This is a genomic window from Rhizobacter sp. P2_G4 (assembly GCF_056403575.1).
The window spans coordinates 942,161-1,054,392 of record NZ_JBFUFG010000001.1 but is presented as its reverse complement, the minus strand read 5'-3'; the positions used below and the strand labels follow the sequence as shown (position 1 = coordinate 1,054,392).

106 protein-coding genes and 2 tRNA genes (1 of these 108 cut by a window edge) are annotated in these 112,232 nt (G+C 66.6%); 60 read left to right on the top strand and 48 right to left on the bottom strand.

All coding sequences use genetic code 11. From position 1 onward, the window contains the following. Positions 1 to 1,100 carry the beginning of a S8 family peptidase gene (locus AC1DYS_RS05050; RefSeq protein ID WP_477896651.1) on the bottom strand. Its footprint begins 1,213 nt before the window's first position, so only the first 1,100 of its 2,313 coding nucleotides appear in the window; it begins with the start codon at positions 1,098 to 1,100; its stop codon lies beyond the left edge, outside the window. 444 nt (positions 1,101 to 1,544) lie between these two features. Here AC1DYS_RS05050 and AC1DYS_RS05045 point away from each other — a divergent pair, with 444 nt between their 5' ends. Beyond that, a complete protein-coding gene (locus AC1DYS_RS05045; protein WP_477896649.1) occupies positions 1,545 to 1,826 on the top strand; it encodes a hypothetical protein in 282 nt (93 codons plus the stop codon). Between the two features lie 161 nt (positions 1,827 to 1,987). On the opposite strand, the gene AC1DYS_RS05040 is transcribed toward AC1DYS_RS05045, so the two are convergent. The 9 genes from AC1DYS_RS05040 to AC1DYS_RS05000 form a co-directional block, all read right to left on the bottom strand. Further along, entirely contained in the window at positions 1,988 to 2,368 is a 381-nt protein-coding gene (locus tag AC1DYS_RS05040) for a retroviral-like aspartic protease family protein (RefSeq protein ID WP_477897274.1), read from the bottom strand. Between the two features lie 69 nt (positions 2,369 to 2,437). Then, the gene (locus tag AC1DYS_RS05035) at positions 2,438 to 2,671 is read right to left on the bottom strand and encodes a hypothetical protein (protein WP_477896647.1); all 234 of its coding nucleotides are present in this window, start codon (positions 2,669 to 2,671) and stop codon (positions 2,438 to 2,440) included. Between the two features lie 349 nt (positions 2,672 to 3,020). Beyond that, positions 3,021 to 4,265, bottom strand: a complete 1,245-nt coding sequence (locus AC1DYS_RS05030) for a tyrosine-type recombinase/integrase (protein ID WP_477896645.1) — start codon at positions 4,263 to 4,265, stop codon at positions 3,021 to 3,023. 183 nt (positions 4,266 to 4,448) lie between these two features. Continuing rightward, positions 4,449 to 4,524 (bottom strand) — tRNA-Phe (locus tag AC1DYS_RS05025). Between the two features lie 47 nt (positions 4,525 to 4,571). Continuing rightward, positions 4,572 to 5,270, bottom strand: a complete 699-nt coding sequence (locus tag AC1DYS_RS05020) for a response regulator (RefSeq protein WP_477896643.1) — start codon at positions 5,268 to 5,270, stop codon at positions 4,572 to 4,574. Between the two features lie 6 nt (positions 5,271 to 5,276). Further along, the gene (locus tag AC1DYS_RS05015) at positions 5,277 to 7,559 is read right to left on the bottom strand and encodes a sensor histidine kinase (RefSeq protein ID WP_477896641.1); all 2,283 of its coding nucleotides are present in this window, start codon (positions 7,557 to 7,559) and stop codon (positions 5,277 to 5,279) included. 25 nt (positions 7,560 to 7,584) lie between these two features. Beyond that, a complete protein-coding gene (locus AC1DYS_RS05010) occupies positions 7,585 to 8,109 on the bottom strand; it encodes a DUF4390 domain-containing protein (protein ID WP_477896639.1) in 525 nt (174 codons plus the stop codon). Between the two features lie 94 nt (positions 8,110 to 8,203). Further along, positions 8,204 to 9,529: a 16S rRNA (cytosine(967)-C(5))-methyltransferase RsmB gene (rsmB, locus tag AC1DYS_RS05005; protein ID WP_477896637.1), complete on the bottom strand. Its 1,326-nt coding sequence runs from the start codon at positions 9,527 to 9,529 to the stop codon at positions 8,204 to 8,206. A 29-nt stretch (positions 9,530 to 9,558) separates the two neighbouring features. Then, positions 9,559 to 10,980 carry an FAD-binding oxidoreductase gene (locus AC1DYS_RS05000; protein WP_477896635.1) on the bottom strand — a complete coding sequence of 474 codons (1,422 nt, stop codon included), beginning with the start codon at positions 10,978 to 10,980 and terminating at the stop codon, positions 9,559 to 9,561. 100 nt (positions 10,981 to 11,080) lie between these two features. Here AC1DYS_RS05000 and AC1DYS_RS04995 point away from each other — a divergent pair, with 100 nt between their 5' ends. The 10 genes from AC1DYS_RS04995 (at position 11,081) to AC1DYS_RS04950 (ending at position 19,634) form a co-directional block, all read left to right on the top strand. Beyond that, complete coding sequence (locus tag AC1DYS_RS04995; protein ID WP_477896633.1) at positions 11,081 to 11,590, top strand: RDD family protein; 510 nt, start codon at positions 11,081 to 11,083, stop codon at positions 11,588 to 11,590. 11 nt (positions 11,591 to 11,601) lie between these two features. Then, on the top strand, positions 11,602 to 12,300 hold the full coding sequence (locus tag AC1DYS_RS04990) for an RDD family protein (protein WP_477896632.1): 699 nt from the start codon (positions 11,602 to 11,604) through the stop codon (positions 12,298 to 12,300). Next, on the top strand, positions 12,297 to 13,325 hold the full coding sequence (locus tag AC1DYS_RS04985) for a stage II sporulation protein M (protein WP_477896630.1): 1,029 nt from the start codon (positions 12,297 to 12,299) through the stop codon (positions 13,323 to 13,325). The genes AC1DYS_RS04990 and AC1DYS_RS04985 overlap by 4 nt, the downstream gene beginning before the upstream one ends. Continuing rightward, complete coding sequence (locus AC1DYS_RS04980; protein WP_477896628.1) at positions 13,315 to 14,043, top strand: hypothetical protein; 729 nt, start codon at positions 13,315 to 13,317, stop codon at positions 14,041 to 14,043. Before AC1DYS_RS04985 ends, AC1DYS_RS04980 begins: the two co-directional genes overlap by 11 nt. After that, a complete protein-coding gene (locus tag AC1DYS_RS04975) occupies positions 14,033 to 14,767 on the top strand; it encodes a DUF4129 domain-containing protein (RefSeq protein ID WP_477896626.1) in 735 nt (244 codons plus the stop codon). The genes AC1DYS_RS04980 and AC1DYS_RS04975 overlap by 11 nt, the downstream gene beginning before the upstream one ends. Beyond that, positions 14,764 to 16,053 (top strand): DUF4350 domain-containing protein, encoded by a 1,290-nt coding sequence (locus tag AC1DYS_RS04970; RefSeq protein WP_477896624.1) that lies wholly within the window; start codon positions 14,764 to 14,766, stop codon positions 16,051 to 16,053. Before AC1DYS_RS04975 ends, AC1DYS_RS04970 begins: the two co-directional genes overlap by 4 nt. Positions 16,054 to 16,061: 8 nt before the next feature. Next, positions 16,062 to 17,054: an AAA family ATPase gene (locus AC1DYS_RS04965; RefSeq protein ID WP_477896622.1), complete on the top strand. Its 993-nt coding sequence runs from the start codon at positions 16,062 to 16,064 to the stop codon at positions 17,052 to 17,054. A gap of 10 nt (positions 17,055 to 17,064) precedes the next feature. Then, positions 17,065 to 18,420, top strand: coding sequence for a DUF58 domain-containing protein (locus AC1DYS_RS04960; protein ID WP_477896620.1), 1,356 nt, complete (start codon positions 17,065 to 17,067; stop codon positions 18,418 to 18,420). A gap of 68 nt (positions 18,421 to 18,488) precedes the next feature. After that, complete coding sequence (locus tag AC1DYS_RS04955) at positions 18,489 to 19,046, top strand: DUF805 domain-containing protein (protein ID WP_477896618.1); 558 nt, start codon at positions 18,489 to 18,491, stop codon at positions 19,044 to 19,046. Positions 19,047 to 19,058: 12 nt separating this feature from the next. Further along, complete coding sequence (locus AC1DYS_RS04950) at positions 19,059 to 19,634, top strand: cob(I)yrinic acid a,c-diamide adenosyltransferase (protein WP_477896616.1); 576 nt, start codon at positions 19,059 to 19,061, stop codon at positions 19,632 to 19,634. 47 nt (positions 19,635 to 19,681) lie between these two features. On the opposite strand, the gene AC1DYS_RS04945 is transcribed toward AC1DYS_RS04950, so the two are convergent. Then, complete coding sequence (locus tag AC1DYS_RS04945) at positions 19,682 to 20,800, bottom strand: 3-deoxy-7-phosphoheptulonate synthase (protein ID WP_477896614.1); 1,119 nt, start codon at positions 20,798 to 20,800, stop codon at positions 19,682 to 19,684. Between the two features lie 208 nt (positions 20,801 to 21,008). After that, positions 21,009 to 22,484, bottom strand: a complete 1,476-nt coding sequence (gene tldD / locus AC1DYS_RS04940; RefSeq protein ID WP_477896612.1) for a metalloprotease TldD — start codon at positions 22,482 to 22,484, stop codon at positions 21,009 to 21,011. Positions 22,485 to 22,647: 163 nt separating this feature from the next. On the opposite strand from tldD, the gene AC1DYS_RS04935 reads away from it, so the two are divergent. Beyond that, entirely contained in the window at positions 22,648 to 22,983 is a 336-nt protein-coding gene (locus AC1DYS_RS04935; protein ID WP_477896610.1) for a hypothetical protein, read from the top strand. A gap of 110 nt (positions 22,984 to 23,093) precedes the next feature. Here the strand turns inward: AC1DYS_RS04935 and rsmI are convergent, their stop codons facing one another. Beyond that, a complete protein-coding gene (gene rsmI, locus AC1DYS_RS04930; protein WP_477896608.1) occupies positions 23,094 to 24,005 on the bottom strand; it encodes a 16S rRNA (cytidine(1402)-2'-O)-methyltransferase in 912 nt (303 codons plus the stop codon). A 10-nt stretch (positions 24,006 to 24,015) separates the two neighbouring features. Between rsmI and AC1DYS_RS04925 the strand changes: the two genes are divergently transcribed. The 3 genes from AC1DYS_RS04925 to AC1DYS_RS04915 are packed head-to-tail and all read left to right on the top strand — an operon-like array spanning position 24,016 to position 25,685. Further along, positions 24,016 to 24,390: a YraN family protein gene (locus AC1DYS_RS04925; protein ID WP_477896606.1), complete on the top strand. Its 375-nt coding sequence runs from the start codon at positions 24,016 to 24,018 to the stop codon at positions 24,388 to 24,390. A gap of 54 nt (positions 24,391 to 24,444) precedes the next feature. Beyond that, positions 24,445 to 25,041, top strand: a complete 597-nt coding sequence (locus AC1DYS_RS04920) for a phosphoheptose isomerase (protein ID WP_477896604.1) — start codon at positions 24,445 to 24,447, stop codon at positions 25,039 to 25,041. Next, the gene (locus AC1DYS_RS04915; protein WP_477896602.1) at positions 25,038 to 25,685 is read left to right on the top strand and encodes a BON domain-containing protein; all 648 of its coding nucleotides are present in this window, start codon (positions 25,038 to 25,040) and stop codon (positions 25,683 to 25,685) included. Before AC1DYS_RS04920 ends, AC1DYS_RS04915 begins: the two co-directional genes overlap by 4 nt. 57 nt (positions 25,686 to 25,742) lie before the next feature. On the opposite strand, the gene AC1DYS_RS04910 is transcribed toward AC1DYS_RS04915, so the two are convergent. The 4 genes from AC1DYS_RS04910 to AC1DYS_RS04895 all read right to left on the bottom strand — a co-directional run bounded on the left by AC1DYS_RS04910 (position 25,743) and on the right by AC1DYS_RS04895 (position 29,689). Further along, on the bottom strand, positions 25,743 to 26,636 hold the full coding sequence (locus tag AC1DYS_RS04910; protein WP_477896600.1) for an NAD(P)-dependent oxidoreductase: 894 nt from the start codon (positions 26,634 to 26,636) through the stop codon (positions 25,743 to 25,745). An 82-nt stretch (positions 26,637 to 26,718) separates the two neighbouring features. Then, on the bottom strand, positions 26,719 to 27,855 hold the full coding sequence (locus AC1DYS_RS04905; RefSeq protein WP_477896598.1) for a PilT/PilU family type 4a pilus ATPase: 1,137 nt from the start codon (positions 27,853 to 27,855) through the stop codon (positions 26,719 to 26,721). Between the two features lie 14 nt (positions 27,856 to 27,869). Beyond that, positions 27,870 to 28,511, bottom strand: a complete 642-nt coding sequence (locus tag AC1DYS_RS04900) for a cyclic nucleotide-binding domain-containing protein (protein ID WP_477896596.1) — start codon at positions 28,509 to 28,511, stop codon at positions 27,870 to 27,872. Positions 28,512 to 28,555: 44 nt separating this feature from the next. Further along, complete coding sequence (locus AC1DYS_RS04895; RefSeq protein WP_477896594.1) at positions 28,556 to 29,689, bottom strand: type IV pilus twitching motility protein PilT; 1,134 nt, start codon at positions 29,687 to 29,689, stop codon at positions 28,556 to 28,558. Here AC1DYS_RS04895 and AC1DYS_RS04890 point away from each other — a divergent pair. Both AC1DYS_RS04890 and AC1DYS_RS04885 read left to right on the top strand, forming a co-directional pair. Beyond that, positions 29,667 to 30,341: a YggS family pyridoxal phosphate-dependent enzyme gene (locus tag AC1DYS_RS04890; protein WP_477896592.1), complete on the top strand. Its 675-nt coding sequence runs from the start codon at positions 29,667 to 29,669 to the stop codon at positions 30,339 to 30,341. The two genes, AC1DYS_RS04895 and AC1DYS_RS04890, sit on opposite strands and share 23 nt — an antisense overlap. A 108-nt stretch (positions 30,342 to 30,449) precedes the next feature. Then, positions 30,450 to 33,434 carry an L-glutamate gamma-semialdehyde dehydrogenase gene (locus AC1DYS_RS04885; RefSeq protein ID WP_477896590.1) on the top strand — a complete coding sequence of 995 codons (2,985 nt, stop codon included), beginning with the start codon at positions 30,450 to 30,452 and terminating at the stop codon, positions 33,432 to 33,434. A gap of 3 nt (positions 33,435 to 33,437) precedes the next feature. On the opposite strand, the gene AC1DYS_RS04880 is transcribed toward AC1DYS_RS04885, so the two are convergent. Beyond that, positions 33,438 to 33,833 carry a tautomerase family protein gene (locus tag AC1DYS_RS04880; protein WP_477896588.1) on the bottom strand — a complete coding sequence of 132 codons (396 nt, stop codon included), beginning with the start codon at positions 33,831 to 33,833 and terminating at the stop codon, positions 33,438 to 33,440. Between the two features lie 108 nt (positions 33,834 to 33,941). Here AC1DYS_RS04880 and AC1DYS_RS04875 point away from each other — a divergent pair, with 108 nt between their 5' ends. The 3 genes from AC1DYS_RS04875 to AC1DYS_RS04865 all read left to right on the top strand — a co-directional run bounded on the left by AC1DYS_RS04875 (position 33,942) and on the right by AC1DYS_RS04865 (position 37,087). After that, on the top strand, positions 33,942 to 34,784 hold the full coding sequence (locus AC1DYS_RS04875; RefSeq protein WP_477896586.1) for a LysR family transcriptional regulator: 843 nt from the start codon (positions 33,942 to 33,944) through the stop codon (positions 34,782 to 34,784). 44 nt (positions 34,785 to 34,828) lie between these two features. Further along, complete coding sequence (proC, locus tag AC1DYS_RS04870; protein ID WP_477896584.1) at positions 34,829 to 35,638, top strand: pyrroline-5-carboxylate reductase; 810 nt, start codon at positions 34,829 to 34,831, stop codon at positions 35,636 to 35,638. A 177-nt stretch (positions 35,639 to 35,815) separates the two neighbouring features. Next, positions 35,816 to 37,087, top strand: coding sequence for a Glu/Leu/Phe/Val family dehydrogenase (locus AC1DYS_RS04865; RefSeq protein ID WP_477896582.1), 1,272 nt, complete (start codon positions 35,816 to 35,818; stop codon positions 37,085 to 37,087). A gap of 162 nt (positions 37,088 to 37,249) precedes the next feature. On the opposite strand, the gene ubiA is transcribed toward AC1DYS_RS04865, so the two are convergent. The 5 genes from ubiA to AC1DYS_RS04840 all read right to left on the bottom strand — a co-directional run bounded on the left by ubiA (position 37,250) and on the right by AC1DYS_RS04840 (position 42,964). Continuing rightward, positions 37,250 to 38,143, bottom strand: a complete 894-nt coding sequence (gene ubiA, locus AC1DYS_RS04860) for a 4-hydroxybenzoate octaprenyltransferase (protein WP_477896580.1) — start codon at positions 38,141 to 38,143, stop codon at positions 37,250 to 37,252. 37 nt (positions 38,144 to 38,180) lie between these two features. After that, entirely contained in the window at positions 38,181 to 39,215 is a 1,035-nt protein-coding gene (locus tag AC1DYS_RS04855; protein ID WP_477897272.1) for a 5'-methylthioadenosine/S-adenosylhomocysteine nucleosidase, read from the bottom strand. 17 nt (positions 39,216 to 39,232) lie between these two features. Beyond that, entirely contained in the window at positions 39,233 to 40,570 is a 1,338-nt protein-coding gene (locus AC1DYS_RS04850) for a reverse transcriptase family protein (RefSeq protein WP_477896578.1), read from the bottom strand. A gap of 198 nt (positions 40,571 to 40,768) precedes the next feature. Next, positions 40,769 to 41,224 (bottom strand): DUF2214 family protein, encoded by a 456-nt coding sequence (locus AC1DYS_RS04845; protein WP_477896576.1) that lies wholly within the window; start codon positions 41,222 to 41,224, stop codon positions 40,769 to 40,771. 111 nt (positions 41,225 to 41,335) lie between these two features. Then, positions 41,336 to 42,964, bottom strand: a complete 1,629-nt coding sequence (locus AC1DYS_RS04840) for a peptide chain release factor 3 (RefSeq protein ID WP_477896574.1) — start codon at positions 42,962 to 42,964, stop codon at positions 41,336 to 41,338. 271 nt (positions 42,965 to 43,235) lie between these two features. Here AC1DYS_RS04840 and AC1DYS_RS04835 point away from each other — a divergent pair, with 271 nt between their 5' ends. Together AC1DYS_RS04835 and AC1DYS_RS04830 are read left to right on the top strand one after the other, a co-directional pair. After that, positions 43,236 to 43,445 (top strand): cold-shock protein, encoded by a 210-nt coding sequence (locus AC1DYS_RS04835; protein WP_047496957.1) that lies wholly within the window; start codon positions 43,236 to 43,238, stop codon positions 43,443 to 43,445. 106 nt (positions 43,446 to 43,551) lie between these two features. Further along, positions 43,552 to 44,433, top strand: a complete 882-nt coding sequence (locus AC1DYS_RS04830) for an Fpg/Nei family DNA glycosylase (protein ID WP_477896572.1) — start codon at positions 43,552 to 43,554, stop codon at positions 44,431 to 44,433. A 13-nt stretch (positions 44,434 to 44,446) separates the two neighbouring features. Here AC1DYS_RS04830 and AC1DYS_RS04825 read toward each other — a convergent pair whose 3' ends face one another. The 3 genes from AC1DYS_RS04825 to AC1DYS_RS04815 are packed head-to-tail and all read right to left on the bottom strand — an operon-like array spanning position 44,447 to position 50,332. Next, positions 44,447 to 45,886, bottom strand: coding sequence for an efflux transporter outer membrane subunit (locus AC1DYS_RS04825; RefSeq protein WP_477896570.1), 1,440 nt, complete (start codon positions 45,884 to 45,886; stop codon positions 44,447 to 44,449). After that, entirely contained in the window at positions 45,883 to 47,106 is a 1,224-nt protein-coding gene (locus AC1DYS_RS04820; RefSeq protein ID WP_477896568.1) for an efflux RND transporter periplasmic adaptor subunit, read from the bottom strand. The genes AC1DYS_RS04825 and AC1DYS_RS04820 overlap by 4 nt, the downstream gene beginning before the upstream one ends. Positions 47,107 to 47,110: 4 nt before the next feature. Then, entirely contained in the window at positions 47,111 to 50,332 is a 3,222-nt protein-coding gene (locus AC1DYS_RS04815) for an efflux RND transporter permease subunit (RefSeq protein WP_477896566.1), read from the bottom strand. Positions 50,333 to 50,470: 138 nt separating this feature from the next. Here AC1DYS_RS04815 and AC1DYS_RS04810 point away from each other — a divergent pair, with 138 nt between their 5' ends. Further along, entirely contained in the window at positions 50,471 to 52,090 is a 1,620-nt protein-coding gene (locus tag AC1DYS_RS04810; RefSeq protein WP_477896564.1) for a BamA/TamA family outer membrane protein, read from the top strand. Here AC1DYS_RS04810 and AC1DYS_RS04805 read toward each other — a convergent pair. The 5 genes from AC1DYS_RS04805 to AC1DYS_RS04785 form a co-directional block, all read right to left on the bottom strand. After that, positions 52,087 to 52,881, bottom strand: a complete 795-nt coding sequence (locus tag AC1DYS_RS04805) for an HvfC/BufC family peptide modification chaperone (RefSeq protein WP_477896562.1) — start codon at positions 52,879 to 52,881, stop codon at positions 52,087 to 52,089. The genes AC1DYS_RS04810 and AC1DYS_RS04805 overlap by 4 nt on opposite strands. Next, positions 52,878 to 53,714 carry an MNIO family bufferin maturase gene (bufB, locus tag AC1DYS_RS04800; RefSeq protein WP_477896559.1) on the bottom strand — a complete coding sequence of 279 codons (837 nt, stop codon included), beginning with the start codon at positions 53,712 to 53,714 and terminating at the stop codon, positions 52,878 to 52,880. Before bufB ends, AC1DYS_RS04805 begins: the two co-directional genes overlap by 4 nt. A 68-nt stretch (positions 53,715 to 53,782) precedes the next feature. Beyond that, positions 53,783 to 54,040: a BufA2 family periplasmic bufferin-type metallophore gene (gene bufA2 / locus AC1DYS_RS04795; protein WP_477896557.1), complete on the bottom strand. Its 258-nt coding sequence runs from the start codon at positions 54,038 to 54,040 to the stop codon at positions 53,783 to 53,785. Between the two features lie 121 nt (positions 54,041 to 54,161). After that, positions 54,162 to 55,355, bottom strand: a complete 1,194-nt coding sequence (locus AC1DYS_RS04790) for an amino acid aminotransferase (RefSeq protein WP_477896555.1) — start codon at positions 55,353 to 55,355, stop codon at positions 54,162 to 54,164. 21 nt (positions 55,356 to 55,376) lie between these two features. Then, positions 55,377 to 56,474, bottom strand: a complete 1,098-nt coding sequence (locus AC1DYS_RS04785) for a DUF2332 domain-containing protein (protein ID WP_477896553.1) — start codon at positions 56,472 to 56,474, stop codon at positions 55,377 to 55,379. A 59-nt stretch (positions 56,475 to 56,533) separates the two neighbouring features. Between AC1DYS_RS04785 and AC1DYS_RS04780 the strand changes: the two genes are divergently transcribed. Then, positions 56,534 to 57,199 (top strand): Crp/Fnr family transcriptional regulator, encoded by a 666-nt coding sequence (locus AC1DYS_RS04780; RefSeq protein ID WP_477896551.1) that lies wholly within the window; start codon positions 56,534 to 56,536, stop codon positions 57,197 to 57,199. A gap of 6 nt (positions 57,200 to 57,205) precedes the next feature. On the opposite strand, the gene AC1DYS_RS04775 is transcribed toward AC1DYS_RS04780, so the two are convergent. Then, positions 57,206 to 57,694, bottom strand: a complete 489-nt coding sequence (locus AC1DYS_RS04775) for a glutathione peroxidase (protein ID WP_477896549.1) — start codon at positions 57,692 to 57,694, stop codon at positions 57,206 to 57,208. 135 nt (positions 57,695 to 57,829) lie between these two features. On the opposite strand from AC1DYS_RS04775, the gene AC1DYS_RS04770 reads away from it, so the two are divergent. Then, positions 57,830 to 58,621: a response regulator gene (locus AC1DYS_RS04770; protein ID WP_477896547.1), complete on the top strand. Its 792-nt coding sequence runs from the start codon at positions 57,830 to 57,832 to the stop codon at positions 58,619 to 58,621. Positions 58,622 to 58,645: 24 nt separating this feature from the next. Here AC1DYS_RS04770 and AC1DYS_RS04765 read toward each other — a convergent pair whose 3' ends face one another. Next, entirely contained in the window at positions 58,646 to 59,536 is an 891-nt protein-coding gene (locus AC1DYS_RS04765) for a DMT family transporter (RefSeq protein ID WP_477896545.1), read from the bottom strand. A gap of 87 nt (positions 59,537 to 59,623) precedes the next feature. Continuing rightward, positions 59,624 to 60,901: a lysophospholipid transporter LplT gene (gene lplT / locus AC1DYS_RS04760; protein ID WP_047496976.1), complete on the bottom strand. Its 1,278-nt coding sequence runs from the start codon at positions 60,899 to 60,901 to the stop codon at positions 59,624 to 59,626. A gap of 176 nt (positions 60,902 to 61,077) precedes the next feature. On the opposite strand from lplT, the gene alr reads away from it, so the two are divergent. Then, a complete protein-coding gene (gene alr / locus AC1DYS_RS04755; RefSeq protein ID WP_477896542.1) occupies positions 61,078 to 62,187 on the top strand; it encodes an alanine racemase in 1,110 nt (369 codons plus the stop codon). A 64-nt stretch (positions 62,188 to 62,251) separates the two neighbouring features. Continuing rightward, positions 62,252 to 62,650 carry an alternative ribosome rescue aminoacyl-tRNA hydrolase ArfB gene (gene arfB / locus AC1DYS_RS04750; RefSeq protein ID WP_477896540.1) on the top strand — a complete coding sequence of 133 codons (399 nt, stop codon included), beginning with the start codon at positions 62,252 to 62,254 and terminating at the stop codon, positions 62,648 to 62,650. A 15-nt stretch (positions 62,651 to 62,665) separates the two neighbouring features. Here arfB and AC1DYS_RS04745 read toward each other — a convergent pair whose 3' ends face one another. From AC1DYS_RS04745 to AC1DYS_RS04725, 5 genes are all read right to left on the bottom strand, one after another. Continuing rightward, positions 62,666 to 64,192: a methyl-accepting chemotaxis protein gene (locus AC1DYS_RS04745; protein WP_477896538.1), complete on the bottom strand. Its 1,527-nt coding sequence runs from the start codon at positions 64,190 to 64,192 to the stop codon at positions 62,666 to 62,668. A gap of 161 nt (positions 64,193 to 64,353) precedes the next feature. Then, entirely contained in the window at positions 64,354 to 65,607 is a 1,254-nt protein-coding gene (locus tag AC1DYS_RS04740) for an HD-GYP domain-containing protein (RefSeq protein WP_477896536.1), read from the bottom strand. Positions 65,608 to 65,692: 85 nt separating this feature from the next. After that, complete coding sequence (locus AC1DYS_RS04735) at positions 65,693 to 66,424, bottom strand: class I SAM-dependent methyltransferase (RefSeq protein ID WP_477896534.1); 732 nt, start codon at positions 66,422 to 66,424, stop codon at positions 65,693 to 65,695. A gap of 67 nt (positions 66,425 to 66,491) precedes the next feature. After that, positions 66,492 to 67,118 carry a LysE family transporter gene (locus AC1DYS_RS04730; RefSeq protein WP_477896532.1) on the bottom strand — a complete coding sequence of 209 codons (627 nt, stop codon included), beginning with the start codon at positions 67,116 to 67,118 and terminating at the stop codon, positions 66,492 to 66,494. A gap of 49 nt (positions 67,119 to 67,167) precedes the next feature. Next, positions 67,168 to 68,652 (bottom strand): aminotransferase-like domain-containing protein, encoded by a 1,485-nt coding sequence (locus AC1DYS_RS04725; protein WP_477896530.1) that lies wholly within the window; start codon positions 68,650 to 68,652, stop codon positions 67,168 to 67,170. Between the two features lie 179 nt (positions 68,653 to 68,831). On the opposite strand from AC1DYS_RS04725, the gene AC1DYS_RS04720 reads away from it, so the two are divergent. Continuing rightward, a complete protein-coding gene (locus AC1DYS_RS04720; protein WP_477896529.1) occupies positions 68,832 to 69,140 on the top strand; it encodes a DUF2917 domain-containing protein in 309 nt (102 codons plus the stop codon). Then, positions 69,137 to 70,492 (top strand): DNA repair protein RadA, encoded by a 1,356-nt coding sequence (radA, locus tag AC1DYS_RS04715; RefSeq protein WP_477896528.1) that lies wholly within the window; start codon positions 69,137 to 69,139, stop codon positions 70,490 to 70,492. The genes AC1DYS_RS04720 and radA overlap by 4 nt, the downstream gene beginning before the upstream one ends. 18 nt (positions 70,493 to 70,510) lie before the next feature. Here the strand turns inward: radA and AC1DYS_RS04710 are convergent, their stop codons facing one another. Then, entirely contained in the window at positions 70,511 to 71,848 is a 1,338-nt protein-coding gene (locus tag AC1DYS_RS04710; RefSeq protein WP_477896527.1) for a hypothetical protein, read from the bottom strand. Positions 71,849 to 71,961: 113 nt separating this feature from the next. Between AC1DYS_RS04710 and AC1DYS_RS04705 the strand changes: the two genes are divergently transcribed. From AC1DYS_RS04705 to AC1DYS_RS04665, 9 genes are all read left to right on the top strand, one after another. Continuing rightward, the gene (locus AC1DYS_RS04705; protein WP_477896526.1) at positions 71,962 to 72,756 is read left to right on the top strand and encodes a metallophosphoesterase family protein; all 795 of its coding nucleotides are present in this window, start codon (positions 71,962 to 71,964) and stop codon (positions 72,754 to 72,756) included. Between the two features lie 70 nt (positions 72,757 to 72,826). Next, on the top strand, positions 72,827 to 73,078 hold the full coding sequence (locus AC1DYS_RS04700; protein ID WP_047496994.1) for a FeoA family protein: 252 nt from the start codon (positions 72,827 to 72,829) through the stop codon (positions 73,076 to 73,078). Beyond that, positions 73,075 to 74,937: a ferrous iron transporter B gene (gene feoB / locus AC1DYS_RS04695; protein WP_477896524.1), complete on the top strand. Its 1,863-nt coding sequence runs from the start codon at positions 73,075 to 73,077 to the stop codon at positions 74,935 to 74,937. The genes AC1DYS_RS04700 and feoB overlap by 4 nt, the downstream gene beginning before the upstream one ends. Positions 74,938 to 74,947: 10 nt before the next feature. Further along, the gene (locus tag AC1DYS_RS04690) at positions 74,948 to 75,205 is read left to right on the top strand and encodes a hypothetical protein (RefSeq protein WP_477896522.1); all 258 of its coding nucleotides are present in this window, start codon (positions 74,948 to 74,950) and stop codon (positions 75,203 to 75,205) included. Positions 75,206 to 75,266: 61 nt separating this feature from the next. Then, positions 75,267 to 75,653, top strand: a complete 387-nt coding sequence (locus AC1DYS_RS04685; RefSeq protein ID WP_477896520.1) for a hypothetical protein — start codon at positions 75,267 to 75,269, stop codon at positions 75,651 to 75,653. Positions 75,654 to 75,710: 57 nt separating this feature from the next. Continuing rightward, a complete protein-coding gene (locus tag AC1DYS_RS04680) occupies positions 75,711 to 76,634 on the top strand; it encodes a branched-chain amino acid transaminase (protein WP_477896518.1) in 924 nt (307 codons plus the stop codon). 10 nt (positions 76,635 to 76,644) lie between these two features. Continuing rightward, the gene (locus AC1DYS_RS04675; RefSeq protein WP_477896516.1) at positions 76,645 to 76,851 is read left to right on the top strand and encodes a zinc-finger domain-containing protein; all 207 of its coding nucleotides are present in this window, start codon (positions 76,645 to 76,647) and stop codon (positions 76,849 to 76,851) included. Between the two features lie 61 nt (positions 76,852 to 76,912). Further along, the gene (gene waaF / locus AC1DYS_RS04670; RefSeq protein WP_477896514.1) at positions 76,913 to 77,911 is read left to right on the top strand and encodes a lipopolysaccharide heptosyltransferase II; all 999 of its coding nucleotides are present in this window, start codon (positions 76,913 to 76,915) and stop codon (positions 77,909 to 77,911) included. A gap of 4 nt (positions 77,912 to 77,915) precedes the next feature. After that, on the top strand, positions 77,916 to 79,448 hold the full coding sequence (locus AC1DYS_RS04665; RefSeq protein ID WP_477896512.1) for a sensor histidine kinase: 1,533 nt from the start codon (positions 77,916 to 77,918) through the stop codon (positions 79,446 to 79,448). On the opposite strand, the gene AC1DYS_RS04660 is transcribed toward AC1DYS_RS04665, so the two are convergent. Continuing rightward, positions 79,424 to 80,128 (bottom strand): anti-sigma factor, encoded by a 705-nt coding sequence (locus tag AC1DYS_RS04660; protein ID WP_477896510.1) that lies wholly within the window; start codon positions 80,126 to 80,128, stop codon positions 79,424 to 79,426. The genes AC1DYS_RS04665 and AC1DYS_RS04660 overlap by 25 nt on opposite strands. Positions 80,129 to 80,202: 74 nt before the next feature. Beyond that, positions 80,203 to 80,838 (bottom strand): sigma-70 family RNA polymerase sigma factor, encoded by a 636-nt coding sequence (locus AC1DYS_RS04655; RefSeq protein WP_477896508.1) that lies wholly within the window; start codon positions 80,836 to 80,838, stop codon positions 80,203 to 80,205. Positions 80,839 to 80,972: 134 nt separating this feature from the next. On the opposite strand from AC1DYS_RS04655, the gene purU reads away from it, so the two are divergent. The 4 genes from purU to AC1DYS_RS04635 all read left to right on the top strand — a co-directional run bounded on the left by purU (position 80,973) and on the right by AC1DYS_RS04635 (position 84,027). Then, positions 80,973 to 81,878: a formyltetrahydrofolate deformylase gene (gene purU, locus AC1DYS_RS04650; RefSeq protein ID WP_477896506.1), complete on the top strand. Its 906-nt coding sequence runs from the start codon at positions 80,973 to 80,975 to the stop codon at positions 81,876 to 81,878. A gap of 13 nt (positions 81,879 to 81,891) precedes the next feature. Next, positions 81,892 to 82,341, top strand: coding sequence for a YybH family protein (locus AC1DYS_RS04645; RefSeq protein WP_477896504.1), 450 nt, complete (start codon positions 81,892 to 81,894; stop codon positions 82,339 to 82,341). Between the two features lie 83 nt (positions 82,342 to 82,424). After that, positions 82,425 to 83,414 (top strand): YheT family hydrolase, encoded by a 990-nt coding sequence (locus tag AC1DYS_RS04640; RefSeq protein WP_477896502.1) that lies wholly within the window; start codon positions 82,425 to 82,427, stop codon positions 83,412 to 83,414. Positions 83,415 to 83,466: 52 nt separating this feature from the next. Beyond that, positions 83,467 to 84,027: a DUF2946 family protein gene (locus tag AC1DYS_RS04635; protein ID WP_477896500.1), complete on the top strand. Its 561-nt coding sequence runs from the start codon at positions 83,467 to 83,469 to the stop codon at positions 84,025 to 84,027. On the opposite strand, the gene AC1DYS_RS04630 is transcribed toward AC1DYS_RS04635, so the two are convergent. Both AC1DYS_RS04630 and AC1DYS_RS04625 read right to left on the bottom strand, forming a co-directional pair. Next, on the bottom strand, positions 84,015 to 84,548 hold the full coding sequence (locus tag AC1DYS_RS04630) for a DUF3455 domain-containing protein (protein ID WP_477896498.1): 534 nt from the start codon (positions 84,546 to 84,548) through the stop codon (positions 84,015 to 84,017). The two genes, AC1DYS_RS04635 and AC1DYS_RS04630, sit on opposite strands and share 13 nt — an antisense overlap. Positions 84,549 to 84,698: 150 nt before the next feature. Then, entirely contained in the window at positions 84,699 to 85,610 is a 912-nt protein-coding gene (locus AC1DYS_RS04625) for a c-type cytochrome (protein ID WP_477896496.1), read from the bottom strand. Between the two features lie 113 nt (positions 85,611 to 85,723). Here AC1DYS_RS04625 and AC1DYS_RS04620 point away from each other — a divergent pair. Continuing rightward, a tRNA-Arg gene (locus AC1DYS_RS04620) sits at positions 85,724 to 85,799 on the top strand. Between the two features lie 64 nt (positions 85,800 to 85,863). Here the strand turns inward: AC1DYS_RS04620 and pdeM are convergent. The 4 genes from pdeM to add form a co-directional block, all read right to left on the bottom strand. Further along, a complete protein-coding gene (gene pdeM / locus AC1DYS_RS04615; RefSeq protein ID WP_477896494.1) occupies positions 85,864 to 86,538 on the bottom strand; it encodes a ligase-associated DNA damage response endonuclease PdeM in 675 nt (224 codons plus the stop codon). Further along, positions 86,535 to 89,117 (bottom strand): ligase-associated DNA damage response DEXH box helicase, encoded by a 2,583-nt coding sequence (locus AC1DYS_RS04610; RefSeq protein WP_477896492.1) that lies wholly within the window; start codon positions 89,115 to 89,117, stop codon positions 86,535 to 86,537. The genes pdeM and AC1DYS_RS04610 overlap by 4 nt, the downstream gene beginning before the upstream one ends. 4 nt (positions 89,118 to 89,121) lie before the next feature. Beyond that, positions 89,122 to 90,192: a mechanosensitive ion channel family protein gene (locus AC1DYS_RS04605; protein ID WP_477896490.1), complete on the bottom strand. Its 1,071-nt coding sequence runs from the start codon at positions 90,190 to 90,192 to the stop codon at positions 89,122 to 89,124. Between the two features lie 340 nt (positions 90,193 to 90,532). Then, on the bottom strand, positions 90,533 to 91,588 hold the full coding sequence (gene add, locus AC1DYS_RS04600) for an adenosine deaminase (protein WP_477896488.1): 1,056 nt from the start codon (positions 91,586 to 91,588) through the stop codon (positions 90,533 to 90,535). Between the two features lie 211 nt (positions 91,589 to 91,799). On the opposite strand from add, the gene AC1DYS_RS04595 reads away from it, so the two are divergent. From AC1DYS_RS04595 to AC1DYS_RS04515, 17 genes are all read left to right on the top strand, one after another. Then, positions 91,800 to 92,774, top strand: a complete 975-nt coding sequence (locus AC1DYS_RS04595; RefSeq protein ID WP_477896486.1) for a BMP family lipoprotein — start codon at positions 91,800 to 91,802, stop codon at positions 92,772 to 92,774. 44 nt (positions 92,775 to 92,818) lie between these two features. Further along, the gene (locus tag AC1DYS_RS04590; protein ID WP_477896484.1) at positions 92,819 to 93,829 is read left to right on the top strand and encodes a LacI family DNA-binding transcriptional regulator; all 1,011 of its coding nucleotides are present in this window, start codon (positions 92,819 to 92,821) and stop codon (positions 93,827 to 93,829) included. A gap of 24 nt (positions 93,830 to 93,853) precedes the next feature. Then, positions 93,854 to 95,440 carry an ABC transporter ATP-binding protein gene (locus AC1DYS_RS04585; protein WP_477896482.1) on the top strand — a complete coding sequence of 529 codons (1,587 nt, stop codon included), beginning with the start codon at positions 93,854 to 93,856 and terminating at the stop codon, positions 95,438 to 95,440. Then, on the top strand, positions 95,437 to 96,582 hold the full coding sequence (locus tag AC1DYS_RS04580; protein ID WP_477896480.1) for an ABC transporter permease: 1,146 nt from the start codon (positions 95,437 to 95,439) through the stop codon (positions 96,580 to 96,582). The genes AC1DYS_RS04585 and AC1DYS_RS04580 overlap by 4 nt, the downstream gene beginning before the upstream one ends. Continuing rightward, complete coding sequence (locus AC1DYS_RS04575) at positions 96,575 to 97,543, top strand: ABC transporter permease (protein ID WP_477896478.1); 969 nt, start codon at positions 96,575 to 96,577, stop codon at positions 97,541 to 97,543. The genes AC1DYS_RS04580 and AC1DYS_RS04575 overlap by 8 nt, the downstream gene beginning before the upstream one ends. A gap of 4 nt (positions 97,544 to 97,547) precedes the next feature. Next, positions 97,548 to 97,973 carry a cytidine deaminase gene (locus AC1DYS_RS04570; protein WP_477896476.1) on the top strand — a complete coding sequence of 142 codons (426 nt, stop codon included), beginning with the start codon at positions 97,548 to 97,550 and terminating at the stop codon, positions 97,971 to 97,973. Continuing rightward, entirely contained in the window at positions 97,973 to 98,782 is an 810-nt protein-coding gene (locus tag AC1DYS_RS04565) for a purine-nucleoside phosphorylase (protein WP_477896474.1), read from the top strand. Before AC1DYS_RS04570 ends, AC1DYS_RS04565 begins: the two co-directional genes overlap by 1 nt. An 18-nt stretch (positions 98,783 to 98,800) precedes the next feature. Continuing rightward, the gene (gene deoC / locus AC1DYS_RS04560) at positions 98,801 to 99,583 is read left to right on the top strand and encodes a deoxyribose-phosphate aldolase (RefSeq protein WP_477896472.1); all 783 of its coding nucleotides are present in this window, start codon (positions 98,801 to 98,803) and stop codon (positions 99,581 to 99,583) included. A 7-nt stretch (positions 99,584 to 99,590) separates the two neighbouring features. Then, entirely contained in the window at positions 99,591 to 100,913 is a 1,323-nt protein-coding gene (gene deoA / locus AC1DYS_RS04555) for a thymidine phosphorylase (RefSeq protein WP_477896470.1), read from the top strand. Between the two features lie 10 nt (positions 100,914 to 100,923). Then, the gene (rbsK, locus tag AC1DYS_RS04550; protein WP_477896468.1) at positions 100,924 to 101,883 is read left to right on the top strand and encodes a ribokinase; all 960 of its coding nucleotides are present in this window, start codon (positions 100,924 to 100,926) and stop codon (positions 101,881 to 101,883) included. Next, positions 101,880 to 102,827 carry a nucleoside hydrolase gene (locus AC1DYS_RS04545; RefSeq protein ID WP_477896466.1) on the top strand — a complete coding sequence of 316 codons (948 nt, stop codon included), beginning with the start codon at positions 101,880 to 101,882 and terminating at the stop codon, positions 102,825 to 102,827. Before rbsK ends, AC1DYS_RS04545 begins: the two co-directional genes overlap by 4 nt. A 325-nt stretch (positions 102,828 to 103,152) precedes the next feature. Next, positions 103,153 to 103,566, top strand: coding sequence for an ExbD/TolR family protein (locus tag AC1DYS_RS04540; protein WP_047497043.1), 414 nt, complete (start codon positions 103,153 to 103,155; stop codon positions 103,564 to 103,566). After that, a complete protein-coding gene (locus AC1DYS_RS04535; protein WP_477896464.1) occupies positions 103,566 to 104,285 on the top strand; it encodes an energy transducer TonB in 720 nt (239 codons plus the stop codon). The genes AC1DYS_RS04540 and AC1DYS_RS04535 overlap by 1 nt, the downstream gene beginning before the upstream one ends. 93 nt (positions 104,286 to 104,378) lie before the next feature. Continuing rightward, the gene (locus AC1DYS_RS04530; RefSeq protein WP_477896462.1) at positions 104,379 to 106,754 is read left to right on the top strand and encodes a TonB-dependent receptor; all 2,376 of its coding nucleotides are present in this window, start codon (positions 104,379 to 104,381) and stop codon (positions 106,752 to 106,754) included. 19 nt (positions 106,755 to 106,773) lie between these two features. Next, complete coding sequence (locus AC1DYS_RS04525; protein ID WP_047497524.1) at positions 106,774 to 107,355, top strand: MotA/TolQ/ExbB proton channel family protein; 582 nt, start codon at positions 106,774 to 106,776, stop codon at positions 107,353 to 107,355. Between the two features lie 24 nt (positions 107,356 to 107,379). Beyond that, entirely contained in the window at positions 107,380 to 109,179 is a 1,800-nt protein-coding gene (locus tag AC1DYS_RS04520; RefSeq protein ID WP_477896459.1) for a bifunctional metallophosphatase/5'-nucleotidase, read from the top strand. Positions 109,180 to 109,299: 120 nt separating this feature from the next. Continuing rightward, a complete protein-coding gene (locus AC1DYS_RS04515; RefSeq protein WP_477896457.1) occupies positions 109,300 to 111,957 on the top strand; it encodes an ExeM/NucH family extracellular endonuclease in 2,658 nt (885 codons plus the stop codon). Positions 111,958 to 112,232: the final 275 nt, after the last annotated feature.

The following is a 112,232-nucleotide window of genomic DNA, read 5'->3' as shown; positions in this document are numbered from 1 at the left end:
TGAAGAGCCGCGTCAATCTCGGCAGTCGAATAGAGGCGTCCGTACCCGAAAGGACTGTTCGCGCGTGCGACGCCCGATTGATCCCACAGCGCGAGCAGGCGTGTGCTGCCATCGGGCTTCAGGAAGTTCTGGTGCGCGAAATCTCCGCCTGTGTCCACGATGCCCACGACCACGCCACGCCCACCTCCCGGCGTGATGCCCGCTCGCACCAAGTCCGCCGCCCGCACACCCATGGTCTCGGCTGTCTTTGCCAGTGCGGTGTGGACCGGCTGAGAGGCTTTCAAGCTAAATACTGCCGGATCTGCGCGGACCGCCTCCAAGCGGTCCACAGCCACTCGGCCCGTAACGATGGTCGTTCCGTCCTGTGCCTTTCCAAGGTCGGCACCGGTGTGCACGTCGGGCATCTCTTCCCATTTCGCCATCGACGCGACCCTAGCGATGACGGGCACCTCTTCTCCAGTCGCTGACGAGATCGCGACCGACTGCTTCCCCGCACGCTTGTTGATGACCGCGAGTTGCAAGCGGGGGTCCATGTCCTTGTTGACCCGATTCGATACAGGCTTGAGATCCGAGATGAGTCCTCCTGAAACGACCGACAGCCTGGTGTTCAGTTCGGCAAGCGGCACCGGCGGAATGGACAGGATTGCTTCGGCGAAAGACGCTGTCGGCAACAGCGTCCCGGGCTCGACGGCCGGATTCTCCGTGCCCAGCGCGGATGCCCGTCGGAAGGTATCGCCTTGAGAAGCTTGCAACACCGATGAGAGGTCGGGAAGAAGGAACGGTGCAGCCCAGTCAAGATTGGTTCGCCCAGGCTTATTGACGGAAACCCAGCGGCCACTCTTTCGAACCTGAAGCTGAGCGGCATCTGCCGCTGGGGCTGTGGTTGCGGGCCCTTTCTTGATTTCAAGAAAGCTGTTGAGCGTATCGGCGCTGAGACTGCCGTAGACGGCACGAACAGCAGGAGAAATGGGAACCGTCAACGAGTACGCCGGCTCCGGCTCCGGCACTTGCTGCGCACGGCGCTTCTTGGCGGCGGGCGGACGAGCGATGGACTTCTTCGCGGCGGGCCTGCCACCGCCAGATGACTTTTTCGCGGCCATGTGTATCTCTCCCTGTTGATTTCCAAGCGCCAAGGTGGGGGCACTGATACCTGCACGGCGAGACCCACGCGACTCGCGCCCCGTCCGTGCAACCACGGCTCGCAGCAGCCCGCATCATTTGCTTCCCCATTGCAGCCCGCATCCCTACGATTAGCAATCCTCTTCTCTAGGGATGCAGATCACTCAACATTGCCACATGACCTGGATCACGTCGTCATTGGCCTGGGAACTTCCGGTCGCGCTTGGCCAATGCCACATTACCCCTCACGGCTCTGCCCTTTTGATGCGGTAACTCATTCAATTGGTTGAATCGGCGCTGTCATCAGCGCTCGCTTTGTAGGAGCCCTAAGGCGAAGCGCGCCACCGCTGTTAGAAGCTTGGAGCACTTGGCACCGCTCTATGGCATGAGCCCTTCAGTCCCGTCCAAGAATTACTGCAGCATCGGTGGCAGCCGACCATGACGGCAAGCTGATCGAGTTGGCCATCGTCAGACTAGTTGCGGGGACACATACCGAGTTTCACACCTGGAATTCGACGAGCCCTCGTATCGACGATCAGGTCGACCTCGCAATCTTGGATCTGGCCCGCGGCAATGGCGTGAGCCGGAAGCATCTGCAATGTGCCGCACTGCGGATGCGCACCGTGCTCACCGGCATCAGAAGCTTAACCATGCGCATGGAAATGCGCCAATTCACCCAGCTGACGAATGGCTTCCAACGAAGGTGAGAACCTTGAGTACGCCGTAGCGCTGCTTTTCCTGCACTACAACTTCGCCCCACCTCCACAAGGCGTTGCGGTGGTCACACTGCCACGACGGCCGACATCACCGACCGTGTATGGTCCCCGGAAGCGATCGCGACGCCAGCCGATTGAGAATCGGCAGCCCTCTATTCGTAGTGAATTCGCAAGTTTTCAGAAGGCCCATTCCAAGCGAGGTGAATGTACGTAAGGATGTTCCGGCCGAGAAGTCCGTCGAACGGCATGTGAGGAAACTCCTTCGCGCCGATCAGAGTCTCAAACCGTCTCCCATTCGTGGTTCCAAATCCACCAATAACAAGGCCAATGTCATATGCGGGCTGATTTTCCTCAACGCCGTTTGCAGTCTCCACGTCGATCCAACTTCGTGGGGTCAGCCCAAGTTGATTCATGTACGCCGGGCGAACCCACGAACATGTAGCCCCGGTGTCAATCAGCAACGTGACAGATACTGGATCGGGCGGCGTCCGACCTTCTGAGCGCAGCGCCTTCCACCGCCCTACGCCAACCACGAGCTGGACGGGAATGACTGCGCCAAAAGGCTGTATCGGGATCTCAGGGAGATTCCTCACACTCGGTATCTACCGAATGCGATGGAAGTGCGTTACCTGAGGAGTTTCAAGCACCTGTTTAACGAAGAACTCTTCGTTCAGTCCGTACTGCTCGTATGCCCAACTCAGCGCCTGCTCGTACGTGGGTAAAACGCGCTCCACGTTAGAACTCTTAAGAACAGCGAATTCGCCTTCGTGGCGGTCCGCCAGAAGCTTCGGAAGGGCCTTCTTGAAGGCGTCGATTTCCGCTTGGAATGTCAGCATCTTTGCCTCCGCTTGCGGTTGCGACTTCGCACTCAACGTTTGCACGGGCGGCGCGTGAGCATAATTTATAACGAAATGATAAACAAATCAACGACTTAGCCCAAGTTCTTAGACAGTTTTCCACAAGCATACACACAGGATATCAACAGTTTAAAATATCAACCCGAAGAATTCTTTAAAATCAATGGCTTAGGCTAGAAGTTAAGGCAATTTATCCACAGCTTATAACCACCCCTTAACAACAAAAGCAGTGCTGCGCAGGCTCGCCTGTTACACCTCCCTCCAGCGCTACTCAGCGTCAATCTGTCGACATCAGGAATCCCTACGTCCTCGAACGGCAAACGGCGGTTCAAGCGTTCCTCCGCGCAAGGACCTCCAACAGATCCGCCCAGGCCTGAACCATCTTGCGGCGTTGCGCAAGGTGCGTCGCCCGGTCATAGCTGCTACCCAACTCTTCATCCGACACGTGGGCCATGTGCCGCTCGATGACCTCCCTGTCCCAGTGGAGCAACTCGCGTATCAGCGTGCGCGCGGTAGCCCGAAAGCCGTGACCCGTCATCTGCTCTCGCGTGTCGTATCCGAGCGTCCGCAAGGCAGCATTGATGGTGTTATCGCTCATGTAGCGCGTCGCCTCGGACCGCTTTGCCATGCTCTTGAAGACTGGACCGGCCGGCCCCGTCAACGGCTTGAGGTCGAGCAGGATGTCGATCGCCTGAGTTGGCAGGGGAACATAGTGGGCCGGCGTCCGAGGATCACGCTTCTTCCACTCCCGCATCTTCATGTTCTCAGGAGGGCAGCGCCACAGCTTCTGCTCCAGGTCGATATCCTCCCAATGCGCAAGTCGCAGTTGTCCGGGACGCTGAAAGAGCATCGGTGAAAGACGCAACGCTGCTCGCGTGACGACGTTGCCTTGATACGCTGCGATATCACGCAACAGTTGTCCGAACTTCTCGGGGTCTGTGATCGCCGCATAGTGGCGTGCTCGAGGTGCAGGCAGGCCACCGGTCCGGTTGTTCACGAAGTTTCGTCCGGGGTCCAGCGTGCCCATGTCGACGGCGTACTGGTACACGTGCTGGACCGCCTCGCGCACCCGTTGCGCGGTCTCCAGGTGCCCGCGATCCTTGACGCGATGAAGGCACCGCACCAACTCCGTCGGCTTGATCTCTTCTATCTTGAGGCGTCCGATCCACGGAAAGACGTGCAGCTCCAGATGGCGCAACACCTTCTCGGTGTATCCAGCTGACCATTGCCGATCCTTCGAAGCCTGGACGAGCCAGGCACGAGCCGTCAACTCGAAGGTGTTGAGGTGAGCAAGACGCGCAACCTCCTGCTCTTCACGACGCGCTCGAACAGGGTCGACGCCGTCGGCCCGCTTCTCCGCTTCGGCCCTCGCCATTTTGCGAGCGACCGCCAGCGAGACCGCGGGATAGGGCCCAAGACTCAGCTTGGCCTGTTTGCCCCAGCGCTGATAGCGGTAGACCCAAACCTTGCTCGTTGGCCGTATCCGAAGGTATAGGCCGTCGCCATCCGCGAGAAGGAATTCGACGTTCCGCGGCTGCGCCGCCTTGATCTGACGCTCGTTGAGTTGGCCCATGTTGTACCCAAAAATGACTGCAAGAAAATGAGGCAGTCTGGGTACAACAATTGGTACGCGCAACGACGAGACGTTGGTGGATCGTCTGGGACCTTCTGAGCCGCTCTTTCGAGGCTAAGTCCCTGTTTTGCAAGGGCTTTCGGCTTTTCTGGGAAGGCCCGGGACGGTCCGGGAAAAGAGGGGTGGTGGCCAAGGGCGGAATCGAACCACCGACACGCGGATTTTCAATCCGCTGCTCTACCAACTGAGCTACTTGGCCTGAATCTCTGACGAGAGCCGGCGATTATAGCCGCTTGAAAGCGGCAGTCAGTTGCCCCCGACTCCGCGTTTGTTTCGGCTCAGGTCCACGCCCAGCTGCTTGAGCTTGCGGTAGAGGTGGGTTCGCTCCAGGCCGGTCTTTTCGGCGACGCGGGTCATGCTGCCGTTTTCTTTGGCGAGGTGGAACTCGAAATAGCTTTTCTCGAAGGCGTCGCGGGCTTCGCGCAGTGGGCGGTCGAGTTCGAACATCTGCTCGGGTTGCGGACCCAGCACCAGCGGCACGGCGGGCAGCGGGCTGATGCCACCGCCAATCATCGGGGACTCCACGGTGACGCTGGTCTCGATGCGGGTGATCACAGTCGCCGGTATCGCGCTGCGCGCGGTCGGCTTGGCGAGCGCTTGTTCCACAGCCCGCAGCAGTTTCTGCAGCGTGATCGGCTTTTCGAGGAAGGCGATGGCGCCGACCTTGGTCGCTTCGACCGCGGTGTCGATGGTGCCGTGCCCGGACATCATGATCACGGGCATGTTGAGCAACGCGGCGGCGCCCCATTCCTTGAGCAGCGTGATGCCGTCGACGTCGGGCATCCAGATGTCGAGCAGCACGAGGTCGGGGCGCACGCGCTCCCGGCAGGCACGCGCCTGGGCCGCGTTTTCGGCCAGTTCGACGCTGTGGCCTTCATCGGTCAGGATTTCTGACAGCAGGGCACGAATACCCAGTTCGTCGTCGACAACAAGAATGGTGGCCATGAATCCTCAGTGCGCCCGTGCTTCGGCATTTGCCACGACAGCGGGGGTGCTGTCTGCCGGCGCAAATTTTGAAAATGATAACGAAACTTGCGCCCCCATCACCTGAGCGCCTTCGACGCCCCCCTCGGTCAGGTTTGCTAGGCGAATTCGGGCGCCGTGTTCGTCGGCGATTTTCTTGACGACAGCCAAGCCGAGGCCTGTGCCTTTGGTCTTGGTGGTGACATACGGTTCGAAGGCTCGCTTGAGCACCTTCTCGGTAAAACCGGGCCCATTGTCGATCACTTGCAGTCGCACAGCGCGGATCTCGCCATGGTCCGTGCGGGCGATTTCGGTCCGCAGACGCACCCAGCCTTCAGGGCGCTCGGCCACCGCGTCGAGCGCGTTCTGCACGAGGTTGTGAATGACCTGCCGCAGCTGCGTGGTGTCGCCCAGGATGGTGGGCAATTCAGGGGTCAGCTCAGCACTCAGGCGGCCCGACTCCTGCGCGGTGGCGTAGAGCGTGAGCACTTCGCTGACGAGCGCGTTGAGATCGAGAGCGCGCGGTCGGGCAGCCGGCAGGCGGGCGTAGTCGCGGAACTCGTTGACCAGCGTCTTCATGGCCTGCACCTGGTTGACGATGGTGCCCACCGAGCGCACGAGCATCGCCTGGTCGAGGCCCTCGAGCTTGGATTCGAGCTTGTGCTGCAGGCGTTCGGCCGACAGCTGGATCGGCGTGAGCGGATTCTTGATCTCGTGGGCGAGGCGGCGCGCCACTTCGCTCCAGGCTTCGGCGCGCTGCGCCGAGACCACTTCGGTGATGTCGTCGAACACCATCAACTGGCCGGCATGCGGCATGGAAGCACCGCGCACGAGCAGTGTGATTTTGTCGTTCTCTCGCCCATTGGCGGCGGTGGTCTGCAGATCGAAAGCATCCTGCCAGTGGTCGCGCTCGCCGGCTTCGGGGCTGCCACGGTGCAGTTCGAAGCGCTGCGCCACGGCCGCGGCAAAGTCTTGCAGGCCAGGCACCTCGCTCAGCAGGCGGCCGCGGTAGGCCGAGACCGGCAGGCGAAGAATGCGCGTGGCACCGGGGTTGACGGTGTCGATGTGGCCGTCGCGGTCGAACACGATCACGCCGGCGGTCAGGTTGTCGAGGATGGTTTGCAGGTTGGTGCGGGCCGCTTCAAGCTGCGCCAGGCTGCGCTGCACCAGCGAGCGGGCTTCGGAGAGTTGTTCCGTCATGTCCGCAAACGAACGTGTGAGGCCGCTCAGCTCATCACGTGAGGCGAACACCTGTTTGCGCGTGAGGTCGCCGCGTGCCACCTGGCGCACACCTTCGGCGAGCACCAGCAGCGGCCGCGCGAGCTGGTTGCCCAGCGTGACGGCCAGCAGCAAGGCACCGAACACGGCCAGCACCAGCGTCAAGGTCAGCGTGCCGATGTACATGCGGCGCAGACCGTCGCGCGCCAGCGCCCGCTGCTGGTATTCGCGGTAGGCGGCCTGCACCGAGAGAGCGTTGGTGACCATGGCGGTTGGCAGCATCTGCGTCACCATCAAGAAGCGGTCTTGCGACTCCAGCGAGAAACTGTTGCTGGGCATGTAGGCCATGGCGCGCACGCGCGCCGCGCTCGAGGCAGCGATGCTGTCTTCGTCCAGCCCCTCGAGCTGGCTCACGACGCGTGCGCTGCGCACCTGCCGCAGCTGCATGGCGTTGGGCCGATCGGGCGAGAACGCCGTGGTGATGCGGCCCACCGTCAGCAGCACCTGCCCGTTGGCGCCGAGCAGCGTGACCTCTTGCGCCGACAGCTGCTCGCGCAGCCGCTCCAGCGCCAACGGTGGCACCGGGTTGGCGGTGTCGCTCAGGCGCTCGGCGGCGAGGCGCGTCTTGGTCGCCAGGTCGTTGACCTGCGCATCGAGCGTGGCGCGGCCGAGGCTCAGACCGGCATCGAGTGCGCCCTCGACCTTCACGTCGAACCAGGTCTCGATGCTGCGCGATACGAACTGGTACGACACGGTGTAGATCAGCACGCCCGGCACCACGCCCACCATCGCGAACACCGCTGCCAGCCGCAGGAGCAGGCGGCTGCCGAACTTGCCACGCCGCACGCGCAGCAACAGCCGCACGCCGGCAATGCCGATCACCAGCAGCAGCAGCCCGGCCACCACCACGTTGACCCAGAACAGCCAGACGTAATGCCGCTCGTACAGGCCACGGCTGTTGGTGGCAAGCGAGAGCAGGAACACGAGCACCAAGCCGGCGCCCGTCACGGCGACCAGCGAAACGATCCAGGCCCAGCGTGAGGCTTTGGTCATGGCAGAACCTAGCTCACCGGCACGGTCAGTTCAAGCGGCGAACCCGCTCGATGCGCAAAGTCCAGTCGGCCTGGCCGCCGATGCCGATCTGCATCGGACGCGGCATCTGCGTCGTGTCGAGCTGGTAGCTGAACTCGACGTAGTGGCGGCCGTCGTCGAGCATCGACGGCTCGGCGAGCTTCCAGTTGATGGTGCGGCTGACGGCGGTCAACGCGTCGGACAGACTGTCGTAATGCTGGCTCAGCCCGCCGAAGGTGACGCGGTACTTGCGTGTCAGCGGCTGGTAGGCCAGGCGCCAGGTGCGGGTGACGCTGTTGACCTCTTTGTCGCGCCAGTACCAGCGGTCACGGAAGACGTCGGCCTGGGCGACGAAGAACAGCGGCACGCCTTTGAGCAGCGCGTCTTCGACGGTGCGCGACAGGTCGAAGCGGGCTGAAAAGCTGAGCACCAGGCCTTCATCGGTGCGGGCCAACTCGAAACTGTCCAACGTGATCGGCTCGGCCCGTGCAACCGGGCTGCCCAGCAGCATCAGCAGGCACAAGGCCAGCATGGCCCACACCCGCACCCAGGCGGACAGAGGCCGGGTCGGCGATCCAGGGTAGGCGGCGGCAGTGCTTGTCTGAGTGGTGCAGGGCACGAGCGAATCAGGTGGAGGCCTTGGCCAGCAAAGCGTAGAAGAAGAAGTCGGGCGATGCACCGGAACCGGGCGCGGCGCCGTTGTCTTCATTGTCGGGCAGCGGCAGCAGGTGGCCGGGAGAAGCCGGCTGCGGGGCGAGGCTGGCAGCGCTTTCCCGTTGCAAAAAAGCGTCGATCACCGCCTGGCCCTCGGCCTTGAACGCCGAACAGGTGCAATACAGCAGCCGACCGCCCGGTTTGAGCAGCGGCCACAGCGCGTCGAGCAACTGCGCCTGGGTTCGTGCCAGGGTCGGGATGTCGCTGGCGCGGCGCAGCCAGCGCACGTCGGGGTGGCGACGCACGATGCCCGAGGCGCTGCAGGGCGCATCGAGCAGGATGGCGTCAAAGGGCTGGCCGTCCCACCAGGCGGCAGGTTCGCGGGCGTCAGCCGCCAGCATGTGCGCGCTCAGGCCCAGGCGCGACAGCGTTTCCTGCACGCGCTTCAGGCGGACGGCGTCGCTGTCCAGGGCCAGCACGTCGAGGTCGGCCAGCTCCAGCAGGTGGGCAGTCTTGCCGCCTGGGGCGGCGCAGGCGTCGAGCACGCGCGCGCCGGCAGGCAGTCCATCGCCAATCAGCAGGCTGGCGGCAAGCTGCGCGGCGGCATCTTGCACAGACACGTCGCCCTCGGCGAAGCCGGGCAGGCGCTGCACTGGCTGAGGCGTTGTCAGCAGAACGGCCTGCGGGCCAACCACCCGGGCTTCAATGCCCGCCTCGGCCAGGCGTTGGACATAGTGCGCCGCCGTGCCGCGGCGGGCATTGACGCGCAGCGTCATTGGCGGGTGCCGGTTGGCAGCGCGCAGTACCGCCTCCCACTGGGTCGGCCAGTCGGCCTGCAGGCGTTCGATCCACCAGCGCGGGTGGTTGTAGCGCGCCACCGGGTCGGCCTGCATGGCCGCAATCAGCGCGTCGCGTTCGCGCAGAAAGCGCCGCAGCACGGCGTTGATGAACGGTGCGCTGGCCTTGGTTCGCTGCTTGGCCGCCTCGACGGCCTGGTTGACCACCGTGTGCGGCGCGTAGATGGCGCCCTGGTCGACATCGGGCCACAGCAAGGCCAGCACGGTCAGCAGCAGCGCGTCGACAGCAGGCGGCGGCGCCTTGGGCGCCAGCTTCTGGCGTACGGCCTGGGCACTGCCGAGCGTGCGCATCACCTGGAAAGCCAGCGCCTGCGTGCCGGGGCGGGCCTCGGCCGGGCAGCGTGCCAGGGCCTCGTTGAGCGACTGGCCGGCGCGCACGGCCTGCACGGCATCGGCCGTGTGGCCGATCAGGCGGGAAAGCGGAAGGGAGGAGGAGTTCACCCGCCGAGTCTACGGGCGGGCTTTCCAGCTCAAATGGTGAAGATCTTTCCCGGATTCATGATGTTCTTCGGGTCGAGTGCCCGCTTCAGGCTGCGCATCATCGCCACCGCGCCGGCGCCCGCTTCGTCGACCAGGAACTCCATCTTGTGCAGGCCGATGCCATGCTCGCCGCTGCAAGTGCCATCTAGCCGCAGCGCGCGCTGCACCATCTGGCGGTTGAGCCGCTCGGCCAGCTCGCGCTCGGCGGGCACGGCGGGGTCGATCAGGTACGCGAGGTGGAAGTTGCCATCGCCCACGTGGCCGACGATGTAGTACGGCAGCCCGGCGGCATCGACCTCGGCCACGCTTTCGTTGATGCCCTCGGCCAGGCGCGAGATCGGCACGCAGGTGTCGGTGGTCACGGTGCGGCAGCCGGGTCGCGTCTGCAGGCCCGCAAAGTAGGCGTGGTGGCGGGCAGTCCAGAGGCGGGTGCGCTCTTCCGGCGTGGTGGCCCACTGGAAATCTTCGCCACCGAACTCGGCGGCGATCTGCTGCACCGTGGCGGCCTGCTCCGCCACGCCGGCCTCGCTGCCGTGGAACTCCATCAGCAACAGCGGAGACTCCGGCAGCGTGAGCTTGTCGTGCTTATTCACCGCACGCACGGCGTTCACGTCGAGCAGCTCACAGCGCGCAATCGGCACGCCCAGCTGGATGATCTGGATCGTCGTGCGCACCGCGGCATCGATGCTCGGGAAGCTGCAGGTCGCGGCCGAGATGGCCTCGGGCAAGGGGTACAGCCGCAGCGTCACTTCGGTGATCACGCCCAGCGTGCCCTCGCTGCCCACCATCAAGCGTGTGAGGTCGTAGCCCGCCGAAGACTTGCGTGCGCGCGTGCCGGTGTGGATCACCTCGCCCTGCGGCGTGACCACCGTGAGCCCGAGGACGTTCTCGCGCATCGTGCCGTAGCGCACGGCGTTCGTGCCGCTGGCCCGCGTGGCGCACATGCCGCCCAGGGTCGCATCCGCACCCGGGTCGATGGGGAAGAACAGGCCGCTGTGGCGAATCTCGTTGTTGAGCTGGGTGCGGGTGACGCCGGCCTGCACGGTGACGGTCAGGTCTTCGGCGTTCAGCGAGACGATGGCCTTCATGCGGCCGAGGTCGATGCTCACCCCGCCCTGCACCGCCAGCAAATGGCCTTCGAGCGAGGAGCCGACGCCGAACGGAATCACCGGCACTGCGTGTGCATCGGCCTGCTGCACGACGAAGGCGACGTCGTCGGTGCTTTCGCAGAACACCACCAGCTCGGGAGGCGCCACGTCGAACGGCGATTCGTCGCGGCCATGCTGCTCCCGCACCGCCAGCGCGGTAGAGCAACGCTCGCCGAAGCGGGCCTTCAGCGCGTCGTGCATGGCGGCCGGCACGCGCCGGCGCTCGGCAAGAGGCAACACGTGGGAGGGAACAGCGGCATTCATGGCAATCTCCGGTCTGCGTGCAAAGAGAAGCAGAAAGGCGATTCTGCACCCGGCCGGGCTGGGGCAGAATCGTCCGACAAGACAACGCTCGGGAGGAGCAATGAGCAGCGTAGACAACGATGGACGCTATGCGCCGCCGCGTGCGGCAGTCGCCGATGTACCGGAAGCAACCGACGGGCTGGTGCTCGGCGGACGTGGCCAGCGACTGCTGGCCGCCATCATCGACGTGGTCGCGAGCTTGGCAGCCATCTTCCTCGCCAGCGCCGTCACCCCATGGGCCCCCTTCGCTCAAACTCGTGACTATTTCAGCCTGTCATTTCTCAACCCCGCCATGGGGTTCGTTGTGTTCCTGCTGCTCAACGGCTACCTGCTGGCCACTCAGGGCCGCACCATCGGCAAACGGCTGATCGGCCTGCGCATCGTGCGCAGCGACGGCTCGCCCGTCTCGTTCGGCCGCTTGATCGGGTTGCGCTACGGCGTGTTCAGCCTGCTCAATGTGTTGCCGATCCTCGGCCAGCTCGTAGGCCTCGTCGATTCGCTGTGCATCTTTCGCGCGTCGCGGCGCTGCCTGCACGACGAGCTCGCCGACACCGTCGTGATCAAGGCCTGACTCTCCCGCTCGTGTCGCTCGATACGCTGTACACCGCCGAAACGCCCGAAGGCATCGCGCTGTCGCTGCGGCCGGCCGGCGTGGTGCCGCGCGTGCTGGCCTATATGGTCGACCTGTGTGTGCGGCTGGGCATCTACCTCGCCGTCAGCATGGTGGCGATTCCCTTCGGCGGCATGGGCAAGGGCTTGCTGCTCGTCAGCTACTTCCTGCTGGAGTGGTTCTACCCGGTCGTGTTCGAGCTCACGCGTGCCGGCGCCACACCGGGCAAGCGCGCGTTCGGCCTGCAGGTGGTGATGGACTCGGGGCTGCCGGTCACGCCGGCTGCATCGATCACCCGCAATCTGCTGCGCGCGGCCGATTTCTTTCCGTTTCTTTACGCCTTCGGCCTCGTGTCGATGTTGCTGCGCCGCGACTTCAAGCGCCTGGGCGACCTGGCGGGCGGCACGCTGGTCGTCTACCGCGAAACGGTAGCGCTGCACGGCGAGCTGCCCGCGGCCCCCGCCACCGCACCGGCGCGCGCACTGGCGCCGCAAGAGCAGGCGGCCATCGTGGCCTGGGCAGGCCGCGCTTCGCGGCTGACGCCGGCGCGGCTGGACGAACTCGCCGCACTCGCCCGCTCCATCACGCCCGACCGCCAAGGCGATGCCACACGGCAGCTGCTCGGCGTGGCGCAATGGCTGGTCGGCCACCGCGGCGGAGGGGGCCGATGACCCCGCTGCTGTTCGAAGCGCAGAACGCGCCGCTGTGGAAGGAACTCGAAGCGGCACTTGACCGCGCCGAAAACAAGCGCCCACCCAAGCAGCGTGACAAGACCGCCGCCAAGGCAAAGCTGCCACCGCTCGACGGCGCCCGCCTGGCTGAGCTGTACCGCCGCAGCTGCGAGCACCTGGCACTGGCGCAAGCACGCGCCTACCCAATCCACCTGACGCAGCAGCTCGAATCGCTGACGCAGCGGGCGCACCGCCTGATCTACCGGCGCCACGACTACGGTCTTGTGCGGCTGAAGCAGCTGGTGCTGGTCGACTTTCCGCAGAGCGTGCGGGCGCACCGCTGGTACCTGCTGGCCGCCACGCTGCTGTTCGCGCTGCCGATGCTCGCGGTGGGTTGGGCCACCTGGCGTGACCCGGGGTTCATCCTTCACCTGGCCGACGCCCAGCAGGCCCAGGAGTTCGACGCCATGTACGACGAGAGCGCCCGCGCCTTGGGCCGCACACGCGACGCGTCGACCGACTGGCAGATGTTCGGCTTCTACGTCATGCACAACATCGGCATCGGCTTCCAGTGCTTCGCCGGCGGCCTGTTCGCCGGCATCGGCAGCGTGTTCTTCCTGGTGTTCAACGGCGTGCAGATCGGCGGCGTGGCCGGCTACCTCACGGCGCGTGGCCATGGCGAGAACTTCTACTCCTTCGTGATCACCCATGGCGCGTTCGAACTGACGGCCATCGTGCTCTCGGGTGCCGCAGGCCTGCGGCTCGGCTATGCGCTGCTGGCGCCCGGCCGGCGCACGCGGCTCGAAGCGCTGAAGCACGCGGCCGGCGACGCCATCACCGTGGTCTATGGCGTGATCGGCATGCTGGTCGCGGCGGCCGCCGTCGAGGCCTTCTGGTCATCCGCGCGCTGGCTGGAGCCCACAGTGAAGTACGGTGCGGGCGCCGTTTGCTGGGCGCTGGTGCTCGCCTACCTGGGCTGGCAGGGCCGGCCCGCCAAGGGCAGTGGAGCGCCGGATGCAGGTTGATGCCATTGCCGTCGAGCTGAGGCCCCGCCCGATGTGGGAGGCGGCCGATCTGGGCGTTCGACTGCTGCAGGCTAACGCGCGCTCGGTGTGGCGCAGCTGCGCGCCGGTATACATGATCGTGTTGGCGCTGGCACTCGCGACGGTGGAGATTGCCCCGTGGCTGCCGGGCCTGGTCATCTTCTGGGTCAAGCCCTGGCTGGACCGCAGCGTGCTCTTCGTTCTGTCGCGCGCCGCGTTCGGCCAATCCACCCAGGCCAATGACCTGTGGCAGGCCCAGGGCAGCGTGTGGTGGCGGCAGCTTTTCAGCACGCTGCTGTGGCGCCGGTTCTCGCCGTGGCGCTCGTTCACGCAGCCCATCTACCAGCTCGAGGGCCAACGCGGCTCGGCTCGGCGGCAGCGTCGCACCCAACTGCTGCGCGGCCAGCGGGGAGCGGCGGGCGGCATGCACTTCGCGTTTGCCAATATCGAGATCGCGCTGATGTTCGGCCTGCTGGCCATGGCGATGTTGTTCGCGCCCGAAGATGCCCGCGGCAACCTCTTCACCTGGCTGGCGCGTGACGACAGCATGGGTGCGGCGCTTTGCCTGGCCGGCGCGTACGGCGCTGCCGTGGCCGTGCTTGAACCCTTCTACGTGGCCGCCGGTTTTGCGATGTACCTCAACCGGCGTGTGCAGCTCGAGGCCTGGGACATCGAGCAGGAGTTTCGCCGTGCGTTTTAGGGCGTGCCTGCTGGCCTTGGCGCTGGTGGTTGCCGACGCCGGCTCGGCCGAGCCGGCGTCGGCGCCGACCCGCGAGCAGGTGAACGCCGAGGTCGAGAAGCTGCGCGCCGATCCCGATCTCTCGGGCGTGCACAAGCAGAAGACGCTGCGCTTCATGAAAGACGAGGACAAGAAAAAGAAGGCCGAGCCGAACAGCCTGCCCGACTGGTTGCGCAACTTCGCGCGCTGGATGACCGAGGCCGGCCGCGCCGTGGTGTGGGTGCTCGGCGGGCTGGCCGTGGCGCTCTTCATCGTCGGCCTGCGGCACTGGATCCGTGTGCGGGCCGGGGCGGTGAAGGGGCCGCATGCCGCGCTGCCCAGCCATGTGCGCGACCTCGACATCCGCCCCGAAAGCCTGCCCGATCAGATTGGCGCGGCTGCGGCGGCACTGTGGCAACGCGGTGAGCACCGCGCCGCCTTGTCGCTGTTGTACCGCGGCGCGTTGTCGAGGCTGGTGCACCAGCACGCCGTGCCGATCCGCGCCGCCAGCACCGAGGGCGAATGTGTGGCGCTGGCGGCGGCCCGGCTGGCGCCTGAACGCAGTGCCTTCTTCGGCCGCCTGGTGAGCGCCTGGCAGCTCGCGGTCTATGGCGCGCGCCTGCCCGAATCGAGCAGCGTGCTGGCCCTGTGCGCCGACTTCGATACGCAGTTTCGTGCCGCTCCGGTGGCGCAGCCCGCGGCATGAGCACATTCACGCTGAACCGCGATTGGCTGCTGCGCGGCTTGCTGGCGCTGCTGGTGGCGGGCGCTGTCGCATGGCTGGCGTCGTGCACCGAGTGGGTCGAGGTCGAGGTGCCCATTCCCGCACGCGGCGAAGCCGCGAAGAACGACCTCTACGTCACGCAGCAGCTCGTGCGCCGGCTGGGTGCCACCGTGGCCACACCGACGAGCTTTGCCGAGTTGCCGCCGCCCCGCGCCACGCTGCTGCTGAACTCCTGGTACTGGGACCTCTTCCCTGAACGCGCGCAGCGGCTGAAGGCCTGGGTCGAGGGCGGCGGCCACCTGGTGATGTACGCCGGTGACATCAACCACAAGCAGCTGAAGGCCTGGCTGCCGATCCAGCGCGTCGACCCGCCGGCCAAGCCGCGCAAGCCGGCGGCCAGCGCGCCGGCAGCTTCGGAGGACGACGACGAAGACGCGGACGAAGAGGACGACATGCCGGCGCCGAGCGCAGCGCCCGCTTCGTCTCCTGGCATCTTCAAGGCGAACACGCCCCCTTGCCAGGACGGCCACGAGCCCGACACCGTGCCCAGCAGCTACCCGGGCCCGCGCCAGCCGTTCAAGGTGTGCGCCTGGACGCGCTTCGGTTGGACCATGCGAGCCGCCGTGACCCCGTCGTGGCTGCTGCAGGGCGATGACGGGCCGTTGGCAATGCGTGCACCCCTGGGCCGCGGCCAGGTCACGGCCTTGATGGCCTCCAACCTGCTGAGCAACGACCGCGTGCTGCGCGGCGACAACGCCCTGGTGGCCGTGGCCGCACTGCAGGCCCGCCCCGGCAGTGAAATCTGGTTCGTCACCGAAGAGAAACGCCCGCACCTCTTGCGCTGGCTATGGCAAGAAGCCTGGGTCGCGGTGCTGCTGGCAGCCGCCACGCTGGCGCTCGCGCTGTGGCGCAGCGCACGCCGCTTCGGTCCGCTGGCACCAGTCACCACGCCCGGCCGCCGGTCGATGGCCGAGCAGATCGCCGGCACCGCGCAGTTCCTGCGCCGCGACGGGCCTGAAGCCCTGCTCGCCGCGCAGATCCGCGCACTGGAAACGGTGGCGCGCAGCCACGTGCGCCACTACGACAAGCTCGGCCGCGGCGAGCGCGCCCTGGCCATCGCAAAGGCCACCGGCTTGAATGCCGAGGCGCTCGGCCTGGCGCTGGACAAGAGCCTGGCGCGCCGCCGCGTCGACCTGCCCGCCACCCTCGAATTGCTCGAAACCGCGCGCCGCCTGCTGCTGCAGCGCGACCCCACACCCCGAAGATAAGGAAGCCCATGCAGATCAAACCCACAGACCTGAGCCGCGCGGCCGAGTTGCTCGACGAGTTGCGCAACGAGGTCGGCAAGGCGGTGGTCGGCCAGCAGCAGGCGGTCGGCCAGATCCTGGTGGCGCTGGTCGCCTCGGGCCATGTGCTGATCGAAGGTGTGCCAGGCCTGGGCAAGACGCTGCTGGCGCGCTCGCTGGCGAAGGCCATGTCGCTCAGCTATGCGCGGGTGCAGTTCACCCCCGACCTGATGCCGTCGGACATCACCGGCCATTCGGTGCTCGAGTCGCGCGGTGACGCTGGCACACCGATCGGTTCTCTGCGCGTGCATCGCGGGCCGGTGTTCACCAACCTGCTCCTGGCCGACGAAATCAACCGCGCGCCGGCCAAGACACAGAGCTCGCTGCTGGAGGTGATGCAGGAGTACCAGGTCACGCTCGAAGGCCAGACGCTCGCATTGCCGCGGCCCTTCATGGTGCTGGCCACGCAGAACCCGATCGACACCGAAGGCACTTACCCGCTGCCCGAGGCGCAGCTCGACCGCTTTCTGTTCAAGATCGACATCGGCTACCCGCCGCACGACGAAGAGACCGCCATCGTCAAGCGCACGACCGAGCAGCAGACGGGCGACCAGTTTCCGCTGGAGGCCATCAGCCCCAAGCTCGACGAACGCACGGTGCTGGCACTGCAGCGCATGGTGGCKTTCATCCGTGTCGATGACAAGGTGCTCGACTACGCCGTGCGCATCGTGCGTGCCACGCGCAGTTGGCCGGGCCTGGCGTCAGGCTCGGGGCCGCGCGGTGCGATTGCCCTCGTGCGGGCCGCGCGCGCCACCGCGCTGATGCAGAACCGCGACTTCGTGACGCCGGACGAGATCAAGCAGCACGCGCTCGCCGCATTGCGCCACCGCGTGCAGCTGGCGCCGGATGCGCAGCTCGAAGGGCGAGAGGTCAGCGAACTGCTCGCGGCGGTTCTCGACAGCGTCGAGGCCCCTCGCCTCTGAGCTGAGACGAATGCGCCAGATCATTCCCAGCCGGCATGCGGTGCTTGTGCTCGCCGCGGCGAGCACGGTCTGCGCCATCGCGCTCGCCATGGGTGCGGCCCTGGCAGATGTGACGCTGGCGGCAGCGGTGTCGCTCGGCGTGGGCATTGGCGGGGTGGCGATCGACGTGTGGCGCACGCTTCATGCATGGCGCCACCACCCGCTGCACACCGTGCGGGCACTGCCGGACGCGCTGGCCCTGGGCGTGCCGCGCGCGATGACGCTCACGCTGGTGAACGATGGCCCGCTGCCCTGGGTGGTCGATCTCTTCGATGAAGTCGACCCTCGGCTCGATTTCGAAGGTCTGCCGCTACACCTGGAGCTGCCCGCAGGCAAGAAGCTCGAGCTGCGTTACACCGTCACGCCGCGCCAGCGCGGGCCGGTGCAGCTGGGAGCGACACAGTTGCGGCTGCGGTCACGCGGCGGCAGCTTCGAGTTGCTGCGCACCATCGGAACGGGGCAGCGCCTGCATGTCTACCCGAACTTCGCCGCGGTGGCGCGTTATGCATGGCTGGCAGGTGACCGGCGGCTGGCGCAGATCGGCATCAAGACCTACCCGAAGCGCGGCATGGGCACCGACTTCAAGCAGCTGTCGGACTACAAGGTCGGCGACCCTATCCGCCACATCGACTGGAAGGCCACGCTGCGCCACCAGCGCCCCATCGTGCGCGAGTTCCAGGACGAGCGCGACCAGTGCGTCATCTTCCTGCTCGACTGCGGGCGCCGCATGCGTGCCGACGAGGGCGTGGCAAGCGTCGACGGCAGCCACTTCGACCAGGCGCTGAACGCGCTGATGCTGCTGAGTTACGTGGCGCTCAAGGAAGGTGACGAAGTGGGCGCCCTCACCTTCGGCAACGCGCCGGGCCAGCAGCGCCGTTTCGCGCCACGCAAGGGAGGCGCGACGCTGAATGCGCTGATGGCGCGGCTCTACGACATCGAACCGAGCGCCACCCACTCCGACTACCTCATGGCCGCGCAAGACCTGCTGCGTTCGCAGCACAAGCGCGCACTGGTGATCGTGCTGACCAACTTTCGCGACGAAGACGCGGCCGAGCTGACTCCCGCGCTCAAACTGATGCGCACGCGCCATCTGGTGCTGGTGGCCAGCCTGCGGGAACGGGTGCTGCGCGAGTTGAGTACGCAGGCCATGACGCAAGACCAGCACGCCATCGAGGTGGCTGGTGCGCATCTGTTCTCGCAGGCGCGCAGCGACGCGTTCCAGCGCGTCGTGGGGCGTGATGCGCTGTCGGTCGACGTGGAGCCCGCGCAGCTGGCGGTGAGCCTGGTGAACCGCTATCACGCGGTCAAGCGCTCCGGGTTGCTGTAGCGGCGACGGCTGGCTAACATGCTTCGTCGCGGTGAGGCGACATCAATCAACACACAGGGAGGCGTTTCATGTCCGCAATCAATCCATACACCCCGCCGCGCGCAGAAGTCGCGGATGTTCACACCAGCTCAGGTGGATACCAGGAGGTGAAGCTTTGGTCGGCTGCAGGGCGTGTCGGGCGCTTGCGGTATCTCGCTTACATCTCCATCGGTTACCTGGCCATGTTTGTCGTGGGTCTGGTGGGTGGGCTGATTGCTGGCTTTGCAGGTTCACCAGGCGTCGTTACCGTTCTGATCGGTTTGGCTGCCATCCCCTACGTGATTTTCTCGATCCTGATGCTCATCCAGCGCACGCACGACATGGGCTGGTCAGGATGGGCAGCCTTGCTGACCTTGATTCCTTTTGTCGCCTTCGTGTGGGTGTTCAAAGCCGGCACACCGGGAGACAACCGATTCGGTGCACCGCCTCCACCGAACACGCTGGTGGTGAAGATCTTTGGACTGATCTTCCCGGTGATCGCGTTCATCGGCATCATGGCTGCCATCGCATTGCCGGCCTACCAGCAGTACAAGATGAGAGCCAAAGCCATGCAGCAGCAGGTGCAACTGGAACCGCTGCAGAAGTAAGAACCTCAGCCCATGGCCAACCGACTCACGCAGATCGCCACGCGCACCGGCGACGATGGCACCACCGGCCTGGGCGACGGCACGCGCGTCGCCAAGGACCATCTGCGCGTTCAGGCCATGGGCGATGTGGACGAGCTGAATTCACACATCGGCGTGCTGCTGGCCGAGCCGCTGCCCGAGGGTGTGCGCGAGTTGCTCGTGGTGATCCAGCACGAACTCTTCAACCTCGGCGGCGAACTCTCGATCCCGGGTTATGAGCTGCTCAAGGGCGCCGCGGTGCTGCGGCTCGACGAAGCGCTGGCAGAACACAACGCCACACTTCCGCGTCTGAAGGAATTCATTCTCCCGGCCGGCACGCGCAGTGCGGCCATTGCGCATGTGTGCCGCACGGTGGCGCGACGTGCCGAGCGTGCAGTGGTGGCACTCGCCGCTGTCGAAACCGTGCGCGCCGAGCCCCGTCAGTACCTCAACCGGCTCAGCGACCTGCTCTTCGTGCTGGCCCGCGTGCTCAACCGCGCCAACCTCGATGGGCTGGGCGGTGACGATGTGTATTGGCAGAGCGAGCGCTTGGCTCGCGACTCGGAATAAGCGAGCGCCTCGCACGCGACGAAGACGGGGCGGGCTGACCCCGCCGTTCAACCGCGGCGCTGTTTGATGGCGCCGTGCAACACGTCCAGCACCGTCAGCGAATCGTCCCAGCCGATGCAGGCGTCGGTGATGCTTTGCCCGTAGGTGAGTTGGGCCGGGTCGTCCTTGCCGGCGCTGAACTTCTGCGAACCGGCCTTCAGGTGGCTCTCGACCATCACGCCGAAGATGCGGCGTGACCCACTGCCGATCTGCGAGGCCACATCGCGCGCCACGTCGATCTGGCGTTCGTGCTGCTTGCTGCTGTTGGCGTGCGAGCAATCGACCATCAGCGTGGTGGCCAGCTTGGCAGCTTCGAGGTCGTTGCAAGCGGCTTGCACGTTCGCAGCGTCGTAATTGGGCGCCTTGCCGCCGCGCAGGATCACGTGGCAGTCCTTGTTGCCCTTGGTCTCGACGATGGCGACCTGGCCGTTCTTGTGCACCGAGAGGAAGTGGTGCGGCCGCGCAGCCGCCTGGATGGCGTCGGTCGCGATGCGGATGTTGCCGTCGGTACCGTTCTTGAAGCCGATGGGCGCCGACAGGCCCGAAGCGAGCTCGCGGTGCACTTGGCTTTCGGTCGTGCGCGCACCAATGGCGCCCCAGCTGATCAGGTCACCGATGTACTGCGGCGAAATCACGTCGAGGAACTCGCTGCCGGCCGGCATGCCCAGGCGGTTGATCTCGGTGAGCAGTTGCCGCGCGATGCGCAGGCCTTCGTCGATGCGGTAGCTCTCGTCGAGGTAGGGGTCGTTGATGAGGCCCTTCCAGCCGACGGTGGTGCGTGGCTTCTCGAAGTAGACGCGCATCACGATCTCGAGCGTGTCGGCGTACTTCTCGCGCTGCTCGCGCAGCCGGCGAGCGTATTCCACCGCCGCGACTGGATCGTGGATGGAACAGGGGCCGATGATGACCAGCAGGCGGTCATCCTTGCCCGACATGATGTTCTTGATGCGCTGGCGCGTTTCGGCGATGAGCGTCTCGGCCGCGGTGCCGCGAATCGGGAAGAAGCGCACCAGGTGCTCGGGGGGTGGCAGAGGCATCACGTCCTTGATCCTTTCGTCGTCGGTCTGGCCTGTCTTGTCGATGGGTGCAGACCAACCCTCGGCGGCGCTGGCGGACTTGGCATTCATGGCGGATTCCTCGCGGTGACGTTGTTGACTTCTTCAGGGGCAAAAAAAAACCGCCGGGGCATCCCGGCGGTTTGGTGAGTTCGGTGCGTTGTCTTCAGCCTACGCGCTCGCCTCTCCTCCGCCGGTGCGGTGCGAGAACCAAAAGTAGGCAAAGAAAAAGCTGGAGAAACGCATGGCGCGGAATGTAGCACGCTCCGGCTTCAAGCCGTCAAGCGGTTCCACCGACTGTCAGGCGGTCGATGCGCAAAGTGGGTTGGCCGACGCCGACCGGCACGCTCTGGCCTTCCTTGCCGCACACGCCCACGCCGGTGTCGAGCTTCATGTCGTTGCCGATCATGCTGACGCGCGTGAGCGCATCCGGCCCGTTGCCGATGATGGTTGCGCCCTTCACCGGGTACTGGATCTTGCCGTTCTCGACCCAGAAGGCTTCCGAAGCCGAGAACACGAACTTGCCGCTGGTGATGTCGACCTGCCCACCACCGAAGTTGGTCGCGTAGAGGCCGCGCTTCAGCCCGGCGATGATTTCTTCCTTGGTCTTGTCGCCGCCCAGCATGTAGGTGTTGGTCATGCGGGGCATCGGCACGGCGGCGTAGCTCTCACGCCGGCCGTTGCCGGTGGGCGCCACACCCATCAGGCGGGCGTTCATCGAGTCCTGGATGTAGCCCTTCAGGATGCCGTCTTCGATCAGCACGTTGCGCTGGCTCGCGTTGCCTTCGTCGTCGACGTTGAGCGAGCCGCGACGGTCCGGGATGGTGCCGTCGTCGAGCACCGTCACGCCCTTGGCGGCCACGCGCTGTCCGATGCGGCCGCTGAAAGCGCTGGAACCCTTGCGGTTGAAGTCACCTTCCAGGCCATGGCCGATGGCTTCGTGCAACAGCACGCCAGGCCAGCCCGGGCCGAGCACCACACTCATTTCGCCGGCCTTGGCAGGGCGGGATTCGAGATTGGTGAGCGCAGCCTTCACGGCGTCGTCGACATAACTCTCGATCATCGCGTCGTGAAAGTAGCCCAGGCCGAAGCGGCCACCGCCGCCACCGGAGCCCACCTCGCGGCGCACTTCGCCAGCGATGGTCTGCTCGGCAATCACGGTGACCGACAGGCGCACCAGCGGGCGCACGTCGGCCGCCAAGGTGCCGTCAGCACGCGCCACCAGCACCACGTCGTATTCAGCGGCCACACCGGCCATGACCTGCTTGATGCGCGGGTCCTTGGCCCGGGCGAGTTTCTCGACCTTCTCGAGCAGCGCCACCTTCTGCGTGCTGTCGAGCGTGGCGATCGGGTCCATCGGCGCATACAGCACGCGGCTGCCGGCGATCTGGTGCTTGCCGGTGATCTTGACACTGCGGCTCTGCCCAGAGGCGGCGATGGTGCGCACCGTTTGCGCCGCATCCAGCAAGGCGGCTTCGGAGATGTCGTCGGAATAAGCGAAAGCCGTCTTCTCGCCCGCCACCGCGCGCACGCCGACACCTTGGTCGATGCCGAAGCTGCCCGACTTGACGATGCCTTCTTCCAGGCTCCACCCCTCGCTGCGCGTGTACTGGAAGTACAGGTCGGCGTCATCGATGCGGTGCTCGGCGATCGTTGCCAGCGCCCGCGACAGCGTCGCGTCGGTCAGGCCGAAGGGTTCGAGCAACAGCGACCTGGCGACCGCCAGACGCTCGAGGGTGGGTTCGCGGGAGATCATGGGCTCATTGTAGGAGTCGCGTTGCACGCAGCGTAGCCCAAAGACCCTGCTGTGCCGTTTCACAGTTCTTTACCTTGAAGCCAGTCTGCCGCGGGTGACGGGCCTTCGTTGTAGGGGTGTACGCACACAAGCCATTCACAGAGTCAACCATCAAGGACACACCATGTTGAACATCAAGACCCTGGCCGTCAGCGCCACCCTCGCCGTCGCCAGCATCGGCGCCTTTGCGCAGGCTGCAACGGCTCCGGCCACCCCGAAAGTCGACGCCCGCGAAGCCAACCAGGAGAAGCGCATCGAGCAGGGCGTTGCTTCCGGCCAGCTGAACGCCAAGGAAACACACCGCCTGGACAAGGAACAAGCTGTGATCGCCAAGGCCGAAACCAAGGCGAAAGCCGACGGCAAGGTGACCAAGCACGAGCGCCGCAAGCTCAACAAGATGCAGAACGCTGCGAGCAAGGACGTTCACGCCCAAAAGCATGACGGGCAGACGGGGAAATAAGGCCCCCCAGTCGCTGCGCTCCTGCCCCAAGGGGCGCCGCCTGGCGGCCCGGCAAAGCCGGCTCCGCGGGCGTTGCTGGATGAGCGAGTCGCTTTGCTCTCGCGTTCGATTCAACCGTTATCGGCTTCGGCTTTCAGCGCTAGCGCTCTTGCGTAGAGGGCATTACGTGCTGCTCCTGTGAGTTCGGCAGCTAACGCCACAGCTTGCTTCAGGGGCAGCTCGGCTAGCAGAATGCGCAGCGTGGCATCGTGAGCCGCAGCATCGTCGACAACGACCGGCTTGAGCGCATGCACGACGAGCACGAACTCGCCACGCGAGCGATTCGCGTCGGCGGCGAGCCAGGTTGGCAGCTCCGATGCAGGCATGGTCGACACCGTCTCGAACTGCTTGGTGAGCTCGCGGCACAGTGTCACGCTGCGTGCCGGGCAGGCTTCGGCCAAGCCTTGCAGCAAGGACTCGATGCGATGCGGTGCCTCGAACAGCACCTGGGTGTCGTTACGCTGTGCCAGCGCCTTCAAGGCTTGCGTGCGCTCTGCTCCGCGAGTGGGCAGAAAGCCGGTGAACACGAAGCCAGCACCGACTGCATCACCCGCCACGCTCAGCGCCGTGAGGGCACTGCTGGCGCCAGGCAGGGGGATGCAACGGTAGCCGGCCGCTTGGGCGGCCGAGACCAGCGCAGCGCCCGGGTCACTGACCGCCGGCGTGCCCGCATCGCTGATGTACGCCACGCGCTCGCCACGGGCCAGCCGCGCGAGCACGTCGCGCGCAGCCGCGCGCTCGTTGTGTTCGTGCACGGCGAGCAAGGGCTTGTCCAGGCCCAGGTGGCGCAGCAGCGGTGCGCTGTGGCGCGTGTCTTCGCAGGCCACCGCATCGACCAGCGACAGCACGTGAATGGCCCGCAGGCTCATGTCGGCAAGGTTGCCGATCGGCGTGGCGACGATGTACAGCGCCCCTGCGGGATACTGCTGCATGCCTGCGGCCGCCTGGGCCGCTTGCAGCATCAATGAGGGGGCGGTGGTCACGGCGGTGGGAATGTCCAAACAGACGACAAAGGGGACAGGCGACGAGGCAGAAGCGCAGGCTCTGGCACACCTCACGCGCCACGGCCTCAAGCTGCTGCAACGCAATTATCGGGTGGCCGCCGGCCCGCACGCGCGAGGCGGCGAGGTCGACCTGATTGTGAGCGAGCGCGACGGCACCCTGGTGTTCGTCGAGGTGCGCGCACGCGACAGCGCCAGCCACGGCGGCGCGGCGGGCAGCGTGACGCGCAGCAAACAGCTCCGTGTCATTTATGCGGCGCAGCATTACCTGTTGCAGTTCGCCTCGCCGCCGCCTTGCCGATTCGACGTGGTGGCGATCGAGGCCGATGCCTTGCAGTGGTTTCGCGGTGCATTCGAGGCGGAGTGAGCCGCCTCGGTGGGGAACCTGGCGTGCAAGGTGCGTGTCATATGATCAATGTCCATGCTCGAACAACGCATCCAACAGCAATTCTTCGACAGCGCCGACCTGAAGTACGCGGCCGCTGAAATTCTGTCGCGCCCGATTGCCGATGCCGTGAGCGCGGTGGTGGGCTCCATCACCGCAGGCGGCAAGGTGCTGGCCTGCGGCAACGGCGGCTCGGCCAGCGACGCGCAGCATTTCGCCGCCGAGTTCATCGGCCGCTTCGAGCGCGAACGGCCTGGGCTTGCAGCAATCGCGCTGACCACCGATTCATCGATCCTCACCGCCATCGGCAACGACTACGGCTTCAACGATATCTTCTCGAAGCAGGTGCAGGCACTCGGCCAGCCAGGAGACGTGCTGATCGCCATCACCACCAGCGGCAACTCGGCCAACGTGCTGGCGGCGGTGGAGGCGGCGCATGCGAAGGAGATGACCGTCATCGCCTTCACAGGCCGGGGCGGCGGCAAGATGAACGAGTTGCTGACCGAAACCGACGTGCACATCTGTGTACCTCATGAACGCACGGCTCGCATCCAGGAAGTGCACATCCTCGCGCTGCACTGCTTGTGCGATGCCGTGGATTTGCAATTGCTCGGAGAACAGGAAAACACATGACCCGATTGACTTTTCGCAGCGCCACCGTGATCGGCGCGCTGGCCGCCACCACCGCCTTGTCTGGCTGCGCTGCCTTGCTGGTCGGCGGTGCCGTCGTCGGTGGCTCCTTGATCGCGACCGACCGCCGCAGTTCCGGCACGCAGCTCGACGACCAGGCCATCGAGCTGAAGTCGGGCACCAAGGTGCGCGAGGTCCTCGGCGACCGCGGCCACGTGAACGTGACCAGCTACAACCGCATGGTGCTGCTGAGCGGCGAAGTGCCAACGGAAGAAAACAAGGCGGCCGTCGAGCAAGCCGTTGCCAAGGTCGACAACGTGCGCTCGGTGTTCAATGAGTTGTCGGTCCAGACGGCCAGTTCGCTGAGCAACCGCTCCAACGACGCGCTCGTCACGAGCAAGGTGAAAGCCACACTTGTTGACGCGGGCGACATCTCCGCCACAGCATTCAAGGTCGTGACCGAGCGCGGCATCGTCTACCTGATGGGCCGCGTGACCGAACGCGAGGCCGAGCGCGCCTCCAACCTCACGCGCAGCATCAACGGCGTACAAAGGGTTGTGCGCGTGCTGGAGGTGATCAGCGAAGCCGAGTTGGCTGACCTGAACCCGCGCGGGGCACCGAAGCAGCCCGCTCCCGCGAAGCCCTGACCACGAGTCGCGGGTCGCTTCACCTCTCGGAGCAAGCTGAGCGACTGTCGGTCAGCCTTACACGAGCCGCTTGATCAGGCTCGACGTGTCCCAGCGCTGACCGCCCTGGGCCTGGACGTCGGCATAGAACTGGTCGACCAGCGCAGTCACCGGCAGCCGAGAGCCATTGCGCTTGGCTTCGTCGAGCACCAAGCCCAGGTCCTTGCGCATCCAGTCGACGGCGAAACCGAAATCGAACTTGCCTTCGATCATCGTGGGGCCGCGGTTGTCCATCTGCCAGCTCTGCGCAGCGCCCTTGCCGATGACGCCGAGAACCGCTTTCATGTCCAGGCCTGCCTTGTCGCCGAAGGCAATGGCCTCGGCCAGCCCCTGCACCAACCCTGCGATGCAGATCTGGTTGACCATCTTCGCAAGTTGACCTGCGCCGCTTTCGCCGAGCAGCGTCACCGCCTTGGAGAACGCCATCGCGACCGGTTGCATGGCGGCAAAGGCGGCGGCATCACCACCACACATCACGGTCAGCGCACCATTGATGGCGCCGAGGTTGCCGCCTGACACCGGCGCGTCGATGAACTGGAAGCCGCGGCGGCTCGCTTCGGCGCTGAGTTCGCGCGCCACAGCCGCCGAAGCGGTCGTGTGATCGACGAAGATCGCGCCCGGCTTCATGCCGGCAAAGGCCCCCCGTTCGCTAACTGTCACCGCGCGCAGGTCATCGTCATTGCCCACGCAGCAGAAGACGATGTCGGCCCCGGCAACCGCGCCCTCGGGCGTCGCATCGCTCTTGCCGCCGTACTCGCCGACCCAATCGGCTGCCTTCCTGGCGGTGCGGTTGTAGACGGTCACCTGATGCCCCGCGCGCTGCAGGTGCCCCGCCATCGGGTAGCCCATCACGCCCAGGCCGAGAAAGGCCACGGGTTTGGAAGGAATGGGGTCGTAGGTCTTGCTGCTCATGACGGATCCTGGAAAGTGAATCGGGATGGTGAAAAGAGAACGGCCTCGTCAGAGGCCGTTTCGGGTTCAGCGAGGACTTCGTTTATACGATGGTCAGGTGCTCGGTACCCGCCGACAGATCGGAGCTGCGCGCACGGTTGCTGTTCAGCTTGATCTGCAGCCGCAGGTCATTCACTGAGTCGGCGTTGCGCAAAGCGTCTTCATAGGTGACCAGCTGGTTCTCATACAGATCGAACAGGGCCTGGTCGAAGGTCTGCATGCCCAGCTCGCGCGACTTCTTCATGATCTCCTTGATCTCGGCCACTTCGCCCTTGAAGATCATGTCGGAGATGAGCGGCGTGTTGAGCAAAATCTCGACCGCGGCGATCCGGCCGCGACCTTCCTGGCGTGGCAACAGGCGCTGCGACACCAGCGACTTCAGGTTCAGCGACAAGTCCATCAGCAGCTGGGCACGCCGCTCTTCGGGGAAGAAGTTGATGATCCGGTCCAGCGCCTGGTTGGCGCTGTTGGCGTGCAGCGTGGCCATGCACAGGTGACCGGTTTCGGCGAAGGCCACCGCGTGTTCCATGGTTTCGCGGTCGCGGATCTCGCCCATCAGGATCACATCCGGCGCCTGACGCAGCGTGTTCTTGAGGGCCTGGCCCCAGCCTTCGGTGTCGAGACCGACTTCGCGCTGAGTGACGATGCAGTTCTTGTGCGGGTGCACGAACTCGACCGGGTCTTCGATCGTGATGATGTGGCCGAACGAGTTCTCGTTGCGGTAGTCGACCATGGCCGCGAGCGACGTGCTCTTGCCCGAGCCGGTGGCGCCAACGAAGATGACCAGCCCGCGCTTGGTCATGGTCACGTCTTTCAGCACCTGCGGCAGGTTGAGGCTGTCGATCGTCGGCAGCGTCTGCGGAATGGTCCGCAACACCAGGCCGACGTGGCCTTGCTGCACGAAGGCGTTGACGCGGAAGCGGCCGATGCCCTGCGGCGAGATCGCGAAGTTGCACTCCTTGGTGCGCTCGAACTCTGCGGCCTGCTTGTCGTTCATCACCGAGCGCGTCAGCGCCAGCGTGTGCTGACTGGTCAGCGGCTGCGGTGACACCTTGGTCACCTTGCCGTCAACCTTGATCGCCGGCGGGAAGTCAGCGGTGAGGAACAAGTCAGAACCATTGCGCGACACCATCAGTCGCAGCAGGTCGTTGACGAATTTGGATGCCTGGTCTCTTTCCATGATGCCCTTCTTTCCTAGTTGCTCGACAGCAGGGCACTCAGCCGTGCACTGACCTGCCGCAACCGCAGAGACAGCCGTCGCGACAGCGAGGCCAACAAAGCCAAGCCGAGCCGCGGCTCGAACATGATCATCTCATCCAAACGCTGCGCATCGACCACAGCCAATGTGCATGGCGTGAGTGTCGTGCAAGCGGAAAACCGTGCGCCAGCATCCAGCAAAGACATCTCGCCCAGCATGTCGCCGGCACGCGCTTCGGCCAGGCGAGCCCGGCCGCCCCAGGGCTGCACACGGTCGACGGCGAGGGTGCCTTCGAGCACGATCAGCATGTAGTCGCCTTGCTCATCCTGCCCGATCACTTCCTGGTTCACAGGCACGGTCACGAACTGCAGGTACTGGCTCATGCGCAGCAGCTCGTCGGGGCTTAATGCGGCCACGTAGCGGTCGGCGCCCCAGAGCTTGGCGAACAGCGGTTCGGCGAGCTTGCGCTCCAACGGCTGGGCGCCCACTTCCTTGGCGCGCGCGACCCAGGTGGCCAGCACCTGGATCTCGTCGCCACGCTCGGAAAACTGCGTCGAGAAGAAGCCCGAATCGGCAGGGTTGCTGTCGCCCGAGTCGGCGCCCGACCCCCGCTTGAGTCGGTCGAACAGTTTTTTCAAGGCGTGGCCTTCGCTCGCGTCGGACGGTGGGAGAACGGAGCCGGTCAGCCGGGGAAGTTTTCGGGGAACTTGGCCTTGGCGCGAGCCTCGGCGGGTGAAATGATGTTGCGGCGCGTCAGATCAGCCAGGTTCTGATCCAGCGTCTGCATGCCCATGTTGTTGCCGGTCTGGATCGACGAATACATCTGCGCGATCTTGTTCTCGCGGATCAGGTTTCGGATGGCCGCCGTGCCCAGCATGATCTCGTGTGCCGCCACACGGCCGCTGCCGTCCTTCAGCTTGCACAGCGTCTGCGAGATCACGCCGATCAGCGATTCAGACAGCATCGAGCGCACCATTTCCTTCTCGGCCGCGGGGAAAACGTCGACCACACGGTCGATGGTTTTTGCTGCGCTCGAGGTGTGCAAGGTGCCGAACACGATGTGGCCGGTTTCGGCGGCGGTGAGCGCCAGGCGAATGGTCTCAAGGTCGCGCATTTCGCCGACCAAGATGCAGTCCGGGTCTTCGCGCAGGGCCGAGCGCAGCGCGTTGGCAAAGCTCAGCGTGTGCGGGCCGACCTCGCGCTGGTTGACCAGGCACTTCTTCGATTCGTGCACGAACTCGATCGGGTCTTCGACCGTCAGCACGTGGCCGTATTCGTTTTCGTTCAGGTGATTCACCATCGCGGCCAGCGTGGTCGACTTGCCCGAACCCGTCGGGCCGGTGACGAGCACCAAGCCGCGCGGTTTCAGCGCCAGCTCGGCGAACACCTTGGGCGTGTTCAGCTGTTCGAGCGTCAGGATCTTCGACGGAATGGTCCGGAACACGGCGCCGGCACCACGATTCTGGTTAAACGCATTGACGCGAAAACGCGCCAAGCCCTGGATCTCGAACGAGAAGTCGCACTCCAGCGTTTCCTCGTAGCTCTTGCGCTGTGAGTCGTTCATGATGTCGTAGACCATCTCATGAACCTGCTTGTGTTCGAGCGGGTCGACGTTGATGCGCCGCACGTCGCCGTGCACACGAATCATGGGCGGCAGGCCGGCCGACAAATGCAAGTCAGATGCTTTGTTCTTGACCGAAAACGCCAGCAGTTGGGTGATGTCCATGAGTCTCTTAAAGGGGTTGCGGCTTGCATGCGCCGCCGACGGGCGCCTGAGATAGGCTCGCGGGATTATGGCGACGATTGCAGCGAACATACAACAAGTGAGGGAGCGCATCGCTCGGGCCTGTGCGGCTGCGCAACGACCCGTGCAAAGCGTCACGTTGCTAACCGTAAGCAAAACCTTCAGCGCCGACGCAGTGCGCGAAGCCTTTGCTGCGGGCGAGCACCGCTTCGGCGAGAACTACGTGCAGGAAGGCATCGACAAGATCGCTGCACTGGCCGACCTGCGAGCGCAGATCGAATGGCACCTGATCGGCCCCTTGCAAAGCAACAAGACGCGCACCGTTGCCGAGAATTTCGACTGGGTGCACAGCGTGGACCGGTTGAAGATCGCCGAACGACTCAGCGAACAGCGCCCACCACACCTGCCGGCCTTGCAGATCTGCCTGCAGGTCAACATCAGCCATGAAGCCAGCAAGAGCGGCGTGACACCGGCCGAGGTGCCCGCTCTCGCGCAGGCCGTGGCGAAGTTGCGCGGCCTGCAGCTGCGCGGACTGATGGCGATTCCGGAGCCCAGCGCCGGTGCCGCACCGCACCGGGCACTGCGCGAGTTGCTGGCGCAGCTGCGCAGCCAGGTCCTGCCGGTCGACACCTTGTCGATGGGCATGAGCGGCGACCTCGAGGCAGCCATTTCCGAAGGGTCAACGCTGGTGCGGGTCGGCACCGCCATCTTCGGCAATCGTTGAAAAAACGGCGAGGCGCCCGATCTTTTTACTAGTTTTATCTTCAACTTTCGCATTTAATTAAGACCATAACCCGATACCTTAGCGACTTCTCCCGTCGAGGTCGCCTCCATGTTTACTCCTTTCCCGGCCCGCGCTCGCCTGCCCTTCCCCTACCGCAGCGAGCCCGAAGTGCTTGCCGCCGTGCTGCCCACGTTGACCGGCGCCCTCGACTGGCCACGCGCCGCTGCGGCCGCCACGCCCTGGGTGCGCGCCGTACGAGACAAGCCCGCGCCCTTCTGGGCCATGGAATCGCTGCTGCGCGAATACCCGATCTCGAGCGCCGAAGGTTTGGCGCTGATGCGGCTGGCTGAAGCGCTGCTGCGCGTGCCCGACACCGAGACCGCCGTCGCGCTCACGGCCGACCAGCTCGGCAAGGCCTCGTTCGATGGCCAGTCCGGTGGCCCGCACAAGATGCTGGCGAGCCTGTCGGCAAGCGCGATCACGCTGTCGAAGAAGTTCCTGCCCGAGGCCGCCAGCGAGACTGGCTTGTTCAAGCGACTGGGTGCACAGACGGTGGTGGCCGCGACGGTGCGCGCCATCCAGCTGCTGGGCCGGCAGTTCGTGCTGGGCCGCAACATCCGGGAGGCGATGGGCGAGGCCGAAACGGCCCGCACCGCCCAGCCGGCCCTGCGTTTCAGCTACGACATGCTGGGTGAAGGTGCTCGCACCGAGGCCGATGCGCAGCGTTACCTCGCCTCGTACCTCAACGCCATCGACGCGATCGCGAGGGAGCGCGTTGCAGCGGACCCGACCCAGGCCGACGGCATCTCGATCAAGCTGAGCGCCCTCTTCTCGCGCTACGAAGACGCCCAGCGCGAGCGCGTGTTCGCCGAACTGCTGCCGCGCGTGTGGCAGCTGATCGAGCGCGCCGCGCGCGCCAACATCAACCTCACCATCGATGCAGAAGAGAGCGACCGCCTCGAGCTGTCGCTCGACGTGCTGGACGCCTTGGCGGCCCGCATCGCCAGCAGCTACCCACAGTGGCGCGGCTTCGGCCTCGCGGTGCAGGCGTACCAGACGCGTGCGCTGGCCGTCGTCGACGAAGTGGCCCGCATCGCGCGCCAGCACCAACTGCACTTCATGGTGCGGCTGGTCAAGGGCGCGTACTGGGACGGCGAGATCAAGCGCGCGCAGGAGATGGGCCTCAGCGGCTACCCGGTGTTCACCCACAAGCACCACACCGACATCTCGTACCTCGCCTGCGCACGGGCGCTGGTCGCGCATGCGGATGTGATCTACCCGCAGTTCGCCACCCACAACGCCGGCACCATCGCCGCCATCCTGCAGATGGCGCGCCAGGCCGGTGCCGCGTTCGAGATGCAGCGCCTGCACGGCATGGGCGAAGGCGTCTACCGCGAGGTGATGAAGGACACCGGCATCCCCGTGCGGGTCTACGCGCCCGTCGGCGAGCACCGCGATCTGCTCGCCTACCTGGTACGCCGCCTGCTGGAGAACGGCGCCAACTCCTCGTTCGTGCACCAGCTCACCGACGAAGCGGTGGACGTGAACGTCCTGCTGGCCTCGCCACTGGTTCCAGCCAACACACCTGCGTTGCCGATGCCGAAAGCCTTGTACGGCGCCCAACGCGCCAACTCGATGGGTGTCGACCTCGCCAGCCTGGCCGAGCGCGCACCGCTAGCTCGCGCCGTCGCCAGCGTGACGATCGACACCGTCCGCGAAGCGACTGCGGAGGATGTCAGCGCCACGATGGCCCGCCTTCAGCAAGGGTTCGCCGTCTGGAACCACACGCCGCTGGCCGAGCGTGCCGCCGTGCTGCGCCGCGCCGCCGATGCGCTGGAATCACGCCTGCCCGAGTTCTGCGCACTGCTCGTCAAGGAAGCGCACAAGACGCTGGGGGACTGCGTCTCCGAAGTGCGCGAGGCGGTCGACTTCTGCCGCTACTACGCCGACCAGGCCGAGCTGCGCCTCGCACCGCAAACGCTGCCCGGCCCCACCGGCGAGAGCAATGAGCTGCAGCTGCACGGCCGTGGGGTCTTGGTCTGCATCAGCCCGTGGAACTTCCCGCTCGCGATTTTTGCGGGCCAGGTGGCCGCCGCACTGGTCGCCGGCAACAGCGTCGCTGCCAAGCCGGCCGAGCAGACGCCAGTCGTCGCTCAACGCATGGTCGCACTGCTGCACGACGCCGGTGTGCCCGCCGACGCGCTGGCCCTGCTGCATGGCTCAGGCGAAACCATCGGCGCGGCGCTGGTTGCCGATGCGCATACCGCGGGCGTGTGCTTCACCGGCTCGACGACGGTGGCCAAGATCATCAACCGCACGCTGGCAGCCAAAGACGGGGCCATCGTTCCGCTGATTGCCGAGACCGGCGGCATCAACGCGATGATCGTCGACAGCACCGCACTGCCCGAGCAAGTGACCGACGCCGTGGTGCAGAGCGCCTTCCGCTCGGCCGGCCAACGCTGCTCGGCGCTGCGGCTGCTGTGCGTTCACGAGAGCGTGGCCGACGGTGTGATCGAGATGATCCGCGGCGCACTCGCCGAGCTGAAGGTCGGCGACCCATCGCTGCTGGCCACCGACGTCGGCCCCGTCATCGACGACGAGGCCTTCGACGGCATCACGCGCCACATCGCACGCCTGAAAAGCGAAGCGAAGCTGATTGGCAGCGCCCCGAGCGGCAATGCGGTGCCACGCCTTATCTCACCGGTCGCGTTCGAACTGCCGAGCATTGCCGACGTGAAGCAGGAGATCTTCGGCCCGGTGCTGCACGTCGTGCGCTGGGGCGGTGACGTCGACGCCGTCATCGCCCAGATCAACGCGCTGGGCTATGGCCTCACGCTCGGCATCCAGACGCGCATCGACAGTCGCGCCGTGCGCTTGGCGCAGGCCGCGCGCATCGGCAACGTCTACGTCAACCGCAACATGATCGGCGCGGTGGTCGGCGTGCAGCCCTTCGGTGGCGAGGGCCTCAGCGGCACCGGCCCCAAGGCCGGCGGGCCGCACTACCTGTACCGCTTTTGTGCCGAGCAGACGGTGACCATCAACACGGCAGCGGCCGGCGGCAACGCCGCCCTTCTGGCGGGCCTGCAGCACTGACGATCAAGCAGGGTGCTGGTAGCGGTGCTCCTGCGTCAGACCACCATAGCCGTAGGCGCTCGCCCGCAAGTCAGCCACGTGCACATAGGAGTGTTCGGCCACGCCGCCCAGCAGTTCACCCATTGCCTGGTGCGCTGCCGCGAGGTACGCGGCCTTCTCGCGCTTGGTGTTGGTCTCATCGGTGATGCTCACCATCCAGTGGTAGCTGCGCACGGCGCCGCCGGCCAGCGGCTTGCCGGCGATGAACCACTGCTGCGGGTCGATGAAGTCGACCACCACCGCAGTCAACGCCGGGTCCTTGCCAAGCAGCTTGGCGGTGAGATCGACGCCAACGCGGGCCACGCGGCCAGCGAGTTGAGGGTCGGAAGAACCGGAGATCTGGACGTGAAGGTAAGGCATGGTGCGTTCCTTGAAAGTTGAGTGATGGGTGACTTGACAAGCTCAGTCTAGGCACGCAGCATCGATCTGAGAAACGGTTTTATTCTCTGGAATTCAGCGAAAACTCAGATGACTGATCTTGATCCCCTCTGGCTGCGCAGCTTTGTGGCCATCTCCCAGGCCGGCTCGGTGACGCGGGCCGCCCAGCAGGTGAACCGCACGCAATCGGCCGTCAGCACGCACCTGCAGCAACTCGAATCGTCGGTGGGCGCGAAGCTCGTGCACCGCAGCACGCGTTCGCTCACGCTCACCGCCGAAGGCGAGCGCTTTCTGCCGCATGCCCGCAAGCTGCTCGACTGGCAAGACGAAGCCCGCGCGGTGGTGCAGCCGGCCGAGGAGGCCGAGGTCCGGCGTGTGGGCATCAGCGAATACTTTCTGCCCGCCCGCCTGGGCGAGCTGCTGGCCTTGCTGCGCGACACCGCACCGAAGGCCCGCTTCGAGCTGCTGTGGACGAGCTCGGTTGCACTGCAGCATCTGTGGTCGGCCGGCGAGGTGGACATGGCCGTTCTCACCAGCGCACAACCACTGCCGCAGGCCAAGCTGCTGCGGCGAGAGCCGTTGGCCTGGGTCGCCGGCAACGGACATGCGCTGCCAGCCCGCGGCTCGGCGCCGCTTGTGCTGCTGGGGCCTGATTGCCCGGTGCGCTTGATGGCGCTCGCCGCGCTCAGCCGCGCTGGCCTGCCACACCACATCCAGCTCAGCTGCGCCGGCGCGCACGGCGCGGTGGCCGCCATCCGTGCCGGCTGGGGCGTGGGCTGCCTCAACCAGTCGGCCATCCCGTCCGACCTGAAGCTGCTGTCGCCGAGGGAGGCGCGCCATTGGCCATCGCCCGGCCGCCTGTCGTTCTACTCGCTGGCCCGCCCGGCGCTGCAAGCCACCGAGCGGGCGCTGCGCCGCTGGGCCACGCAGTGACGTGCGCCTGATCCACTGAAAAACGAAACTTCTACACTGAGCCCATGAACACCATTGCATTCATCGGCGGCGGCAACATGGCCAGCGCCATCATCGGCGGCCTGCTCAAGAGCGGCCGCTCGCCGGGCGACATCCTCGTGCTCGAGCCCAATGCCGACCAGCGCTCACGGCTGCAGCGCGAGTTGCAGGTCATCACACTCGAAGCACCGGGCTCGGTGCTGCAGCGCGCCGGCATCGTCGTCTGGGCCATCAAGCCGCAGAGCTTCAAGGAGGCCGCAGCTGCCAACGTGGCGCACATCGGCCACGCGCTGCAGTTCAGCGTGATGGCCGGCATCCGCAGCGACGACATGGCCAAGGTGCTCGGCACGCAGCGCATCGTGCGCTCCATGCCCAACACGCCGGCGCTGATCGGTCAGGGCATCGCCGGGCTGTTCGCACGCGATGCCGTCACCGCGGACGAACGCAAGCAGGTGGATCGCCTGCTCGCGCCCACTGGCCGCACGCTGTGGGTAGGGGCCGAAGCCGATCTCGACGCCGTGACCGCGTTGTCGGGCTCCGGGCCGGCGTATGTCTTCTACTTTGTCGAGGCCATGATGCAGGCCGCCGAAGAGATGGGCCTGAGCGCCGAGCAAGGCAAAGCGCTGGCACTGGCCACGTTTTCCGGCTCTGCCGCGCTGGCACAGGCCTCGAGTGACCCACCGTCTTTGCTGCGCGAACGGGTCACCTCGAAGGGCGGCACCACGTACGCGGCGCTCACGTCGATGGAAACGGGCGGTGTGAAGGCGGCCATCGTGCGCGCCGTGAAGGCCGCGCAGCGGCGGGCGGCCGAGCTGGGTGACGAGTTCGGTCGCTGAACCGCACGGAACCGACAAACCAGCCCGGTGTAACCCACGCTATGCGCGTGGTCATGCAAAGGCAGCATGAAGCGGCTCGCCAATTCACAGCCGGCGCGCCTACAGTCTCCCCCATGCCGCGCCACGCATCACGAGTGCGCAGTGCGCCCTGGCATGCACCCATCCACGGAGACCTTCATGAGTTACTTGTCCTACATCACTCCCCATCCCGGCAGCCCCTGGCACACGTACCTGTCGCAAGTCGACCGCGTGCTGCCCTACATCGGGCACCTCGCGCACTGGGCCGAGACGCTGAAGCGCCCCAAGCGCGCGCTGATCGTGGACGTGCCGATCGAGATGGACGACGGCACGGTGGCTCACTTCGAGGGTTACCGCGTTCAGCACAACCTGTCGCGCGGCCCGGGCAAGGGCGGCGTGCGCTACCACCCCGACGTGACGCTGGAAGAAGTGATGGCGCTGAGCGCCTGGATGACCGTGAAGTGTGCTGCGGTGAACCTGCCCTACGGCGGCGCCAAGGGTGGCATCCGCGTCGACCCGAAGAAGCTGTCGCACAAGGAGCTGGAGCGCATGACGCGCCGCTACACCAGCGAGATCGGCATCATCATCGGCCCACAGCGCGACATCCCGGCACCCGACGTCAACACCAACGGCCAGATCATGGCCTGGATGATGGACACGTACTCGATGAACACCGGCAGCAACGCCACCGGTGTCGTCACCGGCAAGCCGCTGCACCTGGGCGGCTCGCTCGGGCGCGTGAAGGCCACCGGCCGCGGCGTCTTCGTCACCGGCCGTGAAGCGGCGCGCCGCATCGGCCTGAACCTCGACGGCGTGCGCATCGCCGTGCAGGGGATGGGCAACGTGGGCAGCTCGGCGGCCGAGCTCTTCGTCGGCGCCGGCGCCACATTGGTGGCGGTGCAGGACCACACAGGCACCCTCGTCAACCCCAAGGGCTTCGACATGGCCAGCGCCATTGAGGTGCTCAAGCGAGACGGCGGCATCGGCAACTACAAGGACGCCGAGCGCATCGACAACGAAGAGTTCTGGAACGTCGACTGCGACATCCTGATCCCCGCTGCGCTCGAAGGACAGATCACCGTGGCGCGCGCCAACCGCATCAAGGCCAAGCTGGTACTCGAGGGCGCCAACGGCCCGACGCTGCCCGAGGCCGACGACGTGCTGAGAGAGCGCGGCGTGCTGGTCGTGCCCGACGTCATCTGCAACGCCGGCGGCGTGACCGTCAGCTACTTCGAATGGGTGCAGGACTTCTCGAGCTTCTTCTGGAGCGAAGACGAGATCAACGTGCGCCTCGACAAGATCATGGTCGACGCGTTGCGGCACATCTGGGACACGGCGGACAAACACAAGATCACGCTGCGCACTGCGACCTTTGCGGTGGCATGCGAACGCATCCTCATTGCTCGCGAAGAGCGCGGACTGTATCCGTGAACTGAGCCCCCCAGTCGCTGCGCTCCTGCCCCCGAGGGGCGCCTCCCAGCGGACCGGCGGAGCCGGATCCGCGGGAGTGGCTTGATGGGCGCGTCGCTTCGCTAACGCATTCCTGTGCTTCGCCTCCACCGCTCAGGCGGAGGTATTGAAGCGTGGTTCCGATCAGCGCCCGACAAGCAGGCGGTCGATCACGACGCCGGCGAAGACCGCGAAGCCGAGCCAGTGGTTGAGGCGGAATGCGCGGAAGCAACCGTCGCGGCTGCGGGTGCGGATCAGCGTCCAGTGCCAGCCGGCGATCGCAGCGGCAACGGCGAGGCCGGTGAAGAAGGGCCAGCGAAGGCCCTGCTGTGCGCCGAGCACGCCCCAGATCGCGATGAAGAGGCCATAGCAGGCCATCACGCCGGCCACGTCGAAGCGGCCGAGGGTGATGGCCGAGGTTCGGATGCCGATCTTCAGGTCATCGTCGCGGTCGACCATCGCGTACTCGGTGTCGTAGGCGATCACCCAGCACAGGTTGCCGAGCAGCAGCAGCCAGGCCAGGGCCGGCACTTCGCCCCGAACGGCAGCGAACGCCATCGGAATGCCGAAGCTGAAGGCAACCCCCAGCACCGCCTGCGGCATCGAGAAGAAGCGCTTGGTGAAGGGATAGAAGATGCTCACCGCGAGCGCGGCAAAGCTCCAGGCGATGGTGGCCGCGTTGGTGGTGAGCACGAGCAGGAATGCCGCCAATGCGAGACCCGCGCCGAGCAGCAGGGCCTCGCGCGTGCTGACCGCGCCGCTGGTCACCGGCCGCTGCGCGGTGCGCTTCACGTGCTTGTCGAAATCTCGGTCGGCCACGTCGTTCACCGCACAACCGGCGCTGCGCATCAAGAAGGTGCCGAGCGTGAACACGATCAGCAGGTGCCAGCCAGGGAACCCGTTGGCGGCGATCCACAGCGATGACAGCGTGGGCCACAGCAGCAGGTAGCTGCCAGCGGGGCGGTCCCAGCGGATGAGGTCGAGATAAAGCGAAAGGCGCGAGGGCGCGCTGTGGGCGGGGGCTCCGTGAGCGGTCATGCCTGAAGTCTAGAGCGCCCGCAGTGCAGCATCTGGCTCATGGCTTTGTCTTGGGCGCGAGGACGCGCGGCGAACCACGCTGATTGCGCCACGCCTCCAGAAAGGCCAATGTCACGGCGGCCTCATTGCTTTCGGCCAGGCCGCTTGCAAACAGCACGCCGACGTCGGTGTTGAATTCGCCGGCGCCCGCCAGGTCGCTCAGGCTGCGAAAGGCGATGTAGGGCACGCCGTTGCTGGCGGCCACGTGCGCCAGCGCCGCAGTTTCCATGTCGACCGTTTCGGCTTGGAGCTGCGCGAACAGATAGGCGCGATAGTGCGGGTTGGCCAGGAAGGCCGTGCCCGACACGCCCCGTCCGCCGACGATGAACTGCGGTTGCTCGCGCACGCACTGCTTCGGGTCCGTGTCACCAGATGCGGTTTTGGCGCGCGGTCCGCAGCGGCCGAGGGGTGGTGTGAGGCCGCGAGCGACCTGCAGCATGACCGGGTCCACCGGGTAGTCGAAGCGAAACTCGCCTTGCGGGGCGTTGGCGCTGTTGAGCAGGTTGCTCTCGCGCATGAAGAGACCGGTCGACCCGCCGGGAACACTGAAGGATGGCAGCGTCTTGCCATCGGCACCCGTGGCGAGCTTCATGCTGAGGCAGCTCAGGTCGCCCGGTGTTCCGCAGGCCATCGGCAGGCTGGCGTCAGCGCTCCAGTACACCTCCATCGGCATGGCCCAGCGGTCGGGCACCAGCACGTCGCCGACATGATGCGCAGGGTTGATGCCGCCCGCGATGCCGCTCATGACCAGGCGCTCGATGCGGAAGTGATCGATGAGCTGCTGAGTGACCAGCGCCGCGTTGATCATGCTGACGCCGCTGAGCACGATCACCACGCGGTTGCCGCGCAAGACGCCGGTGGTGAAGCGCTTGCCGTTGACTGTCACCGCGCGTTTGGACGTGGCCTGCGCGATCAGCAAATCGGCCTCGGCGCCAAAGGCCGACACGATGCCGATGCGCGGCGTGCAATCGCTGAGGCAGCGTCGCGGTTGCGCCGTGGCCGAGGTGGCGATGAGCATCAGCAGGCACGCCATGGCAGACAACAAAGCTTTCAAGCAGCACCCCAATCGATCTGATCCCACAGCGCATGCAACCGCCGTGCCTTGACCGGGTTGATCTGCGTGGCCCAGTCGACACGGCCGCGCAGATGCGCCCGAAAGTCGGCATGGCCTTCCCGGTTCTGCGCATGCGGCCCATGCCGCTGGCATTGGTGCAAGACCGCCCGCAGGCGATCGAACTCGGCCCGCTTCATGTTGGCATGCTGATTGACCATCACGCCGCACACAGTTTGCGCACTGGCCTTTGTTGCGAGCCGGGTCTTGCGGTGATTGACGGCATAGCCTTCGTCGAGCGCGATCTGCCCAACCCAGGCGGCGATGCGCGAAGACGCTGCGGACAGCGACATCGGGCCGGAGATCACCAGGTCGTCGGCATAACGCGAGTAGCGGGCACCGAGCGTCCAGGCCAGGCCGTCGAGTCGCAGGTCGAGGCGAAAGGCGCAGAGGTTTGCCAGCATTGGTGAACTCGGCGCGCCCTGGGCCAGGTGCGGGTGGCGCAGGCACTTGGCCTGGTGCCAGTCGAGCCAGTCGTCATCACGCATGCGCTGGATCACCGGGTCGGGCGTGCTCACCGTGCACAGGGCCGCTAGCTGGCTGGCCACGCCGGGCGGGTAACCCAGCGTACGAAACACCGCCGCAACCTGCGATGCGGTGATGCTGCTGAAAAAGTTCTTCAAGTCGAAATGCATCACCACCGCCTGCTGCGTGTGCTGTTGCGCGTGGTTCAGCACCGAACGCCCGGCGACAAAACCGTGACACGCCTCGTGCACCGGCACAGCATCCAGTAAAACTTTGAGCACTTGCGTCTGCACAGCCTTGAGCCTCTGCCGTGGCGCTTCGATCAAACGCCCGCCACCACTGCGCTTGGGCTGCAACGAGAACGCGTAGTGCTGCGCATACAACGGCGCCAGGCGACGGCGTGCACTGCAGTAGGTGAACCAATCGAGCGTGTCGAGCGGCAGGCCCAACCAATCAGCCAGCGCCTGGCTGTGTGGCAAATCAGGCAGCGCCAACTCGTGCAACCCGAGTGGCGGCTGCGTCATGCGCGAAGGCCGGAGGATCCAGGCCCGGATCTCCGGCGGATCGGCACTCCGAAAGGCATCGTTCCAGGCCGTTGCCTGCTCGATGCGAAGTGCCAGTTCTTCCATGGTGAGGCGTGCCCAGGTGGCCTCCGACATTGGGAACACCTGGTTCAGCACGTTCGGCAACCACTGCGGCGCGTGGCCCAGCGCGTGCGCGGCCCGGGCCTGCAGCGAGTGCTGTTGCTGACTGCCGGCGAGCAGCGATCGGGCGAGGCCGAGGGCGATGAGACGACGGTGACTTGGCGGCATGTCAAGGTGCGGCACACACGCCAACCTGCCGGTCCCGCGTGAGGTGCGGCGCGCGAAGCGCTCACCCCCTCACGCCGCGAATGTCTACCTCAATCAAGCTGCCGTGGGGGTGCCCCACAGCCCGAGCCAAGCGTCCGAGAACCCCTGATCTCGTCTTCTCCTTGGCGTGTGGCCGCGCGCGGATGATAGCCAGAGCTTCTAACGCGCGCCCACACCGTTGGCCATCAGCGATGCGCTCAAGAGCAAAACGACCAGCAGGATCATCTCTGCGCCCAGGCTTCGGGAAATGAGCTTGAACTGCGAGTCGGTGACCGTCGGCGCACGGCCGGCTTGGATGTCGGGCCGCCAGCGGGCGAAGCGGATCGTCGGGTAGATCGACAGCAGGCCGATCACCACGAAGAGCGTGATCTTCAGGTGGAAGAACGGACTGTGCAGGTAGAAGTCCATGCCCTTTTCGAAATGAAAGGCGCGCGTGAAGCCGGCGACCAGCAGGGCCCCCGCGAAGATGCCGTACCAGCGATCGGCCAGCGCCAAGCGTCTGGCCTCGGCGGCCGTGGGCGTGCGGCTGAAGGTGAACCACTCGTAGAACAGCGTGGCGGTGATGCCGAACGCGCAGAGAAAGTGCATGTAGGCGACAAGCGACTTGGCGATCATGGACGGGCTCCGAGTTGCGGTAGGCACGCACTGTGCCGATGAAGCACACGATCGACAAGCCGCCTCGCGATGGAATGCCCGAGGCTGTCGCGAAATGCCTCGCCGACGGCGTCAGCCGTCCAACTTCTTCTGGAACACAAGACCCGCGTGCTCGCGCAGCGCATGGAACTTGATCTTCGGCCAGTTGGCCTCGATGGCGCGCAGCTCGGGTGCGTACTCCACCAGCACGGTCGGCGCGTCGACGGCGTCGTAGGCCACCCGGTGGTCGTTGGCGTCGATGAAGCGCTTGAGTTCGCGCGCGCCGCCGTCGGCTTCGTCGCAGGTGACCCAGCGCGCCACCTGGAAGCGGCTCGGCTGGATGCGCGCCTTGACGCCGTATTCATGCTCCAGCCGGTGCGCCACCACTTCGAACTGCAGCTGGCCGACAGCACCGAGCAGCAGCACGGTACCCGCAACCGGGCGGAACACCTGGATCGCGCCTTCTTCACCCAATTGCTGCAAACCGGCCTTCAGCTGCTTGGTGCGCAGCGGGTCGGCCACTTCGACGCTGCGGAACATTTCTGGCGCGAAAAACGGCAGGCCGGTGTAGAGCAGCGACTCGCCTTCGGTCAGCGTGTCGCCGAGCTGCAGCACGCCGTGGTTGGGGATGCCGATGATGTCGCCGGCAAAGGCTTCATCGAGCAACTCGCGGCGTTGCGACAGAAAGCTCACCACTGTGTTGGGCCGCAGCTCCTTGCCGGAGCGGCCCACCTTCAAGCGCATGCCGCGCTCGAAGTGCCCGCTGGCCACGCGCACGAAGGCGATGCGGTCGCGGTGCGCCGGGTCCATGTTGGCCTGGATCTTGAAGACCACGCCGGAGAACTTGGGCTCGTCGGGCTGCACTACGCGTTGCACCGCCGCGCGCGGGCCGGGGGATGGGGCCAGGTCGACCAACGCGTCCAACACCTCGCGCACGCCGAAGTTGTTGACCGCTGAGCCAAAGAACATCGGCGTCTGGTGACCGGCGAGAAAGGCTTCCTTGTCGAACTGCGGCGCGGCCTCGCGCACGAGTTCGATCTCGCCTTGTGCCTGCGCGTACTGCATGCCGAAGCGCTCGGCATAGGCCGGGTTGTCCAGGCCGGCGAGGATTTCATCGTCGTTGTGGTTGCGGTCTTCGCCGGGGCTGAAGACGCGCATCTGCTCTTCACGCAAGTCCATCACGCCATGGAACTGCTTGCCCATGCCCACCGGCCAGGTGAAGGGCACGACACCCATGCCCAGCTCGCGCTCGATCTCGTCCATCAGCGTCAGCGGCTCTTGCACCTCACGGTCCATCTTGTTGACGAAGGTGAGGATGGGCGTGTTGCGTGCGCGGCAGACCTGCAGCAGCCGGCGCGTCTGCGGCTCGACGCCGTTGGCGGCGTCGATCACCATCAGCGCGGCGTCCACGGCGGTGAGCACGCGGTAGGTGTCTTCGGAGAAGTCCTGGTGGCCGGGGGTGTCGAGCAGGTTGATCACGCAGTCGCGGTATTCCATCTGCATCACGCTCGATGCCACCGAGATGCCACGCTGCTTTTCAATCTCCATCCAGTCCGAGGTGGCATGGCGCGAGGCCTTGCGTGCCTTCACCGAGCCGGCGATCTGGATGGCGCCCGAGAACAGCAGCAGCTTTTCCGTCAACGTGGTCTTGCCGGCGTCGGGGTGGGAAATGATGGCGAAGGTGCGGCGGCGCCGGACCTGGGGGGTCAACTCGGTGGACATGGCAGGGGCAACCGCAGCGCAGAACAAGCGCGCCGCCTCGTGAAAACCTCGAATTATCGACGGCGCGCCACACCAACGCACAAAGCGATTAGCTGTTTTGGCACTTGTCGAGTACATTCGCCCGCACAGTTACGCAAGACAGTGGTGTTAGTGATCTCGTTCGTGCTGCCCGGTTCCGGAGCGGTTTTCGTTAGAAATCCCTTGATCGTTCTTGAGTGTCGCTGCGTGAGGAGCGTGTGCTCCCCACTATTTTTTATCTAGGAAATTTCTCATGACGACGCAAACCGGTACCGTGAAGTGGTTCAACGAGAGCAAGGGCTACGGCTTCATTGCTCAAGACGCAGGCGGTGCTGACCTGTTCGCCCACTTCCGTGACATCGCGGGCTCTGGCTTCAAGACCCTGACCGAAAACCAAAAGGTCGAGTTCGAAGTCAAGCAAGGCGAAAAGGGCCTGCAAGCGGCCAACATCCGCCCGGTCTAAAGACTGGTTGGATCGGCGGCGATTCATTCGCCGCCCCCTCAAGAACGCGGCCTCGGCCGCGTTTTTTTGTGCCCAATTTTTCCAGGCACGCTGGCAAACTGGCCGCATGCCGGAGCTGCCAGACATCACGATCTACGTGGAGCGCCTTGCCGACAAGGTGCAGGGCCGGGTGCTGAAGCACGTGCGCGTGCTCAACCCGTTTCTGCTGCGCACGGCGGTGCCCCCACTCGCACAGGCCGAAGGCCACCGCATCGTCGGCATCGAGCGGCTGGGCAAGCGCGTGGTGCTGGCGCTCGAGAACGGCTTCTTCCTCGTGATCCACCTGATGGTGGCCGGCCGCCTGCGCTGGCTGCTGCCGGGCGGCAAACCGCCGGGCAAGATCTCACTCGCGGTGTTCGAGTTCGAGCACGGCAGCATGGTGCTCACCGAGGCCGGCAGCAAACGCAGGGCCTCGCTGCATGTGGTGGCCGACCGCAGCGCGCTCACCGCGATGGACCCTGGCGGCATCGACGTGATGACGTCCACTCTGGCCATGTTCACCGAACGGCTGGTGCTCGAAAACCACACGATGAAGAAGGTGCTGACCGATCCGCGGCTCTTCAGCGGCATCGGCAACGCGTATTCGGACGAGATCCTGCACCGCGCACAGTTGTCGCCGGTGGCGTTATCGAAGGCATTGAAGCCGGACCAGATCCAGCGCCTGTTCGATGCGACACGCGAGGTGCTGACCGAGTGGACCGACCGTCTGCGCCACGAAGCGGGCGATTGGCCGGAGAAAGTGACTGCGTTTCACCCGCAGATGGCCGTGCACGGGCGCTATGGCCAGCCGTGCCCGGTCTGCAACACGCCGGTTCAGCGCATCGTGCATGCCGACAACGAGACGAATTACTGCGCGCGTTGCCAGACGGGAGGCAAGCTGCTGGCCGACCGGGCCCTGTCGACCCTGTTGCACAAGAGCTGGCCGAAGAACGTGGACGAACTCCCCTAGCGAACCGGGCGCGTCAGCGCAACGCAGCCTGGGTACCACGTTGCCAATCACCGCCCAGCGCCTTCACCAGAAACACGGAAGTGAGCTGCCGTTGGCCCAGCAGCTGCGCTTCCTGGCGCTCGCTTGCAAGCAGCGCCTGCTGCGCGGTGATGACGTCGAGGTAGGTGGTGGCACCGCCTTCGTAGCGGCTGGTCGCCATGTCGAGCACACGGCGGGCCGAGGCCACGGCCGTCTGCGCCTGCGTGCTGGCGCGCTCGAGCGCAGCCAGGCCGGTGATGCCGTCTTCCACCTCCTGCATGGCGTTGAGCACGACGCGGCGGTAGTTGGCCACCGTGCCGTCGTAACCGGCACGCGCGAAGTCGACGTTGGCACGCACACGCCCGCCGTCGAAGATGGCCTGCGTGGCCGACACGCCGAGCGACCACAGCAGGCTCGGCGCACTGAACAGCGTGCTGAGGTCACGGCTCTCGAAGCCCACCGACGGGGTGAGCGAGATGCTCGGGTAGAACGCCGCACTCGCCACGCCGATCTGCGCATTGGCGACCGCCATCGCGCGCTCGGCCGCGGCCACGTCGGGCCGGCGCTCCAGCACATCGGACGGCACACCCAGCGGGATGGCCGGCGGCGTGAAGACCTTCACCTCGGGCGCCAGTGCGAACAAGGGCGCCGGCGTGCCGGTGAGGCTGGCGATGGCGTGTTCGAACTGCGAACGCTGCCGGCGCAGCAGATCGACCTGCGTGAGCGTGGTGTCGAGCAGCGCCTGTTGCTGCGCCACTTCCAGGCCCGATGCGGCGCCGAGTTCGCGGCGCGAGCTCACCAGGCCGAGCGCGCGCTTCTGCAGCTCGATGGAGCGCGACAGCACGTCGAGCTCGATGTCGAGCGCACGCAGGTTGAAGTAGGCGACGGCCATGTCGGCCGTCAGCAGCAGCCGCGTGTTCTCGAAGTCAGCCGCCGATTGCTCGGCCGACGCGCGCGCGCCTTCCAGCGAGCGCTGCACTCGCCCGGCCAGGTCGACCTCGTAGCTCACCGCGAGCGAGAGCGTGAAATCGTTCTGGACAGTCGAGAAGTTGGTCGAGTTGTAGCTGCTCAGCGGCCGGTTGGCCGAGGTGCGCTGGCGTGCATCGCGCGTCGACAGGCTGAGCTGCGGAAAGAGCCCTGCGGAGTTCGCGGCCAGTGCGGCACGCGACTGGGCCAGCCGCGCGTTCGCCACCGCCAGCGTCGGGTTGCCCGCCAGCGCCTGCTGCTCCAGTGCGTCGAGCTGCGGGTCGCCGAAGCGCTGCCACCAAGCGCCCTTGGGCGCGGCATCGTCGGGCTTGCTCTCGCGCCAGGGCGCGTCGAGCGCCCAGGTGACAGGCATGTTGTCGAACTTCGGTGCCTGGTAGTCGGGGCCAGCAGCACACGCCGCCAACAAACCGACAAGCGCGACGCATCCCAACGAACGGCCTCGCCTCACAGCTGCCCCTTGGCCGGCGCATCCTTGCTCGCCGGCGCCACGGCCACCTCGTCGCCATCGGCCAACGAATCGGACGGGTTGAGCACCAGCACGTCCGTGCGCGTCACGCCTTCGATGACTTCCACGCTTTCGCCATAGTTGCGACCCAGCGTGACGGCACGCAGCTTCACCTTGCCGGCCTTGTCGACCAGCGCGACGCGCGAGCCTTCACCGCGGAACAGCAGCGCATTGGTGGGCACCAGCAGCGACTGCGTTGCCTGCAGCGGCAGCGAGACCTGCACATAGGCGCCCGGCATCAGCGTGCCTTCCTTGTTGGGCAAGGCGATCTCGACCTGCATCGTGCGCGTGTTGGTGTCGATGGACGCGGCCGTGCGCGCCACCGTGCCCTTGAAGCTCTGGCCGCGCAGCTCGCCCTGCGTGACGACGACCGGCTGGCCGGGCTTGACCAGCTGTGCATACGACTGCGGCACGTTCACGTAGACGCGCAGCGGGTCGGTCTGCGACAGCGTGAACAGCGGCTTGCCGCTGAGATCAATGAGGTCGCCCACGTCGACATTGCGGCGAGTGATGACGCCCGAGAACGGCGCCACCACGCGCTTGAAGCTTTCGAGCTGGCGCAAGCGCTGCACGTTGGCGTCGGCGGCCGCGAGGTTGGCTTTGGCCTGGGCGGCGGTGCTGCGCTTCTCGTCCAGGTCTTGTTGCGAGACCACGTCTTTCTTCCGCAGGCCTTCCCATCGCTCGACCGTGCTGCGCGCCAGCTCCATGCTGGAGGCGGTCTGCTCACGCGCGGCCACCGCCTGCGTCAGCTGCTGGTCGATCTCGGGCGTTTCGATCTCGGCCAGCACCTCGCCTTTTTCGACGCGGCTGCCGATGTCCTTGGTCCAGCGGCGCAGGTAGCCGGCTGCGCGCGCCGCTATCGGCGATTGCACGAAGCCCTGCAAGGTGCCCGGCAGCGCAAGCGTCTGGCCGGCCTCGTTGACCTTGGGCTGCGCGGTCTTCACATATACCTTGGCGCGCTCGGCGGTACCGGCCTCAAGCGACTTGGCGTTGGCCATGCGGCTGACGATGGTGCGGCCTGCCCCAAGGGCCAGCAGCACCAGCACGATGACCGTGAGGATGCGCGTGCGCCGTGCGATCTGGCCGCGCTTGAGCTGCTCGTGGGGGTCGGCATCGGCATCCGGGGCGTGGATGCCCAGGGCCGCGTGTCGCTGCTCGGTCATGGCGTCAAGTCTCCTGTGGGGTCGTGCCGATCGACGGCTGGGGGTGCACTGCACGGGCGGCATGGCGCCTGTCGAGCCAGCGGTGCACGCCGGCGTAGACCACCGGCACGAAGAAAAGGGTGGACACGGTGGCGAACAGCAGCCCGCCGATCACCGCGCGGCCGAGTGGCGCGTTCTGCTCGGCGCCTTCACCAAGGCCCAACGCCATCGGGATCATGCCGATGATCATCGCGAGCGCCGTCATCAGCACCGGACGGATGCGCGTGGCGCCGGCTTCAAGCGCGGCCGACAGCGCAGCCACGCCGGCCTGCTGCCGCTCGCGGGCAAACGACACCAGCAGGATGCTGTTGGCCGTGGCCACGCCCATGGTCATGATGGCGCCGGTGAGCGCCGGCACGCTGAGCGTGGTGCCGGTGATGAAGAGCATCCACGCGATGCCGGCCAGCGCTGCAGGCAGCGCGCCGATGATGATCAGCGCATCGATCCAGCTCTGGAAGTTGACGACGATCAGCAGGTAGACCAGCACGATGGCCATCGCCAAGCCCACGCCCAGCCCGATGAACGAGGCCTGCATGGTCTGCACCTGGCCGCGCATGACGAGCTGGCTGCCGCGCGGCAGCTTGGGGCGGATCTGGTCGACCAGCTTCTGCACCTGGCCCGCCACGCTCGCGAGGTCGGTGCCCTGCACGCTCACGTACACGTCGACCGCCGGCAGGATGTTGTAGCGCGACGCGATGGCCAGCTGCTTGGCGGGGGTGGCCTCGACCAGGTTGCCCAGCAGCTGCGTGCTGCTGTTGGTACCGGCCGCGCCGCCACCACCACCCACGGCGCCTACAGGCATGTTGAGCAGCGCATCGAGCGAGTCGATCTTGTACTGCGGCGTCTGCACCGCGATGTTGTAGACCACGCCGTTCTGCGGATTGAGCCAGAAGGCCGGTGCCGTCTGCGAGCTGCCCGAGAGCGAGATCAGCACGTTCTGCCCGACGTTCGACGCCGTGAGGCCGAGCTGCTGCAGGCGCGTGCGATCCATTTGCAGGTTGAGCGCCGGCAGGTCGTTGCGCTGGTGCACATGGGCATCGACCGCGCCGGGGATCTGCTTGATCTGCTTGGTGAGCTCGGCGGCCAGCGCCGCATTGCCGGCCAGGTTGGCGCCGGTGAACTGCACGTCGATGGCGGCGGGCAGGCCGAAGTTCAGGATCTGCGTGACGATGTCGGCCGGCTGGAAGAAGAACTCGATGCCCGGGAATCGCTTGGGCAGCTCGGCACGCAGCAGGCTCACGAAGTCATCGGTGGGTTGGTGCCCTTCTTTCAGTGACATCAGGATCTCGCCATCGAGCGTGCCGATGGTGCCGGCGTTGCTGTACGACAGGTTGATGCCGCTGTTGGGCACGCCCAGGTTATCGAGGATCGTCTCCAGTTGATCGGCTGGGATCAGCTGCCGAATGGCTTCCTCCACCTGGTCGGCCAAACGCGCCGTCTCTTCGATGCGCGTGCCGGTGGGCGCCCGCATGTGCAGGCGGATCTGGCCCGAATCGACGCTCGGGAAGAAGTCGCGCCCGAGGAAGGGAATCAGCAGGCACGACAAGGCGCAAAAGCCGGTGAACAGCAGCGCAAAGCTGCGGCGCTTGGAGAGCAGCGACGACAGCGACAGCGTGTAGGCCCGACGCACGCGCTCGAACTGGTTGTCGAACGCGCGGTAGATGCGCTGCAGTGCATTCGGCTTCGCGTTTCCCGCCGGTTGCCCGTGCGAACCGCTCATCAGCAGCATCACCAGCGTGGGCACCAGCGTGCGCGAGAGAAAGTACGACGCGATCATCGCGAACACCACCGCCTCGGCCATCGGCACGAAGAGGAAGCGCGCCACGCCGGAGAGGAAGAACATCGGCACGAACACGATGCAGATGCACAGCGTGGAGACGAAGGCTGGCACACCGATCTCACCCGCGCCGACCTCGATGGCCTCGAGCAGCGGCCTGCCCTGGTGCAGGTGACGCTCGATGTTCTCGATGGTCACGATGGCCTGGTCGACCAGGATGCCAACCGACAGCGCCAGGCCGCCCAGCGTCATCAGATTGAGCGTTTCGCCCAGCACCTGCAGCACCAAGATGGAGGCCAGGATCGACAGCGGGATGGTCACCGCGATGATCAGCGTACTGCGCCAGTTGCCGAGGAAGAGCAGCACCATCGCGGCCGTGAGCAGCGCCGCGATGATGGCCTCGGCCACCACGCCCTTCACCGCCGCCTTCACGAACACCGACTGGTCGAACAGCGGCGTCACCTTCACATCGGCCGGCAGGGTCTGCGAGGCGCGGGGCAGCAGCGCGCGCAGGTTGTCGACGATGTCGAGCGTGGAGGCGCCGCCGTTCTTCAGCACCGAGAGCAGCACGCCGCGCGCGCCGTCTTGCCGCACGATGTTGGTCTGCGGCGAGAAGCCGTCGCGCACGTAGGCCACGTCGCGCAGATACGTGGTGGTCCCATTGGCAGTGCGCACCGGCAAGTCGTTCAGCCCCGCGATGGCGTCGGGCGAGCCGTTCATCTTCACCGTGTATTCGGTCTCGCCGAACTTGGCGGTTCCTGAGGGCAGGATGAGGTTCTGCAGGTTGACGGCGTTGACCACGTCGGCCGGCGACAACCCGCGCGCCTGCAGCGCCGCGGTGTCGAGGTCGACCGAGATCAGCCGGTTCTTGCCGCCATAGGGAAACGGCACGGCCACGCCCGGAATGGTGATGAGCTGCGGCCGCAGCTGGTTTACCGCCGCATCGAACACCGCCTGCTCGGGCAGCGTGGGGCTGGACAGCGCCAGCTGGATCACCGGAATGCTCGAAGCCGAGTACTTGATGACCAGCGGCGGCGTGATGCCCGGCGGCAGCTGGCGCACCTGCGTCTGCATCGACGCCACCACCTGCGCGATGGCGGTCTGGATGTTGGCGGTGGGCTGGAAAAAGACCTTGATGACGCTGATGCCGGCGAGCGACTGCGACTCGATGTGCTCGATGTCGCTCACCGTGGTGGTGAGCCCGCGCTCGCTCTGACCGGAGATGCGCTGGCCCATCTCTTGGGCCGACAGGCCGCCGTAGTTCCAGATGATGCTGATCACCGGGATGTTGATCTCCGGGAAGATGTCGGTGGCCATGTTGCGCAGCGCAAACGGCGTGGCCAGCACGATCAGCATGGCCATCACGATGAACGTGTAAGGGCGGCGTAGCGCCAGCGTGACCATGGACATCGGATCGGCACCTCGGGTGGGAGAGCAAGATGATAGGGAGAACCTGTTGAGGACGCATTGCGGATTCCACATACCCAAGCCGCGCGGAGCGAAACATCCCTTAACCGGCACTTAAGCTGCCTCGCGCAGAGTGCAGCCATGTTCAGACGACGACTCGCCGGTGGCGCCACGGCGGCCGCCCTTTCCTTCACCGTGGTGCCTGCGCTGGCGGACGAGCCCGTGCCTGGCAGCGCCGACTGCAGCCGCATCGGCACGGTGCGTGTCGACCGGCTCGACGTGTTCGACACCGACCGGCCAGACGAAGACAACCCCGCATTCCGGCTCGTCAACTTCCTGCACATCCAGACGCGTGAATCGGTCATCCGGAAGCGCCTGCTCTTCAAACCGGGCGATGCGTACGACGCCCGGCTGCTGGAGGAATCGGAACGGCTGCTGCGCAGCACCGGCCACCTGCGCTCGGCCACGGTGCAGGCGGGGGCGTGCCACGACGGCGTGGTCGATGTCGAGGTGCTGACGCAGGACGTCTGGACGCTGAAGCCCGGCCTCTCATTCGGGCGCCAGGGCGGCAAGAACAGCACCAGCCTGGGCCTCGAGGAAAGCAACCTGCTGGGCTTCGGCAGCCGGCTCGGGCTGGTGCTGCAGTCGGGCGTGGACCGCGACACCCGCATGCTGTACTACCGCGACCCGCAGCTCAACGATGCGCGTTGGGCCTTGTCGACCCAGTACGCCAGCAACAGCGACGGCAAGTCGCAGCTGCACACGCTGGAGCGGCCGTTCTACGCGCTCGATACCCGCTGGGCCGCGGGCGCCACGTTGCGCCGCGAGACGCGCATTGACTCCACCTACGAACAAGGCCGCATCACCGGCCAGTACCAGACCGACGAGCATTTCTACAAGCTGTACGGCGGCTTGTCCGAAGGGCTGCGCAACGGCTGGGTGACGCGCTGGAGTGCCGGGTGGACAGACGACTTCCACGACGCCACGCCCATCGTGAGCGCCGGCCTGCCCAGCGTCGGGCAGCCGAGCCACCGCGATCTCGTCTACCCCTGGCTCGGGTTCGAGCTGCTCGAAGACGCGTACCGCAAGACGCAGAACCAGGACCAGATCGGCCGCACCGAAGACGTGACGCTGGGCTGGCACGTCACCGCCATGCTCGGCGCGGCGTCACCCCGCTTCGGCGCCGACCGCAGCGCGGCCGTGTTCAATGCCCGCGTGTCGCGCGGCGTCGAGCCGACGCGTGATCAGACCTTGCTGCTCGATGCCAGCACGGCCGGCCGCTGGGAGCGCGACGGACTCGCTGGCACGCTGGTCAGCGCCAGTGCGCGCTACTACCTGCGCCTATCGCCGAGGCGCAGTGTCTACGTGACGCTCGCCACCGACCGCGCCATCAATCCCGACAGTGACCAGCAGGTGCTGCTGGGCGGCGACTCGGGCCTGCGCGGCTACCCACTGCGCTACCAGAGCGGCAAGGGACGCTGGCTGTTCACCGCCGAAGAGCGCTGGTTCACCGACTGGTTCCTGTTCCGGCTGTTCAACGTGGGCGGCGCGGTGTTCTATGACATGGGCCGCACCTGGGACTCGGAGACGAGTGCGCAGGCACCGCAAGGTCTGCTGCGCGACCTGGGTTTCGGGCTGCGGCTGGGCAACAGCCGCTCGTCACTGGGCAACGTGTTGCACATCGACCTGGCATTTCCGCTCGATGGCGACGCGAACATCCGCCGCGTGCAATTCCTGGTCGAGGCGAAGCGCAGCTTCTAGGCGGGCAAGGCGTCTTCCGCCAGAAGGCCTTCGGCAATCCATTGCTGCAGTACGCCGACCGCGGCCGCGGCGGCATTGGCTTCTCCGACTTGCTCGGCAGCGCGCTCGCACAGGGCGCCGAAGCTGTCGCCGTTCATTGCCGCGGGCAACAGCACCGCTTCGGTTGCGTCGCTGACCGAACGCCAGCGCGTTTCGAGCTGGGGCCGCCACACCAGCAGCAGGTGCTCGCCGGTTTCAGGTTCGTCGAGTTCGGGGTCATCGCCTTCGGTGGCCTGCAGCGCGCGCCATGCAGGCTCAATGCGCCATGACAGGTTCAACAGCTGCGCGCTCGGCTGAAAGCGCGGTACCCAGCCGGCCCACTGTTCCGGCGCACGCGTGGCGAGCGATGCAGCCGACAAGGGCGCCGCATCGGCCGCATCGAAGGCCGCACGCAGCGCCCACTCCATGCGCGCCAGATCGACGAAGGCGGGGTGCGGCACGAGATCGGGCTGCTCAGCCATGAACTGAGCCAGACGATGGCCGAACCAGCGGATCGACGGGTGGCTCGAAGGGTGCGCCTGCAAGTAGGCGCGGCCCAGCGCATCGAAGGCGTCATCGCCCATCGCACGCGGCAGCACGCCGAAGTTGTCGCGCAGCGCCGCCAGCAGCCGCGCGGTGTAGGCCTGCTGGTAGATGCGCAGCAGCGGCTCGCGGTTCGTGTCGGTGCGCAAGAGACCGGTCGCCGTCGCATGGTCGACGATGGCTGCGCGCAGCTGCTGCTGTTGCCGCACCAGTTGCAGGGCTGCGCTCATGCGGCCTGCCCTAGGCTCAGCGCCTGCGCCTGGATGGCACGCGCCTGATCGAGCTCCGCCAGCAACTCGGCCAGCGGCGGGATGTGGTCGTCGCGTTCGATCATCGTGGGCACCGGCCCGAGGCGCTGCACGGTGTGGGCATAGAGCGACCACACGGCCTCGCACACCGGGTGGTCGTGGGTGTCGACGAGGTAGCTGCCATGGTCTTCATGGCCGGCGAGGTGGATCTGGCGCACGCGCTCGCGTGGCATCGCATCGATGAACGCCTTCGCGTCGAAGCCGTGGTTCACGCTGCTCACGTAGACGTTGTTCACGTCGAGCAGCAGCTCGCAGTCGGCGCGCTGCGCGAGTTCGGCGATGAACTGCCACTCGCTCATCTCGTCGCCCGCGAAGCTCACGTAGCTCGACACGTTCTCCAGCAGCAAACGGCGGCCGAGCAGGTCCTGCACCTGTTCCACGCGCTGCACCACGTGGCGCAGCGCGGCCTCGGTGTAGGGCAAGGGCAGCAGGTCGTGCAGGTTGTGGTGGTCGACGCCCGTCCAGCACAGGTGGTCGGAGATCCACGCGGGCTCGATGCGGTCGGCCAGCGCCTTCAGCTCGCGCAAGTAATCGAGGTCCAGCGGGTCGGTGCTGCCGATCGACATCGACACGCCGTGCATCACCATCGGCACGTCGCGGCGGATGCGGTCCAGGTGGTGCAGCGGCTTGCCACCGGGCACGAGGTAGTTTTCGGAGATGACTTCGAGCCAGTCGACGCCGGGCTGCGGCTCGGCGAATGCTGCGTAGTGCTCGGTGCGAAGACCGAGACCGAAACCGGTGACAGGAGAAGTCATGTCAAAAAACCGACGTCGGAGTCAGGCTCGGACGTCGGAATTCCTGGTCGCTACAGGAGAGGAGACTTTTACTTCTCGACCTTGCCGCCAGCCGAGGTGCACTCGGCTGCGGACTTCTTGCCGACCCAGCCCTGGCCCTTGCAGCTGTTCTGGCCCTTGCACTCGCTCTTGGCCGTCTTGCAGTCGGACGTGCCCTTGCAGGTGTTCACGCCTGAACACTTGACCATGCCGTCATCGGCAGCGAAGACAGAGGTGGTGGCGAGGCCGGTGGAGAACAGGGCAGCGGCGGTAGCGGCCATCGCGAGGCCAGTTTTGACATTCAGCATGATTCGATTCCTTGCAGGTGGGTGAAGAAGAGTGCAGGCAACCGACTCAACGAGCTGAATCATTGCGCTTGCACGACTTCGTCTCCCCGACCGCAAGGTTTCTTACAGGCTTTCTTTCGTATCAGGCCAGCACCGCCGCCATCGCCACGGCCGTGGCCTCGACGTTCGACGAGTTGAGGCCGGCCACGCACATGCGCCCCGAGCGCACCAGGTAGACGGCGTGTTCCTCACGCAGCTTGTCGACTTGCTCGGCCGACAAGCCGGTGTAGCTGAACATGCCGCGCTGGGTCAGGAAGTAGCTGAAATCGCGGCCGGGCAGCTTGGCGCTGAGCACGGCATGCAGCTTTTCGCGCATGGCCTTGATGCGCACGCGCATCGCGTTCAACTCGCCGGCCCATTGGTCGTACAGCGCCGGCGTCTGCAGCACGCGCGCGACGATCTGGCCACCGTGCGTGGGCGGGCTGCTGTAGTTCTTGCGGATGGTGGCCTTCAACTGGCCCAGCACCAGCTCGGCCTCGGCCTTCGTCGGGCAGACCACGCTCAGACCGCCGCAACGCTCGCCGTAGAGAGAGAAGCTCTTGGAGAACGAGCTGGCGCAGAAGAAGCTCACGCCGGCGTCGGCCAGTGCGCGGATCGCAAACGCGTCTTCGGTGATGCCGTCGCCGAAGCCCTGGTAGGCGATGTCGACATAGGGCAGCAACTTGCGCTGCTGGATGACCGGGATCAGCTCCTGCCACTGCGCTGCCGTGAGGTCAACGCCGGTTGGGTTGTGACAGCAGGCGTGCAGCAACACGATGCTCTGCTCGGGCAAGGCCTTCAGCGCGGCGAGCATCTCTGGGAACTTCACGCCGCCGGTCTTCGCGTCGTAGTACGGGTAGGTGCTGACGGTGAAGCCGGCGCCCTCGAACATGGCGCGGTGGTTGTCCCAGGTCGGGTCGCTGACCCAGACGTTGGACTTCGGAAAGTAGCGCTGCAGGAAGTCGCCACCGACCTTCAGGCCGCCGGAGCCGCCCAGGGTCTGGATGGTGGCGACGCGCCCGCTCTTCACCGTTTCATGGTCGGCACCGAACAGCAGATGCTGCACCGCCTGGCGGTAGTTGGCTGCGCCTTCCATCGGCTGGTAAGGCCGCGCGCCAATGGTTTGCAGCATCGCGCTCTCGGCGGTGCGCACGGCGCTCATCACCGGCAGCTTGCCGGCATCGTCGAAATAGATGCCGATCGAGAGGTTGATCTTGTGCGCCCGCGGGTCTTTGCCGAAGGCTTCGTTGAGGGTAAGGATGGGGTCGCCAGCGTAGGCGTCGACGTGCTCGAACATGAGGGGCTCCTGCAGGGGACCTCAATTATCCAACCACTCCACCCACCGACCGTGAGCGTGGGAGCGGGCCAGCAGGTCGAAGCGCACATCGCCGTCGACGCGCGAGCACAAGGTCCACAGGCTGGCCGACCGCGTGTCGGGGTCTCGCGCCAGCGGCACCTGCACCGGCCCGATGCGCAAACCGGCGCCTTCGGCCGACAGCCACATCGCTCCGGTGGCGCGCACGAGTTCGACCAAGGTGTCGACGTGCCGCTTCAAGGCGGGGGGCTCGAAGTAGGTCAGCACCCAGCTGTTCAGAATGACCGGCTGCACGTCACCCGGCACCCCCGCCAACCACTCGGCGACGTGGGCGGTGCAATCGGCCACACGCAGCACCGGCCAGCGCCGCTGTTTCATCAGCGCCACCGCCTGGGTGAAGCGCACGGCGCTTGCCGTGTCACCGGGCCACAGGCAGGCACGCAGCCAGCCGAGCGCTGTGTCGTCGTCTATGTCCACCGGCACGGGGTCGATGCCAAGGCGCTGCACGATCTCGAAGTCAGCGCCTCGAGTGAACGGAGCCATCACGCGACAAGACAGCAGCGGCACGTCGGGGCCTGGCGCTGCACCGAACGCCGCATCGCCGTAGTCATAACGGTAGGTATCGACGCCGAGGTTCAGCCCAGCGCTGCAACCCACATCGAGCAATGCCAGGCGCGCTTTGCCGCTGCGCTGTGCGATCGCCCGCAAGGCCGGCCACAGCACGGCGCAGCGACCGATCTCGTTGGTCTGCGTGGTCTGGGTGCGCATGCGCTCGCGCAGCACGGCTTCGTGCCTCGCCACGAAATCTTTCACGCAAGCACCCAAATCGGCGTCGGGCAAGCGCGCGCCGCCCACGCTCGGAAAGTACTCAGCCAGGGCATGCGATGCACCCGCGAGCAAGCGCTCGTGCACCGCAGCCAGCCACAGATTGGGCCGTCGCTGTTCGTCGCTCGCACCGGCGAGCAAGTCGAGCAGATCGGCATCAGCCGCGGCGATGCGGCAGAGCGCCTGGTACAGCGGCTCTTCGGGGCATTGCCCGTCGGCGAAGTGGTGGAAGCGGGCAGCGAGTTTTGCGCTGTCTTGGAGAGAGGTGTTGGTCATGTCGAGCAGCGTAGTTCCAGCGGCCTCGCGGATTTGTCGGGTACCCGACAATCTTCGCAATGCAAGATGACCTTTCAGCGCTGCTGTTGGCCAGCCTTCCCGGCGTCAGCTTAAGCGCGGGACACTGGCGCGCACTGCTGCCGTTGTGCAAGGTGCGCAAGCTCGCGCGCGGAAGTGTGCTGTTCACGCAAGGCCAAGCGACACCGGCGCTGTTCGGCATGCTGGCCGGCGAGATCGAGATCCGCTTCTCGACCGTCGACGGCGATGTGTCCGTCATCGAGCACGTGCCGCCCGGGCGCTTGTTCGGGCTGTCGTCGTTCGCGAGTGGCCATCCGTCGACCTTCGAGGCGCTGGCCACGCAGGCGACGCGGGTCGTGGCCTTCGGGCCGGCAGCGTACGAATACCTGATGGACGAGGTGCCCGGCTTCGCGCGCGCACTGATGGGCGAGTTCGCACGACGCCATCACGGTGCTCTGCGCATGCTCGAAGCCTCGCGCCACCGCAGCGGGATGGAACGGCTCAGCCTGGCGCTGGAACAGCTCGCGCGCAGTGGCCGCATGGGTGACGCCGATGCCGAAGGCTGGCGCTTCGTGCGCACCACGCAGGCTGAGCTGGCGGCCACGGCCAACCTGTCGCGTCAAACGGTCAACGGCCTGATCGGTGAGCTGGTGGCGCAGCAGAAGCTGCATGCAGCCTACGGTGGGCTGTGGGTGCCGGCGGCGTGAAGGCCGTCAGGCGGCGGCCAGGGCGGCCTCGATGTCTTTCGTGATCGATTCCGGCGAATCGTTCGGCGCATAGCGCTTGATGACCTGCCCATCCTTGCCGACCAGGAACTTGGTGAAGTTCCACTTGATGCCCTTGGTGCCCAGGATGCCCGGGGCTTCGGCGGTGAGCCATTTCCACAGCGGGTGGGCCTCGGCGCCATTGACCTTCACCTTGCTCATCATCGGGAACTTGACGCCGTAGTTGAGCTGGCAGAACGAGGCGATCTCGCCGTCGGTGCCCGGGTCCTGGCTGCCGAACTCGTTGCTCGGGAAACCCATCACCACGAGCCCCTTCGGACCGTACGTCTCCCACAGCTTCTCCAGCCCGGCGAACTGCGGCGTGAAGCCACAGGCGCTCGCGGTGTTCACGATCAACAGCACCTTGCCTTTCTGGCTGGAAAGATGGGCCGGTTGACCGTCGATGGAGACGGCTTCGAAGTCGTAGACGCTGGCCATGAAATCTCCTCGTGTGTGAAATAAGTGGGGGCCATCGTAGCGCCGTGCGTCACCCCGTGCCGCAAAGGGTCGCGCGGCTTGACGCGCCTCGGCAGGCCATCGAACATCGGGCACCCCAGCCACCGGAACGCACCCATGTCCGAGCGCATCCCCATGCGCTATACCGTCGCGCTGCAAGGCTTCAGCGACTTCGAACGCAGCGCGTTGAACTCGTTCTTCCGCCTGGCACAGGAGCGCGCGCCGGCTTACGAGCGTGCGGCCTCTGCAACCGAGAGCGACTTCATCATTGCCGACGCCGACCACCCCGCCGACGTGGCTGCGGTACGCGAGGCGGGCCGGTTGCAAGACACCGTCTTCATCGGCGCACGTGCGCCGGAGGGTGCGCCTGCGTGGCTGCCGCGGCCCATCGAGCCGACGCGCATCGTGCGCGAGCTCGACCTGCTGCTCGAGCTGCGCCTGGCCAGCCTCGATGAGCCGATCGACGTCGACTGGGTCAACTCGAGCCCACAGAACCTGTCGCCCGCGGATGGCCTGCCTGCAAAAGACGTGCTGGTGGTCGACGACAGCCGCATCGCGCTCAAGTTCCTGCAGACGCGCCTGCAAGGCCTCGGCTACCGTGTGCACCTGGCACTCGACGCGGCCCAGGCCATCGAGCGCCTGACGTCGCAGGCGTTCTCGTTGGTGTTTCTCGACGTGGTGCTCGGCCCCGAAGGCAGCATGGATGGCTTTGCGTTGTGCCAGCAGATCAAGCAGCGCAAGACGCACCCCGGCGGCATCGCCCCGGCGGTGCTGATGGTGACCGGCCGCACCAGTTCGATGGACCGCGTGCGTGGCGACTTGGCCGGCTGCGACGCCTACCTCACCAAGCCGCTGATGGAAGCCGAGTTCATCGCGGCGCTGCGCCAGCTCGACCCGCTGCCCGCCTGAGATACCTCAAGCGCTTGCCGAGCCTCAATGGGCCACGGGTCGCTGCAAGGTCGACAACAGCGCCGCGAACACGATCAGCGCGCCACCCCAGACCAGCGCCGGCGTGAGGGTGCCACCGCCCAGCAGCAACGCCGACACCGCGGCAAACAAGACCTCGGTCAGCATGATCACCGAGGTTGCGTTGGCCGGCATGCGCGCTGTGCCGTACTGCAGCGCCAGGTTGCTGACGAGAAAGCAGGCGCTCAACGCCAGCGCGCCGAGTGTCCAACCCCACGCAGGCGCGGGCGGCCACGACGCCTGACCCTTCAGCGTGAGCACCAGCGCCACGGCGCCAGCGACCAGCGCGCCGCCGAGAAACATCGCCAGGGCCCGGCTTTCATTGGACTGCGCGGCCTCGCGCCGCAGCATCACGTTGTTGAGCGCGAACGAGAAGCCGGCGAGCACGCCGAGCCAGTCAGGCAGCGACTGCGGGAGCGGCAGGCCCTGCCCGCCTTCGGGCCACAGCACGATGGCGGCACCGGCCAGTGCGAGCACCACCCGCAGCACCACCAGCGGCGTCAGCGCCTCGCGCAGCAACAGCCGGGCGAGCAGCACCACCCACAAAGGCATCAGGTAGCAGAGCAACACGACGCGCACCACGTCGCCGATCGCCACGCCCCAGTTGAAGGCCGCGTTGGTCGTGCCGGCCGCCAGCATCAGCACCCACAACGCGGGCGTTCGCAGCACCTGGCCGAATGCGTGCGGCCGTGTCACGGCGATCACTAGCACGGTGATCAAGTAGACGATCACGGTGGCCCACAACGGGTGCAGCCCTTGAGCCTGCAGCTGCCGAAACGGCCACCAGGAGACACCCCAGTTCAGCGCATTAAACATCAGCGCGAGGGCAGGAAGAAAGGAGCGAGAGGGGGTCGTCACCGTGGAATTTTTCTTGGGAGTCACCGGCATGCCGTGTCGCGCCGCGGTGCACGCAGGCGCGTTCACCAGCGCACCGAACTCACAGGTTCAGTGCTTGTCGCTGCGCGCCAGGGCCAGCAGGCGATCGACCTCGTCGCGATGCCGCACGGCGTTGGTCAGGTGCCAGCGGCGGATCAGCCACATCGTGCCGGCAACCACCAGGCCGAAGATGGTGATGGCACCGAAGGCCGAGAGGCCGAACTTCGTCATGCCGGTGTAGAACGCGCCCAGGCCGAGGATGCAAGCCTGTTCGTTGAAGTTCTGTACGGCGATCGAGCGGCCCGCGCCCATTAGGTTGTGGCCGCGGTGCTGCAGCAGCGCATTCATCGGCACCACCAGGTAACCGCCAATCGCGCCGAGCACGATCAGGAAAGGCGCTGCCACCCACACGTTGTGGATCACGTTCATCGCGATCACCAGCACACCCATCACGATGCCGAGCGGAATGACATTGGTGGCCTGGTCGAGCCGCATGCGCATCGACGCGACCACCGCGCCGACGGCCGTGCCCACCGCCACCACGCCGACCAGTGCCGACGCCTGCGTCGTGCCATAACCCAGCGCTGCGCTGGCCCAGGCCAGCACGATGTAGCGCAGGTTGCCCGACACGCCCCAGAACAGCGTGGTCGTGGACAGCGAGATCTGGCCGAGCTTGTCGCCCCACAGGCGCGCGTTGCAGTTGGAGAAATCGCGCACCAGCGCGACCACGCCATGTGCAAGCGGCTGCAGCGGGGCTTCGGTGCGCGGAATGCGAAGGTTGAACAGGGCCGCGATCATGTACAGCACGATCAGCGAAGCGATGGCCGCCTCGGGCGGCGTGTCGATGCCGGTATCGAAGAACGGCATGTCGAACTCCAGCAGGTGGCGCGAGATCATGCGCCCGACCAGCTGCCCACCCAGCAGCACGCCGAGGATGATCGAGCCGATGGTCAGCCCTTCGATCCAGCCGTTGGCCTTGACGAGCTGGGAATTGGGCAGCAGCTCGGTGAGGATGCCGTACTTGGCCGGCGAGTAGGCCGCGGCGCCCAGGCCGACGATGGCGTACGACAGCAGCGGGTGCGTGCCGAAGAGCATCATCAAACAACCTACCACCTTGATCAGGTTCGAGAAGAACATGACCTTGCCCTTGGGCACGGCGTCGGCAAAGGCTCCCACAAGCGGCGCGAGGATCACGTAGAACAACGCGAACATCGGCACCAGCGCAGCGCGCTGCCACTCGGGTTGTCCTGAGGTCTTCAGCAGCTCGACCGCGGCCACGAATAACGCGTTATCAGCCAGCGAGCTGAAGAACTGCGCTGACATGATGGTGTAAAAACCTTTTTTCATTCGCCCGCGGTGGGTCCCGTCGTGTGGCAGGTGCCGATACTGTCTTGCCCTGCGGCGGCAGGTTATAGCATGCAGATCGTGGCACCTCGTTCCCCGCATCCCCGCGGTTCGCGGGTTTCTCCGCATCTGAGCGCGTGTCGCACGCCGATGTGGCATGCACTGGCAGAATCATCCGCATGCCCCGCCCCATCGAAGCCCTGATTCATCCCGATGCGATCGCGCACAACCTGAAGTGCGCTCGCGAACACGCGCGCGACGCCAAGGTTTGGGGCGTGATGAAAGCCAACGCCTACGGCCACGGCATCGAGCGCGCCTACCCGGGCATGCAGGCCGCCGATGGCCTGGCGATGCTCGACCTGGCCGAGGCAGAGCGCGTGCGCGCCCTCGGTTGGCGCGGCCCGATCCTGCTGCTCGAAGGCTGCTTCGAGGCACGCGACCTGGAGCTTTGCTCGCGCCTCGGCCTGTGGCACACAGTGCACCACGAAGCCCAGATCGACTGGCTGGCCACGCACAAGACCACCTGGCCACACCATGTTTTCCTGAAGATGAACAGCGGCATGAACCGGCTGGGCTTCACGCCCGATGCCTTCCGCTCGGCCTGGCAGCGCCTGTCGGGCCTGACGCAGGTCGACGAGATCACGCTGATGACGCACCTGTCGGACGCCGACGGAGACCTGGCCACTTCGCGCGGCATCGCCCATCAACTGGCCGCCTTCGAGGCCGCCACGCACGACCTGCCCGGCGATCGCTCTGTCAGCAACAGCGCTGCCACGCTGCGCTTCGCACCCGAGCAAGCCAACGTGCGCGGCGACTGGGTGCGCCCCGGCATCATGTTGTACGGCTCGGCACCCGACTTTCCTGCGCACGACATCGCGCACTGGAACCTGCAGCCGACGATGACGCTGCGCTCGCGCATCATCGGCACGCAACTGCTTCAGGTTGGAGACACCGTGGGCTACGGCAGTGCCTTCACCGCCGACCGCATCATGCGCATCGGCGTCGTGGCCTGCGGTTATGCCGACGGCTACCCGCGCCACGCGCCCACCGGCACGCCGGTGCTGGTGGGCGGCGTGCGCACACGGCTGGTCGGACGGGTGTCGATGGACATGGTGACGGTCGATCTCACGCCCACACCGCAAGCCGATATGGGCACCGAGGTCACGCTGTGGGGCCAGGGTCCGAACGGCAGCGTGTTGCCGATCGACGAAGTGGCGCACCCGGCCGGCACCGTGGGCTACGAGCTGATGTGCGCACTCGCCCAACGCGTACCGACCCACGTGGTCTGAGAGCCTGAGAGTCTTTCGCTCATGCCCGCTCATCACGCCCGAAAAACTCTCAGGCTCTGATGCGGTGACCATCGAGATCGACCCGGCCGAAGTCGAGTTCAATGCCATCCGCGCACAAGGCGCTGGCGGGCAAAACGTCAACAAAGTGTCGAGCGCCGTGCACCTGCGCTTCGACATCCGTGCCTCCTCGTTGCCCGATGCGGTGAAGGAGCGTTTGCTCGCCACCTCGGACCAGCGGATCACCGCCGATGGTGTGGTCGTCATCAAGGCGCAGACCTCGCGCAGCCAGGACATGAACCGGCAAGACGCGCTTCAGCGCCTGCAAGAGATGGTGGATGCAGCCGCAACAGTGCCGCGCAAGCGCAAGGCGACGCGGCCCACGCTGGGCGCCAAGCGCCGCCGGCTCGAAGGCAAGAGTCAGCGCAGTGAGATCAAGGCCGGGCGCGGCAAGGTGCGCGAGTAAGCCCAGGTTGGCGTCTCAGCGCCGCACGGTCTTGTAGATGCCGCAGCCGAGCACTAGGTTGTCTTCCACCGGCACGATGTACGAGGTCTTCGGCGCGATCTGGCCGTTGGCCGGGTTGAGAAAGTCGTAGTCGACCCAACCACCGCCTTCGGCTGCGGCGGTCCACACATCGGTGCGCAGCTGAGTGGTCTCGGTGCCGATGATCTGTCCCGCGTTCTTGCCGACGTTGTGCGGCTTGCCCGCAAAGGCGCGGTAGACCAACTCACGGTCCCACGCAAAGACGTACATGTCGCGGTCGTTGAAGCCGCCCTGCATGTCGGTGATGGTGGCGAGCGAGCCGCGCCCCGATTGGCGGAACAGCGTGACGGCGCGTTGCAGCAGCAGCTGCGCTTCGTCGGCCGTGCCCTGGCGCAGCCGGAAGCCGCCCACCGCGGCCGACAGTTGTTTGGCACGATCGCCCAGCCCGGCCGAAGCCGACGACGCATGGTCGACCATCTGCGCGTTCTGCTGCGTGATGCCGTCGAGATGCGTCATGGCCTGCGAGATCTGCGCGAGGCCCGCGCTCTGCTCACCGGCCGCCGTGGTGATCGACGCCAGCTTTCCGGCCAGTTCGCCGACACCGCCGACGATGTTGGCCAGCACGGTGCTTACGTGATCGATGTGGCCCACGCCACGTTGTGTCTCTTCGCTCGAGGCTTCGATCAACTGCTTGATCTCGCGCGCGGCGCTGCCGCTGCGTTGCGCCAGTGCGCGCACCTCGGCGGCCACCACCGCGAAGCCGCGGCCCTGCTCGCCGGCACGCGCTGCTTCGACGGCGGCGTTGAGCGCCAGGATGTTGGTCTGGAAGGCGATGCTGTCGATCACGCCGATGATGTCGCGCACCTTGTCCGCCCCGGTCTTGATCGAGTGCATCGAGTCCACAGCCTGGCGCATCAACCCGCCGCCCGACGTGGCCAGGCCGTGCACCTGGCTCGCGAGCGCTTCGACGGCGCGGGCGTCGCTGGTGTTCTGGCGCACCGTGGAATCGAGTTGCTGCACACTGGCGGCCGTTTGCTCGAGGCTCGCGGCCTGTTGCTCGGTGCGGCTGGACAGATCGGCCGTGTTGCTGGCGAGCGAGTTGCCGGCCTGCGACACCAGCGTGGTGCTGCTGCGGATGTCGGCCACCAGGGCCGACAGGTTTTCGTTGACGGTGTTGAGCGCGCGGCCGATGTTGGCGAATTCGTCGCGGCCGGCGACGGCCACGCTGAGCGACAGGTCGCCCTTCAGCATGCGTGCGGTCGCCGATTGCAGGTCGACCAGCGAGCGCGCCATCTGCAGGTGAAAGCACAGCAGCAGGTAGCCGGTCAGCAGGCCAGCCAGCAGCCAGCCGAGCGTGGTCCAGTGCATGAGGCCGTGCTCTTGCGCGGTGCTGACGACCAGCACCGAAACCATCGACAAACACACGAGCGACAACAGCGTCGTCTTGCCGCGCAGGCCCAACGCACGCATCACGTTGAGGCCCGGCGCCATGACCACGGCGGAAAGGGTGGAGGGAGAGGACATCTGGCGTTCTTCTTGGATTTGGAGCGTGACACCACGCCTTCGAACATCCTATGGACGCAGCGTCAGCCAGATCGGAGAAACAGCGCTCGGAAATGCGCGCATTTGCTGCGTTGCGGAAAACCAGCGCGTTTGACGCAACGGCTCTCCGGCGCACAGCCTAGTCAACTGCCGAGCTGCTCGCCCAGCAGGTTGAGGCTTTGCAGGTCGCCTGCCGGCAACTTGCCGGCACGCAGCAAGGTCGCGCGATGGATGCCGCGCAGGCGGAACTGCAATTCATGTTCGATCGCCTCGACCTCGGCTGCATCGGCCGCGCCCGCGGCCTCGTCGCTCCACAGGCCGCTGGCGTTCCAGCCCAGGCGCAGCCTGCCCAGCAGGTGCAGCGCCAAGCCCAAAGCGTCCATCAGCGCCTGCGATTGCGCGGTGGACGCGAGGGCCACCATGCCGGCGTGCGCCATCTGCAGCGACGCATCGAGCGCGACGCGGCGCTGGTGGATCTCGTCTTCGCTCATACGCGCTTTCAACGGCGACTGCCGCGCCGCGTGGGACACCGCGCCCACCCAGCTCAGGTCGAACTCCCCCGGCACCACGCGCAGCGCCACGCTGGCGCGCGCCAGCTGCGGGCACTCGCTGCGCAACACCGCCAACACGGCTTCGGTCACCGCGAGTTGCCGGCCTTGCGGAGACAGCTGGCTGCGCTCCAGGCAATGCGGGTAGCCCGAGCCGTCGAGCCGCTCGTGGTGCTCTGCCACGGCGCGGGCCATCACGGCCGGGTAGTCGGTGAGCTGCTCCAGCAGCAGCATGCCCACGTGTGGGTGGACCACCAGGTGCTGGTAGCTCTGGAAGTCGAGCGCCTGGTCGGCATCGGCCTCGCCGTGTTCGGGTGCGATGTACATCTCACCCAGGTCGTGCAGCAGGCCGCACAGCATGGCGATGCGCAGTTCCTGCGTGCTGCCGCCGTGGCTGATGGTGAGCGAGCCGTTCAGCGCCATCGCGTGCACGGCATGGTCGAAGCTGGCCGGGCGCGCGGCCTGGCCGGCGGTGAGCAGCAGTTGCGCCACCGAGTGCAGCGGCAGCTGGGCTGCTTCACGGACCAGCTTGGCGGCGTGCGGGCGCAGCAGCGGCGCGAGCGGCGTGTCGCGCTCGAGCAGCGCCTGCAGCGACTGCACCAGCGAATGTGCGGTCACGCCGTCTTCGGCCAGCAGGCAGGATTCGAGCGGCTGGCGCAGCTGGCGGTCGAGCAGCTTGCGCTGCAGCGCCTGCGAGACAGGCAGGTCGCGCGCCCACAGCTTGGTGCCGGAGATGTCGAAGATGTCGCGCGAGGCGATGATCGATTTGGTCTGGCTGGCTTCGAGGATGGTCGCCAGCGCATGCGGGTTGGCGGTCGAGAAGCCCGGGATCTGGGTGCGTGCGTTCATGTCGGTCTCCAACAAGCCGTGACGCCTTGTTTTCGACCGATCCCGGCACGGCTCAAGGCCGGCGTTGTGACAAGCGGTGTCTAGGTCAGCGCTTGACAGCGGCGAGGTTGATCAGCGTCTCTTCACGCAATGCTGCGGGCTTGATGCCGAGCAAGCGCTCACCCAGGCCCAAGTCTTCTCGGCTCCACCACAGGTACGGGTAGGAGACGCTGTCGGTCGCCACCTCGAAGCCGGCGCGGCGGATCAGCGCCAGGTATTCGGAGGCCGTCTTCTGCACGTCCATCGGGTGGCGAAAGAGCAGCTTGATGACCCACGAGTGGATGTAGCGCCGTGTCGATTCGGCAAACAGCATCACGCCGCCGGGCTTGAGCACGCGGTGGAAGTCGCGGATGGCTTCTTCCTGCTCGACCAGGTGATGGAAGGTCTGGTGGCAGAACAGCAGGTCGACGCTCTCGTCGGCGAGCTTCAACGCCGAACTGGAGCATTGGATGAGTTCGGCGTGCTGCAGGCCGTCGCGCGCGATCTCGTCGGCCGCGGCTTGCAGCATGGCCGGGTCGATGTCGATGCCGATCAGCCGCTCGGGGGCGAAGCGGTCGTTCAGTTTCTTCAGCGAACGGCCCCAGCCGCAGCCCACGTCAACCACCACCGGGTAGCTGGCGCGGCGGTCAGGAATCAGCCGGTCGACGTCGGCAAGAGCGCGCTCCAGCACGTGCCGCGTCCACGTCGGTGTGCGCAGAAACCAGCGCCCGAAGGCCGTCTCGGGCACGTGCAGTGCCGGGAAATCGGAAAGAGGAGCGAGGGGTGTGGATGCAGGCATTGCGGAGCGCAGGAATCGAAGCGGCCGCATGTTAACCATGCGGCCTGCCTCGATCAGAAAGCAACCGTCAGGCCCGCTTGAACAAGGCCAGCAACCCGCCCGCAGCGACGAACAGGCTGCCGAAGGTGCGGTTGAGCACCTTGATCTGGCGCGGCGACTTCAGCAGCCGCAGCACCTTCGACGCGAGCGCGGTGTAGCCGGCCATCACGACGAGGTCGGTGAAGCCCAGCGTGGCGGCGATCACGGCATATTGATGTGCCAGCGGTTGTGCGAGTTCGAGAAACTGTGGCACCACGGCCAGCAGGAAGACGGTGCCCTTGGGGTTGACGGCGTTGACCATCCAGCCGCGCAACACCAGCGTGCGGCGCGGCACGACCAGCGCCTCGCCGGTCTCGGCCACCATCGGCACAGCCGGTGCACGCCATTGCTTGACGCCCAGCCAGACGAGGTAGGCCACGCCCAGCCACTTGACGATGGCAAAGCCGATGCTCGAGGTTGCGATCAGTGCACCCAGCCCGAGGCCGACCACCAGCACCTGCGTCCAGATGCCCAGCACCAGGCCGAAGGTCAGGAAGTAGCCGCGCGCGAAGCCGTTGTTGAGGCCCGAGCTCATCGCGGCCACGGCACCGGCGCCGGGCGAGATGCTGATGGCCCATGCGGCGGCAAAGAAGGCGAGCCAGGTGCTGAGTTCCATGATGTGTCTGAAGGAGTGGGGGGAGGAGTCTACGCAAGGCGGGCGCTGTTCAAGTCGCGCCCGAAAACTTTGCAACGCGGGTGGCACGCGCCTGGCCGAGATCGGCCTCTTCAGCCACGATCTCGCCGAGCCGGCGGATGTGAGCGTTGTGCTTCATCGACCACGGCTCGCCGTAGTGGACACGCAGGAAGTGGTCGAAGCGCCCGGTGCAACTGAAGGTGGCGCCGGGTGCGCAGCCAATGTGCTCGCGCCGCGCCCGCTCGAAGACCTTGCGCGAATCGGTGTGCAGGGGCATCTCGATCCACAGCATGAAGCCGCCTTGCGGCCGGCTCAGCTTGCAGCCGGCCGGGAAGTGGCGTGCCACCGCTTCCGACATCTGCTGGCAGTGCAGCTTCAGCGCCGCACGCAGCTTGCGCATGTGGTGGTCGTAGCCCCCGTCGCGGATGAACTCGGCGAGCACTTCCTGCTGCAGCAGCGAGCCGGTGATGGAGGTGTGGAACTTGAGCTGCTGCGTCGTCTTGAAGTGCCGCCCCGGCGCCATCCAGCCCACGCGGAAGCCCGGGGCCACCGTCTTGGTGTAGGCCGAGCAGACGATCACGTCGTCGTGAATGTCGAAGCTTTTCAGCACCGGCGGGCGCTCGTCGCCGAAGTACGTTTCGCCATAGATGTCGCACTCCACCAGCGGGAAGCCACGCTCGTGCGCCAGCGCCACCAGCCGGCGCTTGTTGGCCACCGGCATCAAGCTGCCCAGCGGGTTGTGGAAGTTGGGCAGCACCATGCAGGCGGTGATGACGCCGGGCTTCTGCGTGGCGAGGTCGAGCGCCTCGACCGAGATGCCTTCGCGCGGGTGCGTGGGGATCTCGATCGACTTCATGCCCAGCGTGCGGATGATCTCCAGCAGCATCCAGTAAGTGGGCGACTCCACCGCGATCGTGTCGCCAGCCTTGGCCACCGAGCGCAGCGCGAGATGAACCGCCTCGGTGCCGCCATTGGTCAGGATGATCTCTTCCGGCCGCAGGCGCAGGCCCGCGCTGACCGAGCGGCGCGCAATCTCCTGACGCAGGCCCGGGCTGCCGGCCATGAAATAGCGCGACGCGTATTCCGGGTGTTGCCGGTTCATGCGCGCGGTGAGGTGACGCAGCTTGGCCTCGGGCAGCAGCTCGCGCGCCGGCATGGGGCAGAACGACGGTGCCGCCTTCGGGTCTTCGGAGCCGAACAAAAACTCGCGGGTGAAGTCGTCGGGCTCGACGAAGCCGGCGCCGCTCATGCGGGTGTCGATCTCCGGCTCGGGCAGCGGCTCGTGGCGTGGCGCGACGAAGTAGCCCGACTTGGGCCGTGCCTCGACCAGCGCCTGGTTCTCCAGCCAGCGGTAGGCTAGCGTGATGGTGGAGGCGCTCACGCCGTGTTGCTGGCACAGCTGGCGCACCGAGGGCAGGCGGTCGCCGGTGCGCAGGCTGCCCCCGTGGATGGCCTGCGCCAGCTCACCGGCCACCCGGTGGTAAAGCGGAAATCCGGCGTCGGTGGGGGCGTCCATGCGTTGCATTGTGGTCTGCCGGGCAGCCATGTGACAGACACAGAGCTTGTCAGTTGTCACCAGCACAGATTGCGTAAGGAGCAACTGTGATGGTCAAGATAGGCGGGCGCTGGATATGGCGGCACCACGGCAGTTTGGGAACACTGAAGCTCCAGAAACAGACGCCTTCGGAGGCAGCCATGGTCCACTTCACCACCCCCGTCACGCTCAAGCTCAGCCAAGGCGACCTGATCGCCTGGAATCAGGCCGCGGCGCGGGTGCGCGTGGTGTCGGGCCGGGTGTGGATCACGCAGCGCAACGACCTGGTCGACCACTTTCTGCACCACGGCCAGTGCTTCGAGCTGCGCCGGGAGCACGGCACGCTGATCCAGGCCGATCAGGACGTCTGGTTGCGCTTCGAAAGCGACGCGTCGCTGCGAAGCTGGCTGTCGGGTGTGTGGCGCAGGCTCACGAGGCGAGCCACCCGCGCAGCTACAGTCCTCGGGTGAGCAAACCCAAATCCATCTACACCTGCAATGAATGCGGTGGCACCAGCCCCAAGTGGCTGGGCAAGTGCCCCCACTGCAACGCCTGGAACACGCTGATCGAATCGGTGGCCGATGCGCCGTCCAAGCACCGCTACCAGGCGCTTGCGGCGGCCCAGCCCGTCGCCACGCTGAGCGAGATCGAGGCCTCGGACGTCGACCGCCAGCCCACCGGCATCGATGAACTCGACCGCGTGCTCGGCGGCGGCATGGTCGCCGGCGGCGTGGTACTGATCGGCGGCGACCCGGGCATCGGCAAGTCGACGCTGCTGCTGCAGGCGCTCGATTCGCTGTCGCGCAACCTGCGCACGCTGTACGTCACCGGCGAAGAGTCGGGCGCGCAGGTCGCCTTGCGCTCGCGCCGGCTGGGGCTCGACGGCTCGCAGGTGCGCGTGATCGCCGAGATCCAGCTCGAGAAGATCAGCGCCACGATCGAGGCAGAGCAACCGGCAGTGTGCGTGATCGATTCGATCCAGACCGTCTACAGCGACCAGCTCACCTCGGCACCCGGCTCGGTGGCGCAGGTGCGCGAGTGCGCGGCGCAGCTCACGCGCATTGCCAAGAGCAGCGGCACGGCCATCGTGCTGGTGGGCCACGTGACGAAGGAAGGCGCGCTGGCCGGCCCGCGCGTGCTGGAGCACATCGTCGACACGGTGCTGTACTTCGAGGGCGACACGCACTCGAGTTTTCGCCTGGTGCGGGCGATCAAGAACCGCTTCGGTGCCGTCAATGAGATTGGCGTCTTCGCGATGACGGAGAAGGGGCTCAAGGGCGTCGCCAACCCGAGCGCGATCTTCCTGTCGACACACGGCGAACCGGTGCCGGGCTCCTGCGTGCTGGTGACGTTGGAAGGCACACGGCCGATGCTGGTGGAGATCCAGGCGCTGGTCGATTCCGGTGGCCCGAGTCCACGCCGCCTCAGCGTGGGCCTGGACCGCGATCGCCTCGCGATGATGCTGGCCGTGATGCACCGCCACGCCGGCATCGCCTGCATGGACCAGGACGTGTTCGTCAACGCGGTCGGCGGCGTGCGCATCAGCGAGCCGGCAGCCGACCTGGCGGTGATGCTCGCGATCCAAAGCTCGCTGCGCGGGCGGCCGCTGCCGCGTGGCTTCATCGCCTTCGGCGAGGTGGGTCTCGCCGGCGAAGTGCGGCCCGCGCCGCGCGGGCAAGAGCGCCTGAAGGAAGCCGCCAAGCTCGGCTTCAGCGTGGCCGTGGTGCCAAAGGCGAATGCGCCGAAGAAGCCGATCGAAGGGCTGACCATCCACGCGGTCGAACGCATCGAGCAGGCGATCGATCTGGCGCGCAGCTTGTGAAGCTGTACGCCGACGGCTTCAGTGCACGAAGGCGATCTCGCCCAGCGTGAAATCACGCGACACGCCGTCGGTGACGGTGAGCTCGCTGCGCTCCGTCAGGCCGACCGCCACGGACCGCAGATCGGATACGGCAGCGAGGGCCGTGCGGGCACGGTCGGTCGACGAGCAGTAGTCGGGCACGAACCAGCCTGCGTCGGTGAGGCTGATGTCGCGCGACACCGCCATTGCGTCCACCGGCAGCACATATGTCGGCACGCAGGAATCACCCGGGCCGGCATGCGGATAGAGGCGGACCAGCGCGTGGCTGGCGGACCGGCTGCCCACCTGCACACGCAGGCGCTGCTCCGTTCCGTAGTTGCCGTAGACGACGGTGCCCGTGCCGGTGCTGCTGTTGGCGCGCGACGGGAACCAGGTCGAGCCAGGTCCCGTGGCGTTCAGCAACAAACCCCCGTAGGTGTTGCCTGCAGGCACGGTGAGGGTCGCCTGCACCAGCGCATACGACGCATGGATCGTGGCGCTGGCGTCGGCATGTTCTGAAAAGATGTCGAAGCCCAAGCCGCCATATTGGGCGGCAAGCGAATCACCCAGCCCGGCGGGCTTGTTGTAGACAGAGACTACCTCGGCGTAGTCGATCGGCGCCTGGGTCGGGCCGGCAAACTCGAGCTTGCCGATGGTGAAGCTGCGCACGGCGCCATCGGCGATGCCGGGCACCTGATCCTGCGTGATGCCGACGTTGATGACCTGCAGATGCCGCAGCGTGTTCGCCAGCGTCAGGGCGCGTTCGGCCGACGTGCAGTGCGCCGGAATCGTCCACACCGCGGTTGTCAGGGGCAGCACGTGCTCAGTGGCCGCAGACCCGACGCTCAGCTCGGCCGAAGGCACACAGCCGTTGAAGGGGCCGCCTTGCGGGATCAGTTGGACCAGCAGGCGAGAGGCCTGCGCTGCCCCCGCCACCACGCGCAATTCGGTCTGGGCCGAGTAGTCTTGCGCCGCGATGCGCCCTGCACCGGTGGTGGGGATGAAGGTGGACATCGGCGGGTACACGACCGCGAGGATGCCGGCGAAGCTGTTGCCCGCAGGGATTGAACCCGAGAGCGTCAACAGCCCATTGCTCGCAGACGCAGTGGGAGCGGCAGCGTTGTTGAACTCTGCATAGGCATTGGCTGCCACGTTGCCGTAGCGCGCTGCCGTGCTGGCACCCTCGCCGGTGGGCTCGTTGTACTCGCTGGTCAACAGCGGTGCGGGTGGGGGCGCGGGCGGAGGTGGGGTGACCGGCGCCGGGGCACCTCCGCCACCACCGCCACAGGCCGTTACCAGGGCGACAAGCGCCATCGCGCTCGCCACGCGTGCGCGCATTTGTAGATTCGAGACCACGGGAACTCCCTCTGCTCAGTGGCGACCGAATGAGGCCGCTCTTCGACTCTGAAAAAGACGCCAGATTCTATCGAGCCAGCCCTTAGCATCGCCCCATGAAGTTCGCCGCAATCAGTGACATACATGGCAACCTGCCCGCGCTGGAAGCGGTGCTGGCCGACATCGCGCAAGAAGGCGTCGATGCAACGGTGAATCTGGGCGACATCGTCTCTGGCCCGCTGTGGCCGGCCGAAACTGCAGACCGCCTGATGGCGCTCGACCTGCCCACGCTGGCCGGCAACCATGAGCGCCAGGTGCTGACGCAAGGCCCGGACAAGATGGGCGCTTCTGATCGCCACGCCCACATGCAACTCCAGCAGCGGCATCGTGCCTGGATGGCATCCCTGCCCGCCACGCTGCAATGGCGTGACGACGTGCTGCTGTGCCATGGCACACCCAGCAGCGACCTGGTGTATTGGCTGAAGACCGTGACAGACGACTACCAGCCAGGCCGTTCGCCCGGCGTCCGCGCCGCCTCGCCGGCCGAGGTGCTGCAGCGCTTGGGCGATGCGATGCAAGGCGTAGCGCACGGGCTGATCCTGTGCGGCCACACGCATATGCCGCGCTGCGAACGCGTTGCCGATGGCCGCGTGATCGTCAACCCGGGCAGCGTGGGCCTGCAGGCGTATGACGACGTGCACCCGCACCCACATGTCATGGAGAACGGATCACCGCAGGCGCGTTATGCGCTGCTGACGCAGGAGCCCGCTGGCTGGCAGGTCGAGCTGCGCCGTGTCGACTACGACTTTGAGGCCGCCGCCGTGCAGGCCGAGCGCAACGGGCGACCCGACTGGGCCGACGCCCTGCGCACCGGCCGCGTCGGTCGCCTCGAGGCCAGCGCAATCCCCTGAGAAACCGCTTTTCCGCCACTCGCGGATAAGATTCATTATCATTTGCATCTCGCTTTCCGCGGATGCACCCATGCCCTCCCCCCGTTTGTCCGATTTGCCCAATGGCGCCCATGGCACGGTGCTGAACGTGAGCGCCGCCTCGCCGCAGGCCGATGGGCAGATGCTGCGCCGCCTGGCCGAACTCGGCTTTCTGCCGGGCGAGCCGGTGCAGGTGCTGCGCCGCGGTCCGGGCGGGCGTGAACCGCTGGCAGTTCAGATTGGAGAAACCTTGTTTGCATTGCGGCAGATCGAGGCGCAGTGCGTCGAGGTGTCGGTGTCATGAGCGACGCGGCAGCACTCCCCGGATTGCGCATTGCGCTGGTCGGCAACCCGAACTGCGGCAAGACGGCGCTGTTCAACCTGCTGACAGGCGCACGGCAGAAGGTCGCCAACTACGCCGGCGTCACGGTCGAGCGCAAGGTGGGCACGGTCACGCTGAAGAGCGGCCGCGCGGTGTCGGTGATCGACCTGCCGGGCGCCTACAGCCTCACGCCATCGACGCCCGACGAGACCGTGACGCGCGACGTGGTGCTCGGCCAGCGCGCCGACGAGGCCGCGCCCGACGCGATCGTGGCCGTGGTCGATGCGACCAACCTGCCGATGAACCTGCGCCTGGTGCTGGAGCTGAAGCGCCTGGGCCGGCCGATGGTCTTGTCTCTCAACATGGCCGACGTGGCGCGCGCGCGCGGGCTGCAGATCGATGTGCCCAAGCTCAGCGCTGAACTGGGCATGCCGGTCGTCGAAACCATTGCCGTGCAGAGCCACGGCCATGCCGCGCTGCTTGCGCAACTCGAACAGCAGGCCTCCTGGCCAACGGCCACCGCGGCGGCAGACGCCACGCCCAGCCCGGCCCAGCTGCAACGAGAAGTGCGGCGCATTCTGGCGCTGGTGGCCCCGGGCGCCATGCAGTTCAAGCGCTTCAACCACAAGCTCGATGCGATCGTGATGCACCCGGTGTGGGGCCTGGCCTTGCTGGCGGTGCTGCTCTTCCTGATCTTCCAGGCCGTGTTCTCGTGGGCCAACCTGCCGATGGACGCGATCAAGGACACGGTGGCCGCCAGCGGCGAATGGATCAACGCCCACATGGCAGACGGACCCTTGCGCAGCCTGCTGGTCGATGGCGTGATCGCCGGCGTGGGCGGCGTGATCGTGTTCCTGCCGCAGATCCTGATCCTGTTCTTCTTCATCCTGATCCTCGAAGACTCGGGCTACCTGCCGCGCGCCGCCTTCCTGCTCGACAACGTGATGGGCAAGGTGGGTCTGTCGGGCCGGGCCTTCATTCCGCTGCTGTCGAGCTTTGCCTGCGCCATCCCCGGCATCATGGCCACGCGCACCATCGCCAACTGGCGCGACCGGCTGGCCACCATCATGGTGGCGCCGCTGATGACCTGCTCGGCACGTCTGCCGGTGTACGCGCTGCTGATTGGCGCCTTCGTGCCGGCGCGCAACGTCGGGCCGTTCAACCTGCAGGGCATCACGCTGTTCGTGCTGTACGTGGCTGGCGTGGTGTCGGCGATGGCCGTGGCCTGGCTGCTCAAGCGGGTGTGGATCAAGTCGAGCTACCAGCCGCTGATGCTGGAGCTGCCGCCGTACCGCTGGCCCAACCTGCGCAACCTGCTGCTCGGGTTGTGGGAGCGGGCACGCATCTTCGTCTCGCGAGTGGGCACGATCATCTTTTCGCTCACGGTGGTGCTGTGGTTCCTGTCCAGCTACCCCGCGCCGCCCGATGGCGCGACTGGCCCGGCGATCCAGTACAGCCTGGCCGGCATGCTGGGTAACGCGCTGCAGGTGATCTTTGCGCCCATTGGCTTCAACTGGCAGATCTCGATCGCGCTGGTGCCGGGCCTCGCCGCACGCGAAGTGGCGGTGGGTGCGCTCGGCACGGTGTACGCGATGTCGTCGACCACCGGTGAAGTGGCGGACGCCCTGGCGCCGGTGATCGCTGCGCAGTGGTCGTTGGCCACCGCGTTCTCGCTGATCGCCTGGTATGTGTTTGCGCCGCAATGCCTGTCGACGCTGGCTGTCGTCAAGCGCGAAACCAACTCCTGGCGTTATCCGCTGCTGATGGCTGCGTACATGTTTGCGCTGGCCTACATCGCGTCATTCATCACCTACCGAACCACGCTGTGGTTCATGCACTGAGGGCCGCGCCATGCAAAACCTGCTCGTCGCTCTGATCGTGATCGGCTGCACCGGCTACGCGGTGTGGGTGTTGGTTCCCGGCGCCTTGCGCCGCGCTGCGGCACAGCAGGCCCTGAAGTGGCCGTGGCCGGCCCCTATCACCGTGCGCCTGCAGAAGGCGGCCAAGGTGTCGGGCGGTTGCGGCTGCGACGGCTGTGACGCCAAGCCCCTGAAGCCGGCTGCCGACGGCGCTCAACCCATTCGCATCCACCGCCAACCCAGGCTCTGAAGAGCAACCTTGTGGGAACCACGCAGCCATGCGCTGCGGGGCTGAACCTACCATCGCATTCATGAATCCAATCCTGGGGTGGAGCCTCGCCGTCGTGGCGGTGGTGGCCGGCTGGAAGGCGTATGGCTGGCAGGGCATCGTGATGGCGGTGTCGCTGACCGTGTTCTGGCTGCTGCTGCAATTCAGCCGCACGATGCGCGCGATGAAGAACGCGGCGGCAGCGCCCAAGGGCCGGGTCGACAGCGCCGTGATGGTCAACGCCAAGCTGCAGGCCGGCATGACGCTGCTGCAGGTGATCGGGCTGACCAAGAGCCTGGGCGAGCGCGTGAGCGAAACGCCCGAGACCTGGTCGTGGGTCGACGACGGCGACAGCCGTGTCACGCTGGTGTTCGACGGCGCCAAGCTCAAAAGCTGGCAGCTCGTGCGGCCGGAATCGGCGCCCGACTGAGGGCCGCTCGGCCAAGTCCCTAAAATCGCGCTCTTGATCGAATCACAGGAGCCTGCCATGTCAATGGCTGATCGCGACGGGAAAATCTGGATGGATGGCGAGATGGTGGACTGGCGCGACGCCAAGATCCACGTGCTCTCCCACACGCTGCACTACGGTTGCGGCGCCTTCGAAGGCGTGCGCGCCTACAACACGGCCCGGGGCACCGCCATCTTCCGGTTGCGCGAGCACACCGAGCGCCTCTTCAACAGCGCCAAGATTCTGCGCATGAAGATTCCGTTCACGATGGAACAGGTGATGGAAGCCCAGCGTGCCGTGGTGCGCGAGAACAAGCTCGAAAGCTGCTACCTGCGCCCGCTCACGTGGATCGGCTCCGAGAAGCTCGGCGTCAGCCCCAAGGGCAACACCATCCACCTGATGGTGGCTGCGTGGTCCTGGGGCGCCTACCTGGGTGAAGAAGGCCTGAAGCGCGGCATCCGCGTCAAGACCAGCAGCTACACGCGCCACCACGTCAACATCACGATGACGCAGGCCAAGGCGGTGAGCAACTACACCAACTCCATCCTCGCCAACATGGAAGCCACCGAAGACGGCTACGACGAGGCGCTGCTGCTCGACGCCTCGGGCTTCGTCAGCGAAGGTGCCGGCGAGAACCTCTTCGTCATCAAGGGCGGTGTGGTCTACACGCCCGACCTCTCGGCCGGCGCGCTGAACGGCATCACGCGCAACACCGTGTTCGCCATCTGCAAGGACCTGGGCCTGGAGCTGAAGGAAAAGCGCATCACGCGCGACGAGGTCTACATCAGCGATGAAGCCTTCTTCACCGGCACCGCCGCCGAAGTGACGCCGATCCGCGAGCTCGACCGCATCGAGATCGGCAAGGGCTCGCGCGGGCCGATCACCGAGAAGATCCAGAGCGCGTTCTTCGACATCGTGAACGGCCGCAACCCGAAATATGCCGAATGGCTCACCCCCGTTTGAAGAGACCGACATGAGCGAACCCAAAGCCGTGGTGGAAGTCGTTGGCGCCGACCTGCAGGGCCAGGGCGTCGTCGCCTGCCCCAACCCGAAAATGCCGCTGTGGAGCACGCACCCCAAGGTCTTCATCGACGTGGTGACCACGGGCCTCGGCAAGTGCCCGTATTGCGGCACCGAGTACCGCTTGAAGGCGGGCGAAAAAGTTCACGGCGGTCACTGAAGATGGCGATCTGCACGTCGCGTGGCTCCTGCCCCCCAAAGGGGCGCAGCCCGGCTCCGGCGTGAGCAGCTTGATCATCGCGCCGCAGTGGATCGGCGACGCGGTGATGTCCGAGCCACTGCTGCGCGTGCTGGCGTCGCGCGGCGAGCGCCTCACGGTGGCGGCGCTGCCCTGGGTGGCGCCGGTGTACCGCGCCATGCCGCAGGTCGGCGAGGTGATCGACCTGCCCTTCGCCCATGGCCGGCTCGACTGGTCCGCCCGGTACCGCCTGGCGGCCACCCTGCGCGGCCGTTTCGAAACGGCCTACGTGCTGCCCAACTCGATCAAGGCAGCGCTGATCCCGTTCCTCGCCGGCATCCCCAAGCGTGTGGGCTACCACGGCGAAGGGCGCTACCTTCTGCTGAACCAGCGGCTCGCCAACCCGGTGGGCCGCCCGCCCATGGTGGCCTTCTACCGCGCGCTCTCCGGCGCGGCACCGGTGGATGAAGAGCCTCGGCTTCACTTCGACGATGCGCATCTGCAGCAGGTCACCTCCAGCCAGTCACTCACGCCACGCGGCTACTGGGCGTTTGCGCCAGGCGCGGAGTACGGCCCCGCCAAGTGCTGGCCGGCCAGCCACTACGCCGAGCTGGCACGTGCGCTGCATGCGGCGCACGGCCTGCCGATCGTGTTGCTTGGCTCGGGCAAGGAGGCCGCCTTGTGCGAAGACATCTCCCGCGCCGCGCCCGGCGCCTGCCGCGTGCTGGCCGGGCAGACCTCGCTCATCGATGCCATGGCGCTCATCGCCGCGGCGCGCGGCGTGGTCAGCAACGACTCGGGCCTCATGCACGTGGCCGCGGCGTTCGGCGTGCCACAGGTCGCTGTGTTCGGCTCGACCAGCCCGGAGCACACGCCGCCCCTGAATCCGAAGGCACGCGTGCTGTGGCTGAAAGACGAGCTGCAGCTCGACTGCGCGCCCTGCTTTGACCGCGTCTGCCGCTTCGGCCACACGCGTTGCCTGACCGGCGTGCCGGCCTCGCGCGTGGAGGCGGCGTTGGCCGATGCTCAACAGAGCGCTTGAGACCATGGACTCCGAAGCCAGCGAGCTGATGAGCGAGGCGCTGATCGGCGCCGGCACCTCGGTCTGGGCCTGGGACCTGCCCCAGGACGTGCTCACCGGCATGAACGGCAGCGTGGCCTTGCTTGGCTATGCGCCGGGTGAACTGGAGTCCACGCAATCGGGCTGGAACGCCGTCATTCACCCCGACGACCTGCCCGACAACGATGCCGCCTACCTGACGCACGCCGCCGGCCACACGCCGTCGTACGAAAGCGAATACCGCGCGCTCGCCAAGGACGGCAGCTGGCGCTGGCTCGCCGAGCGTGGCCGCATCGTCGAGTGGTGGCCCGACGGCACACCGCGGCGCATGGTCGGCACCTTGAGCGACGTGACGCTGCGACGCCGAGCCGAGAGCGAAACCGCCGAGCGTGACGAGCGCCTGCGCCAGATCACCCGCCACGTGCCGGGGTTGCTGTACCAGTTCCGCGTGCCGGTGGGCGGCCGCGGCGCCATCCCCTACGTCAGCGAGCGCTGCCACGACGTGCTGGGCCTGGACCGCGAGGCCCTGATGCTCGACGCCGGTGTGCTGTTCAGGCGCATCGACCCAGCCGACCGGCAGAAGATCAACCAGGCAGTGGGCGGGTGGACGATCAATCAGGCGCCACGCCGCGTCGAGTTCCGCTACCAGCACCCCAACGGCCAGTTGCGCTGGATGCTGGGTGTGTCGTCACCGCGCCTGGAGACCAACGGCGACGTGGTGTGGCACGGTTACCTCGAAGACATCACCGAATACCGCGAGCTCGAGAAAGCCCGCGCACTGGCCGCCACCGCCGAGGCGGCCAACCGGGCGAAGACCGAGTTCCTCTCGCGCATGAGCCACGAGCTGCGCACACCGCTGAATGCGGTGCTGGGCTTCGCGCAACTGATGGAGCTGGACGAGGTCGACCCGCTGAGCCCGGCGCAGCGCCACCGCGTGACGCTGGTGCGCGAATCGGGCGAGCACCTGCTGCGCATGATCAGCGACCTGCTCGACCACTCCCGCATCGAGACCGGCCAGCTGTCCGTCGACCTCGTCGACGTGGCGCTGCTGCCGCTGCTGCGCGAGTGCGCCCACATGCTGGCGCCGGCAGCGCAGGCCAGCGGCGTGACCCTGCAGCGGGACGATACCGATGAGCCGCTGCAGGTGCGCGCCGACCCGACACGGCTGAAGCAGGTGGTGCTCAACCTGCTTAGCAACGCCATCAAGTACAACCGCCCCGGCGGCATCGCGCGGATCGAGACAGCGGCCGCGGGCGACAAGGTCTGCCTGCGCATCATCGACACCGGCCTCGGCATTGCGCCCGAGCACATGGCCCATTTGTTCGAGCCCTTCAACCGGCTGGGGCAGCGCCGCAGCGGCATCGAAGGCACAGGCATCGGCCTGGCCATCACGCGCGCGTTGGTCACGCTGATGCACGGGCACATCGAGGTGCGCAGCGTGCTGGGCGCGGGCTCGACGTTCAGCGTGATGCTGCCGTCGGCCGCATCACCGCATCACAACACCAGCTTGCCGACGTAGAGGACGGGGCCGGTCGGTGCGCCGGTCGGCGAGCCGCCGGAGGGCTCGAGGCTGACGGCCAGCGCCGCGGTGTTGTCGAGCACCTTGCCGCGCTTGACCACCGTCGCGCCCTGGGCCGAGATCAGGCCCAGCGAACGCGGAGAGCCTTGCGGCGGCACGGCCCACAGCTCGAGCGCACGGTCGGGCTGCAGCGACACATTGGTGATGGGCTTCGTGACCATGGCCCGGCCATCGGCACTGATGCTGGCGACGAACGAAGCCGGGATCACGCCCCCATCGGGCGCCGCACCACCGGCGGCTGACAACACCACGACGATCGGCGGCTGCGACGGCCCTGGGCTCGCCAGCAGCACGGCAAGCGTCAGCGCGGCCACCGTTGCCACGCCCGACAGCGCGCGCCAGAACGCCAGTTGCCCCCACCAGCCCACCGGTGCAGGAGCGGCCGCCTTGGCCGGCGCAATGCGGGCCTCGATGCCTTGCCAGACACGCGGCGGCGGCGTCACCGGCACCACGCTGGTGGTCAACGGCATCAGGCGCGCTTCCCATTCGCTCACCGCGCGGCGTAAACCCGGGTGTGAGCGCATCAGCGACACGAAGCGGCGGCGCGCAGGGCCGCGCAGCGTGCCGGCCACATAGGCGGCGGCCAGGCGGTCCGAGAGTTCGGGGCGGCTGTAGTCCATGCTTCAGCCCCTGCCCGGCCGTTGCGAAGGGCTTGATCCCCTCAGCAGGCGGCATTGAAGGTGTGCAGGTGTTCTCATGATCGCTCTGCCTGCACGTCACGCACGACGGCGTTCTCAAGGCAGGTCTTGAGGGAGATCAGCGCTCGGCGCACCCACGACTTCACGGTGCCCAGCGGCTCTTTCATCTGCTCGGCCACCTCGGCATGGCTCAGGCCATCGTAGAAAGCCAGCGCCACGCTCTGCCGCTGCTGCGGCGACAGGCCTTGCATGCATTGCGACAAGGCACGCGCATCCGACGCCTGGCTCAGCAGGGCCAGCGGTCCGGGTGCGTTATCGGCCAGGTCGTCGTACACGTCTCGTTCCTCGTCGGAGTCACTTGCCAGGGAAGCCGGCTGAGTCTGCGGCTCGGCCTGCTTGCGGCGCAGGCTGTCGATCGCGCGGTTTCGCGCAATGCTCGTGAGCCAGGTCAAGGGTTGGCTTTGCGCCGCATCGAAGCTTTGCGCGGCCCGCCAGACATTGACGTAAACCTCCTGCAGCACGTCCTCTGCCTGCGCCCTGTCTCTGTTGATACGCAGCACGACCCCGAACAGATGCGCACTGGTGCGCTCGTACAACTGGGCGAAGGCAGCGCGGTCACCCAGGCCGGCACGCGCCAGCAGGCGGGACAGGTCTCGGCTTTTCTCACTCCACTCTTGCGGGTCAACGGCCATGGGCGATGAAGGATGTGATGGACATCACGCTGCGGCATTCTAGGGTTGCCGGTTGGCGTGGCTCGGTCGATTGCCGTGGTCGTGCCCCAGCCGTGACTTCTTACGTGAAATGCCGTCCGTACAATTCGCGCACCATGCCGCCCACCCCGTCCCACTCGCGCGAATTCGTCCTCACGCTGTCGTGCCGCGATGCCAAAGGCATCGTCTACGCGGTCTCGGGCCTGCTGTACCAAGCGGGCTGCAACATCGTCGACTCACAGCAGTTCGGCGACCTGCCGGACGAAGACGGCGTGCACAGCACCGGGCTGTTCTTCATGCGCGTGCATTTCGAGGCCCCGCCGCACCTGGCCCACACCGACACGCTGAACACGCTCTTCACCAGCGTGCGCGAGCAGTTCGGCATGGACGCGCAGTTCCACAGCCGCGCCCGCCGCCCGCGCGTGCTGCTGATGGTGAGCCAGCACGGGCACTGCCTCAACGACCTGCTCTACCGCTGGCATTCGGGCCAGCTGAGCGTGGACATCCCGGCCATCGTGTCCAACCACCCGACCTTTGCCGACCTGGCTGCGCGCTATGGCATCCCGTTCCACCACCTGCCGCTGGCAGCGGGCAGCAGCGCTGAGGCGAAGCGCGCGCAAGAGCAGCAGATCGAGGCGCTGATCACCGAGCACCAGATCGACCTGGTGGTGCTGGCGCGCTACATGCAGATCCTCAGCCCCGCGTTCTGCGGCTTCCTGAAGGGGCGCGCGATCAACATCCACCACAGCTTCTTGCCCAGCTTCAAGGGCGCCAAGCCCTACTTCCAGGCGCATGACCGCGGCGTGAAGCTGATCGGCGCGACGGCCCACTACGTGACCGCCGAGCTCGACGAGGGCCCCATCATCGAGCAGGATGTCGCCCGCGTGGACCACTCGCTGAGCGCCGAGGGCTTCACCGCCGCTGGCCGCGACGTCGAATGCATGGTGCTGGCACGCGCAGTGCGCTGGCACGTGGAGCACCGCGTGCTGCTGAACGGCCAGAAGACGGTGATCTTTCACTGAACCCCGACGAACCATGGCACGCCCCAAGCCCCCCGGCATCGCGCTGATGACATCGTCCGACGATGCCGAAGCCCAGTTCTACGAGGCGCTGCAACGCGGTGACATCGAGAAGCTGATGGCCGTGTGGTCCGACGATGACGAGATCTGCTGCGTGCACCCGGGCGGCCCGCGGGTCGTGGGCCCAGCGGCCATCCGGGCGGCCTTCGACGCCATGTTCGCCAACGGCGTGATCGACGCCCGTCCCGAGAAGGTGCGACGCGTGGTCACGCACGACAGCGCAGTGCACAGCGTCGTCGAGCGCATCCAGGTCATGACCGAAGAGGGCCCGCAGTCGGCCTGGGTCATCGCCACCAATGTCTATGTGAAATCGGCCCTTGGCTGGCGCCTGGTGGCCCATCACGCCAGCCCCGGCTCGACGCAAGAGTTGCCGGAGGTGGGCGAGACGCCTTCGGTTCTTCACTGAATTCATGGCACCCCCACGCTCACTTCGTTCAGTGCCTCCCGAGGGGGCGCGTCAGCCTCTTGGGAAGAGCAGGCGAACCTGACATGCAGAACTACCACGCGCCCCGCTGGCTCGCCGGCAACGGCCCTGTCGGCGGCAACCTGCAAACCATCTGGCCGGCGCTGTTCTCGCGCAGCCATCAAGGTCCGCCGCCGGTCTATCGGCGCGAGCGCTGGACCACGCCCGATGGCGACTTCATCGACGTCGACTTCAGCATGCTGCCGGACGACAGCGAACAGTGCCCGCTGCTCGTGCTGTTCCACGGCCTCGAAGGTTCCTCGGCCAGCCACTACGCGCGTGCCTTCGCCAACTGGGCGCGCGAGAACGGCTGGCGCTACGCGGTGCCGCACTTCCGCGGCTGCTCGGGCGAATTGAACCTTGCGCCACGGGCCTACCACTCAGGTGACTACGAAGAGATCGGCTGGGTGCTCGAACGCATGCGCACGCAGCATGCCGGCCCCATCGTGGCAGTGGGCGTGTCGCTCGGCGGCAATGCGCTGCTGCGCTGGGCCGAAGAAGCCGGCGAGACGGCCTCGCAGACCGTGCGCGCCGTGTGCGCCATCAGCTCGCCCATCGACCTGGCGGCCGGCGGCCACGCGATCGGCCGCGGTTTCAACCGGCAGGTCTACACCCGCATGTTCCTGCGCACCATGGTGCCCAAGGCCCTGCGCAAGCTGGCGCAGCACCCCGGCCTGTTCGACGGCCGCAAGCTCCGGTCGGCGCGTGACCTCTACGAGTTCGACAACATCTTCACCGCGCCGCTGCACGGCTTTCGCAACACCGAAGACTACTGGCAACGCGGTTCAGCCAAGCCGCACCTGCACCGCATCCGCGTGCCGGCGCTGGTGCTCAACGCCCGCAATGACCCTTTCGTGCCCGCAGCCAGCCTGCCGCGTGCGCACGAAGTGGGCGCCTTCGTGACACTCTGGCAACCCGAGCACGGCGGCCACGTCGGCTTTGCACGAGGCCGCTGGCCGGGCCACGTGCTCACGCTGCCCGAGCAGGTGATGGGCTGGATGTCTGCTCATGCATGACAGTGCCGCCGACGAGGAGTAGCTCGGCCGACTCAGCGATCAGGAGAACGCGATGGATGAGATGGTCAAGGCCGCGCTGAAGAAGTGGCCCAACGTGCCGGCCTGCTACGGCTGGCTGGCACTCGACGCACGCGGTGACTGGTACATGCGCGACGACCGCATCCAGGCCGCGGGGCCCTTCCCTCGCATCAAGGGCAGCCGCATCAACCACGACAAGCTGCGCGAGTTCATCGAGCGCAACTACGACCACGACGAGCGCGGCTGCTGGTACTTCCAGAACGGCCCGCAGCGGGTGTACGTGGAGCTCGAAGCGGCGCCCTGGGTCTGGCGCCTGGAGGCCGTGGCCGGCTCGGTGCCCCAGCTGCGCTCACACACCGGCCGTGAAGCGCGCTTCGACTCCGCCATCGTCGACGAGACCGGGCGGCTCTTCATCGCCACTGACATCGGCCTGGGTGTCGTGCACACGCTCGACATGGAGACGGCCGCCGACGCGATCGAGCAAGGCCACTGGACCGTGGCCGACCTGCGCGGCGCCGACCTGCCGCAACGCTTCGGCCATTGCCTGAGCCCGCAAGCCCAGGCGGAGCCGAAGAAGCCGGTTCACATGCCGTAGAACACGTAGTCGGCCGCGTAGCTCACCTGCTGGCGCTGACCCTTCATCGCCATGCCACAAGGCTCGCTGGGCGCGACGCCACCGCGCGTGTTGAGCCGCTGCACATAGGCCACGCCTTGCATCGCACCGCTGCCCATTGCCGGCTCGGCCTTCACCAGCTGCAGCGGGATGTTGCCCATGCCGCCCGGCGCCGTGGCCACCTGCTTGCCCGTGACCTTGGAGCCGTCGGCCGACTCCCAGGTCGGGCCGGCGTAGTACTTGCCGACGACCTTCTGGTCGGCGCCGTACAGCGTGGCGACCGGGCCGACGACGCCCCACTCGAACTGGCCGGCCACGTCCTTCTTCTCACGGCACTCGTAGGTGAGCTCGCCGCGGCCCACGGTCCACATCTTCTGGGAGGTGCCGGCCGGTGCGCGCACCGATTCCGGCAGGGTCATGTTGTCGACCATCATCGGCGCCGGGGCGGTGGCACAGGCCGAGGCGAGCAGGGTCAGGCTGGCGAGCAGCAAGGTGTTCTTCATGGCATCTCCTAACGGTTGTTTGAGGGTTGAGCGAGCTCGTTGAAAGTCGCTGTAGCCCTGTACGCAGCAAGCTTCGGTTCAGATGCAAAAGAAAACGGACATGAAAAAGCCGGCCCACAGGCCGGCTTTTGATCGAGGCGCTGTCGCCGCTTACTTGGCAGCGCCGACCATGTACGTCACGGTCGCCTTGATGTCGGCATCCGACCCAGCCGAACCCCCGCGCGGCGGCATGGCGCCCTTTCCGGAGATCACATGCGCGGTCAGGGTGTCGATGCCCTGTGCGATGCGGGGTGCCCAGGCCGCCTTGTCGCCAAATTTCGGCGCACCCGCCAGGCCCTGCGCATGGCACACCTGGCAAGACTGCGCATACAACGCGGGAGGTGCGCCGGCATCAGCAGCCTTGGCGGGCGCGGGAGTGGTGGCAGGAGCGGGAGCCGGCGCAACAGCAGGAGCCGCCGTTGCCGGTGTTGACGCGGCGGCCACGGTGGCGGCCGGCGGTGTGGCCGCAGGCGCGGCATCGGCAGCAGCGGCGCCAGCGGCTGGCATCTTCGGTTCGTCGAACTTCGCGCCGCCCTTGTTGGCCATGTAGACCACCGCACGGCCGATCTCGAAATCGCTGAAATCGCCGCCGCCTTGCGGGCCCATCGCGCCCTTGCCCTTGAGGGCGTGCGTCAGCAGCGTTTCATAGCCTTGGCCAATGCGCGGAGCCCAGGCGGCGGTGTCACCGAACTTGGGAGCACCAGCCACACCTGCTGTGTGGCACGCGCTGCATTGGGCGGCGAACACCTGGTCGCCGGTCTTCATGGAGGCCGCGTCGTTGAGGTCTTTCACTTCAACGGTGGCGACGGGCTGGATGCGCTTGGCAGTGGCTTCGGGCGACATGCCATCGCTGCCGGCAGCCGGCTTCGGGCTGGAGCCGACATGGCTCACCAGCAGCACGATGACAGCAATGGGAATGACGAACGCAAAGATCACCGCAGCGATGAGCTGCTTGACCGTTTTCACCGGCCCTTCGTGGGCGGCGTCGTCGTGTTCGGAACTGCTGTGGTGGGGGTCGCTCATGAAATCCTCGGTTGCTGGGACCGCTGGGTGTAGCGCAAAACCGCGGAATTATAAGCGGGCTCCCCTGGCAGCGGAGGCCTCGGCGAAGGGCGCTGATAGAATCGCCGCCCTGCGCGTCCGTAGCTCAATGGATAGAGTACTGCCCTCCGAAGGCAGGGGTTGCTGGTTCGATCCCAGCCGGGCGCACCAGTCAACACAGGTCCTCGCCGGATCGACTCAGCATCCGGCATTTCTCGACCGACCACCCCACCTTTCAGGCACCCGGCACGCGCCAGACAGCATCGCCGCCCGCGGGAAAGACTTGCAAGCCGGCTTCTGTCTCGACGATCCAGCCGCCGGTGAATTCACCGAACGCCGGCAACACCAGCTTCTGCGCATTCAGCACGAAACACGGCAGGCGCAGGTGCTCGCGGCCACGGCCTTGCAGCTTCACGACCGGGTGCACATGCCCGGCGATCACGTGGTGCGTCGCATGGGCCTGCGGGTGATGGCACGCGGCGAACGGCCCGATCAACCAAGGTTCGTTCACGATCGCGATGCCGAGCGATGCGGGTGGGTCGCCAGCCCGCCGGTCGTGGTTGCCACGGACAAGCGTGCAGTGCAGGTCGACATAGCTTTGGCGCCACTGCGCCAGCGCACTCAGCACCGAGGCCGTGCGCGCCTCGGCGGCGTGCAGGAAGTCGCCCAGGAACACGAGCTCGGCCGGCGTGTAGTGGCGCAGCAAGGCGCTCAGCCGATCGAGGTTCTCGCGCGTGGTGCCGGCCGGGACAGGCTGGCCCAACGCGCGGTACGCAGCGGCCTTGCCGAGGTGCAGATCGGCGACGAACAGCACGCGCCGCGCAGGCCACCAGAGCGCACGCTCGGGCAACAGCCACAGCGTTTCGCCGGCGCAGGCCAAGACCAATGGATGGGAGGACGGCTTCGTCATCGTCGGGCCGATCTTCGCCGCGGTTTCCGCTCCGCGGCTGCATTCGCAGGTGCGGCAGCCGCACCGAACGCCAACGTGCTTCTCACCTGCTCGACACCACCCGCCATCGGCACGCCGCCCGCGGCCTTCTCGAGCTGCTCGACCATCCGCGCGATGCGGTCGGCCACGCTTTCGTTCGACAGCTGCTCGCGAAAGCGCTCGACCATCAGCGGGAAGGCAAACGGCGTCGGCCTCGCCAAGCTCTTAACCACCCACTGCTGCGACCCCATGCGGGTGAGGCTGGCCCGCAAGCGGCCGATCTCGAGTTCTTGCGCCAACAGCTCGTGCTCGGCCTGTTGCAGCAGGCGGTTGGCGGGGTCGTATTTGCGGAAAACCTCCCAGAACAACGACGACGAGGCCTGCAGCTGCTTGTTGCTGCGCTTCTCACCAGGGTAGCCCTGGAAGATGAGCCCCGAGACACGCGCGATCTCGCGAAAACGCCGCTGCGCCAGCTCACCGGCATTCAGGCTCGCCAGCACCTCGTGCAGCAGGGCCTGCGCGTCATCGTTCACCATCAGCACCTGCGGCAGCAGCGTCGGCCAGTCGACTTCGGTCGCGCTCAACAGCTCGAAGCCGTAGTCGTTGACCGCCATCGAGAAGGTGCGCGGCTGGTGCTGGGCCACGCGCCAGGCGATGAGGTTCGCCAGGCCGATGTGCACGTGCCGGCCCGCGAATGGATACAGGAACAGGTGCGAGCCTTCGCGCGTGGTGAGCAGCTCGGCGAGCAGCGTCTGCGGCGTCGGCAACGCCGACCACTGCTGCTGGATCTCGAGCAGCGGCCGCACGCATTGCAGCTCGGGGCTGTCGTAGCGGCCTTCGCCGGCCAGCGCAAGCTGCTGCACCACAGCGTCGGCCAGCGTGGTCGACAGCGGCATGCGCCCGCCGTTCCAGCGTGGCACCGCGGCGCGCTTGCCGCTCGCACGCCGCACCCAGGCCGTCATGTCGTGGATGCGCACGAGTTCGAGCAATCGCCCGCCGAACAAAAAGCAGTCGCCGGGCTTGAGCCGCGCGGCGAAGCTTTCTTCGACGCTGCCGATGCGCGCGCCGGCCAGGAACTGCACCGACATGCTGGCGTCGCTGACGATGGTGCCGATGTTCGCCCGGTGCCTACTCGCCAAGCGCGCATCGGGCACGCGCCATACGCCGTCATCATCAGGCACCGCGCGCTGGTAATCGGGGTAGGCCGCGAGCGAGGGCCCGCCCTGGCGCACGAAGGCGAGACACCAGTCCCAGCTTTCGCGCGACAGGCGCGCGTAGGCCGCGGTGCTGCGCACTTCGTCGTACAACTCGTCGGGCACGAAGCCGCCACCCAGCGCGACGGTGACCAGGTGCTGCACCAGCACATCGAGCGGTTGCTCCGGTGACTCGCGCGACTCGATGTGGCCTGCGGCGACGGCCGCACGCGCAGCAGCCCCTTCCACCATCTCGATGCTGTGCGTGGGGACGAGCGTGATGCGCGACGGCCGGCCTGGTGCGTGGCCCGATCGGCCGGCGCGCTGCAGCAGCCGCGCTACGCCTTTTGGCGACCCGATCTGCAGCACGCGCTCGACCGGCAGGAAGTCGACGCCCAAGTCGAGGCTCGACGTGCAGACGACCGCGCGCAACTCGCCGTTCTTCAACGCCAACTCAACCCACTCCCGCACCGCGCGGTCGAGCGAGCCGTGGTGCAAGGCTATCGTCCCCGCCCACTCGGGCCGCGCCTCGAGCAAGGCCTGGTACCAGATTTCCGACTGCGAACGCGTGTTGGTGAAGACCAGCGCGGTGCTGCTGCTCGCGATCTCGTCGATCACCTGCGGCAGCATCGTGAGCCCGAGGTGCCCGGCCCACGGGAAGCGCTCTGCCCGGCCCGGCAAGAGTGAATCGATCACCAGCGTCTTGGCCACCTGCCCTTGCACCAGCGTTCCGGCGGCGTCGCCGAGCAAGGTACGCATTGCCTCGGCCAGGTTGCCGAGCGTGGCCGACATGCCCCACACGCACAGGCCGGCGCTCCAGCGCCGCAGCCGCGCCAGCGCCAGCTGCACCTGCACGCCACGCTTGTTGCCCAGCAGCTCGTGCCATTCGTCGACGACGACCATGCGCACGCTGCCCAGCACGTCTTTCGCATCGGCGCGCGACAGCAGCACGGACAGGCTTTCGGGCGTGGTGACGAGCACCGTCGGCAACCGGTGGTTCTGCGCGGCACGCTCGCCCGAGGACGTGTCGCCGCTGCGTGCGCCGGCAGTCCATGCGATGAGGCCCTCGGCCGACAGCGCGTCCAGCGGCTGCTGCAAGGCCCGCAGCGTGTCGGCCGCGAGCGCGCGCATTGGCGTGATCCACAGCACGGTAAGCGGCGGCGGCTTCTTGGTTGCCCCACCTGCGTACGCCATCAAGGCACCGAGCCACACCGCGTAAGTCTTGCCGGCTCCCGTGGTGGCGTGCAGCAGGCCCGACCGGCCTTCGCCGATCGCCTTCCACACTTCGCGTTGAAACGTGAACGGCTTCCAGCCGCGCGCAGCAAACCAGGCGTCGAGGGGTTTCTTGATGCGGGCGGGGGCAGGCACGCCCTCAGGCTACCGCAGGGACCGGCAACGGCTTGTCCGCTGCGTTCAGATCGGCACGCAAGCGAGGCAGCGAGGCCGGGTGCTCACGCTGGATGAAGGCGATCAGCGCCTCGCGCACCGCACAGCGCAGGTCGAAGTTCTGGCCGGAAGAAGCCGAACTCACCAGCACGCGCAGCTGCATGCTGCGCTCGGTGGCATCGGTCACTTGCACCAGACACACACGTTTGTCCCAATCGGGCGAGGCCTCGCACACGCGCCTGGCTTCCTGGCGCAACGGTTCGAGCGGCAATGAGTAGTCGACCGAGAGAAACACGGTACCCAGCAGCTCGGCGCTGCTGCGCGTCCAGTTCTGAAACGGGTGCTCGACGAACCACTGCAGCGGGATGATCAGCCGCCGCTCGTCCCAGATGCGCAGCACGACGTAGGTGCCGGTGATCTCTTCGACGCGGCCCCACTCGCCTTCGATGATCAACACATCGTCGATGCGAAACGGCTGCGACAGCGCGATTTGCAAACCCGCGATCAGATTGCCGAAAACCGATCGTGCGGCAATGCCCGCTACCAGACCGGCCACGCCCGCAGAAGCCAGCAGGCTCGCGCCCAGCTGGCGCGCGCCAGGAAAGGTCATCAAGGCGAACGCGACTCCGGCCACCAGCGCAGCGCCCATCGCGATGCGCGACAGCACGCGCGTCTGCGTGTGGATGCGACGCGCTTGCAGGTTGTCGGTCGCTTCGACCGGGTGCAGCTTGATCACACCCTCGGCAACGCCACGCAGCGCGGACATCGCCAGCCACGTGATGGCGGCGATCAGCAGCAGGCCGGTGACGTGGTGCACACCCTCGATGGACGGCAGGTCACTGGGTGCGCCTTGCCACACGGCCTGCAGAGCGGCCAGAGGAAACACAAAACCGGCTGCGCGATCGCTTTCGTGCACCACTGAATCGAGCAGCGGCGAAAAGCGAGCCAGCCGAAAGACCACCCGTCGACCGACCCGCTGCACCACGAGCGCAAGCAAGGCCGCGACGGCGGCCACGCCCAGCACCGGCAACCACGGTGCGTAGGCGTTCCAGAACATCAAAAGTTAGCGGCTCGCGGCAGAAGCCGATGACATCGGCGCTGTCGTCGTGCCCGCGGTACCGCCTCCAGCGGCCGGGGTTCCGGCGTCGTCGCGTTTGTTGCAACCGGCCCCGAGCAAGGCAGCGGCAATGACAGCGATGAATGAGAGTCGAGTGAAGTTCTTCATTGGTATCTCCTGGTGGGGTGGACAGACAGCGCCGCCCTTACCTCCCAAATGAAGGTCTTGCGGCAAAACTGGCCGAAGCGGGCGACCGTCTGGAACGCGACACGCTGGCCTAGGTTTCCAGGCAACCGGTGTGCCGCGCGGGTGAATCCACAGCGCGAACGGCGAGAGCCGCTCAGCCGGCGGCCACTTCGTCCCAGCGCTGCATGGCTTGCAAGGCGGCCTCGCGCGCCGACGCGGGCAGGAAGGACGCGCGGGCCGCGTTGCGCATCATCTGGCCCAGCTGCATGTGGCTCAGGGCCAGTTCGTCGTGCAGTACCTGCAACTCGTGGCTCAAGGTCACGCCCGACATCAACCGGTTGTCGGTGGAACAAGAGACCGACAACCCGGCTGCGACCATTGCGCCGATCGGGTGCGAGGCAATCGAAGCCGCCGCGCCGGTGTGCACATTGCTGCTGGGGCAGACTTCGAAGTGCAGGCCGAGCGCTTTGGCTTGCACGACCCAGTGGGCCGTCTGCTCGGCGCTGTCGCCGCGCATGATGTTGACGCCGTGTCCGATGCGGCGCACGCCCAGCGTGGCAGCCTCCAGCACGCGCGGGCCCACATCGGCTTCGCCCGCGTGGCAGGTGAGCCCGAGACCGGCGTCGCGCGCCCGTGTAAAGGCCTTGGTATGCGGTGTCGGCGGGAAGCCGTGCTCGGCGCCCGCCAGGTCGAAGCCGATGACGCCCTGGCCGGCGTAGCGTGCGGCAAGGTCGGCGGCGCGCAGCGTCTCGTCGGGCGAATCAGTGCGCATCGCGCAGACGATGAGCCCGCTGGGCAAGGCGCTTCGGCGCAGGCCGCTGACCAAGGCCTCGACCACGGCCTCGCCCGACAGGCCGTGCGCCTCCAGCAGCAACGGCGCCATGCGGAACTCGGCCAGCACGCAGCCGTCGAGCCGCGCATCTTCGGCCGCCTCGAAGGCCACGCGCTCGCAGGCTTCGGCCGAGGCCATTGCTGCGACGGTGAGCGAGAAGCCGAGCAGATAGCGCACGAGGCTGCCCGAGTCGGCGTTTGCATGCATCCACGCGGCCAGGGCTGGGGCGTCGCCTGCCGGCACGCTGAGCCCGCGGGCCTGGCACAGCTCGAGCAGCGTTTGCGGGCGCAGACCCCCATCAAGGTGCTCGTGCAGCAAGACTTTCGGCAGCGCAGTCCACTGCGGTGAATCGGTAGGAGGCAAGGTCGTGGTGGTCAAGGCGGCTTCTTTCTGGGTGACCGGCAGTGCGCACAGTCTCGGCCAAGACCGCGCAGGAAATGCGCCAGCTCTCATTGATTCGGTAAGGCGTCTCGTAAACGCGGTCTTGGGCCCAATTCCTGCTTATCGTGTCAACGGCAAACGTTTGCGCATCGTTTGGATGCATCATTGCATCTTCACGTCCTCCTCCCAACTCGTTGACGCAAAAACCATGAACATCTTCTTGCGATTCGGATTGCTGGCCACCACCCTAAGCCTCAGCCTGTCGGCACTGGCCGATCCTGCCGTGGTCTACGACATGGGCGGCAAGTTCGACAAGTCGTTCAACGAGGCGGCCTACCAGGGCCTCGAGAAGTGGAAGAAAGACACCGGCAAGGGCTACCTCGAGTTCGAGATCGCCAACGAAGGCCAGCGCGAACAAGCCCTGCGCCGCATGGCCGAGCGCGGTGCCAACCCCATCATCGGCGTCGGCTTCAACCAGGCCGCGGCGATCGAAAAGGTGGCCAAGGAATTCCCGAAGCTGCAGTTCGCGATCATCGACATGGTGGTGCAACTGCCCAACGTGCAATCGGTGCTCTTCAAGGAGCAGGAAGGCAGCTTCCTGGTGGGCGTGCTGGCCGCGCAGGCAAGCAAGACGAACAAGGTCGGCTTCGTCGGCGGCATGGACATCCCGCTGATCCGCAAATTCCGTTGCGGCTACGAGCAAGGCGCGAAGTACGCCAACCCGAAGACTGAGGTGTTTTCGAACATGACGGGCACCACCCACACGGCCTGGTCCGACCCGGCGCGCGGCGGTGAGCTGGCGAAGGCCCAGTTCGGAAAAGGCGCCGACGTGATCTTCGCCGCGGCTGGCGGCACCGGCATCGGCGTGTACCAGGCCGCCAAGGACGCCGGCAAGCTGGCCATCGGCGTGGACAGCAACCAGGACTACCTGCAACCCGGCACCATGCTGACCTCGATGGTCAAGCGCATCGATCTCGCCGTCTACCAGATCGCCAGCGGCGTGAAACCCGGCGTCACGGTGCTCGGCCTGAAGGAAGGCGGCGTTGATTACTCACTCGACGAGCACAACGCCAAGCTGATCACGCCCGAGATGAAGAAGAAGGTCGACGCCGCCAAGGCCGACATCGTCGCCGGCAAGATCAAGGTCGTCGACTACATGACGGACAACGCTTGCAAGTTCTGAGAATAGGCTCGCTTTCCCGTCGCGTTCGCTAAGAAGAACTCGTTTTGAGCACCATAAAGCACGTCGCCGCGCGCGCCGGGGTGTCTTTCACCACGGTGTCGCACGTGCTGAACGGCACCCGCCGGGTCAGCGATTCGGCGCGCCAGCGCGTCGAGCAGGCCATCGCCGAGATGGGGTACTCGCCGAGCGCGGTGGCGCGCTCGCTCAAGATGAGCGAGACCAGCATCATTGGTGTGCTGGTGCCCAACATCATCAACCCCTTCTTCGCCGAGCTCACGCGCGGCATCGAAGACTGCTGCCGCCAGACGGACTACTCTGTCTTCCTCTGCAACTCCGACGACGACCCCGAGCGCCAGGCGCGCTATCTGCAGACCCTGCTCGAACGCCGTGTCGACGGCCTGTTGCTCGCGGCCGCGGCCGGCGAAGCCGAGGCCCTGGCGAAGCGCCTCGAGTCGGCTCGCGTGCCGACGGTCGTTGTCGACCGCGGCATCCCGGGGCTATCGACCGCCGATCTGGTGCGCGTGGATCACCAGGGCGGCGCACACATGGCGGTGTCGCACCTGCTGTCGCTCGGCCACCGGTCCATCGCGTGCCTTTCGGGCCCGTCTCAATTCGCGGTCAGCCGTGCACGCGTCGCGGGTTGGCGCCAGGCGATGGAGGAAGCACAGGTTCCCATCCAAGAAGGCTGGCTGCTGGAAGGCGACTTCAGTGCCGCCGTCGGCCACGAGCTGACGCGCAAGCTGCTCACGCAAGGCGGCATCACCGCCGTCTTCGCGAGCAATGATTTGCTGGCCATCGGTGCAATACGCGCCGCCGCCGAGATGGGCGTGGCGGTGCCGTATGCGCTGTCGGTGATCGGCTTCGACGGCATCGACCTCGGCAGCTACGTGTACCCAGCCCTCACCACCGTCGGCCACCCGATCCGCGCACTCGGCGAGACGGCCGCCAAGGTGTTGATCGACCGCATCGCCGACGGTCCCGAAGAGACCCGCGAAGTGGTGCTCCCCACGCAGTTGTTCCTGCGTGAATCCACCGGGCCGCGGCGCGCTTTCTGAGCGCATGCTGATGTTGTGAACGCAATGACCCCCACGACCGATTCGTCCGCCCCCGTGGCCGTGCGCATGGCCGGCATCAACAAGCGCTTCGGCGCGGTGCTGGCCAATGCCGACGTGAACCTGCGCGTGCTGTCGGGCACAGTGCACGGCCTTGTCGGCGAGAACGGCGCAGGCAAGAGCACGCTGATGTCGGTGCTGTACGGCTTCTATGGCGCCGACAGCGGCAGCATCGAGGTCTTCGGCCAGCCGGCGCGCATCCGCAATGCCCACGAGGCGATCGCACTGGGCCTCGGCATGGTGCACCAGCACTTCATGCTGGTCGACACCTTGAGCGCCATCGAAAACGTGATGCTCGGCGCCGAACCGCACGTGCTGCTGCGCCGCGCCGATGCAGTCGTGCGCGCCAAGCTCGACCAGCTGATGGCCTCGACCGGCCTGCGCGTGAGCCTTGATGCGCTGGTCGGCGACCTGTCGGTAGGCGACCGCCAGCGGCTGGAGATCCTGAAGGCGCTGTACCGCGGCGCGCGCATCCTGATCCTCGACGAACCCACGGCCGTGCTCACGCCGCAGGAGACGGAGCAGTTGTTCGACGTGCTCGCCCGCCTGCGCGAGCAAGGCACGACCATCATCCTCATCACTCACAAGCTGAAGGAAGTGATGCGGCTGTGCGATCAGGTCACCGTGATGCGTGGGGGCCGCGTGGTGCACGAATGCCCGATCGCCCAGGCCTCGATCGCGCAGCTGGCCGAAGCGATGGTCGGGCGCAAGGTCAACATGGGCCGCCAGGGCGACACGCTTGCGACGGCCGGCGAGGTCGTGCTGCAAGCCAAGGGGCTGGCACTGCGCGATGCGATGAGGGTGACTCGCCTGCACGGGCTCGACCTCAGTTTGCGCGCCGGCGAGATCGTCGGCGTGGCTGGTGTCGCAGGCAACGGGCAGAGCGAGTTGCTCGAACTGTTGTCGGGCCTGCGCGCGCCGGATGCCGGCCAGCTTCAGTTGGGCAACGAACGCTTTGAGCCCGGCCGCTGGCTGGACCCACGCAAGGCGCGCCACCTCGGCCTCGCCCACGTGCCCGAAGACCGCCACGCGCGTGCCATGGTGATGGACTTCGCCGCCTGGGAGTCGGCCGTGCTCGGCTATGAAGAACTGCCCGCGTACAGCCGCGCAGGCTGGATGCTCCACCGCCGCATGCGCGAAGCCACGGCCGCGCTGATGGAACGCTTCGACGTGCGCCCGCGCGACGTCTCGCTCGGCAGCGCCAAATTCTCCGGCGGCAACCAGCAGAAGCTGGTGCTGGCGCGCGAGATCGGCCAGGCGCCCCGCGTGCTGCTGGTCGGCCAGCCGACACGCGGTGTCGACATCGGCGCGATCGAGTTCATCCATGCGCAATTGCGTGCGCTGCGCGATGCCGGCTGCGCGCTGCTGGTGGTGTCGAGCGAGCTGGACGAGATCCTCGCGTTGTCTGACCGTGTGCTGGTGATGAACGAAGGGCGCATCACCGGCGAGCTGCCCATCGCCGAATGCAATGAGGCACGAATCGGCATGCTGATGTGCATGACCGAAAGCGCCTCTGACAACCAGGCACAAATCGCCGAGGGTGCGGCCGCATGAACTCGTCCTTGCCTTTGCCACGCTGGGCCGATGTGCTGTTGATGCCGGTGCTCAACCTCGTCATCGCGCTGGCTGCCGCGGCCATCGTGGTCATGCTCGTCGGCCAAAGCCCGCGAGAGGTGATGCCGGTGCTGCTGAAGGGTGCCTTTGGCTCGGCGCGTGGCCTGAGCTACACGATGTACTACGCGACCAGCTTCATCTTCACCGGGCTCGCGGTGGCAGTCGCCTTCCACGGCGGGCTCTTCAACATCGGCGCAGAAGGCCAGGCCACGCTGGGTGGGCTGGGCACCGGGCTGGTGGCGATGTGGCTCTCGCACAAGCTGCCGGCGCCAGTGCTGCTGCCGCTGATGCTGATCGGTGGCGCGCTCTTCGGCATGGCGTGGGCCGCAGTGCCGGCCTACCTGCAGGCCTACCGAGGCAGCCACGTGGTGATCACCACCATCATGTTCAACTTTCTCGCCAGCACGCTGCTGGTCTACCTGCTGGTCAACCACCTGAAGTCAGCGGGCGACATGGCGATCGAGACTGCACCGTTCGGCCCCGCGGCCCACCTGCCGGGCATGCATGAAGCGCTGGCCTGGCTGGGCATCGAGTGGCCGTCGTCGCCGCTCAACATCAGCCTGGTCCTCGCGCTGCTGGCCGCCGCTGGCGTCTACGCGATGCTGTGGCACAGCCGGGCGGGTTACCGCCTGCGCGCAGTCGGGTCGAGCGAAGGTGCTGCGGCCTACGCTGGCATCAACCCGAAGCACCAGGTGATCATCGCGATGGGCCTGTCGGGTGCGCTGGCCGGCATGGTCGGCATGAACGAGATCGCCGGCGTCAACGGCAAGCTGCTGCTCGACTTCGTCGGCGGTGCGGGCTTCACCGGCATTGCAGTCGCGGTGATGGGGCGCAACCACCCGGTCGGCATCGTGCTGGCGAGCGTGCTCTTCGGCGCGCTGTTCCAGGGCGGCGCCGAGGTGGCGTTCGACGTGCCGGGGTTCAGCCGCGACATGGTCGTGATGCTGCAAGGTTTCATAGTGCTGTTCTCCGGCGCGATGGCGTACGTGATCGCGCCGTGGGTCGCCGTGGCCTTGCACCGCTTCGGCGGCGGCCACCGCCGTGCCGAAGGCGCAAAGGTACCGGGAGCCAGCCTTGGATAGCGAACTGATCGGCGCACTGCTCGCCTCCACGCTGCGGGTCGCCACGCCGCTGATCCTGTGCGCGCTCGCGGGCCTGTTCTCCGAGCGGTCGGGCGTGGTCGACATCGGCCTCGAAGGCAAGATGCTGTTTGCTGCCTTCGCGGCCGGTGCAAGCGGTGCGGCCTTCGGCTCAACGAGCCTGGCGCTGCTGTTCGCGATGGGTTCGGGCGTGCTGTTGTCGTGGCTGCACGGCTTTGCGTGCGTGAGCCACCGCGGCGACCAGGTCGTGTCGGGCGTGGCTATCAACATCCTTGCGCTGGGGCTCACGGTGGTGCTCGGCCTGGCCTGGTTCCACCAGGGTGGGCAGACGCCGCCGCTCAGCAACCAGGTGCGGCTGCAATCGATCTGGCCGGGTGCGGCCGCTGCGCTGCAAGGCATTCCCTTTGTCGGGCCGGCGCTCGGAGATGGGCTGCTCAGCCACAACGCGCTCGTCTATGCAGCGCTGCTGCTGGTCGGCGTGGCGTGGTGGACGCTCTACCGCACCCGCTTCGGCCTGCGGCTGCGCGCGGTCGGCGAGAACCCGCACATGGTCGACGCGGCCGGCGTGTCCGTGATCCGCCTGCGTTATGCGGCCCTCACGATCAACGGCCTGCTGTGCGGCCTGGCCGGCAGTTACCTGGTGCTGGCGCAGAGCGCCGCCTTCGCACCCAACATGACGGCCGGCCGCGGTTTCATGGCACTTGCCGCGCTGATCTTCGGCAACTGGCGGCCGGTGCCGGCGCTGTTCGCCTGCCTGCTGTTCGGCTTTCTCGACGCCACCGCCATCCGCCTGCAGGGTGTGAGCCTGCCCGGCATCGGCGAGGTGCCTGTGCAGGCCGTGCAGGCCTTGCCGTATCTGTTGACGGTCATCCTGCTGGCTGGCTTCATCGGCAAGCCCGCCATGCCGCGGGCGCTGGGCCGGCCTTATCTCAAAGAACGCTGAAACCATGTCCAAGAATGTGTTGCTCTCTGACGCCCAGCAGGCGCAGCTGCTTCAAGCCGCGCGCGATGCGCAGACGCGCGCCTACGCACCCTATTCGCAGTTTCGCGTTGGCGCCGCGGTGCTCGACGAGCAGGGCCGCATCCACGCCGGCTGCAATGTCGAGAACGCAGCCTACCCCGAAGGCGTGTGCGCCGAGGCCGGCGCCCTGAGCGCGATGGTGCTGGCTGGCGGCGGCCGTGCGCGTGCGCTGGTGGTGGTGGGCAGCGGTGCCGCGCTGGTCACGCCCTGCGGGGGTTGCCGACAGAAGCTGCGCGAGTTCGGCGCTCCCGAGACGCCGGTGCTGGTGGCCGACCGGCAGCAGCTGCGTGCCCGCTTCACGCTCGGCGAGTTGCTGCCCGACAGCTTCGGTCCCGACCACCTCAAGCCATGATGACTGCCCCTTCCGCTGTCGACCAGGTGCGCGCCTTCGCACCGCAGGCGCAGCCACGCATCGCGGTCGTGCTCGGCTCGGGCTGGGCAGGGCTGACGGACCACATCCACCAGGCGCAGCGCATTCCGTATTCCGAACTCGATGGTTTTCCGCAGGCCACGATTGCGGGCCACGCCGGCCAGCTGTGGCTCGGCCGCATCGGCACGCACGAGGTGGCCGTGATGAGCGGCCGCAAGCATGTGTACGAGACCGGCGACGTGAACGGCATGAAGCTGCCGCTGCACACCTTGCGTGCACTCGGCTGCGAGGTGCTTGTGCAGACCAATGCCGCCGGCAGCCTGCGCGACGACATGCAGCCCGGCAGCCTGATGATCCTGAGCGACCACATCAACCTCTCGCAGCGCTCGCCGCTGATCGGCGAAGGTGGAGGCTCCGAGCGCTTCGTCGACATGAGCAATGCCTACGACGCCGGCCTGCGCGCGACGGCGCAATCGGTGGCCGGCCTGAGTGGCCTCACGCTGCACGAGGGGGTGTACGTGTGGTTCGTCGGCCCGCAGTTCGAGACGCCGGCCGAGATCCGCATGTTCCGTGCGCTGGGCGCCGACGCGGTCGGCATGAGCACCGTGCCCGAGACCATCCTCGCCCGCCGCGCCGGCATGCGCGTGCTCGCTTTTTCGCTGCTGACCAACATGGCCGCCGGCCTCTCGGCCGAAGCGCTGAGCCATGCGCACACGTTGTCGACGGCGCAATCGGCCAGCAAGGTGGCCAGCACGCTGCTGGCCGACACGATCGCGGCAATCGCGTTGTGATTTCAATGGGAGCCCTTCATGGCTGACGCTATCGATCTGCAAGCCACCGCGCGGCTGGCGCTGGCCTGCCTGGACCTGACCAGCCTCAACGATGCCGACACCGAGGCCGACGTGGCCAAGCTCTGCGAGCGCGCTCAGGGCCCGCATGGCCCCGTGGCCGCGGTCTGCGTGTGGCCGCGCTTCGCTGCGTTTGCTCGGAGGCAGCTGCCGGCGAACATCGGCGTGGCGGCCGTCGCCAACTTCCCCGATGGCAGCACCGACATCGGGCGCGCGGTGCGTGACACCGGCGAGATCTTGCAAAGCGGTGCCCAAGATGTCGACGTGGTGCTGCCTTATGCCGCGTTGATGAGAGGCGACGACCGTGCCGTGTCGCAATTGCTGAGTGCCGTGCGCAAGGCCTGCCCGGGCCTCACGCTAAAGGTGATCCTCGAGACCGGCGTGCTGGCCGAAGACGCGCTGATCGTGCGTGCATCGAAGCTGGCGCTCGCGGAAGGTGCCGACTTCCTCAAGACCAGCACCGGCAAGACACCCGTCAGCGCCACCACGAAGGCAGCGACGCTGATGCTAGGTTGCATCACTGACGACGCTCAAGCAGCTGGCCGCGTGGGCCTGAAGCCCTCGGGCGGCATCCGCACCGTGGCCGATGCGGCGGTTTACATCGGCCTGTGCCGCGACGCGCTGGGGCCGCAGGCTCTGACCTCGCGGCGCTTTCGCATCGGCGCCAGCGGTTTGCTGAACGACATCGAAGCCCTGCTGAGCGGCCAGGCGCCGAACCAACCCGCAGCGGCCGGCAGCTACTGAGCGACCGATGCTGGCGCAGGAAATCATCCGCCACAAACGCGACGGCCACGCGCTGGATCGCGCGCAGATCGACGCCTTCGTCGGTGGGCTGGTCGATGCGTCGTGGAGCGAAGCGCAAGCCGCGGCGATGGCGATGGCGCTGCTCCTGAAAGGCATGACCGACGCCGAGACCGTGGCGCTGACCCATGCGATGACACGCTCGGGCGAGGTGCTGGACTGGGCTCGCGCAGCCTTGCCCGGCCCGGTGCTCGACAAGCACTCCACCGGCGGCGTGGGCGACAAGGTGAGCCTCGCGCTCGCGCCCATCGTGGCGGCCTGCGGCGGCTATGTGCCGATGATCTCGGGCCGCGGCCTGGGTCACACCGGCGGCACACTCGACAAGCTGGACAGCATTCCCGGCTACCAGACGGCCGTGTCCACATCACGCCTGCACGATGCCTTGAAGCTGGCGGGCTGCGCCATCGTCGGCCAGACCAGCGAGCTGGCGCCTGCCGATCGACGGCTCTACGCGATCCGCGATGTGACGGGCACGGTGGAGTCGACCCCGTTGATCACTGCCAGCATCCTGTCGAAGAAGCTCGCCGCCGGTTTGCAAGGCCTGGTGATGGACGTGAAGGTGGGCAACGGTGCGTTCGCGTCTAACTTGCAGGACGCACGCGCACTCGCGCAATCGCTGGTGCAGGTGGCGCAAGGCGCCGGCCTGCCCACGCGCGCCCTCATCACCGACATGAACCAGGTGCTGGGCCACAGCGCAGGCAACGCGCTGGAGGTGCGCGAAGCGCTGACCTTGCTGCAAGGCGATGCATGCGAACCGCGCCTGCTGGAATTGACCCGCGCGCTGAGCGCCGAGTTGCTGCTGATCGGCGGCTTGGCGGATCGCATCGACGACGCGCTTGCGCGTGTCGACACGGTGCTCGCCGATGGCAGTGCCCTGGAGCGCTTTGCTCGCATGGTCGCGGCACTGGGTGGACCGTCGGATTTCGTCGAACGCGCCAACACCCATCTGCCCGCAGCACCCGTGCAGTTGGCGGTGCGAGCAGCCCGCAGTGGCTGGGTGCGCGGCATGGCCACGCGCGAGATCGGCCTGCTGGTAGTCGAGCTCGGGGGGGGCCGCCGCCGGGCCAGCGATGCGGTGGACCCGCGCGTGGGCCTGAGCAACATCGTCTCGATCGGCCAGCGCATCGAGGCCGGCGCACTTCTGGCGACAGTGCATGCCGCCGATCCCGCTGGCGCTGAGGCCGCGGGCAAACGATTGCTTCACCTGATCGACATGAGTGATACCGAACCGTCCCTCACCCCCGTATTGATCGACCGCCTCGTGGCGCCGTGACCCGAGATTCATGAAAACAGACTTTGAACCCTGCGATGTGGTGGTGCTCGGCAGCCTCAACGTCGACCTGGTGGTGCACGCCCCACGCTTGCCCGCCCCCGGCGAGACCTTGATCGGCAACGACTTCGCCACCGATGAAGGCGGCAAGGGTGCCAACCAGGCCGTCGCGGCCCGCCGCATGGGCGCGCGCGTGGCGATGATCGGCCGCGTGGGACGCGACGCCCATGGCGAGCGGATGCGTGTTGCGCTGAAGCGCGAAGGCATCGGATTCGCCGCCGTCAGCGAAGACGGCGCATTGCCAACCGGTGTCGCGTCGATCGTCGTGGCGCATGGCGGCGAGAACACCATCGTCGTTGTGCCGGGCGCCAACCACGGCTTGGCGCCACAGCATGTGGATGCCTGGACCGTCTTGTTCTCGTCGGCACGCATGCTGGTGCTGCAACTCGAGACGCCGCTGCCCACGGTGATGCACGCCCTCTCGCTGGCGCACCGCGCCGGTGTCACCACGATGCTCAATGCCGCGCCCGCGGCCGAGTTGACGGCTGAGCAACTGGCCTGCGTCGACTGGCTCGTCGTCAACGAAAGCGAAGCCCGCAGCCTGCTTGCGCAACCGGTGACAGACGTCGCCGAGGCTCACGCCGCGGCGCTCGCACTGCGCACCCTCGGACCGCGCCACGTCGTGGTGACGCTCGGCGCCGCCGGCCTCGTGCACGCGAGTGACGAGGGCACCGTTCACTACCGCGCCCCCAAGGTGCAGGCGGTCGACAGCACCGGCGCCGGCGACACCTTCGTCGGCGCGCTCGCCGCCACCCTGGCGCGCGGCCTGCCCGCACCCGAGGCACTGCGCTGGGGCCAGGCCGCCGCCGCACTCGCCGTCACGCACCGCGGCGCTCAATCGGCCATGCCCACGCGCGAACAGGTGTTGGCGCAATGGGCCGATCTCATTTCTGCACAAGGCACCTTTCCATGAAGATCCTGTTTGACACCGACCCGGGTATCGATGACGCGATGGCCTTGCTGATGCTGGCCCGCGATCCGCGTGCGCAGCTGCTCGGCATCACCACCGTGTTCGGCAACGCGCCGATCGACATCACCACCGCCAACGCACTCGCCTTGTGCGAGCGCTTCGACATCGACGTGCCGGTCGCACGCGGCGCCGCACAGGCTTTGGCGCTGCCGCCGCGCGGCTTCCCCGAGCTGATCCATGGCCGCGATGGCATGGGCAATGTCGGCATGGCACCGGCGCAGCTGCAGCAGGCCGACAAACTGGCTGCTCCCGAGTTCATCAGCCGCATGGCGCGCGAGCACTCGGGCGAGCTGGTGCTGGTCGCGGTCGGCCCGCTGACCAATCTGGGGCTGGCCTTGCAGCAAGACCCGCAGCTGGTCGAGCACGTCAAGAAGGTCGTCGTGATGGGCGGCGCCTTCGGCATGAACGGGCACAGCGGCAACGTGTCGCCGGTGGCCGAGGCGAACATCGCCAACGACCCGCATGCGGCCGACCTCGTGTTCACGGCCCGCTGGCCGGTCACCCTCGTCGGGCTCGACGTCACCCACGAGGTGCTGATGAGCACCGACTACCTCGCCGCACTGGGCCGCGACGGTGGGCAAGAAGGCCAGTTCATCTGGGACATCACGCGCTGCTACGAAAGTTTCTACAACGCGCGCACTGGCGGCGGCATCTACTCGCACGACGCCAGCGCAGTTGCCTGCGCGCTCGACCCGAGCCCCTTCACCTTGCGCCCGGGACCGGTACGCGTGGCCACCGAAGGCATCGCGTCGGGCCAGACCATCCAGCTTCGTCCGGGCCAGAAGGTACCGGCCACCGACTGGGACGGCATCCCCGAGCAATCGGTCTGCGTCGCTGTCGATGCACCGCGACTGCTGTCGGAGTTCCGCCACTGCTTCGTGCGCTAACAACGTACATACGCGGCGCCCGTTCGGGCGGTTTTGGGGCGGGACGCACTCCCGCGAATCAGATTCAGCGCAACCGTCGCTGAGGTCCGCGTACGCGCGCTGCTGACGAGCATCTCCAAGTGCAATCACTTCCTCGCGAGAGCGGCCTGCACCGGGCGTAGCGCTCATTCGCGCACTCGTCATGACCGTGTCATGACGTATTGGCAAGCTCCTTGCATTGGCATTCACAAAGGCAGGCCACACCGCCTCGGTGCCTATTTCCTGGCCCGCTTGCTGCCTTGACACGAAAACGTTTGCGTACCCGCTGAACCCAACGCCGATTGCCATGCTTCACTTTGACGACACCCCGCCGCGCAAAGCTCGCATCGAGATCATTCCGATGATCGACGTGATGATGTTCTTGCTGATCTTCTTCGTGCTGATCAGCCTGAACGTGATCCCCGCGTTCGGCCTCAAGACGGCGCTGCCCGACAGTTCCACCGCGCAGCGCGCCGTGTCGGACCAGCAGCCGATCGTCGTCTCGCTCGCGGCCGATGGTCGCGTGGTGGTTGACGGGCAGGACGTGCCGGCGCGGGAGCTGGGCAGCCGCGTCAAAGCGGCGCATCAAAAAGACCCGCGCAAACGTTTCATCGTCAACGCTGACCAGTCCGTGAAGTGGCAAGCGGTGGTCGAAGTCATGGATGCGCTGCGCAAGCAAGGCATCGAGTCGATCACGTTCGCAACCAAGCGGGTGGAATAGTGATCGACTGGCTGTATCGCCGCCGCGACCCGGCCGCGGCGGGAACCACCGTGGTCTTGATCGCCTTCATGTGGGCGGCGTGGCGCGCATTGCCGAATCACGTAGCACCGCCTCCGCCCATGCAGGAGATGGCGGTGGCCATGGAGGATCTGCCTCCCGAGCCGCCGGCACCGCCACCTCCTCCGCCCCCACCGCCCCTTCCGCAGACCCCACCGCCGCCGGCACCACCCGCCCCTGCGCCGCCCGTGCCGCGACCGACTGCGGCGCCGAGCCCGGTCGCACCGGCAGAACCCGCACCGGCTGCACCGCCCGCACCCGCGCCGCCGCCTGTCGCCACACCGGCCCCGCCGCCTCCCGTGGCCGCACCCGCGCCACCGGCGCCCGCTCCGCCGCCACCCCCAGCGCCGTCACGCAACGTCGACGATGGCTACCTCGGCGAACTGCGCGGCTACCTCAACGGCATCAAGCGCTACCCCAACAGCCGCGAAGCACGGCAGCTGAAACCGCAGGGCACGGTCAAGGTATGGATCGAGCTCGATCGCGCAGGCCAGGTGCTCGGGGTCGGCGTCCACGCGGGCTCGGGCTCACTGATTCTCGACAACGAAGCGCTGCGCACCGTGCGCAACGGGCGTTACCCGGCCTTTCCGGCCGACGCGTTCACCGGCCAGAGCTTTCACCGCTTCGTCGTGCCCATCGAATACCTCGTGGAAGGCGGCTGACCCCATGCCGAGCCACCAAGCGTCACCGATCTGTTTTGTTTTTCCCTGTTCCTTTTGCCAATCACCGCAACCCCTCTGAAGGAAGACAACGCCATGCGGACTTTCAAGCTCAACACACTGGCCCTGGCCATGTTCACGATGCTGGGCGCAGCCCATGCGCAGCAAACCTCCGAGGTCGGCAAGATCACGGTCACCGGGGAAGGCGACAAGCTCGGTACCGGCTTGATCATTGACGAAGACACCCCCAAGGCCAAGAGCACGGTCACCAAGGCGCAACTCGAGAAGACGCGGTCCAGCAGCAACCCGTTCCAGGCGCTCGCGCTGCTGCCGGGCGTGAACAGCACCAGTCAGGACGCCACCGGCATGTTCGGTGGCAGCCTGCGGGTCCGCGGCTTCAACAGCGACCAGATGGGCTTCACGATCGACGGCGCCCCGGTCAACGATTCCGGCAGCTTTGCGGTGTTCCCGCAGGAATATTCGGACCAGGAAAACCTTTGCGAAATCTTTGTCACACAAGGCGCGACCGACACCGAAGCACCGCACGTTGGTGCGTCGGGCGGCAACGTCGGCTTGGTGACCTGTGACCCCCTCGACACACAGCGCGTCCGGTTTGCCGCCTCGGGTGGTCAGCTCGACTACTTCCGTGGATTCGTGCGTGTCGATACAGGCAAGGTCGGCGACTTCAAGGGCTTCATCTCGTTCTCGAAGTCGGAGGTGGACAAATGGCGAGGCTCGGGCGGTGCCAAGCGCGACCACGTCGATGCCAAGGTCGAATACGACCTGAAAGGCGGTTCGAAGTTGTCAGCAGGCTTGCTGTACAACCGCGCGCTCACCAATAACTTCCGCTCGCTCACGTTGGCACAGGTGCGCAATGAAGGCTATTCCGCCGACTTTGCGACGAGCCCGGCACAGCACCTGACCCCTGTCAACGGAACCGCGCAAAACGAAGGCACCATCGCAGCGGCCACGGCCTACTACGGCTACTCGCTGAATCCGTTCGAAAACTACTTGGTGACCGGCAAAGCCAACCTGCAACTCAATGAGCGCATGCGCTTGGACGTCGAACCTTACTTCTGGTACGGCTACGGCACGGGCGGCACGCAACAGACCTCGCTGGCTGAAAGCAGCGGAGGCACCCGTCTGCACGGGGGTATTGGCGACATCAACGGCGACGGCGACACACTGGACACGGTAATGGTCTACCGCGGCAGCTTGACCCAAACTTTCCGCCCGGGCGTCAACGTCAAGCTCAGCTACACGCTCGACAACAACAAGATCCTCGGCGGCTTCTGGTACGAACGTGCTCGCCACTTCCAGACGCAGCCAGCAAGCCGGGTGTCCAACAGCGGCGGCATCTCGGACCGCTGGCTCGGGAACGAAGACATGCTGGTCAAGTACAACGACGGTTCGTTGTACGAGGGTCGCAACCAGCACACCATTTCCACCGGCGAAAGCGTCTTCGTCCAAGACACGATTGACCTGTTGAACAGCAAGTTGCAGGTAACGCCCGGGATCAGCTATCGCAAGATCCACCGTGACTTCACCAATACGGCGAATTCGGGCACCAATGCTGGCGGCGACTACAACTATCAGCGTGACTACGACGAGGTGCTGCCCAGCTTGAACATGAGCTTCCAGGTGAGCGATCGGTTGCAAACGTTCGCCGGCATCGGAAAGAACTTCAAGGCACCAGGCAACTTCGAGTACCAAGGTGCCATCGACAATCCGCCGGGCGTCACCTACGTGAACGGTGCGCCGACTGCTTACACGTGGAGTATCAAGAACAAGGCAACGCAGGAAACCTCCGTCAATCTGGACGTCGGCACACGCTACAAGGGCGATTTGTTCAAAGGCTCCGTGACCGCGTTCTATGTCGATTTCAAGAATCGCATCGCTTCGGCTTTTGATCCGTCACAAGGCATTCGCCTGGACATCAATGTCGGCAAGTCCACCATCAAGGGGCTGGAAGTCGAACTGGGTACCGTCCCGGTACACGGCTTCAGCGGCTACGTCTCAGGCACCTACACCCGCAGCACCATCAAAGATGACCTCTGGGTGGGCGTGACACCCACCGGCGAGAAGGTCTATGCGCTGACGGCCGACAAGCAGTTCCCAGACACGCCTAAGGGCATGGCGGCTGCGTCAGTTCAGTGGGCGCAAGGGCCGTTCCTGGTGAACCTTGCCGGCAAGTACACCAGCAGGCGCCAGATCACCTTGGCGAACGATGCGTCGATTTCAGCCTTCACGACCTTCGACTTGAACGCTGCCTATCAACTGCCCAACGGTCCAGGCAACGGCTGGAAGAACCCGATCATCCGGCTGAATGTGAGCAATCTGACGAACAAGCAATACCTGCTGGCCAACTCGGGCAGCGGTTCGCAGTTCGGCATCAACGCCGCGCTCAGCACGCCGTCCGTCTACACCGGCGCTCCCCGCTTTGCGAGCGTGACCTTCCAGGTCGACTACTGATCCACGAGGCTCGGCGAACATGAACTTCAATCTCTTGCACGAAGTCGTGCTGGTCGCGATGGCGCTGCTGTTTGCGGTGGCCATCGCAGTGATCATCGAACGGCTGATCTACTACATCTTCGTCGACCGCTCGCGCAAGCTGCTGGTGGCCGCGATGGCCAGCCGCAACCCGCTCGACCTGCAGGCCGAGCTGGAGCGGGTGGCCGTCGGGCCGCACGCGCGCATGGTGGCTGGCGTGGGTGCGCTGAAGACGGCCGACCCGGAGCGTTTCGACCTGAAAGTGCAAGCGCTCTACCTCACCCAGCAGGGCAGCGTGAAGCGCTTGCTGTGGCTGATCGACACGACGATCACGCTGTCGCCGCTGCTGGGTCTCTTGGGTACCATCCTCGGCATCATCGACACCTTCACTGCACTCGCGGCGCAAGGTGTCTCTGATCCGCAGGCGGTGAGCCAGGGCATCGGCACCGCGCTCTTCGCCACGGCCGCCGGCATCGGCATCGCGGTGTTCTGCCTGGTCTTCAACAACTACTTCAATGAACGCGTCGAACGTGTGAACGAGCAGCTGAAGGTTCTTGCGCTCGAATACGCCAGCAACTCCTGACCCGTCCCCGACCCGCCACGCACCATGCTCAAACACCGCGCTCTCCGTGCCGCTCTTCTCGCCATCAGCAGCCTCGTCGCGGCGAGCCTGCTGGCCTCCTGCGCCACGCCGCAGGCGACGGAGCCGGTGGCCTTGCGCCTCATCGGCATCAACGACTTCCATGGCAACCTGGAGTCGGCGAACCTGAGCCTCACGCTGGCCGACCCGCAGGGCACGGCCGCAGCACCCGGCAAGCCGCTGCGCGTGGCGGTCGGTGGCGCGTCGGCTTTGGCCGGCATGGTGCATGCGCTACGCGACGGTGCGCCGAACAGCCTGATGCTCTCGGCCGGCGACCTGATCGGCGCCTCGCCGCTGGTTTCGACGCTGTTCAAGCATGAGTCGACCATCGAGGTGATGAACGCAATCGGGCTGGAAGCGAGCGCGGTGGGCAACCACGAGTTCGACGCCGGCATCACCGAGCTGCATCGCATTGCGAAGGGCGGCTGCGCGCCGACGCAAGCGAACGCAGCAGTCACCTCGTGCGCGATCAACCCCTACGCCGGCGCACGCTTCCCGCTGCTCGGCGCAAACGTGCTCGACACGCGCGGCCAGCCGGTGCTGGCGCCGTTTGTCGTGAAGAGCTACGGCGGCATCAGCGTCGGCGTGATCGGCGCGGTGACCAAGACGACGCCCAGCATCGTGTCGCCCTCCGGCGTGGCGGGGCTTACGTTTGCAGACGAAGCCGATGCCGTGAACCTTGCGGCACAGCAACTCAAGGCGCGCGGCGTGAAGGCCATCGTGGCGGTGTTCCACGAAGGCGGCGAACTCGGCCCGCCACAGCAGCGCGGCGACTGGAACGACACCCGCTGCCTCGACGCGCACGGCCCGATCTTCGACATCGCCAAACGCCTGTCACCCGACGTCGGCGTGATCTTTTCGGCGCACACGCACCAGGGCTACCGCTGCGTCGTCGATGGCCGCGTGATCATCCAGGGCACCTCGTACGGGCGCGGCGTGTCGGTGGTCGATGTGACGCTCGACCCGGCCACGCAGAACTTCATTCCTTCGCAGACCCGCAGCATCAACCTGCCGGTGCTCAACGAGCGCACCGACCCCGCCATGCGCGAGCGCTTCGCCGCCGCGCTGCCCAAGCCCTATGCCAAGGTGCTGCGCACGGCCCAGCCCGATGTCGCGATCGGCCAGCTGGTGGCGCGCTATGCCGCACTCGCCGCTCCCACCGCACAGCGGCCGGTCGGCTCCATCACTGCCAGCTTCACCCGCAGCGGCTCGACCGACAGCGCCGCAGGCCGCCTGATCGCCGACTCTCAGCTCGCCGCCACGCGTGCGCCGCAAGATGGCGGCGCACAGATCGCACTGATGAACCCCGGCGGCATCCGCAGCGACCTGGAATGCCTCGGCACGCCGCCGTGCAAGGTGAGCTTCGGTCAGGTGTTCACGATGCAGCCCTTCGGCAACGGACTGGTGGTCATGACCTTGAGCGGCGCGCAACTCAAGAGCCTGCTCGAATCGCAACTCAAGAGCGGCTCCGACGAACCGACCTTCCTGCAACCGTCCGCCGGCTTCTCGTACACCTGGAAGACCGCAGCCCCGCTCGGCAGCCACGTGCTCGACCTGCGGCTGAACGGCGCACCGGTGGTGCCGACGCAGCCCTATCGCGTCACGGTCAACAGCTTCCTGGCCGAAGGTGGCGACGGCTTCGTGCTGCTCGGCCAAGGCACCGATCGCCGTGCAGGCGGGCTGGACCTCGATGCCTTGCTGGCCTACATGCAGACGGCGCCCGTTCACGCACCGGCGCCGCAGCCGCGCATCGGCCTGGCCCCTTGAAACCTTTTTGATGAGCGTGCTTGCCGGTGGTCGGCACGCCTACGCGGCAAACGTTTGCGAAAGCTCGTCAACCGTGCCTGCACCAGAGGCGCCTTTCGATTCTTCTCACGGAGTTCTGACATGACGCTGCTGAAGATGCCCTCCCCGCCGGTCACACTGTGGCGGTATGCCGGCGCTGCGCTGCTCGCCTCGCTGGCCGCGTGCGGCGGCGGCGATGACGACACCCCACCTCCGGTCACGACACCGCCGGTCGTCACCGCGCCCTTGCCAACCTGCCCTGCTGCACCGGCGACCTTGCTCGATATCACTGCCGTGCAGGGCGCAGGCGCCACCAGCCCGCACGTCAGCGAGATCGTCACCGTGCGCGGCGTCGTCACCGGCGACTTCCAGGCCGACAACGAGTTGAAGGGTTTCTTCATTCAGCAGCCGGTGGCCGATGCCGACCCGGCCACCTCCGAAGGGCTCTTCATCTACACCTCGACGGCGAACACGTCGACGGACGTCGCCAAGGGCGATTACGTGCAGGTGAGCGGCACCGTGGCCGAGTTCCAGAGCGGCACCGCGTCCGAAGCGCGCCTCACCGAACTCAGCGAGGTCACGGCGGTCAGCGTCTGCGGCGTCGGCCCGACCATCACCCCGCGCGTCATCACCTGGCCGGTGGCGAACGCTGCCGACCTGGAAGCCGTGGAAGGCATGCTGGTCGAGATCAAAAAGCCCATGACCGTGACCGAAGTGCAGAACCTCGGGCGCTACGGCGAACTGCTGTTGTCTTCCAGCGGCCGCCTGTTCGAGCCCTACAACCACCCGAGTGCATCGACACCCGAGCAGGTGATCGCGGCGAATGCGCTTGCCAGCATCGTGCTCGACGACGGTCGCAGCATCCAGAACCCGAACCCGATTCCCTATCTCTCGGCCGCCGACAGCACCGGCACCCGCCGCGTCGGCGACACCGTGAGCAACGTGGTCGGCTTGATGACCTGGGGCGCCGATGCCTACCGCATCCACCCCGTCGCGACACCGGTGTTCACCACCACCAACCCGCGAACCACGGCACCCGCCGATGTGGGCGGCACGCTGAAGGCCGGCAGCCTGAACGTGCTGAACTACTTCACCACGCTCAACCAGCGTGGCGCCAACAGCGCCGACGAGTTCAACCGCCAACGCGCGAAGCTGGTCGAGACCATTGCCGGCCTGAATGCCGACGCACTGGGCCTGATGGAGATCGAGAACAACGGCACCGTCGCGGTGGCCGACCTCGTGGCCGCCGTCAACGCCAAGCTGGGTGCCGGCACCTACGCCTACATCGACAGCGGCAAACCCGGCACTGACGAGATCAAGGTCACCGTTATCTACAAGCCCGCGACGCTCAAACCCATCGGCAACCCGGTGGTGCCCACCGACGCCGGCTTCTCGGTCGATGGCGGCATGCGCCCACCGGTGGCGCAACGCTTCGCTGCGGTCAGCAACAACGGCAGCTTCTGGATGGTGGTCAACCACCTGAAGAGCAAGGGCTCTTGCCCGTCGAGCGCCAGCAGTCTCGACCGGGACCTGGGCCAGGGTTGCTGGAACGCATCGCGCATCGTGCAGGCCACCACGCTGGCCAACTGGGTCAACACGCTGACCAGCTCGTCCGGCGAGACCGACGTGCTGATGGTGGGCGACTTCAACTCCTACCTCAACGAAGACCCGATCAAGACGCTGGAGGCCGCAGGCCACGAAGAGCTGATCAAACGGCTGCCCGCCACCGAGCGCTACTCGTACGTGTTCGATGGGCAGTCGGGCGTGCTCGACCATGCGTTCGCCAGCAGCAGCATGGGCACGCAGGTGAACGGCGTGACGGTCTGGCACGTCAACGCCGATGAGCCTGTCGCCCTCGACTACAACCTGGAGTTCAAGACACAAGACCTCTACGCGGCCACGCCCTACCGCTCGTCCGACCACGACCCGGTGCTGGTGGGCCTGACGCTTAACGCCGATGCCGCCGTGACCGTGCCCGCACTCTCCGCCACGCTGCCCGGCAGCGGCATCGCGGGCACGGCGGTGGAGATCACCGGCATCGCCGCGACCGACGGCACCGCGCTCAGCGTCGACTGGGGCGATGGCGCGCAGCAAGCGCTCGGCCTAGCCGACACCACCGCCAGCCACACCTATGCCAGCGCCGGCAGCTATGCACTGGTCCTGCACCTGGACGGCAGCGGCGGCCAGAGCGTCGAGCGCACCGGTACCGTGGTCATCAGCCCGGCTCCATCTACCGGCAACACACCGGAGCTCTTCTTCAGCGAGTACGTCGAAGGCAGCAGCAACAACAAGGCGCTGGAGATCTACAACCCCACCGGTGCGGCGGTCGACCTGAGTGCGTACACCGTCAAGCTGTATTCCAACGGCAGCGCCACCGCCGGCAACACTCACGTGCTAAGCGGCACGCTGGCAGCCGGCGCGACCCTGGTACTCATGAACTCCAGCTTCGCCACCACCAAGGTGGTGCCCGGCAGCATCACCAGCCCCGCCACCAACTACAACGGCGACGACGCCATCACGCTGGAAAAGTCCGGCACCGTGATCGACGCCATCGGCCAGGTCGGCTTCGACCCCGGCGCCGAATGGACAAGCACCAAAGAGGCCGTCGTCTACAGCACGGCCAACAAGACCTTGCGCCGCAAATCGGGCATCGTGCACGGCAGCGTGCCCGCCTTGGCGCCGGCCACATGGGACATCAGCGTCGAGTGGGACGTGTTCCCGCAAGACAACTTCGACGACCTCGGGCTGCACACGCCCTGAGGCGACGCGGAATAAGTCCCCGCGAGGCGGCGCGCCTCGGTTTGGGATGGGCTGCAAGGCGCAAAGCACAGCGATACCCGCAGGTATCGCGAGCATTTGCAACGCCGCAGACCGCCCAAAGCGAGGATGCGCCGCCTGCGAGGGACTTGTTCAGCGTTGCCTAACCTCCAAGACGAGGTGAGTGCGCGGCAGGCGCCTCACCCCGTGGACCCAGCTCGCGCGGTCACCGCCGCGCAGGTTCGTCAGGCCCAGCCGCACAACCACAAGTTGACGGC

Coding starts and splice junctions, on each gene's coding strand:
- AC1DYS_RS05035 (WP_477896647.1), bottom strand. CDS start 2,671: ATGCTGACATTCCAAGCGGAAATCGACGCCTTCAAGAAGGCCCTTCCG.
- AC1DYS_RS05030 (WP_477896645.1), bottom strand. CDS start 4,265: ATGGGCCAACTCAACGAGCGTCAGATCAAGGCGGCGCAGCCGCGGAAC.
- AC1DYS_RS05020 (WP_477896643.1), bottom strand. CDS start 5,270: ATGGCCACCATTCTTGTTGTCGACGACGAACTGGGTATTCGTGCCCTG.
- AC1DYS_RS05015 (WP_477896641.1), bottom strand. CDS start 7,559: ATGACCAAAGCCTCACGCTGGGCCTGGATCGTTTCGCTGGTCGCCGTG.
- AC1DYS_RS05010 (WP_477896639.1), bottom strand. CDS start 8,109: ATGCTGGCCTTGTGCCTGCTGATGCTGCTGGGCAGCCCGGTTGCACGG.
- AC1DYS_RS05000 (WP_477896635.1), bottom strand. CDS start 10,980: ATGAATGCCGCTGTTCCCTCCCACGTGTTGCCTCTTGCCGAGCGCCGG.
- AC1DYS_RS04995 (WP_477896633.1), top strand. CDS start 11,081: ATGAGCAGCGTAGACAACGATGGACGCTATGCGCCGCCGCGTGCGGCA.
- AC1DYS_RS04985 (WP_477896630.1), top strand. CDS start 12,297: ATGACCCCGCTGCTGTTCGAAGCGCAGAACGCGCCGCTGTGGAAGGAA.
- AC1DYS_RS04980 (WP_477896628.1), top strand. CDS start 13,315: ATGCAGGTTGATGCCATTGCCGTCGAGCTGAGGCCCCGCCCGATGTGG.
- AC1DYS_RS04970 (WP_477896624.1), top strand. CDS start 14,764: ATGAGCACATTCACGCTGAACCGCGATTGGCTGCTGCGCGGCTTGCTG.
- AC1DYS_RS04960 (WP_477896620.1), top strand. CDS start 17,065: ATGCGCCAGATCATTCCCAGCCGGCATGCGGTGCTTGTGCTCGCCGCG.
- AC1DYS_RS04955 (WP_477896618.1), top strand. CDS start 18,489: ATGTCCGCAATCAATCCATACACCCCGCCGCGCGCAGAAGTCGCGGAT.
- AC1DYS_RS04950 (WP_477896616.1), top strand. CDS start 19,059: ATGGCCAACCGACTCACGCAGATCGCCACGCGCACCGGCGACGATGGC.
- AC1DYS_RS04945 (WP_477896614.1), bottom strand. CDS start 20,800: ATGAATGCCAAGTCCGCCAGCGCCGCCGAGGGTTGGTCTGCACCCATC.
- tldD (WP_477896612.1), bottom strand. CDS start 22,484: ATGATCTCCCGCGAACCCACCCTCGAGCGTCTGGCGGTCGCCAGGTCG.
- AC1DYS_RS04935 (WP_477896610.1), top strand. CDS start 22,648: ATGTTGAACATCAAGACCCTGGCCGTCAGCGCCACCCTCGCCGTCGCC.
- AC1DYS_RS04925 (WP_477896606.1), top strand. CDS start 24,016: ATGTCCAAACAGACGACAAAGGGGACAGGCGACGAGGCAGAAGCGCAG.
- AC1DYS_RS04920 (WP_477896604.1), top strand. CDS start 24,445: ATGCTCGAACAACGCATCCAACAGCAATTCTTCGACAGCGCCGACCTG.
- AC1DYS_RS04915 (WP_477896602.1), top strand. CDS start 25,038: ATGACCCGATTGACTTTTCGCAGCGCCACCGTGATCGGCGCGCTGGCC.
- AC1DYS_RS04910 (WP_477896600.1), bottom strand. CDS start 26,636: ATGAGCAGCAAGACCTACGACCCCATTCCTTCCAAACCCGTGGCCTTT.
- AC1DYS_RS04905 (WP_477896598.1), bottom strand. CDS start 27,855: ATGGAAAGAGACCAGGCATCCAAATTCGTCAACGACCTGCTGCGACTG.
- AC1DYS_RS04890 (WP_477896592.1), top strand. CDS start 29,667: ATGGCGACGATTGCAGCGAACATACAACAAGTGAGGGAGCGCATCGCT.
- AC1DYS_RS04895 (WP_477896594.1), bottom strand. CDS start 29,689: ATGTTCGCTGCAATCGTCGCCATAATCCCGCGAGCCTATCTCAGGCGC.
- AC1DYS_RS04885 (WP_477896590.1), top strand. CDS start 30,450: ATGTTTACTCCTTTCCCGGCCCGCGCTCGCCTGCCCTTCCCCTACCGC.
- AC1DYS_RS04880 (WP_477896588.1), bottom strand. CDS start 33,833: ATGCCTTACCTTCACGTCCAGATCTCCGGTTCTTCCGACCCTCAACTC.
- AC1DYS_RS04875 (WP_477896586.1), top strand. CDS start 33,942: ATGACTGATCTTGATCCCCTCTGGCTGCGCAGCTTTGTGGCCATCTCC.
- proC (WP_477896584.1), top strand. CDS start 34,829: ATGAACACCATTGCATTCATCGGCGGCGGCAACATGGCCAGCGCCATC.
- AC1DYS_RS04865 (WP_477896582.1), top strand. CDS start 35,816: ATGAGTTACTTGTCCTACATCACTCCCCATCCCGGCAGCCCCTGGCAC.
- ubiA (WP_477896580.1), bottom strand. CDS start 38,143: ATGACCGCTCACGGAGCCCCCGCCCACAGCGCGCCCTCGCGCCTTTCG.
- AC1DYS_RS04855 (WP_477897272.1), bottom strand. CDS start 39,215: ATGGCGTGCCTGCTGATGCTCATCGCCACCTCGGCCACGGCGCAACCG.
- AC1DYS_RS04850 (WP_477896578.1), bottom strand. CDS start 40,570: ATGCCGCCAAGTCACCGTCGTCTCATCGCCCTCGGCCTCGCCCGATCG.
- AC1DYS_RS04845 (WP_477896576.1), bottom strand. CDS start 41,224: ATGATCGCCAAGTCGCTTGTCGCCTACATGCACTTTCTCTGCGCGTTC.
- AC1DYS_RS04840 (WP_477896574.1), bottom strand. CDS start 42,964: ATGTCCACCGAGTTGACCCCCCAGGTCCGGCGCCGCCGCACCTTCGCC.
- AC1DYS_RS04835 (WP_047496957.1), top strand. CDS start 43,236: ATGACGACGCAAACCGGTACCGTGAAGTGGTTCAACGAGAGCAAGGGC.
- AC1DYS_RS04830 (WP_477896572.1), top strand. CDS start 43,552: ATGCCGGAGCTGCCAGACATCACGATCTACGTGGAGCGCCTTGCCGAC.
- AC1DYS_RS04820 (WP_477896568.1), bottom strand. CDS start 47,106: ATGACCGAGCAGCGACACGCGGCCCTGGGCATCCACGCCCCGGATGCC.
- AC1DYS_RS04815 (WP_477896566.1), bottom strand. CDS start 50,332: ATGTCCATGGTCACGCTGGCGCTACGCCGCCCTTACACGTTCATCGTG.
- AC1DYS_RS04810 (WP_477896564.1), top strand. CDS start 50,471: ATGTTCAGACGACGACTCGCCGGTGGCGCCACGGCGGCCGCCCTTTCC.
- AC1DYS_RS04805 (WP_477896562.1), bottom strand. CDS start 52,881: ATGAGCGCAGCCCTGCAACTGGTGCGGCAACAGCAGCAGCTGCGCGCA.
- bufB (WP_477896559.1), bottom strand. CDS start 53,714: ATGACTTCTCCTGTCACCGGTTTCGGTCTCGGTCTTCGCACCGAGCAC.
- bufA2 (WP_477896557.1), bottom strand. CDS start 54,040: ATGCTGAATGTCAAAACTGGCCTCGCGATGGCCGCTACCGCCGCTGCC.
- AC1DYS_RS04790 (WP_477896555.1), bottom strand. CDS start 55,355: ATGTTCGAGCACGTCGACGCCTACGCTGGCGACCCCATCCTTACCCTC.
- AC1DYS_RS04785 (WP_477896553.1), bottom strand. CDS start 56,474: ATGACCAACACCTCTCTCCAAGACAGCGCAAAACTCGCTGCCCGCTTC.
- AC1DYS_RS04780 (WP_477896551.1), top strand. CDS start 56,534: ATGCAAGATGACCTTTCAGCGCTGCTGTTGGCCAGCCTTCCCGGCGTC.
- AC1DYS_RS04775 (WP_477896549.1), bottom strand. CDS start 57,694: ATGGCCAGCGTCTACGACTTCGAAGCCGTCTCCATCGACGGTCAACCG.
- AC1DYS_RS04770 (WP_477896547.1), top strand. CDS start 57,830: ATGTCCGAGCGCATCCCCATGCGCTATACCGTCGCGCTGCAAGGCTTC.
- lplT (WP_047496976.1), bottom strand. CDS start 60,901: ATGAAAAAAGGTTTTTACACCATCATGTCAGCGCAGTTCTTCAGCTCG.
- alr (WP_477896542.1), top strand. CDS start 61,078: ATGCCCCGCCCCATCGAAGCCCTGATTCATCCCGATGCGATCGCGCAC.
- AC1DYS_RS04745 (WP_477896538.1), bottom strand. CDS start 64,192: ATGTCCTCTCCCTCCACCCTTTCCGCCGTGGTCATGGCGCCGGGCCTC.
- AC1DYS_RS04740 (WP_477896536.1), bottom strand. CDS start 65,607: ATGAACGCACGCACCCAGATCCCGGGCTTCTCGACCGCCAACCCGCAT.
- AC1DYS_RS04735 (WP_477896534.1), bottom strand. CDS start 66,424: ATGCCTGCATCCACACCCCTCGCTCCTCTTTCCGATTTCCCGGCACTG.
- AC1DYS_RS04730 (WP_477896532.1), bottom strand. CDS start 67,118: ATGGAACTCAGCACCTGGCTCGCCTTCTTTGCCGCCGCATGGGCCATC.
- AC1DYS_RS04725 (WP_477896530.1), bottom strand. CDS start 68,652: ATGGACGCCCCCACCGACGCCGGATTTCCGCTTTACCACCGGGTGGCC.
- AC1DYS_RS04720 (WP_477896529.1), top strand. CDS start 68,832: ATGGTCCACTTCACCACCCCCGTCACGCTCAAGCTCAGCCAAGGCGAC.
- AC1DYS_RS04710 (WP_477896527.1), bottom strand. CDS start 71,848: ATGCGCGCACGCGTGGCGAGCGCGATGGCGCTTGTCGCCCTGGTAACG.
- AC1DYS_RS04705 (WP_477896526.1), top strand. CDS start 71,962: ATGAAGTTCGCCGCAATCAGTGACATACATGGCAACCTGCCCGCGCTG.
- AC1DYS_RS04700 (WP_047496994.1), top strand. CDS start 72,827: ATGCCCTCCCCCCGTTTGTCCGATTTGCCCAATGGCGCCCATGGCACG.
- feoB (WP_477896524.1), top strand. CDS start 73,075: ATGAGCGACGCGGCAGCACTCCCCGGATTGCGCATTGCGCTGGTCGGC.
- AC1DYS_RS04690 (WP_477896522.1), top strand. CDS start 74,948: ATGCAAAACCTGCTCGTCGCTCTGATCGTGATCGGCTGCACCGGCTAC.
- AC1DYS_RS04685 (WP_477896520.1), top strand. CDS start 75,267: ATGAATCCAATCCTGGGGTGGAGCCTCGCCGTCGTGGCGGTGGTGGCC.
- AC1DYS_RS04680 (WP_477896518.1), top strand. CDS start 75,711: ATGTCAATGGCTGATCGCGACGGGAAAATCTGGATGGATGGCGAGATG.
- AC1DYS_RS04675 (WP_477896516.1), top strand. CDS start 76,645: ATGAGCGAACCCAAAGCCGTGGTGGAAGTCGTTGGCGCCGACCTGCAG.
- AC1DYS_RS04665 (WP_477896512.1), top strand. CDS start 77,916: ATGGACTCCGAAGCCAGCGAGCTGATGAGCGAGGCGCTGATCGGCGCC.
- AC1DYS_RS04660 (WP_477896510.1), bottom strand. CDS start 80,128: ATGGACTACAGCCGCCCCGAACTCTCGGACCGCCTGGCCGCCGCCTAT.
- AC1DYS_RS04655 (WP_477896508.1), bottom strand. CDS start 80,838: ATGGCCGTTGACCCGCAAGAGTGGAGTGAGAAAAGCCGAGACCTGTCC.
- purU (WP_477896506.1), top strand. CDS start 80,973: ATGCCGCCCACCCCGTCCCACTCGCGCGAATTCGTCCTCACGCTGTCG.
- AC1DYS_RS04645 (WP_477896504.1), top strand. CDS start 81,892: ATGGCACGCCCCAAGCCCCCCGGCATCGCGCTGATGACATCGTCCGAC.
- AC1DYS_RS04640 (WP_477896502.1), top strand. CDS start 82,425: ATGCAGAACTACCACGCGCCCCGCTGGCTCGCCGGCAACGGCCCTGTC.
- AC1DYS_RS04635 (WP_477896500.1), top strand. CDS start 83,467: ATGGATGAGATGGTCAAGGCCGCGCTGAAGAAGTGGCCCAACGTGCCG.
- AC1DYS_RS04630 (WP_477896498.1), bottom strand. CDS start 84,548: ATGAAGAACACCTTGCTGCTCGCCAGCCTGACCCTGCTCGCCTCGGCC.
- AC1DYS_RS04625 (WP_477896496.1), bottom strand. CDS start 85,610: ATGAGCGACCCCCACCACAGCAGTTCCGAACACGACGACGCCGCCCAC.
- pdeM (WP_477896494.1), bottom strand. CDS start 86,538: ATGACGAAGCCGTCCTCCCATCCATTGGTCTTGGCCTGCGCCGGCGAA.
- AC1DYS_RS04605 (WP_477896490.1), bottom strand. CDS start 90,192: ATGTTCTGGAACGCCTACGCACCGTGGTTGCCGGTGCTGGGCGTGGCC.
- AC1DYS_RS04595 (WP_477896486.1), top strand. CDS start 91,800: ATGAACATCTTCTTGCGATTCGGATTGCTGGCCACCACCCTAAGCCTC.
- AC1DYS_RS04585 (WP_477896482.1), top strand. CDS start 93,854: ATGACCCCCACGACCGATTCGTCCGCCCCCGTGGCCGTGCGCATGGCC.
- AC1DYS_RS04580 (WP_477896480.1), top strand. CDS start 95,437: ATGAACTCGTCCTTGCCTTTGCCACGCTGGGCCGATGTGCTGTTGATG.
- AC1DYS_RS04570 (WP_477896476.1), top strand. CDS start 97,548: ATGTCCAAGAATGTGTTGCTCTCTGACGCCCAGCAGGCGCAGCTGCTT.
- AC1DYS_RS04565 (WP_477896474.1), top strand. CDS start 97,973: ATGACTGCCCCTTCCGCTGTCGACCAGGTGCGCGCCTTCGCACCGCAG.
- deoC (WP_477896472.1), top strand. CDS start 98,801: ATGGCTGACGCTATCGATCTGCAAGCCACCGCGCGGCTGGCGCTGGCC.
- deoA (WP_477896470.1), top strand. CDS start 99,591: ATGCTGGCGCAGGAAATCATCCGCCACAAACGCGACGGCCACGCGCTG.
- rbsK (WP_477896468.1), top strand. CDS start 100,924: ATGAAAACAGACTTTGAACCCTGCGATGTGGTGGTGCTCGGCAGCCTC.
- AC1DYS_RS04545 (WP_477896466.1), top strand. CDS start 101,880: ATGAAGATCCTGTTTGACACCGACCCGGGTATCGATGACGCGATGGCC.
- AC1DYS_RS04540 (WP_047497043.1), top strand. CDS start 103,153: ATGCTTCACTTTGACGACACCCCGCCGCGCAAAGCTCGCATCGAGATC.
- AC1DYS_RS04530 (WP_477896462.1), top strand. CDS start 104,379: ATGCGGACTTTCAAGCTCAACACACTGGCCCTGGCCATGTTCACGATG.
- AC1DYS_RS04525 (WP_047497524.1), top strand. CDS start 106,774: ATGAACTTCAATCTCTTGCACGAAGTCGTGCTGGTCGCGATGGCGCTG.
- AC1DYS_RS04520 (WP_477896459.1), top strand. CDS start 107,380: ATGCTCAAACACCGCGCTCTCCGTGCCGCTCTTCTCGCCATCAGCAGC.
- AC1DYS_RS04515 (WP_477896457.1), top strand. CDS start 109,300: ATGACGCTGCTGAAGATGCCCTCCCCGCCGGTCACACTGTGGCGGTAT.